This is a genomic window from Xanthobacter autotrophicus, from assembly GCF_005871085.1.
Lineage (GTDB): Bacteria > Pseudomonadota > Alphaproteobacteria > Rhizobiales > Xanthobacteraceae > Xanthobacter > Xanthobacter autotrophicus.
In genome coordinates, this window is sequence record NZ_VAUP01000038.1 from 57371 (window position 1) to 168301 (window position 110931).

The 110931-nt window shown below is 68.5% G+C and carries 108 protein-coding genes and 1 tRNA gene (2 of these 109 only partly in view); 53 read left to right on the top strand and 56 right to left on the bottom strand.

Features of this window, described 5'->3' with window-relative positions; all coding sequences use genetic code 11:
• The 5 genes from FBQ73_RS19500 to FBQ73_RS19520 form a co-directional block, all read right to left on the bottom strand.
• Positions 1-1268 carry the 5' portion of an ATP-binding protein gene (locus tag FBQ73_RS19500; RefSeq protein WP_138401161.1) on the bottom strand. The gene continues 1633 nt to the left of window position 1, outside the view, so only the first 1268 of its 2901 coding nucleotides appear in the window; the start codon lies at positions 1266-1268; the stop codon falls past the left edge of the window.
• On the bottom strand, positions 1265-1615 hold the full coding sequence (locus FBQ73_RS19505) for a hypothetical protein (protein ID WP_138401162.1): 351 nt from the start codon (positions 1613-1615) through the stop codon (positions 1265-1267). The genes FBQ73_RS19500 and FBQ73_RS19505 overlap by 4 nt, the downstream gene beginning before the upstream one ends.
• Complete coding sequence (locus FBQ73_RS19510; RefSeq protein WP_138401163.1) at positions 1612-3075, bottom strand: putative nucleotidyltransferase substrate binding domain-containing protein; 1464 nt, start codon at positions 3073-3075, stop codon at positions 1612-1614. Before FBQ73_RS19510 ends, FBQ73_RS19505 begins: the two co-directional genes overlap by 4 nt.
• Before the next feature lie 445 nt (positions 3076-3520).
• Complete coding sequence (locus FBQ73_RS19515) at positions 3521-5257, bottom strand: cation acetate symporter (protein ID WP_138401164.1); 1737 nt, start codon at positions 5255-5257, stop codon at positions 3521-3523.
• Positions 5257-5565 carry a DUF485 domain-containing protein gene (locus FBQ73_RS19520; RefSeq protein ID WP_138401165.1) on the bottom strand — a complete coding sequence of 103 codons (309 nt, stop codon included), beginning with the start codon at positions 5563-5565 and terminating at the stop codon, positions 5257-5259. The genes FBQ73_RS19515 and FBQ73_RS19520 overlap by 1 nt, the downstream gene beginning before the upstream one ends.
• Before the next feature lie 732 nt (positions 5566-6297).
• Here FBQ73_RS19520 and FBQ73_RS19525 point away from each other — a divergent pair.
• The gene (locus FBQ73_RS19525) at positions 6298-7233 is read left to right on the top strand and encodes a 2-hydroxyacid dehydrogenase (RefSeq protein WP_138401166.1); all 936 of its coding nucleotides are present in this window, start codon (positions 6298-6300) and stop codon (positions 7231-7233) included.
• A gap of 16 nt (positions 7234-7249) precedes the next feature.
• On the opposite strand, the gene FBQ73_RS19530 is transcribed toward FBQ73_RS19525, so the two are convergent.
• From FBQ73_RS19530 to FBQ73_RS19540, 3 genes are all read right to left on the bottom strand, one after another.
• Positions 7250-7957, bottom strand: a complete 708-nt coding sequence (locus FBQ73_RS19530) for a gamma-glutamylcyclotransferase (protein ID WP_246089792.1) — start codon at positions 7955-7957, stop codon at positions 7250-7252.
• Between the two features lie 181 nt (positions 7958-8138).
• Positions 8139-8825: a VIT1/CCC1 transporter family protein gene (locus FBQ73_RS19535; RefSeq protein ID WP_138401168.1), complete on the bottom strand. Its 687-nt coding sequence runs from the start codon at positions 8823-8825 to the stop codon at positions 8139-8141.
• 134 nt (positions 8826-8959) lie between these two features.
• A complete protein-coding gene (locus tag FBQ73_RS19540) occupies positions 8960-9745 on the bottom strand; it encodes an MBL fold metallo-hydrolase (protein WP_138401169.1) in 786 nt (261 codons plus the stop codon).
• 69 nt (positions 9746-9814) lie between these two features.
• Between FBQ73_RS19540 and FBQ73_RS19545 the strand changes: the two genes are divergently transcribed.
• Positions 9815-10711, top strand: coding sequence for a LysR family transcriptional regulator (locus FBQ73_RS19545; RefSeq protein WP_138401170.1), 897 nt, complete (start codon positions 9815-9817; stop codon positions 10709-10711).
• Positions 10712-10873: 162 nt separating this feature from the next.
• Positions 10874-11884, top strand: a complete 1011-nt coding sequence (locus FBQ73_RS19550; RefSeq protein ID WP_138401171.1) for an LLM class flavin-dependent oxidoreductase — start codon at positions 10874-10876, stop codon at positions 11882-11884.
• Positions 11885-11901: 17 nt separating this feature from the next.
• Here FBQ73_RS19550 and FBQ73_RS19555 read toward each other — a convergent pair whose 3' ends face one another.
• Entirely contained in the window at positions 11902-12333 is a 432-nt protein-coding gene (locus tag FBQ73_RS19555; protein ID WP_138401172.1) for an OsmC family protein, read from the bottom strand.
• Between the two features lie 461 nt (positions 12334-12794).
• Here FBQ73_RS19555 and FBQ73_RS19560 point away from each other — a divergent pair, with 461 nt between their 5' ends.
• From FBQ73_RS19560 to cydC, 5 genes are all read left to right on the top strand, one after another.
• Positions 12795-13523 carry an SGNH/GDSL hydrolase family protein gene (locus tag FBQ73_RS19560; RefSeq protein ID WP_170218982.1) on the top strand — a complete coding sequence of 243 codons (729 nt, stop codon included), beginning with the start codon at positions 12795-12797 and terminating at the stop codon, positions 13521-13523.
• A gap of 151 nt (positions 13524-13674) precedes the next feature.
• A complete protein-coding gene (locus FBQ73_RS19565; protein ID WP_138401174.1) occupies positions 13675-14460 on the top strand; it encodes a bestrophin-like domain in 786 nt (261 codons plus the stop codon).
• Positions 14461-14658: 198 nt separating this feature from the next.
• The gene (locus tag FBQ73_RS19570; protein WP_138401175.1) at positions 14659-15369 is read left to right on the top strand and encodes a thioesterase II family protein; all 711 of its coding nucleotides are present in this window, start codon (positions 14659-14661) and stop codon (positions 15367-15369) included.
• A gap of 144 nt (positions 15370-15513) precedes the next feature.
• Positions 15514-17460: an ABC transporter ATP-binding protein/permease gene (locus FBQ73_RS19575; protein WP_138401176.1), complete on the top strand. Its 1947-nt coding sequence runs from the start codon at positions 15514-15516 to the stop codon at positions 17458-17460.
• Positions 17457-19169, top strand: a complete 1713-nt coding sequence (gene cydC / locus FBQ73_RS19580; protein WP_138401177.1) for a thiol reductant ABC exporter subunit CydC — start codon at positions 17457-17459, stop codon at positions 19167-19169. Before FBQ73_RS19575 ends, cydC begins: the two co-directional genes overlap by 4 nt.
• Here the strand turns inward: cydC and clcA are convergent.
• From clcA to FBQ73_RS19595, 4 genes are all read right to left on the bottom strand, one after another.
• The gene (gene clcA / locus FBQ73_RS19585) at positions 19166-20545 is read right to left on the bottom strand and encodes a H(+)/Cl(-) exchange transporter ClcA (protein ID WP_138401178.1); all 1380 of its coding nucleotides are present in this window, start codon (positions 20543-20545) and stop codon (positions 19166-19168) included. The two genes, cydC and clcA, sit on opposite strands and share 4 nt — an antisense overlap.
• Positions 20546-20701: 156 nt before the next feature.
• Entirely contained in the window at positions 20702-22471 is a 1770-nt protein-coding gene (locus FBQ73_RS19590; RefSeq protein WP_246089793.1) for an ABC transporter ATP-binding protein/permease, read from the bottom strand.
• A 188-nt stretch (positions 22472-22659) separates the two neighbouring features.
• Positions 22660-22872, bottom strand: a complete 213-nt coding sequence (locus tag FBQ73_RS22950; RefSeq protein ID WP_012114481.1) for an alkylphosphonate utilization protein — start codon at positions 22870-22872, stop codon at positions 22660-22662.
• Positions 22873-24501, bottom strand: coding sequence for an acyl-CoA synthetase (locus FBQ73_RS19595; protein WP_210236837.1), 1629 nt, complete (start codon positions 24499-24501; stop codon positions 22873-22875). It lies immediately after the preceding gene.
• Between the two features lie 316 nt (positions 24502-24817).
• Here FBQ73_RS19595 and FBQ73_RS19600 point away from each other — a divergent pair, with 316 nt between their 5' ends.
• Positions 24818-26734: a propionyl-CoA synthetase gene (locus tag FBQ73_RS19600; RefSeq protein ID WP_138401180.1), complete on the top strand. Its 1917-nt coding sequence runs from the start codon at positions 24818-24820 to the stop codon at positions 26732-26734.
• A gap of 169 nt (positions 26735-26903) precedes the next feature.
• On the opposite strand, the gene FBQ73_RS19605 is transcribed toward FBQ73_RS19600, so the two are convergent.
• Together FBQ73_RS19605 and FBQ73_RS19610 are read right to left on the bottom strand one after the other, a co-directional pair.
• Entirely contained in the window at positions 26904-27239 is a 336-nt protein-coding gene (locus FBQ73_RS19605) for a hypothetical protein (RefSeq protein WP_138401181.1), read from the bottom strand.
• A gap of 161 nt (positions 27240-27400) precedes the next feature.
• Positions 27401-27715, bottom strand: a complete 315-nt coding sequence (locus tag FBQ73_RS19610; RefSeq protein WP_138401182.1) for a hypothetical protein — start codon at positions 27713-27715, stop codon at positions 27401-27403.
• Between the two features lie 321 nt (positions 27716-28036).
• Between FBQ73_RS19610 and FBQ73_RS19615 the strand changes: the two genes are divergently transcribed.
• The 4 genes from FBQ73_RS19615 to FBQ73_RS19630 all read left to right on the top strand — a co-directional run bounded on the left by FBQ73_RS19615 (position 28037) and on the right by FBQ73_RS19630 (position 31977).
• The gene (locus FBQ73_RS19615) at positions 28037-28810 is read left to right on the top strand and encodes an outer membrane protein (RefSeq protein ID WP_138401183.1); all 774 of its coding nucleotides are present in this window, start codon (positions 28037-28039) and stop codon (positions 28808-28810) included.
• A gap of 438 nt (positions 28811-29248) precedes the next feature.
• Positions 29249-29995, top strand: a complete 747-nt coding sequence (locus FBQ73_RS19620; RefSeq protein ID WP_138401184.1) for an outer membrane protein — start codon at positions 29249-29251, stop codon at positions 29993-29995.
• Positions 29996-30270: 275 nt separating this feature from the next.
• Positions 30271-31188, top strand: coding sequence for an MBL fold metallo-hydrolase (locus FBQ73_RS19625; protein WP_138401185.1), 918 nt, complete (start codon positions 30271-30273; stop codon positions 31186-31188).
• A gap of 27 nt (positions 31189-31215) precedes the next feature.
• Positions 31216-31977, top strand: coding sequence for an SOS response-associated peptidase (locus tag FBQ73_RS19630; protein WP_138401186.1), 762 nt, complete (start codon positions 31216-31218; stop codon positions 31975-31977).
• Positions 31978-31997: 20 nt separating this feature from the next.
• Here the strand turns inward: FBQ73_RS19630 and FBQ73_RS19635 are convergent, their stop codons facing one another.
• Both FBQ73_RS19635 and FBQ73_RS19640 read right to left on the bottom strand, forming a co-directional pair.
• Positions 31998-32777, bottom strand: a complete 780-nt coding sequence (locus FBQ73_RS19635; protein ID WP_138401187.1) for a DUF1499 domain-containing protein — start codon at positions 32775-32777, stop codon at positions 31998-32000.
• Positions 32778-32870: 93 nt separating this feature from the next.
• Complete coding sequence (locus FBQ73_RS19640; protein ID WP_246089794.1) at positions 32871-33605, bottom strand: HAD family hydrolase; 735 nt, start codon at positions 33603-33605, stop codon at positions 32871-32873.
• 520 nt (positions 33606-34125) lie between these two features.
• On the opposite strand from FBQ73_RS19640, the gene FBQ73_RS19645 reads away from it, so the two are divergent.
• Positions 34126-34989, top strand: a complete 864-nt coding sequence (locus tag FBQ73_RS19645; RefSeq protein ID WP_138401189.1) for an extensin-like domain-containing protein — start codon at positions 34126-34128, stop codon at positions 34987-34989.
• Positions 34990-35248: 259 nt separating this feature from the next.
• On the opposite strand, the gene FBQ73_RS19650 is transcribed toward FBQ73_RS19645, so the two are convergent.
• Positions 35249-35851: a L,D-transpeptidase gene (locus FBQ73_RS19650; protein WP_210236838.1), complete on the bottom strand. Its 603-nt coding sequence runs from the start codon at positions 35849-35851 to the stop codon at positions 35249-35251.
• Positions 35852-36167: 316 nt separating this feature from the next.
• Between FBQ73_RS19650 and FBQ73_RS19655 the strand changes: the two genes are divergently transcribed.
• On the top strand, positions 36168-36380 hold the full coding sequence (locus FBQ73_RS19655; RefSeq protein ID WP_138401190.1) for a hypothetical protein: 213 nt from the start codon (positions 36168-36170) through the stop codon (positions 36378-36380).
• A gap of 195 nt (positions 36381-36575) precedes the next feature.
• Positions 36576-37550, top strand: a complete 975-nt coding sequence (locus FBQ73_RS19660; RefSeq protein WP_138401191.1) for a magnesium transporter CorA family protein — start codon at positions 36576-36578, stop codon at positions 37548-37550.
• A gap of 53 nt (positions 37551-37603) precedes the next feature.
• Here the strand turns inward: FBQ73_RS19660 and FBQ73_RS19665 are convergent, their stop codons facing one another.
• Positions 37604-38353, bottom strand: coding sequence for an SDR family NAD(P)-dependent oxidoreductase (locus tag FBQ73_RS19665; RefSeq protein ID WP_138401192.1), 750 nt, complete (start codon positions 38351-38353; stop codon positions 37604-37606).
• Positions 38354-38453: 100 nt separating this feature from the next.
• On the bottom strand, positions 38454-39095 hold the full coding sequence (pdxH, locus tag FBQ73_RS19670; RefSeq protein ID WP_210236839.1) for a pyridoxamine 5'-phosphate oxidase: 642 nt from the start codon (positions 39093-39095) through the stop codon (positions 38454-38456).
• Positions 39096-39195: 100 nt separating this feature from the next.
• Here pdxH and FBQ73_RS19675 point away from each other — a divergent pair, with 100 nt between their 5' ends.
• The 5 genes from FBQ73_RS19675 (at position 39196) to pap (ending at position 44443) form a co-directional block, all read left to right on the top strand.
• A complete protein-coding gene (locus tag FBQ73_RS19675; RefSeq protein ID WP_170218983.1) occupies positions 39196-39606 on the top strand; it encodes an RT0821/Lpp0805 family surface protein in 411 nt (136 codons plus the stop codon).
• 122 nt (positions 39607-39728) lie between these two features.
• A complete protein-coding gene (locus FBQ73_RS19680) occupies positions 39729-40682 on the top strand; it encodes a DnaJ C-terminal domain-containing protein (protein WP_138401194.1) in 954 nt (317 codons plus the stop codon).
• Between the two features lie 159 nt (positions 40683-40841).
• Positions 40842-42335: a peptidoglycan-binding protein gene (locus tag FBQ73_RS19685; RefSeq protein ID WP_138401195.1), complete on the top strand. Its 1494-nt coding sequence runs from the start codon at positions 40842-40844 to the stop codon at positions 42333-42335.
• A gap of 125 nt (positions 42336-42460) precedes the next feature.
• Complete coding sequence (locus tag FBQ73_RS19690; RefSeq protein ID WP_138401196.1) at positions 42461-42913, top strand: MaoC family dehydratase; 453 nt, start codon at positions 42461-42463, stop codon at positions 42911-42913.
• Between the two features lie 42 nt (positions 42914-42955).
• Positions 42956-44443: a polyphosphate:AMP phosphotransferase gene (pap, locus tag FBQ73_RS19695; RefSeq protein ID WP_138401197.1), complete on the top strand. Its 1488-nt coding sequence runs from the start codon at positions 42956-42958 to the stop codon at positions 44441-44443.
• 15 nt (positions 44444-44458) lie between these two features.
• Here the strand turns inward: pap and FBQ73_RS19700 are convergent, their stop codons facing one another.
• Positions 44459-45451 carry an MBL fold metallo-hydrolase gene (locus tag FBQ73_RS19700; protein WP_138401198.1) on the bottom strand — a complete coding sequence of 331 codons (993 nt, stop codon included), beginning with the start codon at positions 45449-45451 and terminating at the stop codon, positions 44459-44461.
• Positions 45452-45566: 115 nt separating this feature from the next.
• Positions 45567-45641, bottom strand: a tRNA-Gln gene (locus FBQ73_RS19705).
• Positions 45642-45820: 179 nt separating this feature from the next.
• Here FBQ73_RS19705 and FBQ73_RS19710 point away from each other — a divergent pair.
• The gene (locus FBQ73_RS19710; protein ID WP_138401199.1) at positions 45821-46186 is read left to right on the top strand and encodes a hypothetical protein; all 366 of its coding nucleotides are present in this window, start codon (positions 45821-45823) and stop codon (positions 46184-46186) included.
• A gap of 51 nt (positions 46187-46237) precedes the next feature.
• On the opposite strand, the gene FBQ73_RS19715 is transcribed toward FBQ73_RS19710, so the two are convergent.
• The 3 genes from FBQ73_RS19715 to FBQ73_RS19725 form a co-directional block, all read right to left on the bottom strand.
• Complete coding sequence (locus FBQ73_RS19715) at positions 46238-47020, bottom strand: enoyl-CoA hydratase-related protein (protein ID WP_138401200.1); 783 nt, start codon at positions 47018-47020, stop codon at positions 46238-46240.
• Positions 47021-47527: 507 nt separating this feature from the next.
• Positions 47528-48298, bottom strand: a complete 771-nt coding sequence (locus FBQ73_RS19720) for a TIGR02186 family protein (RefSeq protein ID WP_138401201.1) — start codon at positions 48296-48298, stop codon at positions 47528-47530.
• The gene (locus FBQ73_RS19725; protein WP_138401202.1) at positions 48295-49218 is read right to left on the bottom strand and encodes a sulfite exporter TauE/SafE family protein; all 924 of its coding nucleotides are present in this window, start codon (positions 49216-49218) and stop codon (positions 48295-48297) included. The genes FBQ73_RS19720 and FBQ73_RS19725 overlap by 4 nt, the downstream gene beginning before the upstream one ends.
• 238 nt (positions 49219-49456) lie before the next feature.
• Between FBQ73_RS19725 and FBQ73_RS19730 the strand changes: the two genes are divergently transcribed.
• The gene (locus FBQ73_RS19730; RefSeq protein ID WP_138401203.1) at positions 49457-50746 is read left to right on the top strand and encodes a sensor domain-containing diguanylate cyclase; all 1290 of its coding nucleotides are present in this window, start codon (positions 49457-49459) and stop codon (positions 50744-50746) included.
• An 18-nt stretch (positions 50747-50764) separates the two neighbouring features.
• Here FBQ73_RS19730 and FBQ73_RS19735 read toward each other — a convergent pair whose 3' ends face one another.
• Both FBQ73_RS19735 and meaB read right to left on the bottom strand, forming a co-directional pair.
• A complete protein-coding gene (locus FBQ73_RS19735) occupies positions 50765-51451 on the bottom strand; it encodes a pyroglutamyl-peptidase I family protein (RefSeq protein WP_138401204.1) in 687 nt (228 codons plus the stop codon).
• A 9-nt stretch (positions 51452-51460) separates the two neighbouring features.
• Positions 51461-52447, bottom strand: a complete 987-nt coding sequence (gene meaB / locus FBQ73_RS19740) for a methylmalonyl Co-A mutase-associated GTPase MeaB (protein WP_138401205.1) — start codon at positions 52445-52447, stop codon at positions 51461-51463.
• 97 nt (positions 52448-52544) lie between these two features.
• Between meaB and FBQ73_RS19745 the strand changes: the two genes are divergently transcribed.
• Positions 52545-52751, top strand: a complete 207-nt coding sequence (locus FBQ73_RS19745; protein ID WP_012114510.1) for a CsbD family protein — start codon at positions 52545-52547, stop codon at positions 52749-52751.
• Between the two features lie 57 nt (positions 52752-52808).
• Here FBQ73_RS19745 and folK read toward each other — a convergent pair whose 3' ends face one another.
• The 4 genes from folK to FBQ73_RS19765 all read right to left on the bottom strand — a co-directional run bounded on the left by folK (position 52809) and on the right by FBQ73_RS19765 (position 55450).
• On the bottom strand, positions 52809-53297 hold the full coding sequence (gene folK, locus FBQ73_RS19750; protein WP_138401206.1) for a 2-amino-4-hydroxy-6-hydroxymethyldihydropteridine diphosphokinase: 489 nt from the start codon (positions 53295-53297) through the stop codon (positions 52809-52811).
• Positions 53294-54130, bottom strand: a complete 837-nt coding sequence (gene folP / locus FBQ73_RS19755; protein ID WP_392567245.1) for a dihydropteroate synthase — start codon at positions 54128-54130, stop codon at positions 53294-53296. The genes folK and folP overlap by 4 nt, the downstream gene beginning before the upstream one ends.
• Before the next feature lie 143 nt (positions 54131-54273).
• The gene (gene msrA, locus FBQ73_RS19760; RefSeq protein WP_138401207.1) at positions 54274-54930 is read right to left on the bottom strand and encodes a peptide-methionine (S)-S-oxide reductase MsrA; all 657 of its coding nucleotides are present in this window, start codon (positions 54928-54930) and stop codon (positions 54274-54276) included.
• 202 nt (positions 54931-55132) lie between these two features.
• Positions 55133-55450, bottom strand: a complete 318-nt coding sequence (locus FBQ73_RS19765) for a hypothetical protein (RefSeq protein ID WP_138401208.1) — start codon at positions 55448-55450, stop codon at positions 55133-55135.
• 322 nt (positions 55451-55772) lie between these two features.
• Here FBQ73_RS19765 and FBQ73_RS19770 point away from each other — a divergent pair, with 322 nt between their 5' ends.
• Positions 55773-56282 (top strand): GNAT family N-acetyltransferase, encoded by a 510-nt coding sequence (locus FBQ73_RS19770; RefSeq protein WP_138401209.1) that lies wholly within the window; start codon positions 55773-55775, stop codon positions 56280-56282.
• Positions 56283-56334: 52 nt separating this feature from the next.
• Entirely contained in the window at positions 56335-56877 is a 543-nt protein-coding gene (gene ppa / locus FBQ73_RS19775) for an inorganic diphosphatase (protein ID WP_138401210.1), read from the top strand.
• Positions 56878-56911: 34 nt separating this feature from the next.
• On the opposite strand, the gene FBQ73_RS19780 is transcribed toward ppa, so the two are convergent.
• The 10 genes from FBQ73_RS19780 to FBQ73_RS19825 all read right to left on the bottom strand — a co-directional run bounded on the left by FBQ73_RS19780 (position 56912) and on the right by FBQ73_RS19825 (position 70322).
• Positions 56912-59590 (bottom strand): nitrate reductase, encoded by a 2679-nt coding sequence (locus FBQ73_RS19780; RefSeq protein WP_138401211.1) that lies wholly within the window; start codon positions 59588-59590, stop codon positions 56912-56914.
• A gap of 32 nt (positions 59591-59622) precedes the next feature.
• Positions 59623-61257 (bottom strand): sulfite reductase subunit alpha, encoded by a 1635-nt coding sequence (locus tag FBQ73_RS19785; protein WP_138401212.1) that lies wholly within the window; start codon positions 61255-61257, stop codon positions 59623-59625.
• Positions 61258-61344: 87 nt separating this feature from the next.
• Positions 61345-63108, bottom strand: a complete 1764-nt coding sequence (locus FBQ73_RS19790; RefSeq protein WP_138401213.1) for a NirA family protein — start codon at positions 63106-63108, stop codon at positions 61345-61347.
• 11 nt (positions 63109-63119) lie between these two features.
• Positions 63120-64340 (bottom strand): NAD(P)/FAD-dependent oxidoreductase, encoded by a 1221-nt coding sequence (locus FBQ73_RS19795; protein ID WP_138401214.1) that lies wholly within the window; start codon positions 64338-64340, stop codon positions 63120-63122.
• 23 nt (positions 64341-64363) lie between these two features.
• On the bottom strand, positions 64364-64786 hold the full coding sequence (locus FBQ73_RS19800; protein WP_012114520.1) for a globin family protein: 423 nt from the start codon (positions 64784-64786) through the stop codon (positions 64364-64366).
• A 67-nt stretch (positions 64787-64853) separates the two neighbouring features.
• On the bottom strand, positions 64854-65648 hold the full coding sequence (locus FBQ73_RS19805) for an ABC transporter ATP-binding protein (protein ID WP_138401215.1): 795 nt from the start codon (positions 65646-65648) through the stop codon (positions 64854-64856).
• Positions 65649-65684: 36 nt separating this feature from the next.
• Entirely contained in the window at positions 65685-66581 is an 897-nt protein-coding gene (ntrB, locus tag FBQ73_RS19810) for a nitrate ABC transporter permease (protein ID WP_138401216.1), read from the bottom strand.
• A gap of 236 nt (positions 66582-66817) precedes the next feature.
• Positions 66818-68170, bottom strand: a complete 1353-nt coding sequence (locus tag FBQ73_RS19815; protein ID WP_210236840.1) for a CmpA/NrtA family ABC transporter substrate-binding protein — start codon at positions 68168-68170, stop codon at positions 66818-66820.
• 431 nt (positions 68171-68601) lie between these two features.
• Positions 68602-69735, bottom strand: a complete 1134-nt coding sequence (locus tag FBQ73_RS19820; protein ID WP_138401217.1) for a CmpA/NrtA family ABC transporter substrate-binding protein — start codon at positions 69733-69735, stop codon at positions 68602-68604.
• Entirely contained in the window at positions 69732-70322 is a 591-nt protein-coding gene (locus tag FBQ73_RS19825) for an ANTAR domain-containing response regulator (protein WP_138401218.1), read from the bottom strand. The genes FBQ73_RS19820 and FBQ73_RS19825 overlap by 4 nt, the downstream gene beginning before the upstream one ends.
• Before the next feature lie 182 nt (positions 70323-70504).
• Here FBQ73_RS19825 and FBQ73_RS19830 point away from each other — a divergent pair, with 182 nt between their 5' ends.
• From FBQ73_RS19830 to FBQ73_RS19840, 3 genes are read left to right on the top strand one after another with little or no spacing between them, the layout of a single operon-like run.
• Positions 70505-72100 carry a hypothetical protein gene (locus FBQ73_RS19830; RefSeq protein WP_138401219.1) on the top strand — a complete coding sequence of 532 codons (1596 nt, stop codon included), beginning with the start codon at positions 70505-70507 and terminating at the stop codon, positions 72098-72100.
• 8 nt (positions 72101-72108) lie between these two features.
• Positions 72109-73035: a hypothetical protein gene (locus FBQ73_RS19835; RefSeq protein WP_138401220.1), complete on the top strand. Its 927-nt coding sequence runs from the start codon at positions 72109-72111 to the stop codon at positions 73033-73035.
• A complete protein-coding gene (locus FBQ73_RS19840; protein WP_138401221.1) occupies positions 73032-73940 on the top strand; it encodes a hypothetical protein in 909 nt (302 codons plus the stop codon). Before FBQ73_RS19835 ends, FBQ73_RS19840 begins: the two co-directional genes overlap by 4 nt.
• Before the next feature lie 105 nt (positions 73941-74045).
• Here the strand turns inward: FBQ73_RS19840 and rplS are convergent, their stop codons facing one another.
• The 4 genes from rplS to FBQ73_RS19860 form a co-directional block, all read right to left on the bottom strand.
• Positions 74046-74468 carry a 50S ribosomal protein L19 gene (rplS, locus tag FBQ73_RS19845; RefSeq protein ID WP_138401222.1) on the bottom strand — a complete coding sequence of 141 codons (423 nt, stop codon included), beginning with the start codon at positions 74466-74468 and terminating at the stop codon, positions 74046-74048.
• A 105-nt stretch (positions 74469-74573) separates the two neighbouring features.
• Entirely contained in the window at positions 74574-75290 is a 717-nt protein-coding gene (gene trmD / locus FBQ73_RS19850; RefSeq protein ID WP_138401223.1) for a tRNA (guanosine(37)-N1)-methyltransferase TrmD, read from the bottom strand.
• Positions 75291-75534: 244 nt separating this feature from the next.
• Positions 75535-76089: a ribosome maturation factor RimM gene (rimM, locus tag FBQ73_RS19855; protein ID WP_138401224.1), complete on the bottom strand. Its 555-nt coding sequence runs from the start codon at positions 76087-76089 to the stop codon at positions 75535-75537.
• Positions 76090-76184: 95 nt separating this feature from the next.
• Positions 76185-77003 carry a GntR family transcriptional regulator gene (locus FBQ73_RS19860; RefSeq protein WP_138401225.1) on the bottom strand — a complete coding sequence of 273 codons (819 nt, stop codon included), beginning with the start codon at positions 77001-77003 and terminating at the stop codon, positions 76185-76187.
• A gap of 137 nt (positions 77004-77140) precedes the next feature.
• On the opposite strand from FBQ73_RS19860, the gene FBQ73_RS19865 reads away from it, so the two are divergent.
• The 5 genes from FBQ73_RS19865 to FBQ73_RS19885 all read left to right on the top strand — a co-directional run bounded on the left by FBQ73_RS19865 (position 77141) and on the right by FBQ73_RS19885 (position 82693).
• Complete coding sequence (locus FBQ73_RS19865) at positions 77141-77764, top strand: TRAP transporter small permease (RefSeq protein WP_138401226.1); 624 nt, start codon at positions 77141-77143, stop codon at positions 77762-77764.
• Complete coding sequence (locus FBQ73_RS19870) at positions 77764-79029, top strand: TRAP transporter large permease (RefSeq protein WP_138401227.1); 1266 nt, start codon at positions 77764-77766, stop codon at positions 79027-79029. Before FBQ73_RS19865 ends, FBQ73_RS19870 begins: the two co-directional genes overlap by 1 nt.
• A 39-nt stretch (positions 79030-79068) precedes the next feature.
• Positions 79069-80061 (top strand): TRAP transporter substrate-binding protein, encoded by a 993-nt coding sequence (locus FBQ73_RS19875; RefSeq protein ID WP_138401353.1) that lies wholly within the window; start codon positions 79069-79071, stop codon positions 80059-80061.
• Positions 80062-80132: 71 nt separating this feature from the next.
• Positions 80133-81062, top strand: coding sequence for a dihydrodipicolinate synthase family protein (locus tag FBQ73_RS19880; RefSeq protein ID WP_138401228.1), 930 nt, complete (start codon positions 80133-80135; stop codon positions 81060-81062).
• Positions 81063-81241: 179 nt separating this feature from the next.
• Positions 81242-82693, top strand: a complete 1452-nt coding sequence (locus FBQ73_RS19885; protein WP_138401229.1) for an FAD-binding oxidoreductase — start codon at positions 81242-81244, stop codon at positions 82691-82693.
• Between the two features lie 12 nt (positions 82694-82705).
• Here the strand turns inward: FBQ73_RS19885 and FBQ73_RS19890 are convergent, their stop codons facing one another.
• The 4 genes from FBQ73_RS19890 to FBQ73_RS19905 form a co-directional block, all read right to left on the bottom strand.
• Positions 82706-83917, bottom strand: a complete 1212-nt coding sequence (locus FBQ73_RS19890; protein ID WP_170218984.1) for an MFS transporter — start codon at positions 83915-83917, stop codon at positions 82706-82708.
• 244 nt (positions 83918-84161) lie between these two features.
• Positions 84162-86213 carry a PP2C family protein-serine/threonine phosphatase gene (locus tag FBQ73_RS19895; protein WP_138401231.1) on the bottom strand — a complete coding sequence of 684 codons (2052 nt, stop codon included), beginning with the start codon at positions 86211-86213 and terminating at the stop codon, positions 84162-84164.
• Positions 86213-87046, bottom strand: a complete 834-nt coding sequence (locus FBQ73_RS19900; protein ID WP_138401232.1) for a hypothetical protein — start codon at positions 87044-87046, stop codon at positions 86213-86215. Before FBQ73_RS19900 ends, FBQ73_RS19895 begins: the two co-directional genes overlap by 1 nt.
• Positions 87036-87782 (bottom strand): hypothetical protein, encoded by a 747-nt coding sequence (locus FBQ73_RS19905; RefSeq protein ID WP_138401233.1) that lies wholly within the window; start codon positions 87780-87782, stop codon positions 87036-87038. Before FBQ73_RS19905 ends, FBQ73_RS19900 begins: the two co-directional genes overlap by 11 nt.
• 225 nt (positions 87783-88007) lie before the next feature.
• On the opposite strand from FBQ73_RS19905, the gene FBQ73_RS19910 reads away from it, so the two are divergent.
• The 8 genes from FBQ73_RS19910 (at position 88008) to FBQ73_RS19945 (ending at position 95556) form a co-directional block, all read left to right on the top strand.
• A complete protein-coding gene (locus FBQ73_RS19910) occupies positions 88008-88712 on the top strand; it encodes a hypothetical protein (RefSeq protein WP_138401234.1) in 705 nt (234 codons plus the stop codon).
• Positions 88709-90694 carry an MFS transporter gene (locus tag FBQ73_RS19915; RefSeq protein WP_138401235.1) on the top strand — a complete coding sequence of 662 codons (1986 nt, stop codon included), beginning with the start codon at positions 88709-88711 and terminating at the stop codon, positions 90692-90694. Before FBQ73_RS19910 ends, FBQ73_RS19915 begins: the two co-directional genes overlap by 4 nt.
• Positions 90694-91752, top strand: coding sequence for an ABC transporter substrate-binding protein (locus tag FBQ73_RS19920; RefSeq protein ID WP_138401236.1), 1059 nt, complete (start codon positions 90694-90696; stop codon positions 91750-91752). Before FBQ73_RS19915 ends, FBQ73_RS19920 begins: the two co-directional genes overlap by 1 nt.
• Positions 91752-92438 (top strand): GNAT family N-acetyltransferase, encoded by a 687-nt coding sequence (locus tag FBQ73_RS19925; RefSeq protein ID WP_138401237.1) that lies wholly within the window; start codon positions 91752-91754, stop codon positions 92436-92438. The genes FBQ73_RS19920 and FBQ73_RS19925 overlap by 1 nt, the downstream gene beginning before the upstream one ends.
• A 138-nt stretch (positions 92439-92576) precedes the next feature.
• Complete coding sequence (locus tag FBQ73_RS19930; RefSeq protein ID WP_138401238.1) at positions 92577-92927, top strand: STAS domain-containing protein; 351 nt, start codon at positions 92577-92579, stop codon at positions 92925-92927.
• 10 nt (positions 92928-92937) lie between these two features.
• Positions 92938-93381 carry an ATP-binding protein gene (locus FBQ73_RS19935; RefSeq protein ID WP_170218985.1) on the top strand — a complete coding sequence of 148 codons (444 nt, stop codon included), beginning with the start codon at positions 92938-92940 and terminating at the stop codon, positions 93379-93381.
• Between the two features lie 239 nt (positions 93382-93620).
• A complete protein-coding gene (locus FBQ73_RS19940) occupies positions 93621-95270 on the top strand; it encodes a Na/Pi symporter (protein ID WP_138401240.1) in 1650 nt (549 codons plus the stop codon).
• Entirely contained in the window at positions 95254-95556 is a 303-nt protein-coding gene (locus FBQ73_RS19945; RefSeq protein ID WP_012114549.1) for an STAS domain-containing protein, read from the top strand. Before FBQ73_RS19940 ends, FBQ73_RS19945 begins: the two co-directional genes overlap by 17 nt.
• A gap of 102 nt (positions 95557-95658) precedes the next feature.
• Here the strand turns inward: FBQ73_RS19945 and epmA are convergent, their stop codons facing one another.
• The gene (gene epmA, locus FBQ73_RS19950; RefSeq protein WP_138401242.1) at positions 95659-96726 is read right to left on the bottom strand and encodes an EF-P lysine aminoacylase EpmA; all 1068 of its coding nucleotides are present in this window, start codon (positions 96724-96726) and stop codon (positions 95659-95661) included.
• A gap of 142 nt (positions 96727-96868) precedes the next feature.
• On the opposite strand from epmA, the gene efp reads away from it, so the two are divergent.
• A complete protein-coding gene (efp, locus tag FBQ73_RS19955) occupies positions 96869-97438 on the top strand; it encodes an elongation factor P (protein ID WP_138401243.1) in 570 nt (189 codons plus the stop codon).
• Between the two features lie 230 nt (positions 97439-97668).
• Entirely contained in the window at positions 97669-98055 is a 387-nt protein-coding gene (locus FBQ73_RS19960) for a response regulator (protein ID WP_210236841.1), read from the top strand.
• A gap of 238 nt (positions 98056-98293) precedes the next feature.
• Here FBQ73_RS19960 and grpE read toward each other — a convergent pair whose 3' ends face one another.
• Positions 98294-98950: a nucleotide exchange factor GrpE gene (gene grpE, locus FBQ73_RS19965; RefSeq protein WP_138401245.1), complete on the bottom strand. Its 657-nt coding sequence runs from the start codon at positions 98948-98950 to the stop codon at positions 98294-98296.
• Between the two features lie 149 nt (positions 98951-99099).
• A complete protein-coding gene (gene hrcA / locus FBQ73_RS19970; RefSeq protein WP_392567246.1) occupies positions 99100-100218 on the bottom strand; it encodes a heat-inducible transcriptional repressor HrcA in 1119 nt (372 codons plus the stop codon).
• Positions 100219-100457: 239 nt separating this feature from the next.
• On the opposite strand from hrcA, the gene rph reads away from it, so the two are divergent.
• The 6 genes from rph (at position 100458) to FBQ73_RS20000 (ending at position 105436) form a co-directional block, all read left to right on the top strand.
• The gene (rph, locus tag FBQ73_RS19975) at positions 100458-101171 is read left to right on the top strand and encodes a ribonuclease PH (protein ID WP_138401246.1); all 714 of its coding nucleotides are present in this window, start codon (positions 100458-100460) and stop codon (positions 101169-101171) included.
• Positions 101171-101806: an RdgB/HAM1 family non-canonical purine NTP pyrophosphatase gene (rdgB, locus tag FBQ73_RS19980; protein ID WP_138401247.1), complete on the top strand. Its 636-nt coding sequence runs from the start codon at positions 101171-101173 to the stop codon at positions 101804-101806. Before rph ends, rdgB begins: the two co-directional genes overlap by 1 nt.
• 83 nt (positions 101807-101889) lie before the next feature.
• Complete coding sequence (gene hemW, locus FBQ73_RS19985; RefSeq protein ID WP_138401248.1) at positions 101890-103089, top strand: radical SAM family heme chaperone HemW; 1200 nt, start codon at positions 101890-101892, stop codon at positions 103087-103089.
• A 217-nt stretch (positions 103090-103306) separates the two neighbouring features.
• Positions 103307-104143 (top strand): pyrroline-5-carboxylate reductase, encoded by an 837-nt coding sequence (gene proC, locus FBQ73_RS19990; RefSeq protein ID WP_138401249.1) that lies wholly within the window; start codon positions 103307-103309, stop codon positions 104141-104143.
• A 97-nt stretch (positions 104144-104240) separates the two neighbouring features.
• On the top strand, positions 104241-104924 hold the full coding sequence (locus FBQ73_RS19995; protein ID WP_138401250.1) for a TetR/AcrR family transcriptional regulator: 684 nt from the start codon (positions 104241-104243) through the stop codon (positions 104922-104924).
• A 17-nt stretch (positions 104925-104941) separates the two neighbouring features.
• Complete coding sequence (locus FBQ73_RS20000) at positions 104942-105436, top strand: YaiI/YqxD family protein (RefSeq protein WP_138401251.1); 495 nt, start codon at positions 104942-104944, stop codon at positions 105434-105436.
• 199 nt (positions 105437-105635) lie between these two features.
• Here the strand turns inward: FBQ73_RS20000 and cowN are convergent, their stop codons facing one another.
• A complete protein-coding gene (gene cowN, locus FBQ73_RS20005; protein ID WP_138401252.1) occupies positions 105636-105965 on the bottom strand; it encodes a N(2)-fixation sustaining protein CowN in 330 nt (109 codons plus the stop codon).
• Positions 105966-106117: 152 nt separating this feature from the next.
• Positions 106118-106927 carry a PAS domain-containing transcriptional regulator gene (locus FBQ73_RS20010; protein WP_138401253.1) on the bottom strand — a complete coding sequence of 270 codons (810 nt, stop codon included), beginning with the start codon at positions 106925-106927 and terminating at the stop codon, positions 106118-106120.
• Between the two features lie 337 nt (positions 106928-107264).
• Between FBQ73_RS20010 and FBQ73_RS20015 the strand changes: the two genes are divergently transcribed.
• The 3 genes from FBQ73_RS20015 to der are packed head-to-tail and all read left to right on the top strand — an operon-like array spanning position 107265 to position 109683.
• Entirely contained in the window at positions 107265-107978 is a 714-nt protein-coding gene (locus tag FBQ73_RS20015) for a tetratricopeptide repeat protein (protein ID WP_138401254.1), read from the top strand.
• Positions 107979-107988: 10 nt separating this feature from the next.
• On the top strand, positions 107989-108252 hold the full coding sequence (locus tag FBQ73_RS20020; RefSeq protein WP_138401255.1) for a hypothetical protein: 264 nt from the start codon (positions 107989-107991) through the stop codon (positions 108250-108252).
• 57 nt (positions 108253-108309) lie between these two features.
• On the top strand, positions 108310-109683 hold the full coding sequence (der, locus tag FBQ73_RS20025; protein ID WP_138401256.1) for a ribosome biogenesis GTPase Der: 1374 nt from the start codon (positions 108310-108312) through the stop codon (positions 109681-109683).
• Between the two features lie 143 nt (positions 109684-109826).
• Here the strand turns inward: der and FBQ73_RS20030 are convergent, their stop codons facing one another.
• Complete coding sequence (locus tag FBQ73_RS20030) at positions 109827-110327, bottom strand: type III secretion system chaperone family protein (protein ID WP_138401257.1); 501 nt, start codon at positions 110325-110327, stop codon at positions 109827-109829.
• A gap of 319 nt (positions 110328-110646) precedes the next feature.
• Positions 110647-110931, bottom strand: the 3' portion of a protein-coding gene (locus tag FBQ73_RS20035) for an accessory factor UbiK family protein (RefSeq protein WP_138401258.1). The gene runs 42 nt beyond the window's last position; only the last 285 of its 327 coding nucleotides appear in the window; its start codon lies off the right edge, out of view; it ends in the stop codon at positions 110647-110649.

Here is a 110931-nt window from a genome sequence, read left to right on the forward strand (position 1 = left end):
GCGAGGATGGCGGCGCGGCGGATGTTGAGGATGAGCGCCGTCAGGTCGCCGCCGGCCCGCGCATTGTCCTGTCGTGACGCGTTTTCTTCACGCGAACCGGTTTCCACTTCGCTTGAAAACGCTTTGCGACCCTGGCGCCGCAGCAGGGCAGGCATGACGAGATCGTTGCAGACCATGGTGGAGACGGCGATGGTCTCCACGATCAGCATGCCGGTGGCGGCCGAGAGCCCGCCCACATAGGCGAACAGCGCCAGCCCGGTGGCCCCGTTGGCCAGCGGCAGGGACAGCACGAAGGTCTCCGGGTCCGCGCCATTCGGGCCGAGCAACAGCAGGCCGCCCAGCGCCAGCGGCAGCACGAAGATGTTGATGACGAGGAGATAGGCCGGAAACACCCAGGCGGCGCGCTTCAGGTGCCGCTCGTTCACGCACTCCACCACCATCATCTGGAACTGGCGCGGCAACAGCAGCACCGACAGCATGGAGAGCAGCGTCAGCGTGAACCACTGGGCATAGCCGAAGGCGCCGGCCCCGCCCGTGCCGCCGAGGCGCAGCAGGGAGGCCATCTCCGGCACCGCCTTGGCCCGCGCCCAGATGTCGGCCATGCCGTCGAACAGGCCATAGGTGACGAACACGCCCACCGCGAGGAAAGCCACCAGCTTGACCAGGGATTCGAACGCCACCGCCGCCACCATGCCCTCGTGACGCTCGGCGCTGTCGAGGTGGCGGGCGCCGAACAGGATGGTGAACAGGGCAAGGGCCAGCGCCACCAGCAGAGTGCCGTCCTGCCACCAGGCCGGGCTCGGCCCGCCGCCGGCCGCCCCGGAAGCGGTGAGCAGCAGGTAGCCCGAGGACACGGCCTTCAGCTGGAGCGCGATGTAGGGCACGATGCCCACCACGGTGATGAGGGTGACCAGAGCCGCCACCAGCGGGCTCTTGCCGTAGCGGCTGGCGATGAAATCGGCGATGGAGGTGATGCGATAGGTGTGGGCGATGCGGATCATCTTGCGCACCACGATCCATGCCAGAAGCATAGCCAGCATGGGCCCGAGATAGATGGGCAGGAACCACACGCCGGTGGCGGCGGCGCGCCCGACGCTGCCGAAATAGGTCCAGGCGGTGCAGTAGACCGCCAGCGACAGGGCATAGATCCAGGCGTTGCCGATGATCGAGCGGCCTTCCCGCGCGCGCCGGTCGGCGAAGGCGGCGACGGCGAACAGGAGCGCGAGGTAGAAAACCGCCGCGCCCACCACCACGGGCGCGGAGATCATGGCGCCTCCGCTGGAGGCTGCTGCACGCCGTCTCGCGGCGGCAGGATCGGTGGCCAGATTTGAGGGGTGACCTTCGGCCGGCGCTCGCTGGCCACCGCGAGGGCGGCGATCAGCGCCGCCCAGATGGCGAACAGGGCCACCGGCAAGAGCGGCAGGCCGAACACGGTTGCCTCCGCGTCCCACACCATGAGCAGCGGGAAATTGAAGGCCAGCACGCCGGTGGCGAACAGGGCCAGCAGGATCTGCGGGCGCGGCCCACGCTCGGACGGGGCATGCGCCTGCGCCGCCGCCGGAACGGCGGGGCGGGGCGGGGCGGGATCCCCGCCGGTCTGGTCACCCGCGCTCATAGGGCGTCGAACCGGTAGTGCCGGGACAGCCATTGCTTGAAGCCCCGCACGATGGCGAGGGCCTCCTTCAGAGCCTGGCGTTCCAGGGTGCCGAGATCGGTGAGGCGGATGGCGTTGCCGGGGGCGCGGCCGGCTGCGATCTGGCGCAGATTATTGGCGAGCTTCAGCGAGATGAGGAAGCGCAGCGCGTCGGTGAGGTCGCGGGCGAAGCTTGCCTCCATATGGCCGGTGGCCACCAGCGCCTGGAGCCGGTCGGCGGTGCCGAGCGCGCCGACCCGGTGTTCCAGCGCCAGCGCCCGCACCCCATGCACCAGAGGGAAGATGCCGAGCTTCTTGATGTCGATTTCCGCCGCCGCCCGCCCGGTGAGGCCCGGCAGCCTCGTCCACCAGCCGCCACCCTCGCCGAAGCGCTCCACCGCCTGGGCGAAGCGGGCGAAATAGCCGGCGTCGTTCATCATCAGGAAGTCCACATGGTCCCGCGCCGCCTTCAACAGCGCGGCGTCCCCCGCCACCGGAGCGGCATCGAGGAAGATGGCGAGATTCATGGGCCCGTCCCGGTCGCCGCCGTGGATCCACTGCCGGAGCGTCTCCTTGAAGGCCGACACATTCTGGCACCACAGGGGCTGGCTCAGCATGATGCCGCCGGGGCAGGGCGGATAGCCGAAATCGATCAGCGCCGCGGTGAAGCGGGCGGTGATGTCGTCGAGGCCGTCGCAGGTGAAGCCGTCGGCCAGCAGCAGGGCATTGTCCTGGTCGGTCTTGATGATCTGCTCGCCGCGCCCCTCCGAGCCCATCACCACGAGGCAGGAGTTGGCGCGCAGGTCCTCCGGGGCCAGCATCTCCCACAGGCGGCGGAACACCTGCCGGTTCAGTTCGCCCACCAGCGCCGCGATGACTTCCACCCGCACCCCGTCCGCATCGAGCACGCCGACGAGGCTGTCGATCTGCCGCGCGGCGGCCTTCAGTTCTTCAAGGCTGGTGGCCTGCTCGGCCTCCAAAGCGATGAGGTGGGAGTGGTTGGCCACGAAGGCCATGAGATCGAGCTGGCCCAGCACGCCGACGATGCCGGCCTCGTCCGTGCCCTCGCGCACCACCACCCGGTGGATGCGGTGGCGCAGCATGAGGATGAGGGCCTCGAACAGCTCGGCGTCGGGGCGCACCGAACAGGGGTCGAAGGTCGCCACCGCCCGCACCGGCAGGCGGGCGGGGGGCGTCTCGCCCAGCAGGGCGTCGCGCAGGTCGGTGGTGGTGAAGATGCCGATGCGGCCGCCGTCGCGCACCAGGGCCTCGCTGAGCCCACGCTCGGACAGGGCACGGCACAGGCTGACGAGGTCCATGGACCCGTCCACGTAGAACGGCTTGCGCAGGAACACGTCGCGCACCCGCGAGGTCATCAGCGAGACGAACTCGCGGCGCTCGCGGCTGGTATTGACGAGAGGCGAGCCTGTTTCATCGGTCATGGATGAAAGCCCCCGCGGTGCCTGGCTAGAGCGCGATCCGAGCAGATGGAATGAATTTGTCCGGTGAATCGCGCACCAAATTCAAGGAACCAAATTCAAGGAAGAAGCATGTGCCGATCGGAGCGCGGCGCAATCTGGCCGGCGCATGCCCTGAAGCCGTCCCGGCGCCGTACGGCCGGGGCCGGCGGCGTCAATGCCGAAGCCCGCCCGGTGTCGGGCGGGTTGGGGGCGCAGGAGCGTCCCGGGAGAGCGGCAGGCCGCTCTCGTGGTTCTTGGGCGGGAAACGGACGCGCCGGTGCGGTCGGATGGCCCGACCGCCTCCAGCTGCCGGAGCGAGGACACCTTGTCCCCGGGCCGTGTCGGCCCGGGGGATTTTGATCCGGCTGTCCTCGTCTTTATGCCGGGCCGGAGGTGATCCGGCCACGGCATCAGGAGAGCCGTGAGGTCAGTGACCCGAGGCTTCCGAGGCTCCGATGCCGGTTTCGGAGCGCACCTGCTGCGCCGGGAAGCCGGCCCGGTCGATCTTCGCCCGCGGGCTGTTGTCGAGGATCGAGAACAGCCAGATGCCGACGAAGCCGAACGTCATGGAGAACAGCGCCGGCGAGGTGTAGGGGAACGGTGCCGAGCCAACCGGGTTGCCCAGGGTAGCTTCCCACACCGACGGCGACAGGATGGTGAGGATCACCGAGGAGGCGAGCCCGAGGAAGCCGCCGATCACCGCGCCGCGGGTGGTGCAATCCTTCCACAGCACCGACATGAACAGCACCGGGAAGTTGGCCGAGGCCGCCACCGCGAAGGCCAGGGACACCATGAAGGCGATGTTCTGCTTCTCGAAGGCGATGCCCAGCAGCACCGCCAGGATGCCGAGGCAGATGGTGGTGATGCGCGAGACCTTGAGTTCCGCCGCGCTGTCGGCCTTACCCTTCTTCAGCACCGTGGAATAGAGGTCGTGCGACACCGCCGAGGCGCCCGAGAGCGTCAGGCCCGCCACCACCGCGAGGATGGTCGCGAACGCCACCGCCGAGATGAAGCCGAGGAAGATGTTGCCGCCGACCGCCTGGGCCAGATGCACCGCCGCCATGTTGTTGCCGCCCACCAGAGCGCCCTTGGCGTCGAGGAAGCCGGGATTGGTGAGGACGAAGGTGATGGCGCCGAAGCCGATGATGAAGGTGAGCAGGTAGAAGTAGCCGATCCACCCGGTGGCCCACATCACCGACTTGCGCGCTTCCTTGGCGCTGGGCACGGTGAAGAAGCGCATCAGGATATGGGGCAGGCCGGCGGTGCCGAACATGAGCGCCATGCCGAAGGAGATGGCCGAGATCGGATCCTTGATGAAGGTGCCCGGCCCCATGATGGACTGGCCAGCCGCTTCAGCGGCCGCCGGGGCAGCGCCCTTGGCGGTGGCGATCTGCGTCTTCACGGCGACCGCCGCCGCGAACATGTTCTCCGGGCTGAAGCCGTAGCGCCACAGCACCATGAGCGCCATGAAGGTGGCGCCGCCGAGCAGCAGGCAGGCCTTGATGATCTGCACCCAGGTGGTGGCGGTCATGCCGCCGAACAGCACGTAGACCATCATCAGCGCGCCGACGATCACCACCGCGATCCAGTAGTCGAGGCCGAACAGCAGCTTGATCAGCTGGCCGGCACCCACCATCTGGGCGATGAGATAGAAGGCCACCACCACCAGCGTGCCGGAGGCCGCGAACACGCGCACCGGGGTCTGGGCGAAGCGGAAGGCGGCCACGTCGGCGAAGGTGAACTTGCCGAGGTTGCGCAGGCGTTCCGCCATCAGGAAGGTGAGGATGGGCCAACCCACCAGGAAGCCGATGGAGTAGATGAGGCCGTCGAAGCCGGAGATCATCACCGCCGCGGAGATGCCGAGGAACGAAGCCGCGGACATGTAGTCGCCGGCGATGGCGAGGCCGTTCTGGAAGCCGGTGATGCCGCCGCCGGCGGTGTAGAAGTCGGCCGCCGACTTGGTCTTCGCCGCCGCCCATTTGGTGATGAAAAGGGTGCCGACCACGAAGATCGCGAACATGGCGATCGCGGTCCAGTTGGTGGCCTGTTTTTCCGAGGCGCCGATGGCCTCGGCAGCGAAGGCCGCCGCGGGAGCCAGCGCCAGCGCGCAAAGGGTCAGGCCCGCAAGGCGCGCCGCCTTGCCGATGAAAGCATGCGTCGACATCACTTGAGCACCTGCTGCTTGATCTTCTCGGAAAGGTCGTCGAACTCGCTGTTCGCGCGGCGGACATAGATGGCGGTGATGAGGATCGTGAAGACGATCACGCCGAAGCCGATGGGAATACCCCATGTCATCACGCCGGAGCCGATACGCGCGGCAAGAACGGCCTTGTCGAAGGCAATAAGCAGGATGAAGCCGTAGTAAACGACCAGCATCGCGAAAGTGAGAATCCAGCCGAAGCGCGAGCGCGTCGCCTTCAACTTCTGATAATTGGGGTCGGCCGCAATGCGCGCGGCCAGAGATGCGTCCATCGGAGCCCCTCCCTTTGCGGTCCACGGCTGTTCCGCGGACCTGATTGTTATCGTGGGACGACGCAGGGCCGGAGCGGGCCACACGTCGCGCCTGCAATCTGGACCAGCCGCGCGGCGGACGCTAGTTGGGGAGATACCGTACTTTGGGCGATACTCCTGCGGCAGGCTCCCGCACCGCACACAGTGCTTTTGGGGCAAAGAATCGCTTCAGATCAGAAGTTTAGCGGTATTTTCGGTGTTTTGCAGTTGCGTTCGACCAGGTCCGGAGCGGCTTTTTCCAAAGCCGCCAGAATCTTATACTTTCGGGTGAAGCAACTCAACGCTCCGCCCTTCGTATTATGAGGATCAGCGCGATCTGTTCCGTGTGAGGTAGCGGGCGGAGGGGTGGCCGGCATTCCGGTGCTCCGGCAGGGGCGCTCTCGGCCCCAACGAATTCCATGTCCTGCCGGAGTCGCTCCGGTGGACACAGGCCGCGCGGGGCGCGCCATGGTGTGCGGTGCAGCACCGCCACCTTGCCGCCGCTCCCGGGGCTGCGGTGCTCTATTTCGGCATCCTCTGCCCCGTTCCCCCTCGACGTGGCGACGACACCCTTGCCCCCACCGTGCCCTCCGCCCGAAATTGGCAGGCGCCGAATCCGGCTACGGTGCGGCAGAGGGGCCGGGCGGGGCCCGGCCGCAGCATCAGAATTCCAGGCCCGGGCCGCGCCCCGCGCCGATCCATCGAGGACAGGTCATGAAGCCCGAGATCATCCAGTTTTGCCCGCAGCTGCCCGGCCTTGAGGCGGCGCTGGCCGAGCGCTTCACCGTGCATCGCTTCTTCGAGAGCAAGGACCCCGAGGGGTTCCTCGCCCGCCACGCCGGCGCCATCCGGGGCCTCGTCACGGGCGCCCACCTCGGCCTGCCGCCGGACCTCGGGGCGAGGCTGCCGGCGCTGGAGATCGTCGCCATCAACGGCGTGGGCTTCGACAAGGTGGATCTGGTGGAGGCCCGTCGCCGGGGTGTTCGCGTCACCAACACGCCGGATGTGCTCACCGAGGACGTGGCGGACTTCGCCATCGGCCTGTCCATCGCACTGCTGCGGCAGATCGTGAGGGGCGACGCCTTCGTGCGCGCCGGCCAGTGGCCGGGCGGGACTCTGCCGTTCGGCGTCAAGGTCTCGCGGCGGCGCTTCGGCATCTTCGGGCTGGGCCGCATCGGGCGGGCCATCGCGCGGCGGCTGGAGGGCTTCGACGCGCAGATCGCCTATTGTGGCCGGACCAGGCAGGACGTGCCCTATGATTTCAAGCCGACGCCGCTGGCGCTTGCGGCGCGTAGCGATGTGCTCGTGCTGGCGGCGTCGGCTTCGGCGGAAACGCGCAATGTCATCGACCGCCCCGTCATGGACGCCCTCGGGCCCAGCGGCGTCATCGTGAACGTGGCGCGCGGCGCGCTGGTGGATGAGCCGGCGCTGCTGGCGGCGCTGCAGGAGGGTCGCCTCGGGGGCGCCGCCCTTGACGTGTTCGCCGACGAGCCGCGGGTGCCGGACGGCTTTTTCGGCCTGTCCAACGTGGTGCTTGCGCCGCACATGGGGAGCGCCACCGGCGAGACTCGGCAGGCCATGGCGGATCTGGTGCTGGCCAATCTGGTGGCACACTTTTCTGGGGAAGCCCTGCCCACCGCCGTGGTGTGAGGCCGGGGCCATCGTGCTACGGGGTGCGGCCGCAGGCCTCCCGTATCATGGTCTCGTCGCGGGCGGCGGCCACCTCCACCGCCAGCGCCTCCAGCACCGGGTCGGGGATGCCGTGGGAGCGCAGCCCGGCGCAGGTCTGGAACAGATAGTCCGCCGCCGAGCCGATGGCGCCGGAGGCGTGGGCGAGCCGGCGGATGATTTCGGCGTGGGTGAGCCCGCCGGCATATTGGCAACTGCTGCGGTCGATGGTGAAGGAGATGGCGCTGCCGAAGCGCGCGCCATCTGCATCGAAAACGTCCAGCCAGCGTGGCACATAGGCGCCCGACAGCATCTCCCGTCGCCACAGGATGGACAGCTCGCGCTCCAGGATCGCCTCGTCGATGCGCAGGGCGATGCCGTGGCAGGCGCCGCCCTCGTCGAGGCCGAGGGTGAGGCCGGGATTGTCGGTGGTGCCGCGCCCGATCAGGGTGGTGAGGCAGAACGCCCGGTGCCAACCCTCGATGCGGGCGGTGCGGTGCTCCTTGGCATGCACCGTGGGATTCCAGATCAGCGATCCATAGGCGAACAGCCAGGCCTCCCCGTCGGGGCGGGCGTCCAGGGTGGCGCGCAGGGAGGCGGCGCGCTCTTCATCGCTGAGCACGCGCAGGGCCGGGGCGTCCCGCGCCGCGATGGCGTCGATGCCGCCGGATTCGATCAGTTCGCGGGTGAGCTCTTGGATCTTCATGGTGACGAAGGGATATAAGCAGGAAGTGCGCCAATGCCATGGCCGTCCGACGCGCGCCAGATGCACCGGCGCAAGCGGCGCTTGCACCATATCCCTGCGCCATTTGCGCCTGCGCGGATGCGTCTGGCCTCGCCGGATCCTTCCTCTCAGCCCGCGCGGCCCCTGATCGAGGTTTCCCCTCTCAGACCGCGTGGCCGATGACGGCGCCGATGGCGGCGGTGACGGCCATGGCGAAGGCGCCCCAGAAGGTGACGCGTACCGTGGGCTTCAGCAGCCCGGCGCCGCCGACGCGGGCGCCCACTGCGCCGAGCAATGCGAGGCAGACGAGGGACCCGCCCGCCACCACCAGCGGGATCGACCCCAAAGGCGCCACGGCGGTGAGCGCCAGCGGCAGGGCCGCTCCGGCGGCAAAGGTTCCGGCGGAGGTGAGCGCCGCCTGGATCGGCCGCGCCACCATGTGCTCGGAGAGGCCCAGCTCGTCGCGGGCGTGGGCGGCGAAGGCGTCCTTCTCCATCATCTGCTGGGCGACCTTCAGGGCGAGCGCCTTCTCGACGCCCCGTTCCACATAGATCTGCGCCAGCTCGGCGAGTTCCGCGCGGGGCTGCTCGGCCAGCTCCTTGCGCTCGCGGGCCATGTCCGCCGCCTCGGTATCGGCCTGGGAGCTGACGGAGACATATTCCCCCGCAGCCATGGACATGGCGCCCGCCACCAGCCCCGCGACGCCCGCCACCAAGGGCTCGTTGGCCGAGGCGGAGGCGGCGGCGACGCCGATCACCAAGCTCGCGGTGGAGATGATGCCGTCATTGGCGCCGAGCACCGCCGCCCGCAGCCAGCCGATGCGGGAGATGAGATGATTTTCCCGATGCATGGCACTTCTCCCTGAGCCTTCCCGTCGATACGCGGCGCGGCACGTCCCTCCATACCCCTTTCCCTGCAACAGGATATGACGCAAATCAGGTGCCTGAAGGAAAGCGTGCCGGGACGGTCTTTCGCGCCTTGGCCCTATGCCGGGAACACGGTCGGGCGGCCCGGCTCCAGCGTGACGAGGCGGTCGGCGATGCCGAGGGTGGCGAAGGCGGCGGCCAGCTCCGTGGCGCTCTCCTTGAAATGCACCCAGCCGTCGGTGTGGGCGGCGACCAGCGTGGCATTGGGAAAGGCGTTCGCGGTTTCCAGCGCGTCGTTGGCGTCCATGGTCATGTGGAAGCGGCCGCGGGGCTCCGCCGAGCCGGCGAAGACGATGACCACCCTGGGCGAAAACCGCCGCGCCACCTCGGCCACGCCCTCGTAGAATACCGTGTCGCCGGTGACATAGATAAGGTCCCCCGGCGCGTCGCGGCCGAGGAGGAAGCCCACCACGTCGCCGGAAATGGGCTCGATCCCCGGCGGCCCGTGGCGGGCGGGGGCGGCGGTGACGAACAGTCGGCCCTTGCCGGGCACATCGAGGGTAGTGGTCTCGAACGGGGCGAGGGCGCGGAGATTGTCGCCACCCAGCCGGGTGGCGCCGATCTGCGTGGTGAAGACGGTGCCCGCCTTGGGCAGCAATGCGCGGCCGGCGTGATCGAGATTGTCGAGGTGCTGGTCGTGGCTCAGCAGCACCGCGTCCAGCGGCAGCACCGCCTCGGCCTCGATGGCGGGGCCGACCGTCTTCTCGAAGTGCACCGGCGCGGTCTGGTAGAGCCGGGGCGGGTCGAAGGTGGGATCGGTGACGAGGCGCAGGCCGTCCGTCTCGATCAGCACGGTGGGGCCGCCGATCAGGGTGAGGGTGAGGTCGCCGGACGGGCTGGTCATGGGGAAGCTCCTGTTTCGCGGCGACAATGGCGCGCTTCAGACTCCGCGAAAATCCGCTATTGTCGCGCAATGGCTGATCGAAATCGCACAGGGCTCGACTGGGAGGACGCCCGCTTCTTCGCGGCGCTGGCACGCCACGGCAGCCTGTCGGCCACGGCGCGGGCGCTGGGCGTCAATCACGCCACCGTGGCCCGGCGCGTGGCCGCCATGGAACAGGCGCTGGGCGAAAAGCTGTTCGAGCGCCGGCCGGACGGCTATGCCTTGACGCCTGCCGGCACCCGCGCTCTGGAGGCGGCCGACGCCATGGAAAAGGCGGCCCGCCGCCTCCTGCGGGCGCAGGAGGAGCGGCCGCTGGGCGGCCTCGTGCGTATCGCCGCCACGCCGAGCCTTGCCGACCTCTATCTGGTGCCGCGCCTTGCCGCCCTCGCGCTGCGCCATCCCGCCATCGACGTGGAGATCGTCTCCGAGCGGCGGCTGGCGAGTCTCGCCCGTCGCGAGGCCGACATCGCCCTGCGCCTCGGCGCCCCCAAGGATGCGGAGGTGATCGCAAGGCGTCTCGCCACCCTGGCCTTCGGCTTTTACGGCACGGCGGACTGGCGCGGCCGGATCGCGGCCGGGGCGGCGCCGGTTTTCGTCGGCTTCGACGAGGCCAACGTCCATCTGCCGGAGGCGGCGTTCCTCGCCCGGCATTTCCCCCGGGCGCGGCTGGCGGTGCGGGCCAATACCCAGTCCACCCAGGCCATTGCCGCCCGCGCCGGCCATGGCATCGCGCTTCTGCCGCGTTTCATCGCGGCGGGGGAGGACGCTTTGGTGAGCGTGCCTCTGGCGCCCCTGCCGCCGACGCGTGACCTGTTCCTGCTCACCAATCGCCTGAGCGCGGACGACGGGGCGGTGCGCGCGGTGCGTGATTTCCTCGCCGAACTATTTCACGCAGATATCATGTTGTTTTCAGGTTTGGACGATTGAGGGGCAGCACGCCTTTTACCGCGCCGCCGGCGTTCCTATCTGAGGAGCGGGGCGATCCGCTGGAGCACGCGCCGGAACGCTTGCGGGGCGGGCCGGACAAGGCGTGCTCTTTCCTGAAGTCTGGCGCCGGATGCGGCGCCAGCGCGGTTGAGGCAGGGTCTCATGGTGCAGCTTTCCATTCTCGATCTGGTGCGGGTGCGGCAGGGGTCCGGTCCCCGCGATGCGCTCGACAATGCCCGCGATCTGGCCGCCCACGCGGAAGAGTGGGGCTATCGCCGTTTCTGGGTGGCCGAGCATCACAACATGCAGGGCATCGCCAGCGCCGCCACCTCGGTGGTCATCGCCCATGTGGCCGCCGGCTCCCGTCACATCAGGGTGGGGGCAGGGGGCATCATGCTGCCCAACCACGCGCCCATGATTATCGCCGAGCAGTTCGGCACCCTGGCCCAGTTGTTCCCCGGCCGCATCGACCTCGGCCTTGGCCGGGCGCCGGGCACCGACCAGAACACCATGCGGGCGCTGCGCCGCTCGCTGACCAATTCCGACCATTTCCCCAATGACGTGGTGGAGCTGCAGGCCTATCTGGGCGATGCGGAGCCGGGCCAGACCCTGTTCGCGGTGCCCGCCACCGGCACCAACGTGCCCCTGTGGATCCTCGGATCGAGCACGTATGGCGCGCAGCTCGCGGCGGCGCTGGGCCTGCCCTATGCGTTCGCCTCCCATTTCGCGCCGGCCGACCTGATCCCGGCGCTGGAGCTGTATCGCGCCCGCTTCCAGCCCTCGGCGCAGCTCGCCCGGCCCTATGCCATGGCCGGTATCAATGTGATCGCCGCCGAGACCGATGAGGAGGCCCGCCACCTCGCCACCACCCAGCAGATGTCGGTGGCGGACATTTTCCGCGGCGCCCGCGGCCTCAGCCAGCCGCCTATCGACGATATCGAGACCTATTGGTCGCCCATGGAGAAGGCGCAGGCCGCCCGCTTCCTGTCCCGCTCCGTGGTGGGCAGCCCGCAGACCGTGCGCGCCGGCATCGAGGCCTTCGTGGCCGAGACCTTGGTGGACGAGGTGATGATCGTGTCCGATGTGTTCGATCACCAGAAGCGCCTCGCCTCCTATCGCATGATCGCGGACTCGGTGCCCCACGCCGCCGACTGGGAGAAGTCGGCGGCGTGAGGCCGGGGGCCTGACCCTCAGCCCTTCAGCGACGCGTCGAGGCTGATGGCGGCGCGGATCACCTTCGAGAGGGGGCAGTTGGCCTTGGCCTTGCCGGCCAGCTCCGCGAACTGCTCCGGGGTGGCGCCGGGCACCGTACCCACCAGGGTGAGGTCCACGGCGGTGATCTCGTAGCCCGCCTCCTTCTTCTCCAGCGATACCTTTGCGGAGGTTTGGAGATCGGTGGCGGTGAGGCCCGCCTCGCCGAGGATCAGCGAGAGCGCCATGGTGAAGCAGGCGGCGTGGGCGGCGCCCAGCAGTTCCTCGGGGTTCGAGCCCTTCTGCCCCTCGAAGCGGCTGGCGAAGCCATAGGGATAGGCGGAAAGCGCGCCGCTCTCGGTGGAGATCGCGCCCTTGCCGTCCTTGATGCCGCCGCTCCACTGGGCCGAGCCGGTGCGGATGATCGCCATTTTGGTCTCCTTGGATCGGGGGCCATTCCCCGGGGTCGACGGCGCGCCTGCAGTCGCGTGCGCCGCCCCGACCTTGGCCTAAACCATCGCCACGGCATTTCGTTCACGCCCGCCGGCAGGTTTTCACAGTGCGATTGTCTGTGCCCGGTCGGCTCCCGCCGGAAACGTTCGGATACGGGCGGGCAAACAAACGATGCGTCCGGGTCCTATTGCTGTCACCTCGGCCGTGACACTGGCGGCATGACGTTAAAGCCGACGACTTGCCCCGCTCCCTCGATCCCTTCCGCCCTTCCGCCGTGTGCCGGGATGCCCCCGCATGCCGTCCATGAGGGTGTCGTCGAGACATGTTGCGGTGGCGCGGGTTCGGGCACCGGATTTCGGCCCGCGTGAGGACCTCGCGCGGCATCAAAAAGCATTGGGCGGCACAGCAGTTGCATAGTATTCACGAAAGGCGATCCGTCATGACCGAACCTTCGGCCCCTACCGTCGCCGCTCCCGCCGAGCCCACCACCACGCGCGGGGCGGACAAACGCGGGGCGGACAAGCGCAGGGTGGATCCGGCGCGGCTGCGCCGCCTCCTGATGTGGGCGCTGGCGATGGGGGGCATCATCGGCCTTGGCCTGATCCTGTGGCACCGGGTTCCCCTTCACACGCGCATGATCTGGCAGACCTACCGCACGACGCTGTTCTCGGGCGCGCCGGTGCTGGCCATCGGCGACAGCATCACCTTCCAGGCCGCGCCCTCCCACCTGTGCGGGGCCAAGGTGGTGAACGCCGGCATCCCCGGCGACCAGATCGACGATCTTTTGGCCCGCGCGCCCATGTTCAGCCGGCTGGCGACGCCCCGGCAAGTGGTGGTGGCCATCGGCGTCAACGATGCCCGCACCGGCCACATGGACATCGCGACCTGGACCGCCAAATATCGCACCCTGCTCGGCTATTTTCCCCAGAGCGGGCTGGTGCTGGTGGAGATCAATCCGGTGGACCTCAGCCATCCGGGCTACCTCCCGGTACATGACCGGGACTTCATCGCCAGCCAGAATGCCGCCATCCGCGCCCTGGCGCGGGAGACCGGCGCGCGCGTGGTGACGGCGCCCGCCATCTCCCCCACCATGGACGGGCTCCACCCCGACAAGACCGGCGTGGCGCTGTGGCAGGAACGGCTGGCGGGGGTTGCCTGCGCGGGGTGAGCGCTGCCCGCCCGGTCCGGTCGCCGTCCCATGGCGCGCCGGATCAAGTCTTCGGAGCGGATGGGGTTCCGCTTTCGCGCCTGAGGCTCCTATAAGGGCGGCCGCCCGCGCATGGGCCGGATGGCGCGTGAATGCAGGAAGCCGCACCCCAATGAGTTCCATTCTGGCGAGCCTCCTCGCCCTTTTCGCCATCTGCGGCAGCGCGGTGGCCGGCCTGTGGCTGGCGCCCAAGCTGCCGGAGCACCACCTGACCGGGGAGACCGGCACCGCCGTGTCCGTATCCATGGCGGTGGTGGGCACGCTGGCGGCGCTGGTGCTGGGGCTGATGGTCAACAGCGCCTCGTCCTCCTTCAGCGCCCGCACCACGGCCATCGAGGCGCTGGCCGCCGATATCATCAAGCTCAACCGCGTGCTGCTCGGCTACGGCAGCGAGACGGCGGGGATCCGCGACGCGCTCGCCATCTATGCCCGCGCCAAGGCGGACGAGATTTCGAGGCCCGCCTCGACCACCGACGAGGTCGGGGTCACCACCCTGCACGAGCTGGAAGCCCTCAATGACGAGGTGCTGCGGCTGGAGCCGAAGACCGACCGCGAGCGGCACATCCAGGCCCGCGCCATCAGCATCCTTGAAAACATGGTGGATGCGCGCTGGACGCTGGTGGAGAAGTCCAAGATGGTGATGCCCGCCCCGTTCTTCGTGATGCTGGTGGCGTGGCTGTCGCTGCTGTTCGCGAGCTTCGGCCTGTTCGCGCCCCGCAACGCCACGGTCATGGCCTTCCTGCTGCTGGGGGCCTCCGCCATCGCCGGCTGCGTGTTCATCATCCTGGAGCTGGGCGCGCCCTCGCAGGGGCTGATCCGGCCCTCGGCGGACCCGCTCTACCAGGTGGTAAAGGAACTCCAGATCACCACCGTGCGCCCCGTCCGCGCGCCGGCCTGAACCGCGCCCGGACGGCAGGGTGGCACCAAGGTAAGGCATACTGCCCTTGTCGTGCTGAAATCCTGCCGCAACGCAGCAAGAGCCCTTGAGCGGCCTGGCTTTTCACGCTTATCTCAGCGTGAGGGGCACGCCATGCAGATGATACGCCACGTCCGTTCCGTGATGCGCCGCAGCACCCGCGCCGGGAGGGCCTGAACCATGCGGCTCGTCTGCCTGCCCCATGCCGGCGCCTCGGCGGCGCTGTTTCGGCCCTGGAAGGTCACCCTCTCCGGCATCGCCACCGTGGACAGCCCGGAGCTGCCCGGGCGCGGCACCCGCTACGGCGCCCCCTTCGCCACCGACATCGCCGCGCTGGCCGATGATCTTGCCGACACGCTGGCGCAGCGCACCGTGCCGCTGGTGCTCTACGGCCATTCCATGGGCGCGCTGCTGGCCTTCGAAGTGGCGCGGTCGCTGGCCCGGCAGGGGGTGAGCGTGGCCGGGCTGGTATTGTCGGGTCGCGCCGCGCCGCACCTCGACGGCCCGCCCCGCGCCCGCCACACCATGACCGACGCCGAGCTGGTGGCCGAACTGAGCGCCATCGGCGGCACCTCCAAAGAGGTGCTGGCCCAGCCGGACCTTCTGGCCATGACCCTGCCCGCCGTGCGCGCCGACTTCCGCATGGTGGACACCTACGCCTTCAAGCCCGGCCCCGCGCTGGCGGTGCCGGCTGTCATCCTCGGCGGCTCCGAGGATGCCGCGACCCCGCCCGAGACCCTCCACGCCTGGAACGCGCTGATCTGTGGCCCGCTCACGGTGGAGCTGTGGCCCGGCGGCCATTTCTTCGTGCGCGATCAGGAAGCGCGGCTGCTCGCCCTGCTGGCCAAGGTCATCCCCGCCTGGCGGACCGCCCGCGCGCCTGTCGGCTGAGGGGTCGGCCGCGCGGCCCGGCCTCGGCCTAGCTCTCCCGCCGATCAAGCGGATGTGCCCGCGCCCGCCAACCTGTCGCGTTGGGGCCGCCCCGCCGCCGTGCTATGCGAGCCGACCGGAGCAGGGCGCGGGAGATCATCAGCGGTGAGCGACGCCAACGCGCGCGACGACAAGCGCCTGTCTGCCTTCCTCTCAGCGCTGCGGGCGCCGGCGCGGCGCGATCTGTCCCGCGCCTATGTCTTCGCTTTCGTCGGCGGCCTGTGCGTCATCGCCCAGGCGGCATTGGCGGCGCGGCTGGTGGATCAGGTCATCTTCGCCCATCGGCCGTTGACGCAGGCGGGCGCTGAAATCGCCGGCTTCCTTGCCGCCGTTGTCCTGCGGGCGCTGTGCGGCTGGGCGGCGGAGCGGGCCGGCTTTGCCGCCGCAGCGCGGGTGATGCGCACGCTGCGCGCCGACCTCCTGGACCACGTGGCGCGGCTCGGCCCCGCCGGCCTCTCCGCCCTGCGGACGGGTGAGACCGTGGCGGCGCTGTCTGCCGGCATCCGGGCGGTGGAGCCTTATTACACGCGCTACCTGCCCGCCTCCATGATGGCGGTGGTGCTGCCGGTCGCCATCCTGGTGGCGGTGTTTCCGCTCGATTGGGTGTCCGGCCTCATCTTCCTTGCCACCGCGCCGCTCATCCCGCTGTTCATGATCCTCATCGGCAAGGGGGCGGAGGCGCTGAACAAGCGCCAGTGGCGCGCGCTCGCCCGCATGTCCGGCCATCTGCTGGATGCGGTGCAGGGCCTTGCCACCCTGAAGGCGTTCAACGCCACGGCGCGCATGGCGCAGCGGGTGGGCGAGGTGGCCGACGCCTATCGCCGCGACACCATGGCGGTGTTGCGGGTGGCCTTCCTGTCGTCGCTGGTGCTGGAATTCTTCGCCACGGTCTCCATTGCGCTGGCCGCCATCTTCATCGGCTTCCGGCTGCTGTGGGGCGGCATGGATTTCTTCAACGGCCTGTTCATCCTGCTGCTGGCGCCGGAATTCTACCAGCCGCTCCGGGCCATGGGCACGGCTTACCACGCCAAGATGGAAGCCATCGGCGCCGCCGAGCGCATCGTCGCCCTGGCCGACGCGCCCGCCCTCGCCGAGCCGGGTGGGAGTGGGGTCGTGCCGGGGGGGATGGGCAGGGGCGTGCCCTTTTCCGCCGCCGCCGGTGTCGATGGCGCGCCCCTCCCTCTCCCCAACCCTCCCCCGCAAGCGGGAGAGGGGGCCGACCGCGCGGGGCTGGAGGGTGCTCTCGGGCTTTCTGGAATCCCGGCCGACACCAGTGACCAAAACGCCCTGGACCGCCCCCACCCCATCACCCTGCGCTTCGAGGATGTCACTCTCACCTTCGCAGGCGGGCGCCGCGCCCTCGATGGGATCACGCTGGAGGTGCCCGCTGGCGCGCGGGTGGCGCTGGTGGGCGCCTCGGGCGCCGGCAAGTCCTCCCTCATCCATCTGGCGCTGGGCTTCGTGCGGCCCACCTCCGGCCGGGTGCTGGTGAACGGCGTGCCCCTCGGCGACCTGAACATGGTCGACTGGCGCCGGCACATTGCCTATGTCGGCCAGCGCCCGCGCCTGTTCGCGGGGACGCTGGCCGACAATATCGCCCCGGGCGAGGCCGCCCCCGACCCGGCCCGCCTCACCGCCGCCCTTGAGGCCGCTGGCCTCGGCCCGGCGGTGGCGCGCCTGCCTGGTGGCCTTGCGGCGCGGGTGGGAGAGGGCGGCTCCGGCCTTTCGGGGGGCGAAGCCCACCGCCTCGCGCTGGCCCGCGCCTTCTATCGCGCCGCGCCCTTCATCGCGCTGGACGAGCCCACCGCCCATCTCGACCGCGCCACCGAGGCCGAGGTGAATGCCGCCCTCTCCCGCCTCATTGCGGGCCGCACCGCCTTGTTCGCGGTCCATCGCCTGGGCCAGGCGGCGGAGGCGGATCTGGTGGTGGTGCTGGACGCTGGCCGCATCATCGAGCGCGGCCCGCCCGCCGACCTTCTCGCCCAGGGCGGGGCCTATGCCCGCCTCGCCCGCACCGGACCGGATCTCGCCGAAATGGAGGCGCTGTCATGAGCACCTTCCTGCGGCTCCTCGCCCTCATGCGCCGGGAGGCTGGCTGGATGGCGCTCGCGGTGCTGCTGTCGGCGGCAGCGAGCCTGTCCCAGGTTGGGCTCTTGGCGGCTTCTGGCTGGTTCATCACCGCCATGGCCCTGGCCGGCGCGGCCGGGGCGGCCATGAACCCCTTCACCGCCTCCGCCGCCATTCGCGCCTTCGCCCTTACTCGCACCGGCGCGCGCTATGGTGAACGGCTGGTGGGCCACGACGCCACCCTGCGCTTCCTCGCCCGGCTGCGGCCATGGTTCTTCACCCGGCTGGTGCCGCTGGCCCCGGCGGCGCTGGAAGAAGAGCGTTCCGGCGATCTCCTCGCCCGCCTGCGCACCGATATCGACCGGCTGGAATTCGCCTTCCTGCGCATCCTCTCGCCGGTGCTGGCGGCCCTTGTGGTGGTGGTTGTGGCGGTGGCCTTCATGGCCGCATATGACGGCGCCATCGCGCTGCTGCTGCTTGGCTTGGCGCTGGTGGCCGGGGCCGGGGTTCCGGCTCTGGTGCACGCGCTGGGCTCCGGCGCCTCGCGGCGCCTCGCCGCCGGCACCGGGGCCTATGAGGCGGCGCTGGTGGATCATCTGGAAGGCGCGGCCGAGCTGGCCATCTATGATCCCGCAGGTCGCCACCGGCTGCTGATCGAGGCGCAGGGCGATGCCCTGCTCGCCGACGAGCAGCGCCTCGCCAGCCTGTCCGGCGCCGCCGGGTCCGGGGTGGGACTGGTGGCGCAAGTAGCTTTCCTGGGGGTGCTGCTTATGGGCGCCCCGGCGGTGCTCGGCGGCACGCTTGCAGCCTCCGACTGGGCCATGCTGGCGCTGGCCTGCCTCGCCGTGTTCGACGCCCTGGCCCCGCTGCCGCTGGCCATGCAGGCCCTGCCGACGACGCTGGCCAGCGCAAGGCGCATCTTCGCGTTGGTGGACCGGCCGGCCCCGGTGAACGAGGCCGGCGGGTCGGCCCCGGCCGAGGGGGCGCTGGTGTTCGCCGGCGTCGGCCTCACCTATCCCGGCGCTACGGGTCCAGCGCTGGTGGATATCGACCTTACGCTGGCGCCGGGCCGCCATGTGGCGGTGGTCGGCCCCAGCGGCTCCGGCAAGTCGAGCCTGATCGCCCTCGCTTTGCGCTTCCGCGCGCCGGACCAGGGGCGCATCACCTATGGCGGCGTCCCGGTGGAGACCATCGAGGCCGACGCCCTGCGCCGCCGCCTCGGGGTGCTCCGGCAGGACGACCACCTGTTCGCCGACACCCTCATGGACAATCTGCGGGTGGCGGACCCCGATGCCTCGCCCGCGCGGTGCGCCGCCGCCTGCGCCACGGCGGGCATCCTCGGCTTTGTCGAAGCGCAGCCGTTGAAGTTCGAGACCTTCGTGGGCGCCCACGGTGCCAGCCTGTCCGGCGGAGAGGCGCGGCGACTGGCTTTCGCGCGCACCCTGCTGAAGGACGCGCCGATATTGATGTGTGACGAACCTCTTGAAGGTCTGGATGCAAACACCGCCCGTGAGGTGATGACGGCGGTATTGGATGCCTCCCGCGGGCGGGCGCTGCTGCTGGTCACCCACAGCCGGGTCGGGCTCTCCCGCATGGACGAGATCGTGGTGCTGGAGGCCGGCCGCATCACCCGGCGCGGGTCGCCGGACGAGGTGCTGCCGTTTCTGGATAACCCTGATTTGGTAGAGGGTTAGTCCTTGGTGCGGCGCTCGCGCTCGTCCCATCCGCCCAGTTCCTCGCTGGCGGGCGGGGCCTCCTGGCGCGGGGTTCCGGCAAGGCGCAGGGTGCGGTCGAGCAGCACCTCATAGATGGGCTTGCCGCCCAGCGCCTCGGCCACCAGATTGGCGGTAACGCAGGTCAAAATCACTGGAACAAGAAGGCCATAGGAGCCGGTAAGTTCGGCCACCAGCACCATGCCCACCAGCGGCGCCCGCACCGTCGCCGAGAACAGCCCGCCCATGGCCGCGATCCCGAACGCCGCCACTGCATCCGGAGGCAGCGGTACCACCAGCGCCAGAAGGGTAGCGAACAGCACCCCCACAGCGGTCGCCAGCGCCAGGATCGGGGCAAAGATTCCGCCTGGAATTCCAGTGGAGTAGCTTGCCATGGTCATGGTGAAGCGGATCAGCACGATGCCCGCCAGCGTCAGCGCCGGCAGGCCGAGGCCGGGCAGCGAGACGGCCAGTTGCTCGCCGCCGAAGGTCGCCTCCGGCCGCAGCAGGATCAGCGGCCCCACAGCAGCCCCCACCAGCACCGGCAACAGATAGGGCGAGACCTTCAGCGCCAGCATCCGCGCCCCATCGAGCGATGCCACCAGCGCCCGGTTGAAGGCGACCCCCACCGCCCCCAGCACCGCCCCCAGGGCGAGGAAGGCGGGCAGCAGCAAGAGCGGCATGTCCGGCACGTCGAGCTTCATGTCGGGGGCGGTCCCACCGATGGCCTCGGCCATCACCGCGCTCGCCACCGAGCACAGGATGACGGCGCTATAGGTGCGCAGGCCATAAGGAAATTGGCGCCGCGTCTCCTCGATCACGAACAGGATGGCGGCCAGCGGGGCGTTGAATGCGGCGGCAAGACCGGCCGCCGCGCCGGCGGCCAGCAGGCCCCGGCTGTCCCGCGTGTCGAGCCTCACCGCGTCCGACAGGGCCTTGGCGATGGCGGCGCCCATGTGGATGGTCGGCCCCTCCCGCCCGGCCACAAGGCCCGAGCCCAGCGCCAGCATGCCACCCACGAACTTCACCGGCAGCACCCGCTGCCAGCGCACCGGCCGCAGGCCTTCCAGCGCTCCTTCGATCTCCTGCACCCCCGACCCCGCCGCCTCCGGCGCGAAGGCGCGCACCAGGGCGACCGCGAGCGCCACCATCACCGCCGCCATTGCGGACATGGCGAGGTAGAGCAACGGTCCATCAAGGTGGGAGCGGATGAGGTCCGGCCATTGGGAGAGCACGTCCACGGCCATGTGGAAATAGGCCCCGACGGCGCCCACCAGCAGCCCCGCGCCCACGGCGAGGACATAATAAAGCAGATCTCGCGGCGTTCGGCGGGCGGCGGCAGGCGCGTGTCGCGTCACGCAAGGACCTCGGTTGCAAGAGAGCAGACGCTTGGTGCGCCCCCCGAAGCCTTACCGGAGGCAGGCCCTGCGGGGCAAGCCGTCTGGCCGCAGAAGCGGGGCGCGCGCCGTCGCGGCCGGTCGCGCCGACGCACGTTCCCCTTGCTGACCCACGCTTTAAACAGGCACGACGCCGCCCTCTGGCGGGTGGAACATGGGCGTGGAGACCGGCCTCAGCGTGCGCGGCGCCTCATCGCCGTGAAGGTGCAGCACCCGGTCGTGGAGGTCGGCGAGGGTGGAGCGGTGGCCGATGGAAATGAAGGTGGCGTGCGGCAGCCGGTCCTGAAGCAGGGCATAGAGCGCCGCCTCGGACGGCTCGTCCAAGGCCGAGGTGGCCTCGTCCAGCAGCAGCACGTCGGGGGCGTCGAGCAGCGCGCGGGCGATGGCGAGGCGCTGCTGTTCGCCCAGGGACAGTTCGTGGGGCCACAGCGCCTCTTCCTCCAGCCGGTCGGCGAGGGCGGGCAGGCCTACGGCGGCGAGGATCTCGGTGAGGCGCTCCTTCGGCACCATATCCACCGGCCGCGGATAGGTGAGGGCGACGTCGAGGCGGCCCACCGGCACATAAGGCTTCTGGGGCAGGACCAGCAACCGCTGGTCCTCGTTCCGGTGCACCGTGCCCGAGCCGAACGGCCAGATGCCGGCGATGGCACGCAGAAGCGTGGTTTTGCCGGCGCCGGATGGGCCGGTAATCAGCACCCGCTCGCCTCGATCGATGGCGATCTCTCCGGTCTGGATGAGCGGGGCACCGCCAGGCAGCCGCACGTCGAGGTCGCGCAGGGTGAGGCCCTGGGAGCCGGCCTCGCGCGGCATGCCGAAGGCCGGCACATCCGCGCCCACGCGGGCCTTGGCGATGGCCGTCTCGAAGCCGGTGAGGCGGTGCACCACCGAGGCCCATTCGGCCAGCGTGACATAGCTGGAGATGAAGAAGGAGAAGGAGCCCTGCACCGAGCCGAAGGCGCTCGCAGTCTGCATCAACTGCCCGAGCTGGATCTGGCCGGCGAAGTAGGCGGGGGCCACCACGACGTAAGGGAAGATGGTGGAGATCTGGTTGTAGCCGGCGGTGAACCAGGTGAGGCGCTTCTGCGCCTTCATGAGATCCACGAAATTGCCGAAGATGCGCGAGAAGCGTCCGTCGAGCTTGCGATCCTCGGCCGGTGAGCCGTTGAGCAGGGCGATCTGCTCGCCGTTCTCGCGCACCCGCACGAGGTCCACGCGGAAGTCGGCTTCATAGCGCTGCTGGTCGAAGTTGAGCTTCACCAGCGGCCGGCCGATGAAATGGGCAATGACCGTGCCCGCCGCGGCATAGATCAGCGCCGCGAAGAACAGATAGCCGGGAATATTGATCTCGTGGCCGAACAGCTTCAGCCCCAGCGGGCCGGACAGATTCCACAAGATGACGCTGAAGGAAAACAGCGAGACGACGGTGCCGAGCAGCCCCACACCCACCGAGATGGTACGGTTGACGAAGATCTGCACGTCCTCGGCGATGCGCTGGTCCGGGTTGTCGGCGGCATCGCCCGACAGGCGCAGGCGGTAGTGCACGTCGTCGGAGAGCCAGGCGTCGAGATAGCGCTTGGTGAGCCAGCGCCGCCAGCGGATCTCCAGTCCCTGCTTCAGGTAGACTTGATAGACCGCCACCCCGATGGCACCGGCGGCGAGGCCGCAGAACACCAGGATCTGCTTCTGGAATGCCGGGAAGTCCTTGTCCTGGATGGCATTGTAGAAGGCGACGTTCCACTCGTTGAGCAGCACGGTGGCGAACACCCAGGCGAGTTCCAGGGCGATGACGGCGGCGAGCAGGCCGATGGCGGTCCACCGCTCCTCGCTCCTGAAGTAGGGCATGGCGAGGCGGCGGATGTCGCCGATGAGGGTGAAAAGCGCGCGCACGAAGGATCTCTCCCGATACCAAGGGCGCGCAGCTTTGCCGGCTGGCGCATGACCGCACCATGGCCGCCGCATGAACGATTGGAAAGGTGCCGAAGGGGAAGTGGGGCGTGGCGGAGGGCAGGTTACAGACAGGATTGATCACTCTGTCTGTAACGCTGCGCCAGAATCCATGAAGCGCGCGAACGCGCTCAGGCCTTCTTCACGAACTCCGTGCGCAGCACGAGGCCCTTGACCTTCTCGACCTTGCAGTCGATCTCCTCCGGGTCGTCGGTGAGGCGGATGCCCTTCACCAGCGTGCCCCGCTTCAGGGTGACGGACGTGCCCTTCACCTTGAGATCCTTGATGAGGGTCACGTTGTCGCCATCCTTCAGGATGGCGCCGTTCGCGTCCTTGACGTCCACTCAGACCTCCTTGGCCATCTCGCGCAGCCGGAACTTCTGGATCTTGCCGGTCGACGTCTTCGGGATCTCCTCGAAGACGATGTGGCGCGGGCACTTATAAGCCGCCAGATGGGTCCGGCAATGGGCGATCAGGTCGTCGGCCGTCGCGCTCGCGCCCTCGCGCAGCTCCACAAAGGCGACCGGCGTCTCGCCCCACTTCTCGTCGGGCTTGGCCACCACCGCCGCCGCGCTCACCGCCGGGTGCTTGTAGAGGGCGTCCTCCACCTCGATGGACGAGATGTTCTCGCCGCCCGAGATGATGATGTCCTTGGAGCGGTCCTTGAGCTGGATGTAGCCATCAGGGTGCTTCACCCCGAGGTCGCCGGAATGGAACCAGCCGCCGGCGAACGCGGCGTCGGTGGCGGTGGGATTCTTGAGGTAGCCCTTCATCACGACGTTGCCGCGGAACATCACCTCGCCCAGCGTCTCGCCGTCGGCGGGCACCGGAACCATGGTCTCGGGATCCAGCACGTCGAGGGCTTCCAGCGCGCCGTAGCGCACGCCCTGCCGCGCCTTCTTAATGGCGCGGTCCTGCGCGGGCAGGGCGTCCCATTCGGCATGCCACTCGTTGACCACGGAGGGGCCGTAGACCTCGGTGAGGCCGTAGACGTGCACCACGTTGAAGCCCGCCTCCTGCATGGCGGCAAGCACCGCCTCCGGCGGCGGGGCGGCGGCGGTGATGAACTCCACCTTGTGGGGCAGGGCCCGCTTGTCCGCCTCCGGCGTGTTGAGCAGCGTGGACATGACGATGGGGGCGCCGCACATGTGCGTCACCTTGTGGTCGGCGATGGCGTCGAAGATGGGCTTGGCGCGCACTTGCCGCAGGCACACATGGGTGCCGGCGGCGAGGGTGATGGACCAGGGGAAGCACCAGCCGTTGCAGTGGAACATGGGCAGCGTCCACAGATAGACCGGATGCTTGCCGAGGCTGCAGGTGACCACGTTGCCCACCGCCAGCAGGTGCGCGCCGCGATGGTGATAGACCACGCCCTTGGGGTCGCCGGTGGTGCCGGAGGTATAGTTGAGGGCGATGGCGTCCCACTCGTCGTCTGGCGTCTTCCAGGCGAAGTCGGCGTCGCCGGTGGCGAGGAAATCCTCGTATTCGATGGTGCCGATGCGGTCACCCTTGCCGGTGAATTCCGGGTCGTCATAGTCGATGACCACGGGCTTCCGCGTCGCCATGGCCAGGGCGGCCTTCATGACGGGGGAGAATTCCCGGTCGGTGATGAGCACCTTGGCCTCGCCATGGTCGAGGGTGAAGGCCAGGATGGCGGCGTCGAGGCGGGTGTTGAGGGAATTGAGGATCGCGCCCGTCATGGGCACGCCGTAGTGCGCCTCCAGCATGGCCGGCGCGTTGGGCAGCATCACCGCGACCGTGTCGCCCTTGCCCACGCCGAGCTTGGCGAGGGCCGAGGCGAGCCGCCGGCTACGAGCGTAGAAATCGCGATAATTGCGGCGCAGCGCGCCATGGATGATGGCGGTGTGGTCCGGGAACACCCCGGCGGCCCGCTCCAGGAAGCCGAGTGGCGTCAGCGGCTGGAAATTCGCGGGATTGCGGTCGAGATGCAGGTCATAGATGCCGCCGGCCATCGGTCCCCCCTTGGTGCAAGCTTTTGGGGCGCGGCCGTGTCGGCGCGCCGGAATTTGGGTCATATTCGGGCCGCGACCGTAGCCGAGGCGGGCGATCAGGCGCAATCTCGTCAAAGCGCGACGAAAGTCTCACCGGACATCGCCGGCCGGGCTCCTGGATCGCGAATCGTCGGTTCGGGTCAATTTATTGGACCAGATGATCTGGTTGGCTCAAGTTTTTTCCCGACCAAGGTCTTACGCATTTGTGCGAACTTGCGTCGTGGATAGGTGACCGGCAGTAACCATCCCCAACAAGAGGGTCGAATGGGAGGCGTCCATGTCCGAGGTCGGAACGAGCGGATACGCTGAAGCCTATGCCAGCTGGCGTGCGGATCCTTCCGCTTTCTGGGGCGCGGCGGCGCAATCCCTGGAGTGGTCCAAGGCGCCGGAGAAGGTGTTCGATCCCGAGGCCGGCGTCTATGGCCGCTGGTTCCCTGATGCCGTCGGCAACATCTGCCACAACGCCCTTGACCGCCATGTGGCAGCCGGCCTGGGCGACCAGGCGGCGCTGATCTACGACAGCCCGGTCACCGGCGCCAAGCGCACCCTCACTTATGCGCAGATGCTGAAAGAGGTGAGCACGCTTGCCGCGGTGCTCCAGGATCTCGGCGTCGGCAAGGGCGACCGGGTGCTGATCTACATGCCCATGGTGCCCGAGGCCATCGGCGCCATGCTCGCCTGCGCCCGCATCGGTGCCATCCATTCGGTGGTGTTCGGTGGGTTTGCGGCGAAGGAGCTGGCCACCCGCATCGAGGATGCCGAGCCGAAGGTGATCCTCGCCGCCTCCTGCGGCATCGAGCCCAACCGCGTGGTGGCCTACAAGCCGCTGCTCGACCTTGCCATTTCCATGTCGGCGGTGAAGCCCGAGCGCTGCCTCGTGCTCCAGCGCCCCGAGGGGCCGGGGTCGCTGACCGAGGGCCGTGACCTCGACTGGGCGGCGGCCTGCGCGGCGGCGGCCGATGCCGGCAAGAGCGCGCCCTGCGCCGACATGGCGGCCACCGATCCGCTCTATATCCTCTACACCTCCGGGACGACCGGTAAGCCGAAAGGCGTCGTGCGCGACATCGGCGGCTATATGGTGGCGCTCGACTGGAGCATGAAGAACCTCTACGGCATCGCGCCCGGCGAGGTGTTCTGGACCGCCTCCGACATCGGCTGGGTGGTGGGCCATTCCTACATCGTCTACGGCCCGTTGATCCATGGCGCGACCACTCTCGTCTACGAGGGCAAGCCGGTGGGCACGCCGGACCCCGGCGCCTTCTGGCGGGTGATCGAGGAGCACAAGGTGGTGGCGCTGTTCACCGCGCCCACCGCCCTGCGCGCCATCAAGAAGGAGGATCCGGACTGCGTGCTGAAGCAGGGCCGTGACCTCTCCCATTTCCGCACCCTGTTCCTCGCCGGCGAGCGCGCCGATCCCGATACGGTGATCTGGGCGCAGCAGCAGTTGCAGGTGCCGGTGGTGGACCACTGGTGGCAGACCGAGACCGGCTGGGCCATTGCCGCCAATCCCGTGGGCCTCGGCCTTCTGCCCACCAAGCTCGGCTCGCCCACGGTGCCCATGCCGGGCTATGACATTGCCATCGTGGACGAGGCTGCCAAGCCTGTGCCGGCGGGCACCATGGGCTCCATCGTCGTGAAGCTGCCGCTGCCGCCCGGCTGCCTGCCCACCCTGTGGCAGCAGGACGATCGCTTTGCCGAGGGTTACCTTGCCGACTATCCCGGCTACTACAAGACCTCCGACGCCGGCTTCCTCGACGCCGACGGTTATGTCTTCGTCATGGGCCGCACCGACGACATCATCAACGTCGCCGGCCATCGTCTGTCCACCGGCGGCATGGAGGAGGTTCTGGCCTCCCATCCGGATGTGGCCGAATGCGCGGTGATCGGCGTCAAGGACGAACTGAAGGGCGAAGTGCCCTGCGGCTTCGTGGTTCTGAAGGCCGGCGAGCGCCGCGCCCCCGACGTGATCGAGAAGGAGCTGGTGGGCCTCGTGCGTGACCGCATCGGTCCGGTGGCGGCCTTCAAGCTGGCGGTGACGGTGAACCGCCTGCCCAAGACCCGCTCGGGCAAGATCCTGCGCGGCACCATGAAGAAGATCGCCGATCACGATGAATGGTCGGTCCCCGCCACTATCGATGACGCGGGCGTGCTGGAGGAGATCGAAGGCGTGCTGAAGGCCCGAGGAATCGCCTGAGTTCGATCTGAGTCTGGACACCGTTCGGAGGCTGTAGCTTTTAGGCTTGTGTCCGGACTGAACCGCCGCTGAATGCCGGGGCCGGAGCCCCGGCGGAACCGTTCCCTTAAGTTCGAGGAAGGAGCGGCCGATCAGGCCGGTTCTTCGGGACCGAATCCGACGCGGTCCGTCATCGGCTATAGCTGCCGCCGCGGAACGGCTCGAAACAGCTATAGCCGATGAAACACTGGGGATTGTCCTTCGTAGGCACCCATTCCGGCTTCGTGTCCTGATCGTAGAGGCAAAAGCTCCGGTCACGCACATAGCGATCGTAGAGCGTGCGGGAGGTGGCGAGTACGGCCGACCCCCGCGTATTGATGAGCGCGGCCGCTTCGGCGCAGGTCATGGTGATGCTCGGCGTCGGGGTGACCATGCGATCGGTTCCGGCCAGCAGTGGGGCGCCAGCAAGAAGGCCGGAACCCGCCAGAAAGGCCAACGTGCCGAAGGCAAGGGGCAATCGTCTCATGTTCGACCTTTCCGTTCGGCAAGCCAGATCGATTCGCAGGCTAGACCGCTTCACAGCCCAAGTCGTTCGCAGACCAGCTTACCGAATCTGGGGCGGACGACCGCATCTCTCAAGGGCGCTATGACTTCCATGACTTCAAAGCCGCCTTTCTCGGGGCGCCCCTAGCGGCCCAGGCTGTTGTCGCGGCTCGGCACGTAGCAGGTGTAGCCGATGAAGCATTGTGGATTGTCCCGCGTCTTCACCCACTCCGCCTTGAGCTGCTCGGCGCCCGAGCAGTAGCGAATCTGGCTGACGTACCGATCGTAGATGTTGGGTCCCGTGCCGAGCACGATGGCTCCGTTCTTTGTCACCAGGGCGGCGGCCTCCTCGCAGCTCAGGGCCAGGGTGTCCGGTCGCGCCTGGGCCTGGATCGGGCTGGCGGCCAGCGCCGTGAGGAGGGACACGGCCGACAGCGTGGGTACTCGGATAAATTGCATGGAAAGAGTCCTCCTTGGGGATCACGCCACTCGATTCGCAGTCTTGTCCCAGTAAGGCAGCCGAGAGCGCTGTATTTACGATCCTTTTACCGTTTCACGATGGCGCCGGTCTTGGGTGCGTTGCAAGCGGTGCTATGGGAGCTAAATGGCGGTACCCCATTAGTTTTTTGCCATTAGGTTGTACTGATTTGGAGTGAGTGTGGCAGGAATGTAACGGCCTCCATAGGCAGCCTCTGCTAAATAGATCGCACTGGACGAAGTCACTCGTGTCCCACGTCTAAAACGACATTAATTCGCGTAACGCACTCAAGGGGGTTGGTCATGAAGCGGTTCCTTCTCGCCACTGTCGCGCTTGCGGCGCTCTCGGCTCCGGCCGCGGCTGCTGACCTGGCGACGAAGTACCCGGTCAAGGCGGTCGCCGTCGTGCCGGTGTTCTCTTGGACAGGGTTCTACATCGGCGGTAACTTTGGTTATGGCGGCGACAAGTTCACCCTGGATGAAGTGAATACCTACTACGGCGACTACTACAGCGCCGAGAGCCGTTCCGTGAATTCCTCCGGCTTCTTCGTCGGTGGTCAGATCGGCTACAACTACCAGTTCGCCAACAACGTGGTGCTCGGCCTCGAGACTGACCTGCAGTGGACGAACATCGAAGGTAAGTATTCCGAAAATTACGCCACCTATTACGGATACACTTCGACGTTCAACGCCGGCGCCTCCGTCGACTACTTCGGCACCATCCGCGCTCGCCTCGGCTACGCGTTCGACCGGTTCCTGCCCTACATCACCGGTGGTGCTGCGTATGGCAAGACCGCGCTGAACATCAACAGCTCCTACTATGGCGAGGGCTCTGATCTCTGGAGTGTGTCGGGCTCTTCGACCAAGTGGGGCTGGACCGTCGGTGCCGGCGTCGAATACGCCATCACCAACAACTGGACGTTCAAGACCGAGTATCTCTACGTCGATCTCGGCAGCACCGACTTTTCCTATTTTGGCACCTGCTGCGGCGGCAGTGTGAACTACAACGACATCTACAGCGGCTCTGTGGACACCAAGTTCCACACCCTCAAGGCCGGTGTGAACTACAAGTTCTGATCGAAGCATCCGCTTCCTGGGAAAAGCCCGCTGCTCCTGCAGCGGGCTTTTTTGTGCGAGTGGCCCTGAAAGTTGCCCTGCCCGACCGGCGTGCTTCTTCTGGCGCGCTGCAGGCGGTATCCTGGCCTGCAAATTTCGGTCCCGGCTTATCGCTGTGAGCGGCGGCCTCGTGTCCGGTAACGGGAAGGCCAGATGCTGTCCTGCCCCAGAGCCGTGGCTATCGCTGCCGTATCTGTCGATCACCGGCTCAAAATGGGTAATTTTGGTATTCCGTTAAGGGAGTTGGGTCTGCCGTTTCAGGTCGACTGTGGCGGGAATGTAACAGCATTCTGGTGGGGCCTCTGCTACATAAGCTCCTAGGACACGGCGGCTCCTGAAACGGGGTCGCGTCCAAAACGAATTCACCCAAATGGGTAATGCCCAAATAAGGGGTTGGTCATGAAGCGTTTCCTGCTCGCCACTGTCGCTCTCGCGGCGCTCTCTGCTCCGGCCATGGCTGCTGACCTGGCGACGAAGTACCCCGTCAAGGCGGTTGCCGTCGTCCCCGTGTTCTCTTGGACCGGCTTCTACATCGGCGGTAACTTTGGTTACGGCGGCGACAAGTTCACCTTCGACGAGGTGAACACCTACTACGGCGACTACTACAGCGCCGAGAGCCGTTCCGTGAACTCCTCCGGCTTCTTCGTCGGTGGTCAGATCGGCTACAACTACCAGTTCGCCAACAACGTGGTGATCGGTGTCGAGACCGACCTGCAGTGGTCGAACATCGAAGGCAACTACTCGGCCAACTACGCCACCTACTATGGCTACGCTGAGACCTTCAATGCCGGTGCGTCTGTCGATTACTTCGGCACCATCCGCGCCCGCCTTGGCTACGCCTTCGACCGGTTCCTGCCCTACATCACCGGTGGTGCTGCCTACGGCAAGACCAAGCTCGACCTGAACTCCACCGACAGCTACGGCAACTTCTACACCGCCTCCGGCTCGTCCACCAACTGGGGTTGGACTGTCGGTGCCGGCGTCGAGTACGCCATCACCAACAACTGGACGTTCAAGACCGAGTATCTGTACGTCGATCTCGGCAGCACCGACTACACCTACGCCTATGACGTGAACGACGTCGTCGCTGGCTCGGTGGACACCAAGTTCCACACCATCAAGGCCGGTGTGAACTACAAGTTCTGATCGAAGCACCGCTTCGTCGGGAAAGCCCGCTGCTTCGGCAGCGGGCTTTTTTATTGTGCCAACGATCCACCTGTGACGATCGGCTTGATTTCCGGCGCGCCCCACGCGCGATCCAAGCCCCGCTGCTGGGACATCCGCCGGTTTGCCTGGGTAAACGCCCCTTGAGTTTCCGCGCAGATTCCCCGATCAGCTTGGATCAGACCCGTTCGCACCCAGCTCCGACCGTCTGAGCCGCGAAATCGTGTCATGAGGCCCGGCGTCATGAGGCTTGCGTCATGAGTGAGGACATCGCCTTCAACCGCACCTTTGATGTGCCCCCGGGACGGGTGGATGAGGTGTCGCCCCTGGTGCGCCGCATCTTGGCGCCAAACCCCTCGCCCTTCACCTTCACCGGCACGTGCTCCTACATCATCGGCCGCGGGCAGGTGGCAATTCTCGATCCAGGCCCCGATGATCCGGCTCACGTAGCGGCATTGCTCGATGCTGTGCGCCATGAGACGGTGACGCATGTCTTCGTGACCCATACCCACCGCGACCATTCTCCGGCCGTGCGCGCGGTGGTGGCTGCGACCGGCGCAGTCACGTTGGGGGAGGGGCCCCATCGTGCTGCCCGCCCCCTGGCCATCGGTGAGGTCAACCCACTCGATGCCAGCGCCGACACCGACTTTTCTCCCGCCGTCAGCCTTGGCGATGGCGATACGATCGCGGGTGCCGGCTGGACCCTGACCGCCCTGACGACTCCCGGGCATTGCGCCAATCACCTTGCCTTCGCCCTTCGGGAAGACGATCTGCTGTTCTCGGGCGATCATGTGATGGCTTGGGCGACCTCCATCGTCGCGCCGCCGGATGGGTCCATGGGCGACTATATCCACTCCCTCGAAAAACTCGGTCGGCGGGAGGAGCGTACCTATCTCCCCGGCCATGGCGGGCCGGTGTCCGATGCGCCCAACTTCGTGCGGGCCTACCTGACCCACCGCATGGCCCGTGAAGCCGCCATCCTGCGCGCCCTCGACCGGGAGGTTGAGACCATCCCCGATCTGGTGCGCGGCATCTATATCGGCCTTGATCCGCGTCTGGTGGGGGCGGCGTCCCTCACGGTGCTGGCGCACCTGGAGCATCTGGTCTCGAGTGGCCGCGTGGTGACCGATGACTTGGCGCCAGCCATCACCGGGCGATTCCGGCGTGCCGCCTGAAGCCGGACCCACGGAGGCCCGCACCTGATGTGCGGCCGGTTCGTCCAGCAGATACCACCGGCCCGCGTCGGCGAGATGTTCGACGTGGACCCGGCGCTGGCGGCCTTGCCCAACGCGCCGCCGCGCTACAATGCTGCGCCGACGCAGGATCTTATGGTGGTCCGCCGCCATCCGGAGACCGGCGCGCGGCACCTCTCGCTGCTGAAGTGGGGCTTGGTACCGTCCTTCGCCAAGGATACGTCGGGCGGCGCGCGGCTCATCAATGCCCGAGCCGAGACCGCGCCGGAAAAGCTCTCCTTTCGCGCGGCTTGGCGGGCCCGGCGCCGCTGCATCGTGCCGGCGGACGGCTTCTATGAATGGGTGCGCGCGCCCGGCCACCGCCAGCCCTTTTTCATCAGCCGCTCCGACGGCCGACCCATGGCGCTGGCGGGATTGTGGGAGGGCTGGAAGGACCCGGCGACCGGCCAGTGGCTACGCACCTTTACCATTCTGACTACGACCGCCGATTCGAAGCTGCGCCCCCTCCATGAACGAATGCCGGTGATTCTCCCTGAATCGGACATTGCCGCTTTCCTGGAGGCCGAGGACCCGCGCGGGCTGATGCGGCCATTTCCGGGCGCTGGCCTCGACCTGTGGCCGGTCTCACCCCGGGTCAATGCGGTGCGCAACGACGATCCGACCCTGATGGAGGCTCTGTCGGCCGACGCCGCGACAGAAGCCATGGGACTGCTGGCCGCCCAGCCTGACGGGGCGGCCGGGGGCTCCGCTGGGGACTACGATGGCGGCTGAGGCCGTCCGGGCGCCCGCCCTCAGCGGTGGCGGCGTTCGGCCGCGAGGTCGGCCATCAGGGCTTCCACGCGCTCGGAATTGGTACCGAGATCGTGGGTGCCGTAGCGGGAGGCGGACCGCACGTCCACCCGCGCGCCCTTCGCTGTGGGACGGATGCGGATGGAGACGTTGGAGCGAAAGCCCATGATTGGCGACACTGCCACCGCCTCGATCTGCCCGTCGCGCCGCGTGCCGCGGGGTGGAACTGCGTCGAGGATGGTCCAGCGGCGCTTCTGCACCAGGGCCAGAACGGTGTTGAAAGCCTCTTCCGGCGTCGCGGTGAGATCCACGGGCTTGATACCGGGATAGGCCATGCGCTGCGCGGCGGCATTGTCGATGCCGCCGTAGACCAGCGTGTTGGCTTCGCGCGGAAAGGCGAGGGCAAGGGAGCGAAAGCGCGGCGGGTCGGCCGAGTCGGTGGAGATGTCGGTGAGGGGGGGCAGCATCATGCCCCGCGCCAGCACTGCGGCGGGGCCGGCAAGCACCAGCACCGCGATGCCCACCGCCGCCATGGCCCGGCCGATGCCGAGCCAGCCGGTTTCCCACGTGATGAAGAAGGCCACGGTGCCGAGAATGCCGGCGATGGCCGCTAGGCCAAGCCCGGTGGCGAGCGTGACCAGCGCCGGCTGGAAATCGAGGAAGCCGGTACGGTAGAGCAGCGCCGCGAGCGCCACCACCGGCAGCGAGAACAAGGCGAGCCGGAAGCTCCACCGCGCCAGCGGGGAGAAGCGCTCTTCCGTATAAAGCCTGCGTCTGATCATTCCATCCGTCCGCTCGCGGGCGATCGCTTGATTAGAGCATTTTTGAGCGAAGTGGACCCCGGTTCGCGCGAAGAAATGCGTCGGTTCTCGATTCTAGACCGCGTTTTCCCGCGCCTGGGAAGAGGGGCGCGTGGCCAGAATGAGGGGCAGGTCGTCGATGCTGTCCACCACCAGGTCGGCTTCCGGCAGCAGGTCATCGATGGGGGCGGGGCCGGAGCGCACGGCGATGAAACGGGCACCGGCACCGCGTGCGGCGGCCAGATCGTGGGCGCTGTCGCCGATCACGGCCATCGTGTGCGGAGCAAGCCCGAAGCGCGCGCCAAAGGCCGCAACCATGCCCGGGCCGGGCTTGGAGCCGAAGCCGGAATCATAGCCGTGCACCGCAGCCAGCAGCGGCAGGATGCCAAGGGCTTGCGCCTGCTTGCGAGCGCTGTCCTCGGCGTCGTTGGTGACAATACCGAGGGTGAAACCGGCGCTCTTGAGGCAGGCAAGGGTGTCTTGCGGCCGGCCGATGGGGGTGAGAGAGGCGAGGCCTTCGCGGGCGAACAGCTCGTCGATTTCAGCGAGAAACGCCGGGGTCGTCGCCCGGCCGAGCGCTTGCGCCCACATGGGGCCGTAGTGGGCCGATGACCCCGAGACCAGAGGCGAGGTGTGCAGGAAGCGTTCTTCCGCTGGTAGATAGTGGCTCACCTGCTGGAGGCGCGCCAGGGCGGCCAGATCGTCCCCCGCCAGGGCGCGCATGGCCGCCCCACAGGCGGGACCCCAGGTTCGGTCGAAATGGACGAGGGTGCCATCCTTGTCGAACAGCAGGGCGGAAATATCGCGCATGGGCAGGTCCGGACGAGGCGGCCGAAGGCGCGCCGGGAGGAAAATGGTACCGGTTCGGCCGTATCGACCGGGCGGCTCGCCTTCTCTACTATCACGCATCATGCATTCGCGACGATTTGCGCCGCCCGGCGTCCGCCTTCCCGCCCCGCCGGCCGCCGCCGCGTCGGATCCCGCCCGAACCGCATGGAGGCGGATCGTCGGCTCAAGAGCGCGAGCCGGGCAAAGAGGGGCCCTTAGCCTTGAGAATCGCCCGCGCGTTCCTGCAAGGAGCGCGCGTTGTCCCACCACCTGGCGGTTGAGGCTGATCGGTGCGTGCACTGGCGTGTCCTGCCTGGTGCTGGCCGCTGGCGGAGCCGCCCTTGGGGCAACGGCACCCTTGCCGCCGAAGAAGCCGCCGGGGTTGTCCGTGTCGGTTCCGGCGCCCTCCGCCGTGCGGCGTGCTCCCCTGCGCGGGATGCCGCTGCCGCCGCCGCGCCCAGCGGAACTGGATGCGGGGGAGGAAGCGCCGGAGCCGAAGGCTATGCCACGCCTGGCCGCCCGGACGGTCGGGCCACAGGAGGATGTGGAGGCCGGACAGGCGGGCCTGCCCGGCGCCGTTCCGTTGCCGCCGTCCCGTCCCGATGCGCAGGCCCCCGCTGGGGAGGAAGCGCCCGCTGCGGAGAGGCCGGCTTCTGGCATTGCCCCGGAGATGCCGGCGGCGTGCGCGGCCCTGATCGAGGAGGGAACCCTGGTCGCGACCCTGGGTGCGCCAATCGCGCCGAGGGGGGGATGTGGTCTTGAGCAGCCCGTGCGCCTGACCGGCGTGCGCCTGCAGGACGGCCGGCTCATCGCCCTCAAGCCGGCTTCCGTGACCCGATGCGAGGTGGCCGCCGCAATGGCCGGCTGGCTGCGCGAGGATCTGGCCCCGGCGGTTGCCGCACTGGGGTCGGAGGTTGTGGCGGTCACGGTGGCGGCCTCCTATGAGTGCCGCTCGCGCAATCGCGTTTCCGGCGCGCGCATGAGCGAGCACGGCGTTGGCAACGCACTGGACGTGGGCGGCTTTGAACTCGCCGATGCCCGCGTCCTCAAGGTGGAGAAAGGCGGTCTGCCGACGCGCTTGCGCGCCGCCATGAAGGAGAGCGCCTGTCGTCGCTTCACGACCGTGCTCGGTCCCGGATCGGATGGCTATCACGAGGACCATATCCACGTGGACCTGGCCCAGCGTCGGCTCGACTTCCGCCTTTGCCGCTGGAACCTCGACGCCGGCACAGTGGTAGCCCGGAAGGACAAGCCGAAGGCGAAGGGTGCTGTTCCGGCACCGGCCTCCTCCGGCAGCTCGGGAGAGGACGGCTCGGCGACCGAAGCCGAAACCGATGGCGACGCGGCGAAAGCGGACGGGAAATAGCGAGCGTTCCGGTGCCGACCCGGCAAGAGCAAACGCTGGCAAGAATAAGCACTGGTGAAGGGTGTTCGCCGGAAAACTGTGACGGCTCCAGCCAACGGCCTCCAGTCTTGGCGTGCGGCCGGGCGGGGTGGCCGCACGGCGCCACGCTCCCGCGTGACCCAAGAGCGGTGGGGAAGGACGGCAGATAAGAAAAAGGGCGCGGATGAACCGCGCCCTTTGATCAATCCGTCTCACGCGTTCGGATGGGAGGCCCGTGGGGTCAGAGCACCACCACTTCGGTACCAGTCGGCACGCGGTTGTAAAGGTCGATCACGTCCTCGTTCAGCATGCGGATGCAGCCGGAGGAAATGGCCTGCCCGATGTATTCTGGCTGGTTGGTGCCGTGGATGCGGAACAGCGTGTCCTGGTTGCCCTGGTACAGGTACAGCGCGCGCGCACCCATCGGGTTGTGCGGGCCGGGGGCGACATAGGACGGAAGCCCGGCGATGCGCTGGTGAATTTCGGGGGTCGGGGTCCAGCTCGGCCATTCGGCCTTGCGGCCCACCTTCGCCTGGCCGCGGAACGCGAGGCTTTCCTCGCCCACGGTGACGCCGTAACGGATCGCCTTGCCGGGGGCTTCCACGTAGTAAAGGAACTTGTTGGGCGTATCGATGACTATGGTGCCCGGCTTCTTGTTCGTCGGATACTCGACGATGTGCCGCGCGAATTCACCACTCGGCTTCACGTTGGGATACGGCTTGTTCGCGAGAAGCTGCTTGTCCCGCGCCGTCATCGCCGTTTCAGGCGCTGGCGCATAGGTCCCCGACATGCAGCCGCTGAGCATCAAGCCCGCCAGCACTGCCCCGACAGCCCGCCACATCATGTTCGCCTCGTTCTACTCGCCTTGCTGTGCAAGGAGGAATCGGTCCCGCTCCGATTGGATTAACCCAATGCTCGCCATGCTTGAAGGGTTCTGCGCTGCCCCTCGCCTGCTTATGCGAAAGCGTTGCAGAAATGCCGCACAGGCTGCCGTTTCGTCACCGCCCTTTGGAGTTTCTCAAGGAATTGGGCGCGTACTCCTCGGATGACCTCGGAGAAGTCGCATCGGTTGCACAGTTTTGACGCAGTCGAACGCCATTTCTGGAATGGTCACGCGAAGGTGCCGCAACGTCAAAAGTCGCACCGTACAGGAGTAGGATATGTCTACCGGACAGCCGTCGCAGGGGCTCAGCACCCGGGTGGAATCGGATCTGAAGCGCATGGCGCAGAATCAGCAGTGGCGCGAAATCGGGATTTCCGCCGTTGCCGCTGCCGCCCAGCAGGCGAGCGAGAAGCGCGTCGTCGAGGGCAAGGGCGGTGGTGAGCCGAACCGGGTGGTGACACTCAAGGACATCGACTTTCTCGCGGCCTGAGGCCACGTGACGCCGATGGGATCCGGCGCGGGGGCCGGCCCACGGAACTGACCAACGCCGGGAAAATCCCGGTGGGGGGTACGACAAGCCTAAGCCGCGAGCGAGCCGTCCGCCGGACCCGGTTCGGCACAAGAGTATATTTCCATCGGTGTCCTGCCGGCGCTACAAGAGCCGGAGAACCCGGGGATATGCCGCATGCTCGTTGCCTATGTGTTCAGCGATGGGGGCCTGAAGGGCAGTCCCGTCGCTGAAGGGCCGATACCGGCCGACGTGGTTTGGCTCGACCTCGTTTCGCCAACCGAAGCCGACGACACGCTGGCCGAAGCCTTCGCCGGCATTTCCGTGCCCACCCGCGAGGAGATGGGCGAAATCGAGCAATCGAGCCGCCTCTATATAGATGGCGAAGCGCGATATATGACGGCCTCGCTCCTGTGCGGGGCCGACACTCCGGCACCGGTCATGCTGGCAGTGACCTTCATCCTGAGCCGCGGCCGCCTGATCACGGTGCGATACGGTGATCCCCGCGCGTTCCCCTCGGTTTCTGGGCGGCTGGCCAAATCCTGTCCTGCGACCATTACCGGCGAAATCATCCTCATCGATCTGCTCGAGGCCATCGTGGATCGCGCCGCCGATGTGCTGGAGCAGATCGGCGCCGACGTGGAACGCATCTCCAAGCGGATCTTCGAGCGCGACCAGGGCAAAGAGAACGCCAACCAGCGCTATCGCGCCATTCTCTCCCATGTCGGTCGCAAGGAAGGCCTCGTCTCCTACGCCCGCGAGAGCCTCGCCTCGCTGCAGCGGCTGCTGTCTTTCCTGGGCACCGAGACCGAAGGGGCGGCCGTGAGCAAGGATTCCAAGGCCTCCGTCAAGTCCATGAGCCGGGATGTGTCTGGCCTGTCCGATTACGCGGCCTTCATGGGTGACAAGCTGCAATTTCTGCTCGATGCCACCATCGGCCTCGTCAGTCTCGAGCAGAACAATATCATCAAGATCTTCGCAGTGCTCTCGGTGGTGTTGATGCCGCCGACGCTGATCGCGTCCATCTACGGCATGAACTTCCACAATATGCCGGAGCTGGACTTTACCTATGGCTATCCGCTGGCGCTCTGCGCCATGGTGGTGTCGGGCATCCTGCCCTACGTCTTCTTCAAGTGGCGCCGCTGGCTCTGAACTCAAGCCCGCGCTGCGCCTGAGCGAAGGCGCCTCAAGATCCCGCGCCAGCGTCACACATGCTGGCCGCCGTTGATGTGGATCTCCGCCCCGTTGAGGTAAGACGAGGTATCCGTGCACAGCACGTAGATGATCTTCGCCACCTCGTCCGTCGTGCCGAGCCGCTGCATGGGGATCTGCTCGACGATCTTGTCGGTGCCCGGCGAGAGAATGGCGGTGTCGATCTCCCCCGGCGCGATGGAGTTGACGCGGATGCCGCGCCTACCGAAGTCAGACGCCATCTCCCGCGTCAGCGAGGCCAGCGCCGCCTTGGAGGTAGCATAGGCCGCTCCGGCGAAGGGATGCACCCGCGAGCCGGCGATGGAGGTGACGTTCACCACCGAGCCCTGTGCCTTCTCCAGCTCCGCCGAAAGTCCCCGCGCCAGCATGATGGGGGCGAAGAAATTCACCTGGAACACGTCCACCCACGTCTCAAGGTCGGTGTCCAGGGTGCCGAGCCGTGAGCCGCCCTCGCCCTTGGGGGAGATGGCAGCGTTGTTGACGAGGGCGTCGAGCCGGCCGTCCGGCAGGCGGCGCTTCACCTCGGCGATGGCATCCTTGGTGCTGGAGGGGCTGGAGAGGTCCACCTGGATATGGTCCTCCGGCCCGGCGCCCCACGGGCATTTGTCCGGAAACGCGTGGCGCGAGCAGGAGATGACGCGCCAGCCGGCGGCGGAGAAGCGCTTCACCGTGGCATGGCCGATGCCGCGCGAGGCCCCGGTGAGGAGCATGATGCGGGGCGGGGCTTCGGGTTCGACGGTCATGGAAGGGTTCCGGGCCGGCATTCAGGTGTGATGCGTGTGGACCCCGACAGGCCGCTCCCGCACGCTGGAAGGTCAAGAAATGGGGTGAGGGCAGGCGGCCTCACGGGAAGAGACGCGTCTTGGACCAGTCCACGCCTTCCTCCTCGCGGCGGAACACCACCCGATCGTGGAGCCGGAAGGGGCGGTCGTGCCAGAACTCGATGGCCACCGGCAGAACGCGGAAGCCAGTCCAATGGGGCGGGCGGGGCACTGTACCGAGGGCGTATTTCGCAGTCGCGGAGGCCACCGCCGCCTCCAGCGCGAACCGGCCCTCCAGCGGGCGCGACTGGCTGGAGGCCCAGGCGCCGATCTGCGACAGGCGGGGGCGGGTGGCGAAATAGGCGTCGGCCTCCTCCGCCGTCACCTGTTCCACCGGCCCGCGCACCCGCACCTGCCGGCGCAGCGATTTCCAGTGGAAAACCAGCGCCGCCTTGGGGGTCTGCGCCAGCTCGCGGCCCTTGGCGCTCTCCGTGTTGGTGAAGAAGACGAAGCCGCGGGCATCGAGTCCCTTCAGCAGCACCATGCGGGCGTCCGGCAGGCCGTCGGGATCGACGGTGGCGAGCGTCATGGCGTTGGGATCGTTCGGCTCGGTCTTCTCGGCCTCGGCGAGCCATTCGGCAAACAGCCGGAAGGGCTCGGAGACTTCCGTAAAATCACCGGATGTTAAGGGGTTGTGGGCTTCCATGCCTGAGCTTGAAGTCATGTGGGAGCCCCTCGTGCCTCGCCTCTCGCGCGCCGTCCCCATGGCCGGCTGCCATTCCTTATATAGAAGCGTGATCCGCTGGCGCGAAGCTCTCTGTCGCATGGCGGTCGCAGGGCTCGTCGTCGCGGGGCTCGGCGGCTGCTCGACTGTCAACGTGTCTTCGGATGATGCCATCGTCACCGGCTCGATCCGGGCGACGCCGGCCTCGCTTCCGGTGCCGGACGGCCACGCCCCCACCGGGGTTGCGGCCAGCGACTGGGTTCAAGCGAAGATCGCCCTCGACCAGGCGCTTGCCGCCCGTAACAAGGACGTTTCCATTCCCTGGGACAATCCGGAGACCGGCTCCCGCGGCACGGCGACGCCGGTCGGGCCGGCCCGCGCCGGCGGCTGTCAGGATTTCATGATCTCGCTGGTGGACGGCAAGACCGCCGACCGCTGGATCCAGGGCGAGGTCTGCAAGGCCCGCGGGGGCACCGTCCTGTCGCAGGTCCGGGTGCTCGGGCAGGCCTGAGGCAAGGCAAAGGTGCAAAAAAGGCGCCGGTCGCCAGCGCGGGCGTTGCATTTTCCGCGCCGCGAACCACATCCTGAGGTGCGGCTGGCCGCCTGAGTGCCGGCCGGCGAGGTGATTGACCCATGCGTGATCCTTACGACGTCCTCGGCGTCTCCAAGACCGCCGACGAGGCCGAGATCAAGCGCGCCTATCGCAAGCTTGCGAAGAAGCTGCATCCCGACGCCAATGCGTCGGACCCCAAGGCCCAGGACCGTTTTGCGGAACTGAATACCGCGCACGAAATCCTTGAGGACAAGGAGAAGCGCGCTCAGTACGACCGCGGCGAGATCGATGCCGAGGGCAAGCCGAAAGCCCCCGAATTCACCGGCTTTCGCGGCGGTGGCCCGCGGCGCGGCCCCGGCGGCTTCTCCGGCTACGACGGTGATACGATTTTCGAAAGCTTCTCCTTCGGTCCCGAGGGCGCGCGCCGTTCGTCCGGGCGCGGCGGCGGTGGCGGCTTCGAGGATATCGGCGACATTTTCGGCTTCGGCCGCCAGCGCCGCTCGGCCGGCGGCGGCTTTGCGCCCCAGCCCGGCGCGGACATGGAAATAACGCTCCCGGTCTCCTTCGAGGAGGCGGCCGAGGGGGCGTCCAAGCGCGTCGGCCTGCCCAACGGCAAACAGATCGACATCAAGATCGCCGCCGGCACCCGCGAGGGGCATCGCATGCGCCTGAAGGGGCAGGGCGAGCCGAGCGCCATGGGTGGCCCGCCGGGCGATGCCTATGTCACCATCTCCTACGCCCCCCATCCGATCTTCGAGCGGGACGGCGATGACCTGCGCCAGAACCTCGACGTCGCCCTTGCCGACGCGGTGCTGGGGGCCAAGGTTCGCGTGCCCACACTCAAGGGGGCGGTGGAGCTGGCTATTCCCGCCTGGACCTCCGGCGGGCGCACCTTCCGTCTGCGCGGCAAGGGCCTGCCCACCGCGACCGGCGGTCACGGTGATCTCCTGGTGCGCACCAATCTCGTCCTGCCCAAGGACAAGGACGAGGAGCTGGAAGCCATCATGAGGAAGCTGCGCGAGCAGGCGGACTGATTGCGGCGGCCGGATCATCGGCCGTCGAGCCCGCCTGCGCGGGGTCTGGGAGAGTGCTTGCGACCTTCATTCGTGGCCTACCGCGTTTAGGGGATGCCTGCCCGGGGCAGGCGGACGCATGATCCATGGGTTGCAACCTGGGTTCTCAGGAGGCGATCCATGGCAAAGCCGACCTTGGACGACCAGCTCGCCGCCGAATATGCCGGCCTGTTCGCGTCCCTCGTCATCCGGCCCGAGCGCCGCGACGAGGTCCAGCGTGTCGCCGACCGCGTCCTGCGCCCCGCCAACCGCAAGCAGTACGAGACAGTGGAGGCTGCGACCTCCGTGCCTTGGTTCGTGGTGGCGATCATCCACAATCTGGAGGCCGACATGGCCTTCTCGGCGCATCTGCACAATGGCGATCCGCTGACGGCCCGCACCGTCAACGTGCCCGCCGGCCGCCCGAAGAAGGCCCCCGCCGGCGGCGGAGTCTACAATTGGGTCGAGAGCGCCATCGACGCCCTGGCCTATGACGGGCTCGACACCTGGAGCACGTGGACCGTTCCTGGCATCGCCTACGCGCTGGAGCGCTACAACGGCTTCGGTTATCGCACTCGCTTTCCCTTCGTCAAAAGCCCCTACCTCTGGGGCTTCAGCAACGTCTACACGCGGGGCAAGTTCATCCGCGACGGTGTGTTTTCCCCGGACGCGGTGAGCCAGCAATGCGGCGGCATGACCCTTTTGTCCGCCCTCATGGACGAGGATGACATCGCCAAGCGCCTCCTCTTCCAGCCGCCGCCGGACAGCGACGACGTGGCCAAGCCCACGCCGTTCCTTCCCGCCGATGGCAGTGTGTTGGAGTTCCCCGACAATCCCCCCCGCTTTCCGGGCAAGTATCTGATGGAGAACACGGGCGACAAGGTCTCCGTCACGCGCCTGCAGAAGCGCCTTGCCGACATGGGCGCCTCGCCGGGAGCGCCCACTGGCACCTTCGACACCCCCACCAAATACGCGGTGCAGCTGTTTCAGGCGCGCTCCGTGGACCTCGACGGCGCGCCACTGGAGATCGACGGCATCGTCGGTCCCATGACCTGGGGCGCGCTGTTCGGCCCCTTGTCCATCGAGAGCGAGTGGGTGAAGCCGCGCGTCGCCATCAAGAAGGCGGAGCGCACCCTGGCCTCGGCGGTCCTCGACGTGGCGTCAGACCAGATCGGGGTGAGGGAGATCCCCCCGAACAGCAATTGCGGCCGCGAGGTGGAGGCCTTTCTCGGCAGCGTCGGACTTGGCCGGGGCAACCCGTGGTGCATGGCCTTCGTCTATTGGTGCTTCGCCCAGGCGGCGCAGGACCTCGGCGTCGCCAACCGGGTGCCGCGTAGCGGTCACGTGCGCACCGCCTGGAAGGAAACCTCCGCCCGCACCTCCGGCGTGCGGGTGGTGACCGGGCGCGAGGCGCGGGTCGATCCCTCGCTGGTGACGCCGGGCATGGTGTTCTTCCTCGGCCTGTCGGGCAGCACCGGCCATGCTGGAATCGTTGCCGACAATATCAACGGCAAGCTCGTGACCATCGAGGGCAACACAAACCAGGACGGCGTGCGCGACGGCGGCGGCGTGTTCCGCCGCGTCGGTCGCAAGGTGACGGACGGTACGATCCTCGGCTTCGCGGCCTTCGGTTGAGGGCGGGGCCCTGGCCTGATCGGCATCAAGGGACAGGGCGGGGCTACCTCACCTTTTGGCCGACTTTCCACGCGCTCCGGCGCCCTCTAAAGTCCGCGTCCGAAAAAGGACAAGGAAGCGCGCCCATGTTTCTCGAGCTGCAGAACCTCTATTTCGAAGACCTGACCCTGGGCCGCATCGAGCGCATGTCCAAGACCGTGTCGTCCTCGGATATCGTCGGTTTCGCCGAGCTGACAGGTGACCGCAACCCCATCCACCTCTCCCAGCATTTCGCCGCCAAGACCCCATTCGGCGGCCGCATCGCCCACGGTCTCTACACGGCGAGCCTGATTTCCGCCGTGCTCGGCACCCGCCTGCCCGGTCCTGGCGCCATCTACATCTCCCAGACCCTGAACTTCCGGGCCCCGGTGCGCATCGACGATACCGTGGACGTGGAAGTGAAGGTGGTGGAACTGATTCCCGAGCGGTTCCGTGCCCGGCTGTCGTGCGTTTGCAGTGTGAAGGGCGAGGTGGTGCTGGACGGAGAGGCGCTGGTGAAGGTGCCGTCCTCCGGCGTGCAGAAGGTTGCGTCGGCCTGAGGTGTCGGCCACGCTGCCCTTCTTGAGGACAAGGAGGGCGGCATGTTCGAATCGGCTACGTTTGAGCATCGGCTGGACAAGGCCGCCTTCAAGGCGCTGGAGCCCAGCCTGCGCGAAGACCTCCTCAATGCCCAGTTCGCCCTCATCGAGGCGAAGCGGCGCAGCCTGATCGTGCTGATCCACGGTCCTGACGGCGCCGGAAAGGGTGCAGTGCTCAACCGGCTCTACAGCTGGCTCGACGTGCGCAAGGTGCAGACGCTCACCTTCGAGATGCCCTGCGCCGAAGAAGACCGCCCGCCCATGTGGAAATACTGGCGCGAACTGCCGCCGTTCGGCCAGATCGGCGTCATGCTCGGCTCCTGGTACCACGCGCCTTTGTGCAAGCGGGCGCTGGGCACCATGGGGCGGGCCGATTTCATGGCCTCCCTCGACGAGATGGAGCGCTTCGAGAGCATGCTCCACGCCGAGGGCGTGAGCCTGCTGAAGATCTGGCTCTATCTGGACGGGGACGAGGCCCGGCGCCGGCTCAAGGCCCTGAGCAAGGGCGACTACCAGCGCCCCATCGTGCGCGAATGGGCCGAGATCGAGGGTGCCGCCGCCCGCAAGCGGCTGCATCTGGCGTCCGAGGAGGCCGCCCGCGCCACCTCCACGGAAATCGCCCCCTGGCATGTGGTGCCGGCCGCCGACACCGAATATTGCGACGCCATGGTGGGCAGCCTGCTGCTGGAGAAGCTGCGCGCCATGGCGGCGGAGCCGGAGCCCGCGCCGCTGCCCCTGCCGCCCAATCCCACCCACGTGCCGAGCCTGCTGCCCCCCTTCTCCATCCTCTCCACCCTCGACATGTCGCGCAGCCTGCCGGAGGCGGAATACGACCGCGAGTTGGCCCATGCGCAGAGCCGCATCACCCGCCTCACCAACGCGCCGGCCTTCGCCGGCTCCGGGCTGGTGATCGCGTTCGAGGGCTCGGACGCGGCGGGCAAGAGTTCCACCATCATGCGCCTGCGCCGGGCGCTGGACCCGCGTCGGTTCCGCGTCCATCCCATCGCCGCGCCCACCGACGAGGAGCAGGCGCGGCCCTATCTGTGGCGGTTCTGGCGGCACATTCCCACCCACGGGCGCACGGCCATCTTCGACCGCTCCTGGTACGGCCGGGTGCTGGTGGAACGCGTCGAGGGCCTTTGCGGCCCGGACGACTGGGGCCGGGCCTATGGCGAGATCAACGACTTCGAGGCCCAGCTCACCCGCGCCGGCTATGTGGTGGTGAAGTTCTGGCTGGCCATCAGCCAGGACGAGCAGGCCCGCCGCTTCGAGGAGCGCGAAAAGATCGCCTACAAGCGCTTCAAGCTGACCCCCGAAGACTGGCGCAACCGCGAGAAATGGCCGCTCTACGAGGCGGCGGTGACGGAGATGGTGGACCGCACTTCCACCCGCGAGGCGCCGTGGACGCTGGTGGAGGCGGAGGACAAGCACTTCGCCCGGGTGAAGGTGCTGAAAACCATCGCCGACCGGCTGGAGGCGGCGCTGGCCTGAAGCGCCGGCCGCGCTTCAGCTGGGTGTCCGCCACACCTCGCCGGGATGAAGTGCCAGGAAGCGCTCTTGAGCAATGCCGGCGCCATGCAGCGCCTCGGAGAGCGCGTGCTTCGGCGCGTCCTGCGCCTCGTCGGTGAGGCGGAAGGTGCCCCAGTGGATGCCGAGGCCCTGCTCCGCCCCGGTATCCTCCAGGATGCGGACGGCCTCGTCCGGATTGGTGTGCTGGGGCGCCATGAACCAGCGCGGCTCGTAGGCGCCGATGGGGATGAAGGCGAGGCGCGGCGGCCCGAAGGCGCGGCGCACCGCGCGGAAGATCTCGCCGGTGCCATAGCCCGTATCGCCGGCGAAATAGATCACGCCCTCCGGCGTTTCCAGCACGAACCCGCCCCACAGGGCGAAACGGCGATCCTTCAGGCTGCGCGCCGACCAGTGGTTGGCGGGGTGGATGATCGCGTCCACACCCGCGCTCAACGCGAAGCGATCCCCCCAGTCACCGGTGGCCATGGCCAGGTCCGGCAGCTTGCGGCGGATGGTGGCGTCGTTGCCAAGGGGGGCGATGAGCCGTGGGCGATGCGCCCGCGCCAGCCGGCCGAGGGTCGGCAGGTCGAGATGGTCATAATGGTTGTGGCTGAGCAGGACCGCATGGATCTGCGGCAGTGCCTCGAACGGAATCCCCGGCGGATTGAACCGCTTCGGCCCGACGAAGGGCAGCGGGCTCGCGCGCTCGGACCAGACCGGATCGGTGAGGATGTTGAGCCCCGCCACCTGGATCAGCACGCTCGCATGCCCGACCATGCTCACCCGGATGCCGGACGTGACCTCGTCCGGGGGCGTGTCGGTGCCCGTAGGCAGGGCCGGCACGGCCGGCCAGGCACCGCGTTCCGTGCGCCGTTTGCGCCAGCGCATCAGGTCGCGCGCGGACTTGTCGGTGGAGGGGTGATCCGGGTTGAAGAAGCGCGTGCCGTCGAAATGGTCCGAGGGCGCGCCACGATGGTAGGGGCGGGGCATCGGCTGTTTATATCAGCGTGCGCCGGCAAGGTCCTGTGCCGCCCGTCGCGGAGTGCACCGTCCTGGGCCTGGAACGGCGCCGCTAAACCTGCCGCCGCATCTACGGTTCCGCGGATGGCTGGGGCGCCTGGATTCGAACCAGGGAATGGGGGAATCAAAATCCCCTGCCTTACCACTTGGCTACGCCCCAACACGGCGGCGGACCATATAGCCGCGTGATGGGCTTCTGTCCAACGCTGCTCCGCTGGTCTTGCCCCAATGTCGCTATGCCGAAGTGTGCGGCGTGCTACATCTTCATGGTGAGGTCGATTCCGGCTTCACGTCGCAAAGGCCTGCGCGTCCCGGCGCAGCATTTCTGGAGGCCGCGCAATGTCGTTGCGCATCGCGTTCTTCTGCGTTGCCCTGGCCGCAACGCTTCCGGCATCCGCCGCCCTCGCCCAGGCCACCGCAACGCCACCGACCCAGACCGCCCCTGCGGCCAACGCTCCGGCGCCCAAGCCGGGGACGGTCGCGCCGGCAACCACCACTGCCGCGCCCACCCCTTCGGCGCCCTCGGCCACGAAGCCGGCTGCCCCCAAGGCGACCACTCCTGCCCAGACCGCCGCGCACCAGCGACAGACGACCTGCGGGGCGGAGTGGCGTGCCGCCAAGGCGGCCGGGAAGCTACCCGCCGGCCAGAAGTGGCCTCAGTTCTGGAGCGCTTGCAACAAGCGCCTCAAGGCCCAGGGCAAATAGCGGAAGGCACGCGGCCAATTCAGGCAAGGCGCCCGCTTCCGGGCGCCGCCCTCAGCTTCCGGAGAAGCGCGGCGCGCGCTTCTCGGCGAAGGCCAGTCGGCCTTCGCGATAATCGGCGCTGGCATTGGCTGCGGCCGTGGCACGGCGGGCCTCGCCCAGCAGCGCCTGCGCCCCCGTCTCGGCGGCGCGGATGGCGAGCTTGGCGGCTTTCAGGGTCAGCGGCGCGTTCTCCGCAATGCGATGGAGTGTGCGTTCGGCCGTGGCTTCCGCCTCGGCGGCGGGAATGAGCACGTCCACCGCGCCGATGGCATGCGCGCGCGCCGCGGTCAGCCGTTCTGCAGTGAAGAACAGGTGGCGTGCGCCCTGGCTGCCAAACACCCTAAGGGCCCGCGCCATGCCGCGCGGATCGTATCCAAGGCCCAGGCGGGCAGCCGGAATGGCGAAGAAGGCGTCATCGGCGGCGATCCGCATGTCGCAACTCGCCGCCAGCGCCGCGCCGGCCCCCACGCAGGCCCCCTTCACCAGGGCGATGGTGGGACAGGCCAGTCCCTCGATGGCCGAGCAGGCCAACTCCACCAGGTCGTCATAGCTCTGCGCGCCGGAGGCGTCGGAGCGGGCGGTGTCGAAGTCCGATATGTCGGCGCCACCGGAAAAGGCGAGGTCACCCTCGCCGCGCAGCACCGCAACCCGGATGTCGCTGCGATGGGCGGCCTCCTGCGCGAAGGCGATCAGGGCCCGCCACATGGTGCTGGAAATGGCGTTGCGCCGCTCCGGATTGGTCAGCACAAGGCGGGCGATGCCGCCCTCGACGGAAATGGCGATGCTGCCAGCCACGCGTCCCTCCCCCAGGCTCTCTCCGAGCCATGGTGCTCGAAGTCGTCTTGCTCGCAGCGACCTTGCCCTGCCCTGTCGTGTCTATGCGGAACGGCAGGAAGAGGGAAGTTGCCACATGCAGGGTTCCGCCGGCATCGGGGCTAACTTTCGGCGCAGAAGGCCGCAGAAGGCCGAGGAACGCGCGCGGCGCCTTTCGATCAGGATCGAGGCGCGGGGTTCCGGGGCGGCGCATGAAGCGCCACCCCGTCCCCTACGGGCGCCGGTCAGGGCTTGGCACCCGAAGCTTGATGCTCTGAAGCCACATTGAATCGGTCCGATCCGGCCAATCGGGCTGGAGGTAGCTTATTCGTGATGTGACACTTGCTCTTGTGTGACCTTGGAAAAAAGCAGTTTCAAGAAAAAAATGAGACGGCGGCCGACAAAGCCCGTTATCGGTAACCGCGTCCGCGCATATTGCTAAATGAATGGTTGTAGCGCGGGTTGCGCTCCCGCACTCCCGAGCGGTCTTCAGTCGCGACGGAACAACAGGTTGCCGACAAAGCCCACCACGAGACTACCCAATGCAACCGCGAGACCGTACAACCAACCATCGCTCTGGGAGAATTCTGCGATTTTTTGCTCGAAACCGGTTTTGTTCACATCGAAACTGGAAAGTTCCGTAGCGGAAACAGTCCCGTTTTGGAAGACCTTGACCGCGACCGTGTAGCGCCCCAGCGGTGCCGTCCCCGGAATGCCCACTTCCGCGCGAAAAACGCGCGGCGCGAGGAAGGCGACGCCCTGAGGGTCTTCGCGATAGACGCCTTGGGCGGTCTGGATCCGCAGGAAGGCGGTGCGGAAGGGGTCGCTTGGCACCACATCCGCAAAGTCCGGTCCCACGCGCTGGACCAGGATGTTGTAGTTGAGGCCGATCTGCTCGACCCGCAGCGTTTCCGGGCTGGCGATCTGGGTGGTGGGTCGGCTGGAGAGCACGGCGAGGAATGCCGGGGCCTCCACGAAGGTGCGGCTGTCCGAATTGACCCACAGGCCGAGCACCCGCGACTTGCGCCAGGTGGTGAAGCTCTCACCCGGCCCGCGCACGGTCACCACCACATCGATGGCGCCATCATCGCCATTCCGGGCCTCGGCCACGCCGAAAACCACCAGCTCCGCGCCGGTGAAGCTCGACGTGATCCGCACCTGGGGCTGCGAGACCGACACCACCAGCCGGTCGGCCCGCGCCGGCATCACGGCAAACGCGCTCAGCAGGACGAGAAGCGCCGCGCCGCTCCATGTCTTCACGGCTGCGCCTCCTGAGTGATGGCGAAGGTGTCCGCCGGCCGGCTGACGAGATCGACGGCGACGCGCACCGCCACCGAAAGGACCAGGATGCCGAGAAGGAAGCGCAGGTGTTCCGCCTTCAGGGTCTGGCCGGTCCGCGCGCCGAACTGGGCGCCCATGGTTCCGCCCACCATCAGCACGAAGGCCAGCACCGCATCCACGGTGCCGTTGGCCTCGGCATGGAGCACGGTCGCCGCTGCCATGGTCACGAGGGTCAACACCAGCGATGTGCCCACCGAGGTCTGGGTCGGCACCCGCAGCAAATAGATGAGGGCGGGAACCAGGATGAAGCCGCCGCCCACGCCGAGGACCGCCCCGAGCAGGCCGATGATGAAGCCGATGCCGATCACCGGCAGCGCCGACACATAGATGCGTGAGCGGCGGAACCGCATCTTCAGCGGCAGCCGCATGAACCAGGCCCGGGTACCGGGGCGCCGCACCGTGGGCGGCAGGCCCTGCCGCATCCGCACCATCGCCTTCAGGCTCTCCACCAGCATGAGCGAGCCGATGGCGCCAAGCAGCAGCGTGTAGGAAATGCGGATGGCAAGGTCCACCTGGCCGATCATCCGCAGCCACAGGAACAGGAGCACGCCGGCCAGGGTTCCGGCCAGGCCCCCGGTCAGCAGCACGCCGGCGAGGGGCAGGTCCATCATGCCCTTGCGCCAGTAGGAAAGGGCGCCGGAAAACGATGAGGCGGCCATGTAGGGCGACACGCTCGCCACCGCCACCGCTGGCGGCACGCCGGTGAAGATGAGGAGTGGCGTCATCAGGAAGCCGCCGCCGACGCCGAACATGCCCGAGATGAAGCCCACCGCCAGCCCCATTGCGAAGACGGTGAAGATGGCGATCGGAAGCTCGGCGATGGGCAGGTAGATGGTCACGGGGGAACTTTCGCTGGCGCGCGGCGTCCCTGCCTATACGGCTGGAGTTTGACGGATGAAAGCTGATGCGGGCCCATCGGGCAAATGGATGCGTCTGCGCTCGGCAAGTTGCGTGCGCAGATCACCATAGTACCTTGACACGAACACCTTGACCGTACGTTCGGTTTGGGTGGCCCTAAGGGATGTGACCTTCGGACCATATGTCCCGGGATAGAAGGCGGCGAACAGGACGGGTCGGGTGCCAAATCTAAAGACGTACGGTTTCATCGGCGGTTTGCTCGATTCCATCGACATCGCGATATGCCTGTTTGACGCGGACGATCGCACGCTGGTGTGGAACGACTGCTTCCTGCGTTTCTTTCCCGAGCATGCAGGCCATGTTCATTGCGGCGAGCCCTACCGGGAAAATCTTCGCCGCTTCTACGACAGCCGGCTTGAAGGCGACGAGCGTCGTCACATGGATCGCTATGTGGAGGAGGGCATCGCCCGCCACAGGGCGCAGTCGCGGCCGTTCGTCTTCACCCACCTCGGCCGACGGCTGCGCGTCGCCTCGCTGCCGACGCCGGAGGGACTGCGCCTGCGCGTCTGGCAGCACCTGCACGAGGAGCCGCAGCATATGCGTCCCGGCAGCTGGGACAGTTTTCCCATCGACCTGCTTGACCATATCGCCGACGGAGCCATGGTGCTTGATCAGAATGACCGCATCATCGCCACCAATGACGAGTTCCGCATTCTTTATGATGTTCCGGAAGGCCATTCGGTCATCGGGGCCACGCTCCAGGACGTGGTGCGTGACGCCTGGGCCAAGGTCAACCAGCCGGAACGCTGGTCCGACGGCTTCGTGCAGGACAGCCTGCATTTCGTCGGCGCGCCGTTCGAGGTGGAACTGCCCGGGGGCCGCTGGCGCCGCGTCATCGCCCGGCGCACGGCCTCCGGCATCGGTTACTTCACCCACTCCGACATCACCGAGCTGAAGCGCCAGCAGGCTGCGCTGGAACGCGCCCTGGCGGAGCTGTCCGCCATCGCCGCCACAGACGTGCTTACCGGCCTTGCCAACCGGCGCGGGTTCGAAAAGGCCATCGCCGGGGCCTGGCAGGCGTGCGGCGAGACGGGCACGCCCCTGGCGGTGGTCATCATCGATCTCGACCACTTCAAGGCGGTCAACGACCGGTTCGGGCACGCCGCCGGCGACGAGTGCCTGCGGCGCATCGCTGCGGCCGTGCGCAGCGCCGTGACCCGGGCCGACGACCTTGCCGCCCGCCACGGCGGTGAGGAATTCGCCATTCTCCTGCCCAACGCCACCGCCGAGGAGGCGCTGGCGATCGGCCAGGGCATCCGCCGCTCGGTGCGCATGGAGCCGTGGGCCCAGGTGCATCCCGATCTCAGCCGGCTCACGGTGAGCATGGGCATCTGCGCGGTGAAGACGGCGAGCGACGTGGATATCGCCTCGGCCATGCGGCAAGCCGACGAGGCCCTTTACCGGGCCAAGAAGCGCGGCCGCGACCGGATCGAGATTCAGCGCGCCTGAACAGCCTGTCGGTCGCGGTCAGGCGGGGCTTGCGCCGGACCCTCCGTGTTCCGGTCGCAGCCGGCGGTCGATGGCATTGCGGCGCCGCGCTTCCGCGACCAGCGCGACGAGCAGGCCGCAAAGCGCCCGCGCGAGGCCGGAGCGGGAGGCGCTGCGCGGAACCCCGGAACGTCCGGGCAGGTGAATGAAGAGAACCGGCGCCACGGCGCCGTTTCCCCGCAATTGCCCATGCGTGGCCGCGAGCGCGTGGAAATAGGCGGCGTTGCAAAGATAGCGGCCGGCGTCGAGGGACGCCGAGGCGGCGATGCCCGCGCGCCGCAGGGCCGCCACCCACGCCAGCGCCGGGGCCGTGGAGGCGAGGACATCCGCCTGCTGGGTCATAAGGCGCCGCTCCGGGGGATGCCGGCCGGCCGCATCCGGGAAGTCGCGGGCCGCATTCACCGCACGGGTTTCAAGGCAAACCCGCCGGCGCCGGCTGGCGACGCCCAGCAGCAGCACGGCGTCGAACGCCCGCTCCCGCAGCAGCGCGTCCAGGCGTGGCAGCTCATCCCAGCGCGTGGGCAGGATACTGAGTGTGATCTCCACGCCGGAGAGCGCCGGGCGCTTCAGCCGCAGCAGGTCCATGGCGGCGCGCTGCGAGGGGTTCACCGGCACGCCCGCAAACGGCCCGAACGCCGTCACCAGAATGCGGAGCGGGCGCGCCACGGCGGGCCCTCACAACCCGATGAGGCCGGCGATCTCCGCCGCCGCCAGCGCCGGGGCGAGGGTTCCGGCGGCCACCTCCTGCTCCAGCGCGGGCAGGCGGGCCTTCACTGCCGGGTCGTGGGTGACCCTTTCGGCGAGGCGCTCATTGAGCAGGGTCCACATCCAGCGCACCTGCTGGGCCCGGCGGGTGGCGGCGAAGGTGCCCGCCGCCTCGCACTTGGTCCGATGCAGCCGCACCTGTTCCCACACCTCGGGAATGCCGGCCCCGGTGAGCGCCGAATAGGTCAGCACCGGCGGCGACCAATGGGGCAGGCGGGCGCCCAGCAGGTGCAGGGCGGTGCGATATTCGCCGGCGGCGGCGCGGGCGCGGGTGATGTTGTCGCCGTCCGCCTTGTTCACGGCCACGATGTCGGCCAGCTCCAGCACGCCCTTCTTGATGCCCTGCAATTCGTCGCCGGCTCCCGGCAGCATCAGCACCAGGAAGGTGTCGGTGAGATCGGCCACCGCGGTCTCGGACTGGCCGACGCCCACGGTTTCCACCAGCACCACGTCGAAGCCGGCGGCCTCGCACAGCAGCATGGTTTCACGCGTCTTGGCCGCGATGCCACCGAGCGTGCCACTGGAGGGCGAGGGACGGATGAAGGCGTTGGGGTCCACCGCAAGGCGGGACATGCGGGTCTTGTCGCCCAGGATGGAACCGCCGGTGCGAGTGGAGGAGGGGTCCACCGCCAGCACCGCCACCTTGTGGCCCTGCTGGGTCAGATAGGTTCCAAGCGCGTCGATGGTGGTGGACTTGCCCACCCCCGGCACCCCGGTGATGCCGACCCGGAAGGCGCCGCCGGTGCGCGGCAGCAGGGATTGCAGCAGCACCTGCGCCCGCCGGCGGTGATCGGTGCGGCGCGATTCGACGAGGGTGATGGCCCGCGCCAGCGCCGCCCGCTCACCTTTGGCGACACCCTGCGCAAGCTTCTCGTCGTCCTCGTGCCGTGCCGTCATGTTTGGTTCCCCCGTTCCGCAAAAGTTTTAATCCGGAACCTGTGCGTCAGCGTGAACGTTCTTCCAGCATCATTCCACTCCTATGGAGGACGAACGCATGAACTGGGATCGCATTGAAGGCAACTGGAAGCAGATGACCGGCAATCTCAAGGCGCAGTGGGGCAAGCTCACCGACGATGACATGACCGAAATCAACGGCAACCGCGAGATCCTCGAAGGCAAGCTGCAGGAGCGCTACGGCTATGCCAAGGATGAGGTGAAGCGCCAGGTGGATACCTGGTCCACCAACATCCGCACCATGTGATTGCGGACCTTTCGGAACCGCCCCGCGCCACCCGGCGCGGGGCTTTTTCATGCGTTTTCAAGCGTCTACCTTCTCGATGCCGCTGCGATCCAGCGGCGCCAGCGCATCGGCCGCGCGCACGCCGCCGACCACGATATCTGGCGCGATCTCGGTCAGGGGTACCAGAGCAAAGGCGCGCTCCAGCAGCCGGGGATGCGGGATCTCCAGGTCCGGCTCGGCGATATTTTCGTTGGCGAACAACAGGATGTCGATGTCGATGCGGCGCGGCCCGAAGCGCACCTCGTGGGGCCGGTCGCGCCCCAGCATCCGCTCCACCGAAAGGGCCAGGAACAGCAGGCTGCGGGGCGGGACGGGGCTTTGGATTTCAACCACCTGGTTGAGGTACGGCCCCTGCGGGATCGGCCCCCAGGGCGGCGTCTCGTAGAGCGAGGAGCGGGCGCCGATGGTCAGCCCGGCGCGGGCCAGCACACCCAGCGCCAGCCCCATGGTGGCGGCCCGGTCGCCCACGTTGGAGCCCAGGCACAGGTAGGCGGTGCGGCTGGTCACGAGGCGTCCCGGATGGCCTCGGCGACGCGCGCCGCCTGCACATGGGCGGCCACGTCATGCACACGGATGATCTCCACCCCGGCCATGATGGCGATGACGTTGGAGGCGATGGTCCCCGGCAGGCGTTCCGCCGGAATGGTCTCGATCACCTTTCCGATCAATGACTTGCGCGAGGCGCCGAGCAGGATCGGCAGGCCCAGCACGCGCAGCTCTTCAAGCCTGCGGATGGCGGACAGGTTCTGCGGGAAGCTCTTGCCGAAGCCGATGCCGGGGTCGAGCACCAGGCGCTCGCGCTTCACGCCGGCCTTGTCGGCCGTATCGAGAGCTTTCTCGAAGAAGTCCAGCATATCGGCGACGATATCGAGGGTTTCATCGACTTCGGTTCGGTTGTGCATGATGACGGCTGCGGCGTCGTACTCCGCCACCACTTTCGCCATGTCGGGATCGCGGGAAAATCCCCACACGTCGTTGACGATCACCGCCCCCGCCTCCAGCGCCCGCCGCGCGACAGACGCCTTGTAGGTGTCCACGGAAATGGGCACTCCGGTCTCGGCGGCCAGCGGCGCGATCACCGGGGCGATGCGCGCCCATTCGTCCTCCGCCTCCACCGGGGTGTGGCCCGGCCGCGTCGATTCGCCGCCCACGTCCAGCAGGTCCGCGCCCTCGGTCACCAGCCGCCGGGCGTTGGCGAGGGCGCTGTCCGGCGCGGCGCTGGCGCCGCCGTCGGAGAAGGAATCGGGCGTCACGTTCAGGATGCCCATGACAAGGGTGCGCGGGCCGAGCGCGAGGGCGCGGCCACGGGCGAGAAGGGTGCGGGAGGGAGCAGCGGGCAAGGAGGGGCGAACCTGGGCACGATCAAGGGGAGGGCCAATGAACCGCGCGGCGCCCGCCTTTGCAACAGGGGGCTGAAACGAAGCAGGGCACGGCCTGCGCCGTGCCCTGTGTGAACAGCTGTGCTGCTGCCGTGCCTGAGAAACTACTGCGCCGCCACCCCGGTGCCGATGGGGCAGGAGACGCCGGTGCCGCCGAGGCCGCAATAACCGGCCGGGTTCTTGGCCAGATACTGCTGATGGTAGCCTTCCGCGAAATAGAACGGTCCGAGGTCCACGATCTCGGTGGTGATCGGGCCGAAGCCCTTGGCCTTCAGCGCCGGCTCGTAGGCGGCCTTGGCCGCTTCCGCCGCCACCCGCTGGGTGGCGTCGGTCACATAGATGCCGGAACGGTACTGCGTGCCCACATCATTGCCCTGGCGCATGCCCTGGGTGGGATCGTGGGATTCGAAGAACAGCCGCACCAGCTCGTCATAGCTCACGGCCTTGGGATCATAGACCACCAGCACCGCCTCGGTGTGTCCGGTGCGGCCGGAGCACACTTCCTCGTAGGTGGGGTTCTCGGTGATGCCGGCCACATAGCCGACCGCGGTCGCCCACACGCCGGGGGTCTGCCAGAACTTGCGCTCGGCGCCCCAGAAGCAGCCGAGGGCGAACACGGCGGTCTCGAACCCTGCGGGGTAGGGGCCCTTGAGGGCGTGGCCGTTGACGGAATGGGCCTCGGCGGTGGGCACCGGCGTGCTGCGGCCGGGCAGGGCATTGGCCTTGGTGGGCAGGTCGAGGGATTTCTTCAGCCAGAACATGGCGGGGCTCCTCGCGGGGGCGCCGCGCCGGGCATCGGACCCGTCGCGCGCGAATGGGGCTTGAAGGAAAGCGCCGGCGGCAAGCCGGGCCGGATCCCCAATATGGGATGTGCCCGCCGTTTCCGCGAGGGGGCTCCTCTCGTTCTACCGCGGTGACGCGCTTTCTTCACGCGAACCGGTGTCCACTTCGCTCGAAAACGCTTTAGCGTGAAACTTCAAAGCGCGAGCGCTCGCGCACCCGGCCGAGGGCGAGCAGGATGAGCCCCACCACCACAAGCAGCAGGAAGGCTGGCAGGGACAGAAGCGGTAGGATGGCGCTGTTCCAGATGAGCGGCAGGCCGGTGCGACCGGATCGTTCCGCCTGCTCCAGCGTGCCGGGCGACAGCGCGAACCAGGCATCGCCGGTGGAGGTGAACACCAGTGCGGAGGCCGCGATGGAGCGTGTGCCATCCACAATGAGGGCGACGAAGCCCCCGGCCACAAGCCAGAATCCGATGAAGCGGAACAGGAAGCGGATCATGGGTGGGCGCTCGGCTCCCTTGCGTCTGCGGGCTGCGCGCCCGGCCAATCCCATTTAGGCGGGATCGCACAAGATTGCACGCCCCTCGGTGCGGGGGTGTGTCGGATGGGAGCGCTGGGGTGAGGCCCGCTTTCCGATTGAGTACCGCCGCAGCTCCCTCTGCCGCTTGCGGGGGAGGGAGCTGCGGCGGTTTGGGCAGGTAGGTGTGGCTCGCCAATCAGGCCCGCCCCCACCCCCGCCGTCCCCAGCCGGCCGGGTGGTACCGTGGCCCTGCGCGCCATTGCCCCTTGAAGCCGGGCGCGGGGAATGCTTCCATCACGTCATGAGCACGGGCCTCATCGAAATCCGCAGGGCCAAGCCGGCCGACGCCAAGGCGATCGCGGCGGTTCACGACGCGGCTTGGCGCACGGCCTACCGTGGCCTCATCCCCGGCGTCGAGCTTGAGCGCATGGTGGAGCGGCGCGGGCCGCGTTGGTGGGATGCCGCGATCCGGCGCGGTAGCCGGCTCTCCGTGCTGCTGGTGGGCGATGATCTCGCCGGCTATGTGAATTACGGTGGCAACCGCGCCAAGAGCCTGCCCTATGGCGGCGAGATCTATGAAATCTACCTACAACCTTTGTATCAGGGCCTCGGTTTTGGCCAGCGGCTGTTTTCGGCGGCCCGCCGGGACCTAAGTCTTGCAAGGCTCGATGGTTTGGTGGTCTGGGCGCTCGCCGAAAACGAGAATGCGGTGGGCTTCTATCGGGCCTTGGGGGGGCAACCGGTCGCATCCTCCACGGAGCAGTTCGGATCGAAAACGCTGGACAAGATCGCGTTCGCTTGGCAGCGGTAGCGTCCGCGTGGGCAACCGCCTGCGCGGACCGTAGCCTTCCAGCGAGTGTCATATGCGCATCGATGCGATCCCGATCGGCAAGAATCCGCCCCACGATGTGAACGTCGTGATCGAGGTGCCCATCGGCGGCGAGCCCATTAAATACGAAATGGACAAGGCTGCCGGCACGCTCTTCGTCGATCGTTTCCTTTATACCGCCATGCGGTACCCGGGGAACTACGGTTTCATTCCGCACACCTTGTCGGGTGACGGTGATCCCTGCGACGTTCTGGTGGCCAATACGCGCGCCATCGTGCCCGGCGCCGTGATCAGCGCGCGCCCCGTAGGCGTCCTGCTGATGGAGGACGAAGGCGGTCTCGACGAGAAGATCATCGCCGTGCCCTCGTCCAAGCTCACCAAGCGCTACGACAAGGTCAGCAATTATTCCGACCTGCCGGACATCACGCTCCAGCAGATCGAGCACTTCTTCGAGCATTACAAGGATCTGGAACCCAACAAGTGGGTCAAGATCGTGCGCTGGGGCGATGCCGCCGAAGCCCACAAAATGATCCTCGAAGGCATCGAGCGCGCCAAGGCCGAAGGCAAGGAAGGCTGAGGCTTTCCTTCCCGGGGGCGGGGAAGACCTGCCCTCAGGCCGGTACCGTCGTCTCCGCGAGGAGGCGGCGGATCTCGGGCAGGCACGAGCCGCAGTTCGTGCCGGCCTTGAGCTTTTCCCCCACCATGGCCGCATCGTGCGCGCCGGCGCGGATGGCGCCTGTGATGGCGTCGCGTGGCACGCTGAAGCAGGCGCACACCAGCGGCCCGCACGCGGCCGCAGCCCCCGCCCGCCGGCCCGCCAGCAGGGTGCGCCGGTCAGCGGCGGAGACGGTGTCTTCCGCAAGCAGGCCCTTCAGCGCATCCCACGCCACGCGCCGGCCCGCCGTGCCCACGAACACCGCGAAATCCAGCCGCCCGTCCCCATCGAAGGCGGCAGCCCGGTAGAGGCCGGACGGTGCGTCCACCAGCTCCGCCACGTCGGCAGGACCTTCCGCCTTCACCCACTGCGCCCAGTCGTCCGGCCCGAGGCTGCCGGCCATGCGCCAGCCAAAACCGCCCTCCAGCGCCGCACGCGCCCACCACAGGCCTTGCGGCATCTGAAGCGGACGCCGCGACAGCACGAAGCCCTCGAACGGCGCGGCATAAGGCGCGAGGGTGGCCGGGGTCGCCTTGGAATCGGGCTGGCCGGAGAGGGGATCGGTCACCGCATGCACCAGCGGGCCGACCCGCCCGTGGGACGAGGTGGCGGAGCTCCAGTGGATGGGCGCGAACAGGGTGCCGCGCTTTTGCCCGGCATCGATCCTCACCTCCAGCACCGCCGCGCCATGGGCGCTCGCCACCCGCGCCAACGCGCCGTCCGCAAGGCTGAGGGGCGCCGCATCGTCCGGATGCACGGCCACGAACGGCGCCAGGATGTGCGAGCCCAACCGGGGGGAGAGGCCGGTGCGGGTCATGGTGTGCCACTGGTCGCGGATGCGGCCGGTGTTGAGCAGGAAGGGGAAGGCGTCGCTCCCCCGCGCCGCTTCCACTGGGGCAGGCGCCATGAAGCGGGCGCGCCGGTCGGCGGTGAAATAGCAGCCGTCCGCGAACAGCCGCTGGGTGCCTTCGGGCCGTCCGTGCGGGGCCGGCCACTGTACCGGGTTGAAATCCTGATAGGCCGCATCCGACAGGTCGGCGAAGGCGGAGATGTCGAAATCGCGGGTGCCGGCATTCTCGAAGCCGGAGAGCGCCGCGTGCTCGCGGAAGATGTCCGCCGGCCCGCGCCAGGCGAAGGCCGGGCCGAAGCCGAGGCGCGCCGCCACCTGCGCCAGCGCCCACCAATTGGGCTTCACCGCGCCGGGCGGGGCGAGGAAGGGCCGCTGGCGGGAAATGCGCCGCTCGGAATTGGTGACGGTGCCGTCCTTCTCGCCCCAGGCGGCGGCGGGGAGCATCACGTGGGGGGCGCATTGGGCGGTGTCGTTGACGGCCACGTTCTCCGACAGCACGAACAGGTCGAGGCCCTTCAATGCCGCGCGCACGCCGTCCGCCTCGGGCAGGCTGACGGCCGGGTTGGTGCCCATGATCCACAGCGCCTTGATCTCGCCCCGGCCGATGGCGGCGAACAGGTCCACCGCCTTGTGGCCCTCGCGGGTGGCCATATGGGGCGCATCCCAGAAGCGGCGCACACGGTCCACCTCCTCCGGCGAAAAGCCCATGTGGGCCGCCAGCTGGTTGGCGAGCCCGCCCACCTCGCGCCCGCCCATGGCATTGGGCTGGCCGGTCAGCGAGAACGGCCCCATGCCCTCGCGGCCCATGCGGCCGGTGGCGAAATGGCAGTTGAGGATGGCATTGACCTTGTCGGTCCCCGCCATCGACTGGTTCACCCCCTGCGAATAGCAGGTCACGGTGCGCGCGGTGTCCGCGAACAGGGCAAAGAAGCGCGCTACGTCTTCCACGTCGAGGCCACAGGCGCGGGCGGTGGCCTCGGCGTCGGGGGTCACGGCGCGGGCGTGGGCGAGCGCGGTGTCGAAGCCGGTGGTGTGGTCGCGCACATAGGTCGCGTCGAAGGCCGGGCTTTGCGCCAGATGGGCGAGCAGCCCGGAAAACAGCAGGGCGTCGGTGCCGTGGGCGAGGGGCAAATGCAGGTCGGCTTCCGCCGCCGTCTCGGTGCGGCGGGGATCGATGACGATGAATTTCGTGCCCCGCGCCTTGCGTGCCGCCTCCATGCGGCGGAACAGCACCGGATGGCACCAGGCGGTGTTGGAGCCCACCAGCACGATGAGGTCCGCCGCCTCCAGGTCCTCATAGGACCCCGGCACCGTGTCCGAGCCGAAGCCGCGCTTGTGCCCGGCCACGGAGGACGACATGCACAGGCGCGAATTGGTATCCACGTGGGCGGTGCCGAGGAAGCCCTTGGCCAGCTTGTTGGCGGCGTAATAATCCTCGGTCAGCAACTGGCCGGAGAGATAGAAGGCGATGGCCCCCGGACCGTGGGCGTCGCGCACGCTCTTCAGCCCGTCGGCGATGCGGTCGAGGGCGGTGTCCCACGTCGCGCCGGTGAGCGCTCCGTCTGCCCCGCGCACCAGGGGATGGAGCAGGCGGGTGTCGAGCCCCACCGTCTCCCCCAGCGCCGCGCCCTTGGAGCACAGCCGGCCGAGATTGGCGGGGTGGGCGGCATCGCCCTCCACCAGGGCGCCGCCGAGGCCGTCCGGCGTCGCCTTCACCCCGCAGCCGACGCCGCAATAGGGGCAGGTGGTCTTCACCGAGGGGGGCGAGGCGAGAGGCGCGTTCATGGGGGGCCGATCCTGCCTGAGGCTGTCCGGGGTCAGTATACGTCGGCCTGGTAGCGGCCGGCGGTCTTCAGGTCCGCCACGAAGCGGGCCGCCGCCTCCGCCGAGAGGCCGCCATGCTCCGCCGCGACGGCGACCATGGCGGCTTCCACGTCCTTGGCCATGCGCTTGGCATCGCCGCAGATGTAGAAGTGCGCGCCGGCCGCAAGCCACGCCCACAATTCGGGCCCTGCCGCGCGGATCTTGTCCTGCACATAGACCTTGCCGGCGCCGTCCCGGGACCATGCGGTGTCGAGCCGGGTGAGGGTGCCGCAGGCCTGAAGGCCGCTCAGCTCGTCCTCGTAGAAAAAGTCCGTGTCGCGCTTCTGGTGGCCGAAGAACAGCCAGTTGCGTCCCGGCGCCTTGGTGGCGAGCCGCTCATGCAGGAACGAGCGGAACGGGGCGATGCCGGTGCCCGGCCCCACCATGATCACATCCTTGGAGAGGTCGGCCGGCAAGGCGAAGCCGTGGGCCTTCTGGATATAGGCCTTCATGCGCGTGCCCGCCGCGATGCGGCCGCCGAGGAAGGTGGAGGCAACGCCGAGCCGGGTGCGCCCGGTCTGCTCGTAGCGCACCGCGTCCACCGTCAGGGTGAGCTTGCCGGGGGTCGCCGTGGGGCTGGAGGAGATGGAATAAAGCCGGGGCTGAAGCGGCTCCAGGCACTCCACCAGAGCCTCCGGATCGGGACGGATGCCGGGGAATTTCTCCAGCGCCGCCAGCACGTCGAGGGTGGCCGCATCGCCGTCCGGGTCCTCGCCGGAGGCCAGCGCGCGGGCCTTGGCCTTGCGCTCGCCGCCGGTGATGTAGGAGATGAGGGTGAACAGCGCGTCGGGGGCCGATTTCAGGCACACCTCGCGCGAGAGCACCTCGCCGAGCGTCTTGTCGGCGATGGGGAAATCCGGGGGGGCGTGGAGCGCTGAGAGCACCGCCGCCACCAGGTCCGGATCATTCACCGGGAACACGCCGAAGCTGTCGCCCGCCACATAGTCGATGCCCGAGCCGGCAAGGTCGAACTCAATGTGCCAGGTCTCCTTCTCGGAGCCGTCCTTGTTGAGGCGGGTGCGGCCGAGGAAGGTCACCTCGCCGGGATTTTCGCGGGTGCCGAGGGCCGCCGGGGCGTGGGGCTCGTGGGCGTAGGAGACGGCGGCGGAGGGCGCGGGGGCGGCGGCCGGCTTGGCGGCCGGGGTGGTGGTTTCCTCCGCCAGTTGCTTCAGCATGCGCAGGGTCTCCTTGCCGCCGGGGGCGCAGAGGTTGAGCTTGCTTTCGGCGCCATCGGCCAGCGCCTTGGCGTAGGTCTCGCAGACATAGCCGCACTGGCCGCAATCCTGCTGGGCCATGGCCGCCATCATGCGCCGGGGCAGGGCCTTGCCTTCCGCCAGCGCCATGCGCTCGGCCAGCGGCATGGCGGGGTCGTGCCAGGGTGCGCCGTCATCTTCTGCTTCCGCAGCCGGGGCGGGCATGTCGGGCATCAGCGCCGCCGCGTCGCCCGCCGAGAGGGCGGTGGGAGCGCTGACCTGATCGGCGGAGAGGATGGCGGCGAAGAAGCCGTTCAGCCACGCCCGCTGCTCGCCGGTGAAGGGCGCGCTGTCGGGCAGGACGGGCACAACGGGAATGCGGGTCTGGAGGCTCATGGCTGTGGTCTCGGTGTCGGATGGCGCGCCTGCGGCGCGAAGTCTTGCGTCAGGCCGCCGAGCGGCCGCTCGGATCAACAAGCGCCCTCATGCCGTCGCCTCCGCCAGCGCCTTCAGCGCGTCGGGGTCCATGCGGCGGGTGAAGGGGGCGAAGGCTTCGCCCTCCTCGCGGTGGGCGAGCCAGCTCTTCAGCAGGCGCTCCACCACCACGGGGGCGTCTTCGGCCTTCACGTCGCGATAGAGTTCGCGGGCGATGGCGGCGTCCGCGCCGAAGCCGCCGCCGACGAACAGGTGATAGCCGTCCACCGTGTCGCCATCGTCATTGATGGCCACCCGCGCGCCGATGAGGCCGATATCGCCGATATAATGCTGGGCGCAGCTGTTGTGGCAGCCGGTGACATGGATGTTCACTGGCCCGTCGAGGTCGAGGCGTTCCTCGCAATGGGCGAGGATGGCGCGGGCCGTGCCCTTGGTGTCGGCGGCGGCGAAGCGGCAGCCCTTCGACCCCGTGCAGGCCACAAGCCCGGCCTGCAGCGGCGTCGCCTGGGTGGACAGCCCCAGCGCGGCGATGGCGGTGCACGCCTGCGCCACGTCCGCGTCGGCAACGCCCGAGATCAGCAAATTCTGCCAGACGGTGAGGCGGATGTCGCCGTCGCCCAGGCGGGCGGCGATGTCGGCGAGGCCGTGCATCTGCTCCACGCTCATGCGGCCCACCGGCAGGCCGACGCCGATATAGTTCAGCCCCGGCTGCTTCTGGGGATGGACGCCGAGATGGGCGAGGCGGTCGGCCTCGGCGCGGGGCGCTATCGCCTCGCCCGGCAGGCGGGTGAAGGGGCGGCCGAGCTTCTTTTCCACCAGCGCGAGGAAGCCGTCGAAGCCCATGGCGTCGAGCACGTATTTCAGCCGCGCCTTCTTGCGGTCGGTGCGGTCGCCGGTGTCGATGAAGGCGCGCACGATGGCGGCGGCCACTTCGCTCGCCTCCAGCGGCCGCACCACGATGCCGGTGTCGCGGGCAAAATCCTTGTGGCCGGTGATGCCGCCCAGCGCGAGCCGCAGCCATATGCCCGGCGCGACGCCGAACCCGTCCTTCACCTCCACCGCCTGGAAGCCGATGTCGTTGGTGTCCTCCAGCGCGCCGATGGTGCCGGCGCCGTCAAAGGCCACGTTGAACTTGCGCGGCAGGCCGTACATGTCGCGATTATTCAGGATGTAGTGGTGCCACTCCTTCGCCAGCGGGCGGGTGTCGATGAGTTCCTGCGTGTCGATGCCGGCGGTGGGGGTGCCGGTTACGTTGCGGATATTGTCCGCCCCCGCGCCCTTGGCGGTGAGGCCGAGATCCACCAGCTTTTCCAGCACGGCGATGCCGTCGGTGGCCGGGATCTCGCGGATCTGCAAATTCGCCCGGGTGGTCACGTCGCTGTAGTTGCCGCCGTGGGCGGCCGCGATGTCGGCCACGCCGCGAAACTGCCAGTGGGTGAGGATGCCGTTGGGAATCCGCATGCGGCACATGAAGCTGTCCTGCGCCGGTGCCACATGAAACAGGCCGTGGAACTTCCAGCGGAACACGTCCGGCCCCTTGGGGAACACGCCGTCCTGCGCGGCCGCCTTCATGCGGGGGTAAGAATCAAGGCCGAATTCCTCGCGCTTGCCCTTCTCCTCCGGCGAGAGCTTCTTGCCCTGTGCCTCGAAGCGGGCCATGGCCTTGAGCCCCGCCGCATCCGGGCCGGTGGGCTCAGCGGCAACCGCCGGGGCACCCGCAGGCGCGGCGCCGCGGGTGATCTGCACGGCCTTGGCGCCGGAGACGAAGCCTTCCAGATAGCGCTTCTGGTCGATGGAAAAATCGCCGCCCATGGTGTCTCTCCTCAGGCCGCTGCGGCGATGGCGTCCCGCCCGAAGGCGAGATCGGCGCGCATGGCGGTGATGGGGGTGCGTTGGGTGATGAGGTCGAGATAGAACAGGCCGTCCGCCGTATCGCCGAACAGCACGGCGCCGACGAGGAGCCCGTCCTTCACGATGAGCCGGCGATAAACGCCAAGCCCCCGGTCGGTGAGCACGATGTCTTCCGTGCCCTCGCCGCCGGTGACGTCTCCCGCCGAGAAGACGGGGACGCCCGAAACCTTCAGATTGGTGGCCACCACCGAGCCGTCGTAGCGCGCCTCTTCCCCCGCCAGCCGGCGGGCGAGCACGCGGGCCTGCTCATAGGCCGGTGCCACGAGGCCATAGGCGATGCCGCGATGCTCGGCGCATTCGCCGAGGGCGCAAATGGCGGGATCGGAGGTGGCAAGGGTATCGTCCACCACGATGCCGCGCTTCACCTCCAGCCCCGCCGCGCGGGCAAGGTCCGCATTGGGGATAACGCCGCAGGCCACCACCACCAGGTCGGCCTCCACCACCCGCCCGTCCTTGAGCCTCAGGCCGGTGACGCGGCCGTGCGCGTCCCCCTCGATGGCGTCGCTGGCGGCCTGAAGCAGCACCTCGACGCCCTTGGCTTCCACCGCCCGCCTGAGGAATCCGGCGGCGGCGGGATCGAGCTGGCGCTCCATCAGCCGGTCCATGAGATGGACGAGGGAAGTCTTCACCCCCGCACCGGCAAGGCCCACGGCGGCTTCCAGGCCCAAGAGCCCGCCGCCGATCACCACCGCCCGCGTGCCGGGCACGGCGGCGGCGGCAAGCAGCGCCTCCACATCCTTCAGGTCGCGGAAGGTGTGCACGCCATCGAGGTCCATCCCCGGCAACGGCAGGCGGATGGGATGCGAGCCGGTGGCGAGCACGAGGCGCGCATAGGGCAGGCGCCGCCCGTCCGCCAGCACCACTTCGCGCTGGGCGCGGTCGATGGCGGCGGCGGGGGTGCCGTATTGCAGGGTCACGCCGCGATCGCGCCACCAGGAGGCGGGCTTCATCTGCGCGTCAGCGGCGGTCATGTGGCCGGCGAGCACCTCGGAGAGCAACACCCGGTTATAGGCGAGGTGCGGCTCCGCCCCGATCACCGCGACCGCATGGCGGCCGAGCGCCCGCTGGCTCAGCTCCTCGCAGAGCTTTGCCGCCGCCATGCCGTTGCCGATGATGAGGAGGGGCTCGCTCATGTGCGTGTCCTTTGGCTTTGTCCTCAGGCCACCGGCTCGGGGGCTTCGGCGGCGGCGATCATGACGGAGGAGAGGAGGCCGTAGGCGTCCGCCCATGCCGCCTTCACCTCGGGGGTGAAATCGGCGCCGAGGCCCTGTTCCAGCGTCCACAGCAGGGCGGCGCCCACGGGGGCGTAATGCTCGGTCTTGACGCCGTAGCCCACATGCTTGCGGGCGAGGTTCTGCGCGGCGGGCACGATGCGCGGCAGGTCCTTCAGGCCGGCCACCACCACGCCGAGGGTGGCCATCAGCTTCTGGCCCTGGGTGGTCATGTCGCCCTTGAACAGGGGCTTCACCTCGGGCGCGATCTCGAACAGGCGGCCGTAGAACAGACCCGCCGCCGTATCGGCGATGGGCGCCACCTTGGCGAAACTGGCCTGGACCAGATCAATCTGGGTCGGTGTCATGGCAATCTCCGTGGCTTTGAAAAAGGGCGAGGGGAGCGGGCGCACCGGCCCGCTCTGAAAAGAGGCCTCAGGCCGCTTCCACGTAGCGGTGGCGCTCGTGGAGGAATTTCAGCACCGCCTCGCGGGCCTTCAGGTAGGTGGCGTTGGTGACCAGCTCCAGCCGCTTGCGCGGACGCGGCAGGTTCACTTCCAGCACCTCGCCGATGCGGGCGGAGGGGCCGTTGGTCATCATCACGATGCGGTCGGAGAGCAGCACCGCCTCGTCCACGTCGTGGGTGATCATGAGGATGGTGTTGCCGAGGCTCGCGTGGATCTGCATGACGCTGTCCTGCAGATGGGCGCGGGTGAGGGCATCCAGCGCGCCGAACGGCTCGTCCAGCAGCAGCACCTTGGGCTCCATGGCCAGCGCCCGGGCGATGCCCACGCGCTGCTTCATGCCGCCGGAGACTTCCGAGGGGCGCTTGTCCCTGGCATGGCCCATCTGCACCAGATCGAGGTTGTGGATGGTCCAGTCGTGCCGCTCGGCGCGGGAGCGGGTGCCGGAGAACACCTTGTCCACCGCGAGGCGCACATTGTCGTAGACGGTGAGCCAGGGCAGCAGGGAATGGTTCTGGAACACCACCGCGCGGTCGGGGCCGGGAGCGTTCACTTCCTTGCCGTCGAGGATGACACCGCCGGTGGTCACCGGGGTGAGGCCGGCGACGATGTTGAGCAAGGTGGACTTGCCGCAGCCGGAATGGCCGATGATGGAGATGTATTCGCCCTTGGCGATGTCGAGGGAAACGTCGCGCAGCACTTCCGTGGTGGCGGCGCCGCGGGAAAAGCTCTTTCCGATCTGGCTCAGCTCGAGATAGGCGGGCATGGGATGCTCCTCGAAAGTGCGGTCAGGACGCAGGGCTCAGGACGCCTGGGTGCCACGGGTGACGAAGGAGCCGACGCCGGCCACGAGGCGGTCGAGCACGAAGCCGACCACGCCGATGTAGACGAGGGCCACGATGATGTCGGGCAGGCGGGAGGAGTTCCACGCATCCCAGATGAAGAAGCCGATGCCGACGCCGCCGGTGAGCATCTCAGCAGCAACGATGGCGAGCCACGACAGGCCGATGCCGATGCGCAGGCCGGTGAAGATGTAGGGCGCCGCCGAGGGCAGCATGATCTTCCAGAAGAATTCGATGGGGTTCAGCCGCAGCACCAGCGCCACGTTGCGGTAATCCTGCGGGATATTTCGGATGCCCACCGCCGTATTGATGATCACCGGCCAGATGGCGGTGATGAAGATCACGAAGATGGCGGAGGGGTTCGAGTCGCGGAACGCGGCCAGCGCGATGGGCAGCCAGGCCAGCGGCGGCACCGTGCGCAGCACCTGGAAGATAGGGTCGAGGCCGCGCATGGCCCATACCGACTGGCCGATCACCGCGCCGACCAGGATGCCCACCACCGCCGCCAGGCCGAAGCCCACCGCCACCCGCTGGAGCGAGACCAAAACGCGCCAGCCGAGGCCGATATCCTGCGGGCCGGCGACGAAGAAGGGATCGAGGATCAGATCCTTGGAGTCAGCCCAGATGCGGCTCGGTGGCGGCAGGGTGGCGCCGGGGCCGGAGCACAAAAGCTCCCACAGCAGGCCCAGAAGCAGCACCATCACCAGCGGCGGGAGGACGCTGACGGCGACGCTTTTGGCATAGCCCGGCCAGCGCGAGGGGCGCGCCGGGGTGGTGGGGGCGGCAAGGCGGACCACGGCGGCGCTCCCGGAGCGCCGGGCCTCTTTGGGCGGCTCTTTCAATGCGGTGACGGACATGGGGCAGGGCTCCGGTTCGGGGCGTGTCATATGTTCGGGGCGGACACCCTCTCCCGCTTGCGGGGGAGGGCAGGGAGGGGGCTGCGGCGCATCCGCCCTCACCGGTGCTTGGGGATGAAGAGGGCCTGCCCCCTCCCCAACCCTCTCCCGCACGAAGCCGGATGTTTCCGGCTTCGGCCTTTCGGTGCCGAACTCGGCAACAGCCGAGTTCGGGCGGGAGAGGGGGCGCGCCGTGCTCAGGCCTCGACGCGCTTGATGCCGAGGCTTTTCAGGTAGGCCTGCGGATCGGCGGGATCGAAGACCTTGCCGTCGAAGAAGGTTTCCTTGCCGCGCGAGGTGCCGGCGGGAATATCCGCGGCGGCGACGCCGAGTTCCTTGGCGGCCTCGCGCCAGATGTCCTCGCGGTTCACCTTGTTGACGAGGGCGTTGATGTCGGTGGAGGGCTCGAACTTGCCCCAGCGGATGTCCTCGGTGATGAACCAGGCGTCGTGGCTCTTGAAGGGATAGGACGCATGGTCCTTCCAGAACTTCATGTACTGGTCGGTGCCCTTCTCAACCCGGCCGTTGCCGTAATTGATGTCGCCCTTCAGGCGGCCGATGATGTCGGCGACGGGCACATTGAACCATTGGCGCTTGCCGACGATCTCGGCCAGCTCCTGCTTGTTTTCCATCTTGTCGCACCACTGCTGGGCTTCCATCACCGCCTTGAGGATGGCCCGCGTGGTGTTGGGGTTCTTCTCCACGAAGTCGGCGCGCATGCCGAGCGCCTTCTCGGGGTGGTTCTTCCAGATCTCGCCGGTGGTGCAGGCGGTGAAGCCGATGCCCTGGTTCACCAGCTGCTCGTTCCACGGCTCGCCCACGCAGAAGGCATCCATGGTGCCCACCTTCATGTTGGCCACCATCTGCGGCGGCGGCACCACGATGGTGGAGACGTCCTTGTCCGGATCGATGCCGGCGCTGGCCAGCCAGTAGCGGATCCACAGATCGTGGGTGCCACCGGGGAAGGTCATGGCGACTTTGACTTCCTTGCCGTCGGCCCTCTTCTTGGCGAAGGCGGCCTTCAGCGCGCTGGCGTCGGTGGTGACCTTGAGGTCCTTGTATTCGTTGGAAACCGAGACGGCCTGGGCGTCGAGGTTGAGGCGCGCCAGGATGACCATGGGGGTGGGCACGTTGTTCTGTGTCACCTTGCCGGCGGAGATCAGGTAGGGCATGGGCGAAAGGATGTGCGCGCCGTCGATGCCGTTTTTCTCGCCGCCGAGCACGAGGTTGTCGCGGGTGGCGCCCCAGGAGGCCTGCTTGTTGACTTCCACGTCCGGCACGCCGTGCTTGGCGAAGAAGCCCTTCTCCTTGGCGATGACCAGCGGCGAGGCGTCGATGAGGGCGATATAGCCCAGGATCGCTTTGGTGGTTTCCGGCGCGGCTGCATAGGCGGACGGCACGCCGCCGGGGAAGGCCATGCGCACGGCGTCGAACAGCGCGGCGGTGCCCAGCGTGGCCGCCGTGCCCTTCAGCAGCGAGCGGCGGGACATGCCTTCGGCGGCGGGAGACTGGGTCGTCGCAGCAGACTTGGTCTTCGAAGCGTCGCTCATCTTGGTTCCTCTGGATCGGCGGACGGCGCAGAGGGGACCCGAAACAAAAAAAGCCGCAGGACATCACGACCGGCCCAGAGGCCATCGGTGTCAGCGGCTTTGCTGCGGGTCCCGTCATTGGGACGATTTTATGGGGGGCGCGATCCTCGTTGACCGCGCTTGGGGATTACCAATGCAAACGGCGGGCCAAGAGGCGGGGAGGGGTTATGTGTTTGAAATTACACTATTTATGACATGGTGAAAATTCAGGCATCAGCAATTCCTGCCCTGTGACTGCGCAGCGGTGCGATGCACTTGCATTCAAATTGTGCGCTGCGGTGGGTGCGAAGCGGGCAGCGTCGAAACGGTTTGTAGCGGTCTTTAAGTGTTCCAGGACCGTCATGGCCGGGCCTGACGGCGGAGTGACACGGCCAAAGGTCCTGCCTGTGCGGCTAGCTCCCGCCCCCAAGGAACGCCCGCGCATCGAACACGGCGCCGAACTGGGTGGCGACGCAATCGGGCTCCGGATGCTTCACCGGCACCGGGCCCACAGCCGCATCGAAGATGTCCGGCCGGTACACGCCCATGGCTTCGCGCGCCGCGTCGGCGGCGAACTCGCCCTGTCCGGCGGCGACGATCTGGGCATACATCCACAGGGCATGGTCGCGCTCGGGCCGGTTGGCGCCGTCGCGGTTGAGCACCAGATAGTCCGGATGGGCGCGCAGCCGGCCGCCGGGCGCCGAATGCAGACGGCCGTCCAGGGTGCGTTTCAGCACGTCGGCGGGCAGGTTGAGGTGGCGCGGCTCGCCGAGCAGCCGGGCGAGGTCGTCGTGGTTGGCCGGGTCCTCGCACCAGCGGGCGGCGGCGTAAAGCGCGCGCACCAGGCGGTGCAGCAGCTCGGGCTCGGCATTGGCGAAGCGGGCATGCACCCCCAGCACCTTTTCCGGCACCCAGCCGAAGATCTCCGCGCCCAAGACCGCGATGCGCCCCACGTCCGCCTCCACCGCCACCGAATTCCAGGGCGAGCCCACGGAAAAGCCGTGGATGAGCCCGCCGCGCAGGCTCTCGGCCATGAACGGCGGCGGCACCACCACGAAGCGCACGTCGCGGTCCGGATCGATGCCGCCGCCGGTCAGGAAGTGGCGCAGCAGATAGGTGTGGGTGGAGAAGGCATAGACCGAGGCGAAGGTGAGCGGGTCACGCCCCTCGGCCTTGCGCTGGCGCACTACCTTGCCCAGCGCCTGCGCCGCGCCGGGGGCGGTTGAGAGGTCTTCCCCCACCTCGGCCATGGCAGCGTAGACGTGCTTGTCGATGGTGACGGCGCTGCCGTTGAGATTGAGCGCGAACGGCACCACCAGCGGCACCCGCACATGGCCGAGGCCGAGCGAGGAAGCGATGGCCAGCGGGCCCAGCATGTGGGCGCCGTCGAGCAGGCCCACATTCACCTTGTCGCGGATGTTGGCCCAGGACACCTCCTTGTGCAGCTCGATCTCGATGCCCTCCGCCATGGCGAAGCCGCGCTCGGCGGCGGCGATCAGCACCGCCGCGTCGGTGAGGGGGATGAACCCCATGGCGAGCCGTCTCATCGCAGGAGCTCCGCGGCGGTGATGATGGACTGGGCGATGTCGGCGATGCGCTTCTTCTCGTTCATGGCGGTGCGGCGCAAAAGGCCGTAGGCGGTTTCCTCGTCGATGCCCTTCATCTTCATGAGGATCATCTTGGCGCGGTCCACCACCTTGCGCTCTTCCAGCTGGCTTTTCGCCTCCTCCAGCTCCGCCTTGAGCCGGGCAAAGGCGCGGAAGCGGGAGATGGTGGTCTCCAGGATCGGCTTCACCCGGTCCTTGCGCAGGCCGTCCACCACATAGGAGGCGACGCCGGCCTCGATGGCATCCTCGATGGTCTTCGAGTCGGTCTGGTCCACGAACATGGCGATGGGGCGCTTCACTTCGCGGCTCACCTGGAACATCTGCTCGATGGTGTCGCGGGAAGGGTCCTCGAGGTCGATGAGGATCACGTCCGGGTCGATGGCGTAGATGCGCTCGAGCAGGTTGGTGCGCCCGGTGATGCGCAGCACGTTCTGGAAGCCGGCCTCCTTCAGGCCTTCCTCCAGAATGGCGGCGCGGACGGGGCTTTCGTCCACGATCACGATCCGCAGCGAGAGATCATTCGCCATGAGGGTCCGGAGCATTGGCAGGTGCGGCGGGACGGAGCCGCGCACCTCACCTCACCCGCCGGGACCGGCAAGGTCAAGCCTTCCGGACACCGCCGGCGTGGACCTTGACGCAATCGCGCTCTAGAACGCGGGCGAATGCGGCGTCGCGCCGCGCGTCGGGTGCATGGGCCGAGGTTCCTGGGATGATGGTGAGCGTGGAGGCGGGCGAGCGGCGAAGGAGCACCGTGGCGCTGCGATGCCTCATCTTCCTCATCGTGGTGCTGCTCGCCACCGCCGTCATGGTTGCCCAGCAGCTGGGGGCCGGCGCCTATGTGGCGGAGCTTGGCAGCACCGATCCCGACGAGGCGCGCCATTTCGTCACCGCCCTCATGGTGGCGGACCATGCCGCCGCCGGCTTTCCCGCACCAAGCGCCTTCGCGGCGGACTATGCCCTCAACGCCCCGCAGGCGCTGCCGCTCGCCCGGCTGACCCTGTTCCATGGACTGGCGGGCGGTTGGCTGGCGCTGTTGACGCCCACCACGCCGGCCGCCCTGCTGCTGCCGGCGGTGCTGGCCGCGCTGCTCGTGGTGAGCGCGGGCTGGGCCACGGCGCGGGCGGCGGGGGTGCTGCCGGCGGTGGCGGTGGGCTTCGTGCTCGCAGCTTTGCCGCTGCTGCGGGAGGCGAGCTTCGTGCTGGGCCTCGATCTGCCGCTGGCCCTGGTCACGCTGTTGTCCGCCTTGGCCTTCGGCCGCCACATGCGGCTGGGCACCAGGGCCTCCGCCGCTGTGTTCGCCGCCACCGGGGCGGTGAGCGTGCTCATGGCACCAGCCGGAGCGGTGGTGGTGCTGCTGCCGCCGCTAGCGGCGCTGATGGCCGGGCGGCTCGATGTGATGCGGCGGGCGCGTGTGCTCGTGCCGCTCGCGGGCCTCGCCCTGCTGGCGCTGGCGGTGGCCCTCGCCGCCGGCCGGCTGCCGCCGGTGGTGACGGCCGAGGGGCCGGCGCAGGTCTGGCAGACGTTGCGCGCCGTCTTCGGCACCCTGCCGCTGGCCTGCGCGGCGGCCGGCTTCGTCTTCACCGTCTTCGACGGCTGGCGGCGGGATGAGGATGCGGTGGACCCGGCCGCGCTGGCGCCGGTGGCGGCGCTGGTGCCGGCTTTCGCCCTTGCCTTCGGGCTGGGCGCCGGCCGGGGCGTGGCGCTGGATGCCGTCGTGTTGCTGGCGCCGGTGGCCATGCTGGCGGCGTTCGGTGCCATGCGGCTCATCGGCCTTGTGGTGTCGGGCTGGGGAACCATCCGGGAACTGGCGGTGGCGCTCATGCTGCTGCTCGCCGCCATGCCGGGCCTGCTCCAGCAGGTGCGCAAGGGCGCCATCGGCATGGATGCGGCGGCGGAAGCCTTCCTCGCCCGCGATGCGGTGCCCCCGGTGATCGTCGTCGCCGGCGATGCGCGGGGCGAGGCGGCGCTGGGCGCCGCCATCGCCCAGCGCGACCGCGCCCGCCGCAGCTTCGTATTGGACGCGAGCCGTCTTTCCGCCCCCACCCCTGAAGAGCTTCTCGCCGCCTTTGATGCCATGGGCGCTGCCGCCCTCGCGGTGGAGACGCGGGAGACCGGGGCAGTGCCCGCCAGCCGGGTGGCGCAGGCGACGGTCGCCGCCTTTCCGGACCGGTTCAGGGTCATCGGCACCTTCCCGCGGGCGGACGGGCGGGGCGAGGTGGTGCTTTACGCCTTCTCCCGCGCCGCGCCCGCGCCTTCGGACCCTGCCCCTGTTCTGCGCCGCCTCTCGGCGCCGGCCCAGCCCTGAGCTGTCCCATGCGCGATCTCGCCGATTATTCGCTCAAGGACTGGCTGGCAGGCGCCCCGTTGGCCCATCGCCTGCGGCGCGCCCGCAACCGGGTCGTGGACCTTGTCTATGCGCGTCGGCAGGCGGACGGGCAGGCGGCGCTGGTGGCGAGGCTGAAGGCCGAGCGCGCCCCCGCCATGGCCTTCACCGTGGCCTTCAACATGCCCGAGGCCATCGACTTGCTCGCGCAGGCCATGGCCCGCTTCCTGCCCGGAACGCCGCTGGTGGTGTGCGACAATTCCACTGATCCCGCCGCCCGCGCCGCCATTGCGGCCTTGTGCGCGGAGCGGGACATCGCCTATTGCCCGCTGCCGCCCTCGCCCTATCGCGGCGGGCGCAACGGCTCGCGCTCCCATGCGGTGGCGCTGAACTGGATCTGGGCCAACCTCGTGCGCCCGGCGGCGCCGCCGGTGGTGGCCTTGCTCGACCACGATCTCCTCCCGCTTCAGGCCGACGACCTGACGGCCCGCGTCGCCGCCCAGCCCTGCTACGGCATGGCGCGCCATGGCGAGGGCAATGGGGCCTGGTATCTTTGGCCGGGGTTCAGCGTGTTCAATTACAAGGCGGTGCAGGCCCTGCCGCTGGACTTCGGCACCGACACCCCGCTCACCCTTGACACCGGTGGGCAGAACTGGAACGTCCTCTACCGCCGTCTCGACCGGGACGCTTTGGCGTTTGCCGAAACCCGCACCGTGTTCGTCGCCGATCCCGGCACGGGGACGGGGGAGGACCACCTGCTGGTGGACGGATGGCTGCATGCCGGCGGCGCCGGCCATGGCACGCGCGGACGGGCCTTCGACACGGTGGCGCGCGCCTTCGCGGCGGACCCGGACGGTCTTCTCGCCCGGCTGCGCGCGGGCGCGGACGCCACCACCGCATCGGGAGCAGCCACATGAGCGGGTCTGAAGGGCACAAGCGGGCCGGCCTGTCCGGCATGGTCGCCGCGCTGCCGGGCCTGCATTGGCTCAACCACGCGCGCTACGCGCTGATGGACCGCCTCTATCGTGGGCGCCCGGCCGAAGGGCAGGCCGAGGTGGTGGAGGCGCTGAGCCGCCGCCGCGACGGCGCATTGGCCCTGACCATTGCCTACAATGTGCCGGAGGCGGTGGCGCTGCTGGCCGATTCCATGGCGCGCTTCGCCCCCGGCACGCCGCTGCTGGTCTGCGACAATTCCACCGAGCCGGAGGCGCGGCGGGCGCTTGCCGCCATCGCGGCTGACAAGGGGCTCTATTACCTCGCCTTGCCGCCGGCGCCCTTCGTGCGGGTGCGCACCGCGCGCTCCCACGCCGCCGCCGCCAACTGGGTGTTCCACAACGTGCTGCGCAAGGTGAAGCCGCGCGTGTTCGCCATGCTCGACCATGATTTGGTGCTGCTGAAGCCCACCGACCTTGCCGCTCTGGTGGCGCGTCAACCGGTCTATGGCCTCCAGCGTTGGAGCAGCCGGGTGAAGGCCTGGTACCTGTGGCCGGGCTTTTCCATCTACGACGGCAGCCTTGTGGCGAAGCCGCTGGATTTCGGCCCCGACCGGCTGTTGGGCACCGACACCGGCGGGCGCAACTGGCATGTGCTGTTCCGCAAGCTGGACGTGAAGGGCTTCGCGTGGCCGCACGCGCGTTCGGTGCGGGTGCCCTCGCCCGAGGGGCGCTGGAGCGAGCCGAAGATGCTGCTGGATGCCTGGCTGCATGTGGGCGGCGCCAGCTATCGCGGCGGCGAGACCGCGCTGGCCGAGATCCGCCGCGCCTTCGATGCCGATCCGGACGGCCTGTTCGCGCGCCTGCGGGACGACGCACCGGCGCAGTGACACCAGGCGCCGCGCGGGCCCGAAACGAAAAAACGCCCCCGGGCGGTCCCGGAGGCGTTGAATACGTGACGCTTCAGGCGGCGGATGCCGGCCTTGAGGCTCTGCTCACTCGGCGGCGGTGGGAGCGGGGGCCGACTTGCCACCCTTCTTGATCTTGCCGTCGGCGGTGCGGTCCTGACGCTCGGCGATACGAGCCGACTTGCCACGGCGATCGCGCAGGTAATAGAGCTTGGCGCGGCGCACCTTGCCGCGGCGGACCACCTTGATGGAATCGATCAGCGGCGCATAGACCGGGAACACGCGCTCCACGCCCTCGCCGTAGGAAATCTTGCGGACCGTGAAGCTCTCGTTGATGCCGCCGCCGGACCGCGCGATGCACACGCCTTCATAGGCCTGCACGCGCGAGCGCTCGCCTTCCACGACCTTCACGTTCACGATAATGGTATCGCCGGGCTGGAAGTCCGGGATGGCACGCTTTTCGGCGAGTTTCGCCGCCTGCTCGGCTTCGAGCGTCTGGATGATGTTCATGTCGCCAACCTTTTTGCAGCCACCGGTTCGGCAAAACGCCCCGGTGCCACGTTGTGTCGTTTTAAGTTAAGGGACGCGGCTCCATAGCCGAGAAATAGGGCCGTGTCATTCCCTTTCCTTCATGGTCCCGTCATGCGGGAGAAGATCCGGCCGCCGCGCGCGGGTGACGGCGAGGGATTGGGCATGGCGCCAGCGGGCGACGCGGGCGTGATCGCCTGAGGTCAGCACGTCCGGGATGGGTTCGCCCTCGAACAACTGCGGGCGGGTGTATTGCGGATATTCCAGCAGGCCGGCGGAAAAGCTCTCCTCGGTGCCGCTTTCCGCCTTGCCCATGACGCCGGGAATGAGCCGCACGCAGGCATCGAGCAGAAGCAGCGCCGCTGCCTCGCCGCCGGACAGCACGACGTCGCCGACGCAGATTTCCTCAAGGTTGCGGGCTGAGACGATGCGCTCGTCCACCCCCTCGAAGCGCCCGCACAGGATCACCGCGCCGGGGCCTTCCGACAAAGCGCGCACCCGTGCCTGGGTGAGGGGCGCGCCGCGCGGGGTCATGAGCAGGCGGGGCCGGGGATCATGAGGCGGGGAGACCGCATCGATGGCGCGGGCCAGCACATCGGCGCGCATGACCATGCCCGGGCCGCCGCCGGCGGGGGTGTCGTCCACCGAGCGGTGCTTGTCGAGGGCATGGTCGCGGATCTGCACCGCCTCCAGCGCCCACAGCCCCTTCTCCAGCGCCCGGCCGGCCAGGGCATGGCCGAGGGGGCCGGGAAACATCTCCGGATAAAGGGTGAGGATGCTGGCGCGGAAGGTCGGGGACGTCATGGCGCCGTGATGGGGGAGGGGGGCGCCTGAGTCAAACGGGGGGCCGTAACAATGCTGCTGCTCCGACTGGGCGCGGTGGAAACCCTCTCCCGCTTGCGGGGGAGGGTAGGGTGGGGGCAACAGTGGTCGCATTTCGAGCATGATGCCGGTGGAGAGGGATGCCCCCTCCCCAACCCTCCCCCGCAGGCGGGAGAGGGGGCTTCACGGCGCCCGGCCGCTCAAACGCGCTACCCTCACTCCGTCCCTAATCGCTGGTATCCTCACCCTCTTCCGGCTCTGCCGGGCGGCGTTCCACGAAGGCTTCGGCGATGACCACGCGCCGGCCGGGCAGGTCCACCACCGGCACCGCATCGTTCGAGAAGGGCACCATCAGCGTCTTGGCCTTGGTGGCGGGCATGGTCGGGGCATATTCCAGAATGTCGCCGGCGCCGAAATCCTGCAGCGCCACCACCTTGCCGATCACCGCGCCGGCCTCGTCCTGGACGTCGAGGCCGATGAGGTCGGCGTGGTAGAAGGTGTCCTCGTCGTCCGGCGGCGGCAGGGCATCGCGGGGGACGAAGAGGTCCACGTTGGTCAGCGCCTCGGCGGCGGTGCGGTCGGCGATGCCCTCGATGCGGGCGACGAAATGGTCCTTGGCCGCGCGCAACGTGGCGATGCGGAAGCGCTTCTTGCCGGTAGCGTCGGTGAGCGGATCGTAGTCCAGCACGGCGCCGGGATCTTCGGTGAAGACGAAGAGGCGCACCTCGCCCCTCACGCCATGGGGGGCGCCGATGCGGGCGACGAGGATGCGGTCGGCCATGAAGTCTCCGGAACGGACGGGTCTCGGCGCTCAGTATCGGACAAGAGCACGCGTTCTGCGATCAGCTTGGCAAGGCAGGCTGACCGGCGCGTGCTCTAGCGCAGGTCCTCGCCCTTTGCCAAGGACTTGGACCGTGTCCTGCGGCGGCCGTCCGCGCTGGCCTCCGCCGTCGTCGTCTCGCTCGTGTCCTTGCTTGTGTCTTGCCGGGTGCCATCTGCCGCCCTGGCGCGTGCCGTCCGCTGCTCGATCACCCGCAGCAGATCGGCGTGCACCTTGCCGATATGGCCGTCGAGAAAAGAGGTGGCCTCCGTCACCGCGCCCGCCCGGCAGAGCGCGATGAGCTGGGCGTGCTCGCTCTTGGCCCGGTCCATGGCTTCTGTGGTGGAGAGCTGGAGCCGCGTGTAGCGGTCCGAGGTCTGGAGCAAAGCAGCGACGATCTGGCGGGTGCGGGGCAGGGCCGCGCGATCATAAAGCGCCATGTGGAAATCGGCGTTGAGAATGCCCCACTGGCTCACGTCATGGGCCTTGGTGGCGGCGGTGAAGCGGGCGTGGATGGCGTCGAGCCTGGTGAAATCCGCGTCGGTGAACAGCGGGATGGCGCGCTCCAGCAGGCGCGGCTCCATGATCCGCCGCAGCTCGAACACGTCGTTGATCTCCTCCACCGACAGGTCGGAGACGATGGCGCCCTTCTGCGGCACCATGCGCACCAGCCCCTCGGCCTCCAGCTGGAACAGCGCCTCACGCACCGGAATGCGGCTGACGCCATAGGCGTCCGCCAGCGCATCCTGCCGCAGCTGGGTGCCGGCGGGATGGGTGCCGTCGAGGATCGACTGGCGCAACTGGTCAAGGATCGCCGCCGAGAGCGTGCGGTGCTTGAGGCCCTTCTGGGCGGCGGTCGGACTGCCGGAATTCATGTCGCCGGAATTCATGGGATCTGAGCTACAGCAAAAAGCGTTGGCGGGGTATTGACGCGTCGATTGTATAAAATCTACATTCTGATTGAAAGCACCAAATCGAGACCCATAAGGGTCCGCCTTCCAGAGCGATGAACATGACCAATGCGACCAAGACAGGCGCCGCGAAAGCGGGGCCGTGCGGGCTCGTGCTTGCCCTTTCGACGGGGCTTCTGGCCTTCGAGCGGGTGGCGGTGATCGGCCTGATGGGGCTTGTCGGCGTCCTCATCCTGCTGAACGTGGTGACCCGCTATACCGGCACGCCCATCTACTGGATCGATGAATCGGCCATCTACGCGGTGGTCTGGCTGAGCTTCATCGGCGCCTCGGCCATGACGCGCCTGCGCCTCGACTTCTCGGTGGGCATGCTCACCGAGCGCCTGCCGCCCGCCGGGGTGAAGGCGGCGCGGGCCATCGCCACGTGCTTCACCGTGCTGTTCGGCCTCAGCCTCTCCTACATGTGCTGGCTCTGGATGGATCCGGTCGGCATCGCGGCGGCCGGGTTCGATGCCAAGACCTTCGCCGGGGAAAGCTTCAACTTCCTCTATACCGAGCGCACCCAGACGCTGAACTGGCCCACCTGGGCGGTCAGCCTGGTCATCCCGCTGTTTGCCGTGTCCCTCACCATCCACGGCCTCGCCAATCTGGTGGAAGACCTCGAATTCGTGCCGCGCCGCGTCTATCGCGGCTTCCCCATGGCCAATGTCGAGGCGGCAAGCTGATGCTCACCACCGCCGCATTCCTCATCACCATGCTGGTGGGCCTGCCCATCAGCCTGTGCCTGGCCCTGTCCGGTGTGGCGTTCATCCTCGCCACCGGCAACCCGCTGCTGCTCCAGACCTTTCCCACCCAGCTGTTCGGCGGCGTGGACAGCTACGGCCTCATCGCCATCCCGCTGTTCGTGCTGATCGGCGAGATCATGAACGGCGGCGGCATCACCCGCCGGCTCATCGACATGGCGATGGCGGTGGTGGGGCGTATGCGGGGCGGGCTCGCCTATGTGAACCTCATCGCCAACATGCTGGTGTCGTCCATCCTCGGCTCGGCCACGGCGCAGGTGGCCATCATGGCGCAGATCCTGGTGCCGGAGATGGTGAAGAAGGGCTACGACAAGACCTTCGCCGCCGGCCTCACCGCCTATGCGGGCATGCTGGGGCCCATCATCCCGCCGTCCATCATGTTCGTGGTGTATTCGGTGCTGGCGCAGGTCTCGGTGAGCGACATGCTCATCGCCGGCATCGTGCCCGGCGTTCTTTTGACCGTGCTGTTCTGCGTCTGCGTCTACATCATGGGCTTCTTCTACGATTATCCCTGCGGCGAAAGCATGACCTGGCGCCAGCGGGTGGACATCGTGCTGAATGCCATCCCCACCCTGCTCATCCCCATCGTCATTGTCGGCTCCATCCTCACCGGCCTTGCCAATGCGACGGAATCGGCGGCGGTGGGCGCGCTCGCGGCCCTGCTCATCGGCCGCTACTGGACCAAGGAATTGTCCTTCGCCCAGCTGCCGCAGATGCTGCTGAAGGCCGGGCTCTATTCCTCTGTCATCCTGTTTCTTGTTGCGGTGGCGGCGGTGTTCTCCTGGGTGCTGGTCTACGGCAAGATCCCGCAGGCTGTGGCGGCCTGGGTGCAGACCGTGGCCCATGATCCCATCACCTTCATGCTGCTGGTCAACGTGATCCTGCTGGTCATCGGCACGGTGATCGACGGCGCGCCCGGCCTCATCATGACGGTGCCGATCCTTCTGCCCATCGCCGTGGAGGTCTACCACATCGATCCCGTGCATTTCGGCGTGGTGGTGGTGATCAATCTGGTCCTCGGCTTCCTCTCCCCACCGGTCGGCCTGTGTTTCTTCGTCGCCTCGGCAGTTACCGGGGCGAAGGTGGGGCGGATGTTCTACGTCACCCTGCCGTTCTTCTTCGCCGCCTGCGCGCTTCTGGTGCTGCTGTCGCTGGTGCCGTGGCTGTCGACCGTTCTCGTCAAATAAAACCAACCTTCCAGGAGCCCTGCCATGTCTCGCCCTGTCATGACTTTGTCCCGTCGCCATTTCCTTATGAGCGCTGCCGCCGGCGCCGCCCTTCCGCTTGCCATGCCCAGCGTGGTGCGGGCTCAGGAGGCGCGGGAATTCCGGCTCGGCATCATCACCCCGGTGGGCCATCCCTGGAACGTGGCCGCCGACAAGGTGGGCGCCATGCTGAAGGAGGAGACCAAGGGTCGCCTCTCCATCACCGTCTTCCCCTCGGGCCAGCTCGGCAACGAGGCGGCCATGCTGCAGCAGATGCAGACCGGCGCCCTCGACATGGGCTGGATCATGACCGCGGAACTGGGCTCGCGGGTGCCGGCCATCGCCGCCATCAATGCCCCGTGGGTGGTGGATTCCACCGCCAAGGCCGGCAAGCTGGTGCGCACTCCCGTGGCCATGAGCCTGCTCGACGTGCTGCCCAAGGAGACCGGGACGGTGGGCCTCGCCTGGGGCATCACCACCATGCGCGTCGTGTTCTCCGCGAAGCCCATCACGGGCATCAAGGACCTGAACGGCATGAAGCTGCGCATCAACACCACGCCGGCCTATCGCGACTTCTACCAGCTGCTCGGCGCCGCCCCGACCCCGATCCCCACCCCGGCGGTGTTCGACGCCATGTCCAACGGCCAGGTGGATGGCCTTGAGGCCGACCTCGACTTCTCCTGGAACCAGCGCTTCGACAAGGTGTCGAAGACCATGCTGAAGATGGACGCCATCTTCATGCCGGTCATCGCGCTGGTCTCCGGCCGGGTGTGGCAGACCCTGTCGCCCGCCGACAAGGCGCTCATCACCAAGCTCACCAAGAGCGCCCTCGACGCCCAGGTGGACGAGACCGTGGTGAACGAGCCGGTGCTGCTGGAGAAGTTCAAGGCGGTGATCCCGATCAAGGTGGCGGAAGTGGCCGACCGCGAGAAGATCATCGCCGAATACGACAAGATCTGGCTGCCCAAGGCCCCGATCCTCGCCGAGCTGCGCAAGGCCGGCGCCGCCCTCTGATCCCTGAAACCCGCACGCGGGCGGGGCAGGGCCCTGTCCGCACCCCCTTATCGACACAAGGATGACATGAGATGAAGCCGGCAATCAGCTGGGAAGGCGTCTTCCCGGCCGTGACCACCCAGTTCCGCGAGGACTATTCGCTCGATATCGATGCCACCGCCAAGGTGATGGAAGGCCTGATCCGCGACGGCGTGTCCGGCATGATCGTGTGCGGCACCGTGGGCGAGAACTGCTCGCTCACCACCGCCGAGAAGATCCAGGTGATGGAGGCCGGCAAGGCGGTGGCCGCCGGCCGGGTGCCGGTGATCTGCGGCATCGCCGAATTCACCAGCGAATTCGCCATCGCCACCGCGAAGGAAGCGGCCAAGGTGGGCGTGGACGGCATCATGCTCATGCCGGCGCTGGTGTATTCCTCCAAGCCCCATGAGACGGCGGCCCATTTCCGCACCGTCTCCAAGGCCACCGACCTGCCGGTGATGATCTACAACAACCCGCCGGTCTACAAGAACGACGTGACCCCGGACGTGGTTGCTTCCCTGGTGGATTGCGAGACCATCGTCTGCTTCAAGGAAAGCTCGGGCGACACGCGCCGCTTCATCGATCTGCGCAACAAGGTGGGCGATCGCTTCATCATGTTCGCCGGCCTTGATGACGTGGTGGTGGAGAGCATCGCCATGGGCGCGCAGGGCTGGGTGTCGGGCATGTCCAACGCCTTCCCGCGCGAGGGCGAGACCCTGTTCCGCCTGGCCCGTGCCGGCCGCTATGCGGAGGCCATGAAGCTCTATGAGTGGTTCATGCCGCTGCTGCATCTTGATGCGCGCCCCGACCTCGTCCAGTGCATCAAGCTGTGCGAGCACATCATGGGCCGCGGCACCTTCCTCACCCGCCCGCCGCGCCTCGCGCTGCTGGACCACGAGCGGGCCGAGGTGGAAGCGCTGATGGCGGCCGCCCTCAAGACCCGTCCGGAACTTCCCGACGTGGGCCTGAAAGCCGCCGCCTGAGGACTTTTCTGGCCTGGCCTTGCTCCCTCTCCCGCTTGCGGGGGAGGGATGGGGAGGCGGCCTGTGTACGGTCCTGGCGCGACATGGGGTGTGAAGCGCACCTGAGTGTGCCGCCCCCTGCCGCCCCACAGCCAACCCCACCCTTGCGGAGCCGGGAGCCGTGCGGCACCCTCCCGGCCATGTCGAGCCACGCCCCGCACCCCGTCCTTCTCGATGCCGCCCGCCTCAAGGGGCTGCTGGAGCGCATCGCCGCGCGCATCGGTCCCGCCCGCGTGGTCACCGATGCGGCGGAGCTGGCCCCCTGGCTGGTGGAAGGCCGCGGCCTGTTCCAGGGTGCCACCCCGGCCATGGTGGAGCCGGCGACCACGGAAGACGTGTCCTTCATCGTCGCCGCCTGCGCCGAGGCGGGGGTTCCCGTGGTGCCGCAAGGCGGCAATACCGGCCTCGTGGGCGGGCAGGTGCCGTTCGGCGGCCTGCTCCTCTCGCTCCGGCGCATGAGCCGCATCCGCGATCTGGATCCCATCGACCTCACCGTGGTGGCCGAGGCCGGCTGTACGCTGCATCAGGTGCAGCAGGCGGCGGCGGAGGCGGGCTGCCTGTTTCCGCTTTCCATCGCGTCGGAGGGCAGCTGCCGTATTGGCGGCAACCTCTCCACCAATGCCGGCGGCACCGCCGTGCTGCGCTACGGCAACATGCGGGAACTGACCTTCGGGCTGGAGGTGGTGCTGCCGGACGGGCGGATCTGGAATGGCCTCAGCCGCCTGCGCAAGGACAATACCGGCTATGCGCTGAAAGACCTGTTCATCGGCTCGGAAGGCACGCTCGGCATCATCACCGCCGCCGTGCTGCGGCTTTATCCGGCGCCGCGCGCCCGCGCCACTACGCTCACCGGTCTCTCAAGCCCCGATGCCGCCCTCAAGCTGTTCCAGCGGCTGCGGAACGTGGCGGGGGATGCACTCACCGGCTTCGAGATCCTGCCGCGCTTCGGCATGGAGACGGTGCTGAAGCATATCCCCGGCACCACCCGCGCGCTCGCCGGCGACCACGGCTGGTATGCGCTCGCCGAACTCACCTCCACCCGTCGCGACGACGACCTCTCCGCGCTGGCGCTGGAGGTGTTCGGCGCGGCGTTCGAGGCGGGGGAGATCGAGGATGCGGTGATCGCCGCCAGCGAGGCCCAGGCCGAGGCCCTGTGGAAGCTGCGCGAGGCGCTGTCCGACGCCCAGAAATTCGAGGGCGGTTCCATCAAGCACGACGTGTCGGTGCCGGTGTCGCGGGTGCCGGGTTTCATCGCCGAGGCGTCCCGCGCCTGCGAGGCCCACATGCCGGGGCTGCGGGTGTGCGCCTTCGGCCACATGGGCGACGGCAACATCCACTTCAACCTGAGCCAGCCGCCGGGCATGGACAAGGCGGCCTATCTGGCCGGCTGGGAAGGCTTCAACCGCATCGTCCACGACATCGTGGCGGGGCTTGGCGGCTCCATCTCGGCGGAGCACGGCATCGGCCTGCTCAAGCGCGAGGAACTGTCGCTCTACAAGGACCCCGTGGCGCTGGAGCTGATGGCGGCCATCAAGTCCGCCATCGATCCCAAGGGCCTCGCCAATCCCGGCAAGGTGCTGCTGGGAGGGTAAGACCCGTTTCCTTCACTGCGGCCGGCGGCGCACCGCGAAGGCGGTCAGCACCGCGAGGCCGAGGGGGATGGCCGCGCCCACGAACACCAGGCGCGGCAGGTGGTGGTCGAGCATGAGGCCGAACATCAGCGGGCCCAGCAGCGCGCCGATGTCGTAGCCCGAATACACCACCCCGAACACCTTGCCGGTCGCCCCCGCCGGCGCGGCACCGCGCACCAGCACGTCGCGGGACGGCGTGGTCATGCCCATGGCGAAGCCCACCAGCGCCACCAGGCCCACAGTCACCTCGGGCGGTACCACCAGCAGGGCCGCGAGCAGCGCCAGCGCGCAGGCGCAGGCGAGCCCGCCCATGGCGATGAGGTGATGGCTGGCGGTGCGGTCCGCCACCGCCCCGCCCAAAGCGACGCCCGCCGCATTGCCGCATTGGTAGAGCGCGACCGCCAGCGTCGCCAGCGCCACCGTGGCGCCGAAGCCCTCCTTCAGGGCGACGATGGAGAAGCTCTGGATGCCGGTGAGCGAGATAGAGGTGAGCACGAAATACAGGAAGGCCGTGAGCACCACCGGCATGGCCAGCACCTGGAGGAAGGTGGGGGCGGGTCCGTGCGCGGCCTTGGCGCCGTGCGCGCCGGCATGGTCCGGATCAACCCTCAAAGCCTTGCGGCAGACGAGGAGAACGAGGCCGAGCACCACCACGCCCGCCCCCATGGCGCCGAGCGCCACCCGCCAGCCATAAGCCGAGCTGATGGCGGCGGAAACGAGGGGCGACAGCGCAAAGCCGATGCTGCCAGCGATCACATGGGCGGCGAAGGCGCGCCCGAGCCGGGCTGGCGCCACCTTGTGGCTGAGGATGGAAAGATCGGCCGGGTGGTAGACCGCATTGCCGAGGCCGGCGAGGGCGGCGAGGGGCAGGAGGACCAGATAATGGGGCGCAAGGCCCATGGCGGCCGTGGCCGTACCTTGCAGCAGCAGGCCGCCCAGCAGCAGGCGATGGGCGCCGAAGCGGTCCACGAGGATGCCGGCGGTCACCTGGCCCAGGCCGGAGCATAGGTAGAAGACCGAGAGCACCACGCCCAAGGCGAAGAAGGAGACGCCAAGATCGGCGCGCATCATCAGGAACAGGGGGGCGAGGGCGAGCTGGAGCAGGTGGCTGCAGAAATGGGCGACGCCCACCGCGCCGATGGTGGAGATTTCCCCGGCCGGCCATTCGGCCGTTCGCGCATTCATGGTCACGGTCGACACCCCTCTCCGGGCCGGCATGATGCCGTCCCTCCCGGCGCTGGCCGCCGGTTGTTGCGCCTCCCCTCGTCTGGTCTGTGGCGGGGTTGGTCCCTCGCCCTTATGCTCTCGTGTCCGCTCGCGCGGGCAGGGTGTCTTACCCTGTTGCCGCCGTCGCCGTCACCCTCGAAGCGGAGCGCGGGCCTTCACGTTTGCGCACGGTCCGTGTCGGCAGGGGGCGCTTATCTGGCGCTCACCTGGTGCGGCGGGGGCCGTGGCCGCCGAAATAGCGCAGCGTCAGGCAGGTGATGTCGTCGGCCTGCGGCGCGCCGCGCTCGAACACATGGACCGAGGCGAGCACGCGCTCCGACAGTTCGGGTACCGACCAGTCCGCCGCGCCGCTCTTGAGCAGGTCTTCCAGCCGCTCCTCGCCATAGGGCCGCTCGTCCACGTCGAAGGCCTCGGTGACGCCATCGGTATAGAAGAAGAGCGTGTCGCCAGGCTGGAGATGGAGTTCGTGCTCCACATAGACGAAGCCCTCCAGCACTGCCACCGCCATGCCGCCGGTGGAGGGCATGGTGGAGACCTCGCCCGCGCGGGTGATGCGATAGGGCAGGTTGTGGCCGGCATTCACATAGGTGACGCGCCCGGAGGACAGGTCGATCACGCCATAGAGCACGGTGACGAACAGCATCTGCTCGTTCTCCACCGCCAAAAGGTCGTTCAGGCGGCGGATGGAGCTGGCCGGCGAGCGCTCGAACAGCGCGGTGGAGCGCAGCAGCGTGCGGGCGATCGCCATGAACAGCGCCGCCGGCACGCCCTTGCCGGAGACATCCGCCACCACGAAGCCGAGCGTGGTGTCGTCGATCATGAAGTAATCGTAGAAGTCGCCGCCCACCTCGCGGGCCGGCGTCATCTGGCCATGGATGGCGACGCGGGCGTCGGGCGGGAATTCCTTGGGCAGGATGGCGAGCTGCACCTGCCGGGCGATCTCCAGTTCCTGCTGCAGGCCGGCGAGCTTGGTTTTGGTGATGAGGGCTTCGCGCAGTTCCACCACCATGGAGGACAGCCGGGTGTGCTGCTCCACGATGCGCCGCGACAGATCGTGCAGCACGCGGGCGACACGCCGCAGTTCGTCGTCCTGCTCGCCCTCGGAGCCGCGGGCGAGCAGCGCGAGCACTTCCTCGCGGTCGGTGGGATCGATAGCGTCGGCCAGTGCCTGGAGCTCGGCGGAGATGACCGCCTCCTGCCGGCGGCGCACGCGCTCGCGCTGGCGCCGGGTCTCGGCGAGGGCCTGCACATTGCCGCGCAGGGCGAGCACGGCGGAGGCGATGCGGCCGATCTCGTCATTGCCCACATGCCCGACGGTGACGGAAGTGTCGCCCCGCGCCAGGGCCTGGAGCACGTCGATGGCCGATTCCAGCGGACGGAAGCTGTACCAGAGGAAGACGTTGAGCCCGATGACGCCGATCAGCACCAGGCCGATGGCACCGGCCACCGCCGACTGGCGGATGAAGGCGGTGGCCTGCACCGTCTCCGTGGTGTCCTCGAAGCTCACCAGCGCGCCCACGGTACTGGCGCTGATGTCGGAAACGGGAATGCTCGTCACGTTGTAGTTGCGCCCGTCCAGCACCATCCGTTCAGAGGTGGGCCGGCGGGGCGTGATGGCGAGCTTGGCCCGTTCCCACAGGCGGAAATCGGTGCTGGCCACCACCCGGCCCCGCAGGGTGACGAGGGTGGTGACGGCGCTGAGCCCGCGGGCGAAGCGCTCCATGCCAAGGGCAGCGTCGCGCCCGAGCACGAGGACTACCGTGCCCTTGCCCGGCAATTCCACGGTGCGGGTGGTGAGCACGATGACCTGGTTGGCGCTCACCTGCCGAAGGCCGGACAGGACCTCGCCCTTGAGCGCCCGATCGAGGCTGCCGGCGTCGAGGATGTAGCGGTTGGTGGAGCCGCCGTCGCTGAACATCACCTCGCGGTCGGCGCTCACCACCTCGAAATAGGTGGCATCGTCGGAGATGTTGACGCCCAGTTCCTGGAGCGCGGCGGAGACGCCTGGCCGGTCCGAGAAGCCGAGGGCGATGCGGAAGGCGGGGGAGCCGTCCACGCGCTCGATGATGCGGGCGAGGTTGGCCGTCTGGAAGGCGACGATCTCGCGCCACAGCACGGTCTGGCCCTCGATGGCCAGCTCCGCCTCCTGGGCCTCGGCCACGCGGTCGCGCAGCAGGGTGGCGCCCCAGATGCCGAGCATGAGGACGGCGAAGCCGGTGGCGACGATAAGCGTGATGCGGGTGCGCAGCAGCATCAGACGCCCCGTTCCTTCTCGGCCGCGCCGGGTGCGGCCAGCACCTCACGCCGCACCCGCTCCACGTCCGGCCGCAATCCTCCGTCGAAATCCACGGCCAGCAATTCCTCCGCATAGGCCTCGAACACGGCGCGGCGATCGGCGACCCGCCGGTTGCCGCGCTCCAGCGCCCGGAGCGCGCGGCCCACCGCGCCGTGGGGGCCGGACCGGCGGTTGTAGCGCTGGGGGTCGTCGGAGGTGCCGTATTCGCCCTCCACCGCCCCGATGAGGCCCTCGGTGAGTCGGGTGCGGCTGCGCTCCAGGGCGCCGCCCACCAGCAGGCCGGCGGCAAGGGCCGCGAGGGCGGCGCACACCGCCACCACCACCGCCGCCTTGACGCCGATGTCGGCGAACGAGGTGGCGAGGGCTGCCGGATTGGTGGTCACCTCCACCGACGCCACCGTGTTGCCGTCCACCATCACCGGCGCGGAGACCGAATCGGTGCCCGGATGCTCGCCGATGGCGCTGCGGATCTCGCGCCCGTCGGCACCGCGCAGCACGATCTGGGTCAGGCCGGGCGTGCGCGTAAGGGTTTCGGAAAGGTGTATCTCAACCCCCGGCAGCAGCTTCAAGGGGATGCCGAAGCGCGCGGCCTTCTCGAATTGCTGCGCCAGCGTGCGCGCCACCGACGTGCCGATGACGAGAGCGTCGCGCCGGGCGCTCTCCTCCACCCGCGTGCGGTAGCCGTTGATGAGCAGCGCCGCGGCGGCGGAGCCCAGGAGAAAGGTGACGAGGAGGGCAAACAGGCCGGTCAACAGGCGGGCGCGTCCCCCCTCCGCAAACTCATGCCGCATCGTCGAGCGCTCCCAGCTGGCCGAGGCCGCGGTCGACCCGGGCCTCGGCATCGCGCCAGCTTTTCAACGTGTCATCGGCGAGCTGGGTAAGGGCGCCGTCGTCGTTCGATGTCACACCCTCCCCGCTGAGGATGCGGGCGGCCCGGTCGAACGGCCGGGTCATGACGTAGGCGAAGGCCACGGCGGCCAGGGTGGCGGCCAGGGCGGCGGCCAGGATCAGGATCGCCGTGCGGGAGATGAGGTCGAGGCCGAGGCGGTCGGCGCGGGAGCTGCGCGCCTCGTCCGAGACGGTCACGGAAATGCCGCCGGCGACCCCGAGGTCGTTCTCGAATCGGGTGCCGAACACAGTGTCGCCGCGCTCCGCCGCGGTCCACACCTCGTCGGTGGATAGGCGGCGCACCCAGTCCGGGGCGACCTCCTCGCCGATGACGCTGCGGTCGGTGGAATAGATGGCGCGGCCGGCGCCATTGAAAATGTCGATGGCGAGGATGGAGGGGTCGCTCGCCTTCTCGCGCTCGATGCGCGGTTGCAGCAGCGAGATCTGGTCGAGCAGCAGGCCGATGGAGAGGTTGGCCTCGGTGGAGGCGCGCAGGGTGCCCAGCAGGTTGGCGACGCGGGCGCGCTCGATCTCCTCGCCGACCTTGTCGCTCGCCGTGAAGGCGATGGCCGCCACCGCGATCACCGCAGCGCTCACGGAAAGGACAGCGACCAGGATGAGCCGGCTTACGAAAGTCATGCAATGAGCTTCGGTGGAAGGGTGGGCGGACGTTAACCGCCAGCTTCAAGCCAAACCAGACAAAAACTCATCTGTGACCAAAAAAACCTTCAAACTCAGATCCCTTTTCGTGGCATGTAAGGGCCTGCGGGCAAGGGTACAAGATTGCCTTTGCTGCAAGTTGCGGTCCGTCGGTACTACCACCCGGATCGCAGGACGCGGACCAGGGACACGCGGATCCAACCCATGGCGCGGACCACTCTCGGGCTGATCGCTGTGTTCGCACTGATCGCGGCGGCATGCGTCGCGTTCGGCGCCTACTTCTCCTATGTCACTTTGCTCAATGCCCATCGCTCGGTCATCGAGGCGCGATTCGGCATCGCCGCCGAGCGGGTCGCCGACGTGGCCGAGCAGGCCGCCTCGCTGGGCATCGCCCTGCCGGCGCAGAGCACCCTGACCAGCCTGCTGGACCGGGAATCGCGGGTGGAACCAGCCATCCGCTCCATGGATCTGGCCGACGAGCGCGGCATCGTGCTGTTCTCGAGCGATCCGCAGCGCGTCGGCATCGCCGAGGCGCAGGACGGCGGGCGCGGTCTCACTCGGCCGGTCCGCAACGATCTCAACGAGGTCATCGGCCGTGTCGTGGTGCGGTATGATCCGCAGATCCTCGCGGCGGGCGCGGCGGCCCTCGGCGACGACCTGAAGGTGATCGCCCTGCCGGCACTGATTGGCGCGGGCGTCGCCACCATCGTCATCGGACTGCTGCTGGCCGCCCTGCTGCGCCGGGCGGTGCGGCGCGCCGCCGATCCGCAGGCGTGGCCCCCGGCGGCCCGGGCCGCCCTCGCCGCCGCGGAGAGCGTGCACAACGAGGCGGCGGGCGCATCCACAAAAGGCTGCGCCCCGTCCGGCCCATCCAAGCCGGGGCCTTCACGATCGGGGAGGCGGGCATGATCGGGCTGCGCGGCGGCATCACCGTCGCCATCGTGCTGATTCTGTGCTCGGCCCTCGCCTTCATCGGCTGGGGCGCCGAGCGTGCGGCGCAGCGCACCATCGCCCCCGAGATCCTGGCCAAGGCCAACACGGTGGCGCGGTCCGCCGCCGACCTCCTGGGTCGCGCCGAAACGGTCGGGGTCCCATTCGACCGGCTGGTGGGGGTGAGCGCATATTTCGAGAGCCTGCGCGCCGCCAATCCGGAATTCGCGCAGATCAGCCTCGTCTCGGCGGCGGGCACGGAGCTGGCCAGTGCGGGCGACGCCGCCGACTTCGAGGGCGCGCCGCAGGCCCGCGTTCCAGTGGCCGTGCCGTCCGGGAAAAGACTCGGCGACGTGGTGATCGTGGTGGACCCCACGGCGGTCACCGCCCAGGTCGGCGCGGTGCTGGTGGACGTGGCCTTCATCGGTATCGTCTCCCTGCTGGTGGCGCTGGAGCTGGTGGCGCTGGTGGTCGGCTCGCGCGGCATCGGCGCGCTCATGGCGGTGGAACGGCGCCTGAAGGCGCTGGGGCGGGGCGTGCTGGCGCGGCACGAAGGCAATCCCGGGGCCGCCGGCAATCTCGTCGAGCCCATCGATCGCCAGGTGGATGCCCTGGCCGAGCGCCACGCGGCGATCAGGGCTGCGGCGCAGGCCCGGGGCGACGCCACGGCGCTCTCCCGGCTCGCGGACCTTGAAACCCGGACCGGCCTCGGCCAGGTCCAGGCGGCGGAGAGCGAGGCCGCCATCGCGGTGCGTCCCGCCCTGTTCCTGTTCATGCTGGCGGAGGAACTGACGCGGCCGTTCCTGCCGCGGTTCGCCCAGTCCATCGCCGGCAGCGGCGCGTTCTCGCCGGATTTCGCGGCCAGCCTTCCCATCGTCGCCTTCATGGCCGTGGTGGCCCTGTGCCAGGTGCCGTTCGCCGGCATCTCCGAACGGCTCGGCCGGCGGCCGGGATTCGTCATCGGCGCCCTGCTGGCGGCCACCGGCTATGCGCTTTCAGCGGTCAGCCCCACCTATGGCCTGTTCGTGGGCGCCCGCATCGCCACGGCGGTGGGCTACGCCCTCGTCTTCGTCTCCTCCCAGGGCCATGTGGTGGACTTTTCCGCCGGGGCGGCGCGCAGCGCGGCGCTCGCCGTGTTCGTGCGGGCCATTATGGTGGCGAGCCTCTGCGGGCCGCCCATCGGCGGCGTCATCGCCGACCGGCTGGGGGCGCCCAGCGCCTTCATGGCCTCCGCCGGCCTTGCCCTCGTGGCCCTCGTGGTGGCGCTCCTGACCCTGCCGAAGACGGTCCGGCGCGCGGGCGCTGCGGCAGGCATCGGCCTTTCCGATCTCAAGGACGCGGCGCGGGCGCCGGGCCTCATGGCGCTGCTGTTCGGCTGCGCCTTCCCCGCCAAGTTCCTGTTCGCCGCCCTGTGCTTCCTCCTGGTGCCGCTGGAATTGCAGCGCCTCGGCTACAGCTCCGCCGCCATCGGCCGCTTCCAGATGATTTATCCCATCATCATGGTGCTGGCGGTGCCGTTCTTCGCCGCCATGGCCGACCGGTTCGACGCCCGCGGCGGCTTCGTGGTGGCCGGGGCGCTGGTGTCGGGACTCGGCGCCATGGCCATGGTGCTCCATCCGTCGATCGCCTTCATCGTGGTGGCGCTGGTGACGCTGGGCTACGGGCAGGCCATGTCCATCGCCTCCCAGTCGGCGCTGGTGGCGGACACAGCCTCGGCCCTCGGCGGCGGCCGGGCAGCCGGTGTTCTCGGCCTGTTCCGGCTGGTGGAACGCAGCGGCAATGCCGCCGGCCCCGCCAGCGCCGGTTTTCTCATGGCGACCATCGGATTTGCCCCGGCGACGGCGCTTATCGGCATGGTGGTAGTAGCCGGAGCGGCCCTGTTTGCGCTATCGGGGCTTAGAACCGCGCATCACCCCCGCCGCGCCTCGTCCGCGGCCGCATCGGAAGGAAGCTCCGCCTGATGGACCGCCGCTCCCTCCTCGCCCTGGGCCTCGGCGCCGGCGCCGCGGGGCTCGCCGGCCGGCTGCCCGGCGCCCATGCCCAGCCGTCCGCCAATGGGCAGGCCGGCCCCGGAGCGGCCGCCGCGCCGCGGTCCGAGCCGTTCCGCGTCCTGATGCTCACCTTCCGGGGCGATACCGACGTGGAGCGGGGCTTCCGCGACTATTTCGCCGCCAATGAGATCAAGGTGGAGTTTCTCACCCGCGACGTGGAGCGCGACGCCAGCCGGGTAAAGCCGATCCTGGCGGAGGTGCTGCCCACCTTCAAGCCGGATCTCATCTATACCTACGGCACCCCCAACACCCTTGCCGTCGCCGGCCCCTACGACGCTCCGCCGGATTCGCCCTACGTGCACGACATCCCGGTGGTATTCGCGCTGGTGGCGGCGCCGGTGCAGGTGAAGATCGCGCCCTCTCTCGCGTCCTCCGGGCGCAACGTCACCGGCGCGGTGCATGTGGTGCCCACCGACGTGCAGATGCGCGCCATGCAGAGCTACAAGGCGTTCCGCAAGGTGGGTGTCATCTACTCGCCGAACGAGCGCAACTCGGTGGCCATCATCGAGGAGATGCAGGCCTTCTGCGCCGGCATCAACGCCAGCGTCATCGCCCAGCCCCTCACCATGGTGGGCAGCCGGCCCACCGGAGACGGGGTGGAAGACTTCGTCCGCAACCTGAAGGCGCAGGGCGCCGACTGGCTTTATCTGCCGGCCGATACCTTCCTTGCCACCATCTTCGACCGGGTGGGGCCGGCGGCGCTGGCCGCGGGACTGCCCACCTTCGGCGCCACCGAATTCTTTCTGCGGGAGGGGCTCGGCCTCGTGGGACTGGTGAGCCGGTATTATTCGGTTGGCCAGCTGGCCGCCTCGAAGGCGGTGGAAGTGCTGGTGCAGCGGGTGCCCCCTCGGGATATTCCCATAGAGACGCTGCGTCGCTTCGCGCTCATCATTAATATGAACATCGCCAAGCAGCTCGGGGTGTATCCGCCCATCGCCATGCTCAACTATGCGGAAGTGATCACCTGATGAACGCCCTGCGCGAGTTCGCACAGACCGAACCGCTCACCTCCCGCGCGCTCGGCCCGGACGACCTCGATGCGGTCGACGCGCTGCACCACCTCGCCATCGGCCCGCTGGTGCGGCCGGAGGTGGTGAAGCCTGAGAACCGCTCGTATTTCGAGGGGATCCTCGGCGGTCGTGGCTGGACGGTCGGGCTCTACGATGGCGCTTTGCTGGTGGCCTACGGGATTCTTCAGCACGACCACACCCCCAAGGACGGGCCGCACCGTCTGCTCGGCCTGCGGCCGGAGACCAAGGTGGGCCGGCTCGCCGGGGCGTCCGTGCATCCGGCCTATCGCGGGCGGGGGCTCCAGCGGGTATTGATCGCGGCGCGGGTCAAGGCCGCGCCCGCCGACATGGTGCTGTTCTCCACCGCCGCGCCGGTGAACACGCCCAGCTGGTCGAGCCTGCTCGCCGAAGGCTTCCCCATCCACGACATCCAGCTCTTCTTCGGCGGCTATGCCCGCTATGTGCTGGTGCGCGACGGCAGCACCTATGATCCGGCGGAAGCGGTGCTGGTCGATCCGCTCGACACCGAGCGGCAGAAGGCGCTGTTCGCCCAAGGCTCCCATGGCTACGAGCGCAGCCGGCTGGAATGCGGCGCTGCGGGCGTCCTGTTCGCGCCGCCCCGAAAGGGAACGGCGGAGGCCTGAGGACAAAAACTCTGAGGGCGAAGGCTCCGGCGTGGTTCGCCGGTGTTTCCGCGTCCGGCGGTTTTCACTAAGCTGTCGCGGCCGGCGGGCCACCTTGTGGCCGGTTCGGCCCGCTTTGATGGTGAGAGACACGCGCGCATGAAGATCGAGAGTCAGCCGCTCGGACCCGGCCTCGTCCTCGTCAGCCTCGACGGGCGTCTCGACATTTCCGGCGCTGCCCTGGTGGAGACGCAGTTCAAGGCCACCTGCGACGCGGCGAACGTGGTGCTGGTGGACCTCTCCCACACGCCGTTCATGGCCTCCATCGGAATCCGGCTGCTGCTGACGGGCGCCAAGGGGCTGCGACGCAAGGGCGGCAGCATGCACCTGTGTGCCTGCGACCCGCAGGTGGAGAAGGTTCTGATTGCAACCGGCGTGCACCAGCTGGTGGCAATCCACGCCACGCGGGATGAGGCGCTCGCCGCGGCGGGCTCCTCCAGCGGCACGTGACGGCACGCCCATGTCCGCGCTGCTCGCCGAAAGCCTGATCTCCTCCCTCAATGTGGATGCACGCATCGACGACATCACCAAGGCAACCGGCTGGCTCGGCGCCCTGGCCGAAGACGAGGGCTGGTCTCAGGCCACCCGATTCGCCCTGGAGCTGTCGCTGGAAGAGGCGCTGACCAATGTGGTGTCCTATGGCTTCCAGGACAGCACCGCCGTCCCGCGCATCCGCATCGAGTGCTATCGCCTGCCGGAAGGGCGGGTGGCGGTGCGGCTGATCGACAACGGCATGGCGTTCGATCCCACCACCATCTCCGAACCGGTGGTGCCGGCTTCCATCGAGGATGCCAAGATCGGCGGTCATGGCGTGCAGCTCATGCGCAACTTCCTGGAAACCCTCGCCTATGCCCGGGAAGGTGACGAAAATCACCTGACCCTGATTGCCGGCAAGCCGGACTGAGGCCGGTTCGGGAGCGGGGCAGGGCAAGTCGGTGAGCGCGAGAAAGGCGAGGGGCCGGCGGCGGGCGGCCGCGCGCGCTCCCCCATGGTGCTCTCCCATAGCGCTCCTGCATGACGCTCCCCCCGCCCGCGGCACCGTGGCACCGGACGGGATCGCTCCGCTGTCGTCATAATGATACAGACCCGCCGTAAGCTCGCCGGTCATCCCACTATGCCGAAAGAGGACGCTGCGGAGCAGCCATGGCGATCATTGCGCAAATTCTCGCCGGGCTGGGCCTGCTCTTCGTCGGACTGAAGATCATGTCGACGCACCTGCAACAGGCCACGGGCCGGCGGGTGCGCAATCTGCTGCGAACGGCCACCCGCTCGCCGTTCGCGGGGCTGCTGTGCGGCACGCTGGCCGGTGCGGCGACCCAGTCCTCCAATGCGGTGGCGGTCATCAGCGGCAATCTGGTGCGCGGCGGGGTGCTCACCACCCGCGATGCCATCCCCATCGTGGCCGGCGGCAATGTGGGCACCGCCGCGCTGGTGTTCGTGGCCGCCATCGATTTCCGCCTGCTGGTGCTCTATCTGGTGGCGATGGTGGGCTTCGGCTTCCAGTTCAAGCTGGACCGCCGCCCGGCCTTCAAGGAATGGATGGGCGTCGCTCTCGGCCTCGCCCTGGTGCTGTTGGGGCTCGACTACATCAAGCAGGGGCCGCGCGCCCTCGACGTGAGCGCGCTGGCCGCCGTCCTCGACCATGGCATCTCGCCTTGGGTGGGCTTCCTGCTGGGGCTCATCGCCGCCGCTGTCAGCCAGTCCTCTTCCACGCCTACCATCCTGGTGGTGGCGCTGATGCAGTCACAGGTGCTCGGCCTCGACGATTCCATCATTATCGTCATGGGCGCCAATCTCGGCTCCGGCATCTCCGCCGTGCTCACCGCCGGCGAGCTGGAGGGCACCGGGCGGCAGCTATGCTATGTTCACGTGCTGGTGAAGGCAGTGGGCTGCCTCCTCGTCGGCGCTGTGTTGCTCGCTGCCGGATGGCTGGGGGCGGAGCCGGTGGCCCTGCTGTCGCAGATGGGGGGCGGCAAGGCGTCGGCCTCCCTGTCCCTGCTGTTCCTGGCCTTGCAGGTCGCCGGGGCGGTGCCGGTCTCCCTCGCCCGAGGGGTGACCGAGGCCATCGCCGCGCGGCTGAGCCCGCCCACCATGGAGGATAGCGCCTCCAAGCCGCGCTTCATCCACGAGCGGGCGCTGGGCGACTTCGCCACCGCGCTGGATCTCGCCGAACAGGAGATCATGCGGCTGGTCAAGCTGCTGCCCACCCTGCTGCCGGACCTCGACCAGCAGGACCAGAGCGGGCCGGCGGAGCGGCTCGCTTTGTGGCGGGGGGCCAACGCCATCGGCGTCGCCATCGACCAGTTCCTGTCCGATCTCATCGCCCGCGGCGTGCCGAGGGGCAGCCTCCAGACCGCCCTGCACCTGCAGGCGCTGGTGGAGACCGTGCGCACCTTGCAAGACACGCTGCACGCCTTCACCGAGGTGGTGGAGGGCTTTGCCGACCTGCCGCCCCTCGGCTTCAACCTGTCCGAATCCCTGCGCACCATCATCCTGTCCCTGGCCGACGCCACCGACGGGGATGCGGAGGACCTCGACCTCATCATCACGCTGGCCGGGGATCGCAGCGACCTGCTGAGCCGCATCCGCCGCCAGCTCGCGGCATCGGCGCTGGGCACGGGGGAGGACGCGCGCCAGCTCCTGCTCGCCACCAGCCTGTTCGAGCGCGGGGTCTGGCTGGTGCGGCGCAGCGCAGTGGCGTTGCGTGCTCCGGCGAATGAGGCTAATCCCGTGGTCAACGCGGCCTCCGGCGAGGCGCGCAAGCGAGAAGAGGCCGATGCACATCGAACGTGAGCAGCTCGGGTCCGAGGTGGTGCTGAAGGTGGCGGGACGGCTGGATACGCCCAACGCCAAGCCGTTCGAGGCGAGCCTCATGGAAGTGGTGACCACCACCGATGGCGGGCTCCTCGTGAACCTCGCTGGCGTGGACTATGTCTCCTCTTCGGGCCTGCGGGCCCTGCTGGTGGCCGGCAAGGCCATGCGCACCGCCAAGCGCAAGCTCACCTTGTCGTCCCTGCAGCCGCAGATCCGGGAAGTGTTCGACATTTCCGGCTTCTCGACCCTTTTCGAAATCACCTGAGCCCGCGCGGCGCCTGAGCGTGGCCGGAGTCTAGCCCGCGCGGCGCCTGAGCGTGGCCTGAGTCTAGCCCGCGCGGCGCCTGAGCGTGGGTCCGGCTCCCGCTCAGCCGACCGGCGCCCACAGCACGTCCTCGATGCGGCGGGCGCCGCTGGCCAGCACCGCGAGGCGGTCGAAGCCGAGCGCGCAGCCGCTCGCGGGTGGCATCACCGCCAAAGCGGCCAGGAAATCGGCATCGATGGGATAGCGCTCGCCATAGAGCCGCTCTTTCTCGTCCATCTCCTCCTCGAAGCGCCGGCGCTGCTCGTCGGCGTCGGTCAGCTCGCCGAAGGCGTTGGCCAGCTCAAGCCCGCAGGCATAAAGCTCGAAGCGCTCGGCGAAGCGCGCATCTTCCGGCTTGGGTCGGGCCAGCGCCGCCTCGCTCACCGGATAGTCGCAGAGCACCGTGGGCCGGCCCATGCCGAGCCGGGGCTCGATCTTTTCCACCAGCACCCGCGAGAAGATGTCCGCCCAGGTGTCGTCCGGGGCGGTGCGGATGCCGTGCCCCGCCGCCATCTCGGCAAACGGCCTCGGGTCCGGCCGCTCGCCGGGGGCCGGCAGCACCGTGGCCAGCGCCATGCCGGCGTGGCGCGCGAACGCCTCTTCCAGCGTCAGCCGCTCCGGCGCGGCGAACGGGTCGCACGTGTGCCCCCGCCAGGCGAAGCTCGACACCCCGCCAGCCTCGGCGGCGCAGGCGAGCAGGCCGGCGCAATCCTCCATGAGCCGGGTATAGGGCGCGCCGGCGCGGTACCATTCCAGCAGGGTGAACTCGGGATGGTGGGCCATGCTCCGCTCCCGGTTGCGGAACACGCGGGCGAATTCGAAGATCTTCTCTTCCCCCGCCGCCAGCAGCTTCTTGGCGGCGAATTCCGGCGACGTGCGCAGGTAGAGCGTGCGCCGGGCGCCGTCCGGGCCGATGAGGTCAGTGGCGAAGGCGTGCAGGTGCGCCTCGTTGCCGGGGGAGATCTGGAGTGCCGGCGTCTCCACCTCGATGAAGCCTTCGGCGGCAAGGCGGGCGCGGATCGCCGCCATCATGCGCCCGCGGGCCAGCAGGAATGGGCGCCGGTCGGCGTGGACGGACGGGCTCCACCATGGACTGGGATCGGGGCTTGTGCCGGGCGTCGATACCGCCATGGGGCGCGAAATCCTTGTTGCGGCAGGGTGCCGAAGGCAGAAAGGCGGGCACGAGACTGGTTTTGTTCGCCAAGATCGCTATGTTGCGCGCCGATAGATCAGGAGCGGCACGCCGCCGCACAAAGTTCAAGGAAGACGCGACGTGGTCAAGGTCATCGCCAGCTCTCTGCGCAAAGGCAATGTGGTCGATATCGACGACAAGCTCTATGTGGTGCTCACCGCTGAAAATATTCATCCCGGCAAGGGCACGCCGGTCACCCAGCTCGACATGCGCCGCATCTCCGACGGGGTGAAGATCTCCGAGCGCTACCGCACCACCGAGCAGGTGGAGCGCGCCTTCGTGGAAGACCGCCCCCATACCTTCCTCTATGAGGATTCGGACGGCTACACCTTCATGAACCCTGAGAATTTCGATCAGGTGATCGTGACCAAGGACGTCATGGGCGACTCGGCGGTGTATCTTCAGGAAGGCATGGAATGCATGCTTTCCACCCATAACGGCGTTCCCATCGCCATCGAGCTGCCGGCGCGCGTGACGCTGGAGATCGTGGACACCGAGCCCACCGTGAAGGGCCAGACCGCCTCGTCCTCCTACAAGCCGGCGAAGCTCTCCAACGGCGTGCGCACCATGGTGCCGCCGCACGTTTCGGCCGGCACCCGCGTGGTCATCATGACCGCCGATAACTCCTATGTGGAGCGCGCCAAGGACTGAGCGCCGCAGCGCGGGACGGACCAGATCCGTCCCGCCGCGCCCTGCCTCGCTGTCCGGTCCGGCCGTCTCGTGCCGCCGCCCTTGAATTCCCTTGCCCTTGCCTCGTCATTTCGCGGCCGCAGCATCCTGCGGAAGCAATGGAACTTTTTCGCAAGTCCGTCCGTTGTGGGGGAAACGACTGGTAGTCAGGGCGTATCGCGATGATCTTTACGGGAAAGCGGGTTCTCGTCGTGGAAGACGAGTTCCTTGTAGCCTTAGGGCTGGAAGACAATCTGAGGTCGCTGGGCTGCACCGTGGTTGGACCGATCGCGAGCCTGTCGGCTGCCATGGCAGCCGCCGCTCATGAAAAGGTCGATGCAGCGATCCTCGACGTCAATCTCGTTGGAGAGGCGGTCTATCCCGCCGCATCGATCCTCGCGGACCGGGGCATCCCCTTCATCTTCTGCTCGGGCTACACCGGCAGCGTCCGCATGCCGGCGGAATTCGCCGACGCACCGCGCGTGGCCAAGCCCTATACCAGCCGGGTCATCGCCGAAGCCTTGTCGGACCTGCTGTCCGGGGGGGCGGCCGGGGAAGCCGTCCTGCGCGGTCCGGCCAACGCCACCAACGGTATGTGACGGTCTTTGCTGGGACAGGACTTGGTGCGGCGGTCTTGCAAGACCGCCGGCCTGCAGCTTGGACGAAGCCTTTTCCTGTAGGACCCTTGCCATCCCGGCCTTCGCGCCGGGCTTGACCAAGGGCCGTACCAAGGGCCGTCGAGCGTAGCGCTCCAGCCCGGTCGCTTCGGCCCCAGTCAGTCAGTTTCCCCGGAAAAGCTCTGGTTCGATAACGCCTTGCAGATTGAAGGCCGGGGGGTCAGGCCGCCCCGGCTTCTTTGTCCTTGCCGGACGCTGACGCCTCGGCCTTCGGTCCGCCGCGGGCGACGCCCACCATGGCCGGACGCAGCACCCGCTCGCCGATGACGTAGCCGGACTGCACCACCTGCACCACCGTGCCCGACGGCACGCTCGGGTCGGGCACCTCGAACATGGCCTGGTGCAGGTTGGGATCGAACTTCTGGCCCTTCGGCTCGATCTTGCGGATGCCGTGCTTTTCCAGCGCCTTGACGAGGCCGCGCTCGGTCAGTTCCAGGCCTTCCAGAAGGCCCTTCACGGCGCCGTCGGCGGTGGCCTTGGCCTCCTCATCCACCGTGCCGAGGGCGCGGGCGAGGTCGTCGGCCACGTTCAGCACGTCGCGGGCGAAGGAGGCGATGCCGTAGGTCTTGGCGTCCACGACTTCCTTCTCGGCGCGGCGGCGGATGTTCTCCGCCTCAGCGAAGGCGCGCAGAAACTTGTCCTTCAGGCTCGCAATCTCGGCTTCCAGGCGCTGCTTTTCCGCGGCGAAGTCGCCGGCGATCTCCTGGTCGGCGGTCGCGAGGGCTTCCGCCTCGGCGGTTGCTTCGTTGACGCCCGCGTTCACACCGTTTTCGCTTGCGTCGCCGCCGGTCTCGGGCGCGCGCTTCTGCTCGCTCATCCGGTTATCCCCTGCCATGAATGTCGCCCCGTGAGGGGCAAAGACCAAATGTCAACGCGGATATCGGGGCCACGGCGCCAAAAATCAAGACTGCGCGAGACCCGGCGCGGCTCTGCCCCCGAAAGTTTCGCCCACCGGACCCAATCGGCTCAGGCGGCGTCCACCCCCGGCGCGCCGAGCACGCGGCTCACCAGCCGGGCGGTGAAATCCACCATGGGCACGATGCGCCCGTAATTGAGCCGGGTCGGGCCGATGACCCCGAGCACCCCCACCACCCGGCCCTGACCGTCGCGATAGGGCGCCACGATGGTGGAGGAGCCGGACAGCGAGAACAGCCGGTTCTCCGAGCCGATGAAGATGCGCAGCGCTTGCGCCTCCTCGGCCCGGCCCAGCAGGTCCACCACCTCGCGCTTGGTCTCCAGGTCGTCGAACAGGAGGCGGATGCGTTCCAGATCCTCCAGCGCGCGCAGGTCCTCCAGAAGCTTGGCCTGCCCTCGCACGATGAGCTTGCGGTCGCCCGGCTCTTCGCCGGACCAGGAGGCAAGACCATCCTCCACCACCCGCGCGGTGAGGGCGTCGAGGTCGAGCCGCAGCTCGGCGAGCAGGTTTTCCATCTCGGCCCGCGCGTCGCCGAGGGTGCGGCCACGGATGCGGGCGTTGAGGAAATTGGTGGCCTCGGTCAGCGCCGAGGTGGGCAGGCCCGGCGGCAAAGGCAGCACGCGGTTTTCCACCTGCCCGTCCTCGGAGACGAGGATGACCAGGGCGCGGCCCGGCTCCAGCGGCACGAATTCCACATGCTTGAGGCGCGGATCAGTCTTGGTGGCGGTCACCACCCCGGCGCCCCGGGCGAGGCCCGAGAGCATGGCGGAGGCTTCCTGCAGCACGCCTTCCACAGTGGTGGTCTTGGCGGCGGCCATCACCTGGGTCTCGATATTGGTACGGTCGCGCTCGTTCACGTCGCCGATTTCCATCAGCGCGTCCACGAAGAAGCGCAGGCCGCGCTCGGTGGGCAGGCGGCCGGCGCTGGTGTGGGGGGCGTAGATGAGGCCCGCCGTCTCCAGATCCGCCATCACGTTGCGCACCGAGGCGGGCGACAGGGTCATGGGGATGAGGCGCGAGAGATTGCGCGAGCCCACCGGCTCGCCGGTGGCGAGATAGCTCTCCACGATCTGGCGGAAGATCTCCCGCGCGCGCTGGTCGATCTGCGCGAGGCCGCCGGTCGACAGGGGCTGGAACGGATCGAGCGCCACTGGGTCACCGCTTTCCACTGAACCGGGACTGCCCCGGGACCCGTATTATGTGTCCATGAACAGGCTCGCGCACAAGCGCCGTCGCGCATCGGGAGCGGCTTTGCTTCCCTCGCGCCGCCACCCGCAAAAACGGCCCCCGTTCACGGGAGCCGTTCTCTCTTTGGCGTCCGCCGCATTTCCTTCACGCGAACCGGTCTCCACTTCGCTCGAAAATGCTCTAAAAGGGGCGCCCGATGACCAGACAAGAGGTAAGTCCCATGCGCCCCAGCAAGCGCGCCGCCGACGAAATGCGCGCGGTCTCCTTTGAACGGGGCGTGATGCGCCACGCGGAAGGCTCCTGCCTCGTGAAGTTCGGCGAGACCCATGTGCTCGTGTCCGCCACGCTGGAAGAGCGCCTGCCGCCGTGGCTCAAGGGCCAGGGCCGCGGTTGGGTGACGGCGGAATATTCCATGCTGCCCCGCGCCACCCATGATCGCACCCGGCGCGAATCCACCACCGGCAAGCAGTCCGGCCGCACCCAGGAAATCCAGCGCCTCATCGGCCGCTCGCTGCGCTCGGTCACCGATCTCGTGGCCCTGGGCGAGAAGCAGATCACCCTCGACTGCGACGTGCTGCAGGCCGACGGCGGCACCCGCACCGCCGCCATCACCGGCGCCTGGATCGCGCTCTATGACTGCCTGAGCTGGATGCGCCAGCGCTCCATGGTCAAGGAGATCCCGCTCAAGGACCACGTGGCGGCGGTGTCCTGCGGCATCTACAACGGCACGCCCGTCCTCGACCTCGACTATGCCGAGGATTCGGTGGCCGAGACTGATGCCAATTTCGTCATGACCGGGACCGGCGGCATCGTCGAGATCCAGGGCACCGCGGAAAAGACCCCGTTCTCGCAGGACGAGTTGCTCGGCCTGCTCTCGCTCGCCCGCTCCGGCGTGGAGAAGCTGGTGGGGCTGCAGAAGCTGGCGGTGGGCTGATGGACCATCGGATCCTCAAGGGCCGGCTCGTGGTGGCCACCCACAATCCCGGCAAGCTCATCGAGATGCGCATGCTGCTCGCCCCTCATGGAGTGGAGGCGGTCTCGGCCGGGGAGCTGGGCCTCACCGAGCCGGAGGAGACCGAACAGACCTTCTCCGGCAATGCCCGGCTGAAGGCGCAGGCGGCGGCGCAGGCGGCCCAGCTGCCGGCCTTCGCCGACGATTCGGGGCTGGTTATCGATGCGCTGGGCGGCGCGCCGGGCATCCACACCGCCCGCTGGGCGGGGCCGGACCGCGACTTCGAGATGGCCATGGAGAAAGTGCAGGCCGAGCTGGAGAAGGTGGGCGCCATCGCCCCCGAGCAGCGCCGCGCCCGCTTTGTTTCCGCCTTGTGCCTGGCGTGGCCGGACGGGCACGTGGAGGAATTCGAGGGGGTGGTGGAAGGCACCTTGGTCTGGCCGCCGCGCGGGGCCAAGGGCTTCGGCTACGATCCCATGTTCGTCCCCGAGGACTATCCCAAGACCTTCGCGGAGATGACGGCGGACGAGAAGCATTCCATGCCGCCCAAGGGCTTCGGCCTCTCCCACCGGGCGCGGGCCTTCCTGAAGCTGTCGCAGGCCTGTTTGGAGGGGTGAGCGGAGAATTGGATCAGGCTTCGTCCCATAGGACCAACGCGAACCCTCCCCCAGCTGAGGCCGGATGTTTGCGGCCTCAGCTCGTGGAAACTGAGCTCGGCAACAGCCGAGTTCAGGCGGGAGAGGGAGCCTCGCCTGTACCCGACCCCGCCGGCTTCGGCGTCTATGTCCATTGGCCGTTCTGCAAGGCCAAGTGCCCCTATTGCGACTTCAACAGCCACGTCCGCCACGCCCCGCCGGACGAGGCGCGCTTCATCGCCGCCTTCCGCCGGGAGATCGCGCACATGCGCGCCTTGTCCGGCCCGAAGCAGGCGCAGACGGTGTTCTTCGGCGGCGGCACGCCCTCCCTCATGGCGCCGGCCACGGTGGGCGCCATCCTGGAGGCCATCGACGCCGCATGGCCACTGACGGCCGATGCCGAGGTGACGCTGGAGGCCAACCCCACCTCGGTGGAGGCGGAGCGTTTTGCCGGCTATGGCGCGGCGGGGGTCAACCGGGTGTCGCTGGGGGTGCAGGCGCTGGACGATGCCGATTTGCAGGGCCTCGGCCGCATGCATTCGGTGGCCGAGGCGCTGGCGGCGGTGGCCATCGCCCGCCGGGCATTCGGGCGCGTCTCCTTCGACCTCATCTATGCCCGCCCGCGCCAGACCCCCGAACAGTGGGCGGCGGAGCTGAAGCGCGCCTTGGCGGAGGGCTGCGAGCATCTGTCCCTCTACCAGCTCACGATCGAGCCCGGCACGCCGTTCGAGCGGCTGTATGGCGCCGGCAAGCTGATCCTGCCCGACGACGACATCTCCCGCGCCCTGTGGGACGTGACGCAGGAGGTGACGGCGCAGGCCGGCCTGCCCGCCTATGAGGTCTCCAACCACGCTCGTCCCGGCGCCGAGGCGCGGCACAACCAGATCTATTGGAGGTATGGCACCTATGCCGGCATCGGCGCCGGCGCCCATGGCCGGCTGGTGGTGGATGGCACCCGGCGCGCCCTCTTCACCGAGCGCGCGCCGGAAGATTGGCTGGCGCGGGTGGAGGCGCACGGGCACGGCATCGTTTCCGACGAGGCCCTGTCGGCGGCGGAGCAGGCGGACGAAATGCTGCTCATGGGCCTGCGCCTGAAGGAGGGCGTGGACCTTGCCCGCCACGCCCGCCTCGGCGGACGGGTGGATGAGGCGCGCATCGCCGCGTTGGCGGCGGCGGGGTTCGTGACCCGCACCGGCGACCGGCTGGCGGTGACGCCGGCCGGCTTCCCGGTGCTGAATGCAGTGATCGCGCAGCTGGCGCAGTGAGGCCGGCGCGGTTCACGCCTGCGGCGTTATGAGACCATCGGCCTCGGTCTTCGACCGATGCCATGTGGATCCTAGAGCCGGTTCCGGCAATAGCCGGAGCCGGGCGCCGCGAGGGCTTGGCCAGAGGCCCATGACGCAAGCTCATGAGCCTCTGGTATAAGGCTGGCACGTATAAAGGCGCGTGCGCCATGCGGCGCGCCGGTCCAACGAGGCGGAAATGAGCGAGAGCGTGCTGAAATCCCTGTCCGGTCCCGTGGTGCTGCTGGGCGCCGGCAAGATGGGCGGGGCCATGCTGGAAGGCTGGCTGAAGCTGGGCCTGCCCGCCGACAAGGCCGTGGTGCTCGATCCGAACCTGCCGGCGGATGCCGCCGCCGCCCTGGCCGCGCGGGGCGTCGCCGTCAATCCTGCTCTCGCGGACATTCCGACACCCTCGGTGCTGCTGCTGGCGGTGAAGCCGCAGGTGGCGCCCGATGCGCTGCCGCCATTGGCGCCGCTGGTGGGGGCGGGGACGCTGGTGGTCTCCATCATGGCCGGGCGCACCCTCGCCTTCATGTCCGCCATCTTCGGCGCGGGGACGGCCATCGTCCGCTCCATTCCCAACACCCCGGCCGCCATCGGGCGAGGGGTGAGCGTCTGCGTGCCCGGGCCGAACGTGTCCGCCGCCCAGCGTGATCTCACCACTGCCCTGCTCGGCGCCATCGGCATCGTGGAATGGATCGACGACGAGGCGCTCATGGATGCAGCCACGGCCGTCTCCGGCTCCGGCCCCGCCTACGCCTTCCTGCTGGCGGAAGTGATGGCCCAGGCGGGCGCCGCCGCCGGCCTGCCGCCGGAGCTTGCCGCCCGCATCGCCCGCGCCACCGTCTCTGGAGCCGGCGCGCTCATGGACCAGTCGGAGCTTCCCGCCGCCACGCTGCGCCAGAACGTCACCTCGCCGGGCGGCACCACCGCGGCGGCCCTTGGGGTTCTGATGAACGACACCGCCGGTTTCGGCCCGCTGATGGTGGAAGCGGTTGCCGCCGCCACCCGAAGGGGCAAAGAATTGGCGGGCTAGGGCACGCGCCGCTCAGATTGCGGAGCAATCCGAGTGGATGACGCGTTCTCTTTTTTAAGATCCAAGGCGCGCCGTTCCGATCGCCCGAGGAAAAGACATGACCTCCGAGACCACTCGCGACGCCTGCCTGCGCAGCTTCCTTGCCCTTCTGGCCGAGCGGCCGTTCACGCGCATCGCCCTCGGCGACGTGGCGGAGCGCTGCGGCGTGTCGCTTGCCGAGATGCGGGCGTCCTACGCCTCGTCCCAGGATCTCCTCGCCGCCTTCTTCCGTTCGACCGACCGGCACGTGCTGTCGGAAGGCGGCCCGGATGCGGAGGATTTCGCCGGTGAGGGGCCCAAGGAGCGCCTGTTCGAGGTGCTGATGCGCCGGCTCGACGCACTGGAGCCGCACAGGGAGGCGGTGCGCTCGCTGCGCCGCTCCGCCCGGCGCGATCCGCTGCTGGCGCTCCACCTGCTGCGCCTGTCGGAAACATCCCAGCGCTGGATGGTGGCGTCGGCGGGCCTCGATTGCACCGGCCTTGCCGGCAGCATTCGGGCCAAGGGCCTCGCCGTGCTGTTCGCCCGCGTGCTGGATGTGTGGCTGGAGGACGAGGATCCCGGCCTCGCCCGCACCATGGCGACCCTCGACCAGGAGCTGGAACGCGGGGCCAAGCTGCTCGGCATGCTGGACGACGTGGCCTATCTCGCCATCCCGTGGCGCAAGCGACGCGCCTCGGCCGCAACGGGGCAGGACAGGCCGGCCGGCGAGGCCGCGCCCGCCGCAGGCGAGCCGGCGGCCTGACATGAGCCAGGCCGCCCATGCGTGACGCCCCCATCGCCCTTTACATCGACGCCGACGCCTGCCCGGTGAAGGAGGAGGCCTACAAGGTCGCCTTCCGCCATAGCCTCAAGGTCTTCGTGGTGGCCAACACCCCCATCGCGGTGCCGCGCCATCCTTTGGTGGAGCGGGTGACCGTGCCGGCGGGGCCGGACGCGGCCGACGACTTCATTGCCGGCCGCGCCGTCCGGGGCGACGTGGTGGTGACCACTGACGTGCCGTTGGCTGCCCGCTGCGTCGCCGCCGGGGCGGACGTGATCGCCCCCAACGGACGGCCGTTCACCCGCGATTCCATCGGCATGGCGCTGGCCACCCGCAACCTGATGGAGGATTTGCGCTCGGCCGGCGCGGTCACCAGCGGGCCGAAGCCCTTCGGCCCGCGCGACCGCTCGGCCTTCCTCTCGGCCCTCGACCTGGCCATCGTGCGCCTGAAGCGGGCGGGCTTTGCCACCGGAACGCCGGGGCAGGACGGCTGAGCGCCTGTTTGGAAACTCAAAAGAGTATAATCGCGATCACCCCGTCATGCCCGGGCTTGACCCGGGCATCCACGCCGAACCGCTTGAGACAGCGTTGGAAAGCCGTTCGCAGCCTGTCCGCGTGGATGGCCGGGACAAGCCCGGCCATGACAGTGGGAGAGCGGCTGCATGGGCTGCAAGCGCCCATCTGGGCCGAGGCTCAGAAACACTCCTCCTCCAGCCGCTTGAGGTCGGCGAGAGCGATCTCGTCCTCCTGCTCCTCGAACAGGTCGACCATGTAATAGACATGGGAGTGGAGCAGCAGCAGCTTGTCGCAGATCGTTGCCGCGCCTGCCTCCGCCGCCTCGAGACGCGCCTTGAAGCGGTCCCAGAAGGCGTTGCCGTGGGCCGGATCGTCGATATAGCGATAAAGGTGCGCCAGCACGCGGCGCATGTTGCCTTCGAAATCGATGCCCTGGAAGGTCAGGTAGCGGTCGGGCTGCTCAAGCTCGAAATGCAAGGCCGGGAAGCCGGCGGTGGGCTGGTCCATCTGTGTCCCCATGTTCAGCGCCGGACGGCGTCTTGAGGGGACGGTGCGCGGCGCAGGGGCGCCCTTCAATCGACAAGGCGCGACCCACGGGGGTCCTGCACCAACGGCATCCCGGCTGCACGAACGGCATTGGCTGTCTCGCACAGGCCGCGTCAAACCGCCAGAAGCCGGCGGATCGCCTCCACCTTGCCGCGGCTTACCGGCACGCGGGTCCGGGCGGTGTCGGCCATCACCAGATGCCAGGCGCCGTCCTCGCGGGTGGCGGCGCGCACATGGCGGATATTGACCAGGTAGCGCCGGTGGACGCGCACGAACAGCGCCGGATCCAGCCGCCGCTCCAGATCCGCCAGCGGGCGCGGGCAGAAGGCGGAGAAGTGGAGGGTGCGCGCCTCCGCATAATGGCCCTGGGCCACCAGGCACACCACCTCGTTGACGTCGATGAGGCTGATGAGGTCGCCCTTGCCCTGCACCAGCGGCAGCTTCATGAGCGGGCACAGGGCCTTCATGGCCGCTTCCCCGGCCACGGCGAGGCCCTCCACCGCCAGCGCGTCGGCATCGTCCGCCCGGGTCCGGCCCATCACCGGGGCTTCCGCCAAAGCGTGGATCATCATGCAGAAGCCCTCCACCGGCCCGTCCGGGCTCTCCTCCAGCCGGCTGATCTTGGCGATGAGGCTGCCCATGGCGGTGGTGACCACCAGCGATGAGGTGCCATCCGCCGAGGTTCGCGCCCGCTCGATGAGGAAGGCGACCTTCTCCCGCGCCTCATCGGGGTGGAGGGAGAGGATATCCACGCCCGCCAGCTTTTGCCCCGGCGGGGCCAGCAGGCGCATGGCCACCGGGTTCACCGAGCGGATGGTGAGGTCGGCATTCAGCAGCACCACGCCCACGGGCGTGCGCTGCAGGCGATATTCGAAAGATTGGGCGGCCGGCGACGAAGGGCGTGCGGCTTGTGTCTCGGCCATGGTCCGCGATCTTGCTCCCGATCCCTGCCCGCATCGGGGCACCGCCACCTTATAGAGCTTTGCGCCGGACTTCTTCCGGCAGAAAGCCGGTTTGCATGCGGGAGGCGCGGCGCGGGAGCTGCGGCGTCGGCCTGCCGGCCACCCTGATCTTCGGCCCGTGCCGGGACGGTTTCACTCGATCGCCGCGCGGCCCCTGCTATTGTGCAGCCTCACGCGCCCCCAAGCGCATCGATTGGCGCGAAGGCCCTTGAATCGCCGCGTTTGCCACGATGAAGCCGCATGGGTACTTTACGCGCCCTTTTGCCGGCACGCCGGCTCATCGCAAGTCGCGGACCCCATGACCGATATTTTTCACGAGATCGAGGAAGACCTCCGGCGCGAGCGCCTGCGCAAGCTGTGGGACCGCTTTGGCGGGCTCATCATTGCCGCCATCGTGCTGGTGGTCGTGGGCGCGGGCGGCTGGAGCGGATACAAATACTGGCGGCACCAGCAGGCGGTGGCGGCGAGCACCGCCTTCCAGTCCGCCGTGAGCCTGTTTGACGAAGGCAAGATGCAGGAGGCGGAGACCGCCTTCGGTGCCCTCGCCAAGGACGGTCCGGCCGGCTACCGCACTCTGGCCCTGTTCCGGGGCGCGGCAGCAGCGGCCGCGCGGGACAAGGCCGCCGGCGTCGCCGCCTTCGACGCCATCGCCGCTGACGCAAGCCTGCCCGCGCTGGTGCGCGAGCTGGCCCAGCTGCGCGCCGCGCTGATTCTCGTGGATACGTCCAGCCTCGCCGACGTGAAGCAGCGGGTGGCCGCCATCGCCGCCGGCACCGGGCCGCTGCGCAATTCCGCCCGCGAGGCGCTGGCGCTGGCGGAACTGAAGGCCGGCGATGCCGCCGCCGCCAACAAGACCGCCACCGACATCACCTCCGACAGCGAGACCCCGCCGGGCGTGCGCTCCCGCGCGGAACTGATCCGCCGCCTCACTGCCGGCACCGGATCCGAGCCAGCCGCGCCCGAATCGGCAGCGCCCACCCCCGCCGCCCCCGGCGGCGCGGCCACCCAATGAGGACCCGCCGATGACGAATGACAGTCGCGTTTTCAGGTCGGTCAAGCTGGCACTGGGCCTCGGTCTGGCGCTCGCCGCCACCGGCTGCGAGGCCCTCGACAAGTTCAACCCGTTCGACCAGCCCAAGAAGCCGCTGTCGGGCACCCGTCAGCCGGTGTTCCCCACCGGCGTGCCCGGCGTGGACTATGGCACGCCCCTCGGCCAGCCGAGCAACGCCAACGTCTCCGTCGACCAGCTTCCGCCGCCGCCCCAGGGCGGCCAGCAGCAACGCTGACCCCTTTCTCGACCTGACCGGCCGGACGTTCGCAAGCTCGGCCAAAGAGCCCATTTCATGACCTTTTCCCTGGCCATCGTCGGGCGTCCGAACGTCGGCAAGTCCACCCTCTTCAACCGCCTCGTGGGCAAGAAGCTCGCGCTGGTGGACGATCGTCCCGGCGTCACCCGCGACCGGCGGGAAGGGGATGCGCGCCTCGGCGACCTCTCCTTCCGCATCGTCGATACCGCCGGCCTCGAGGAGGCGGACGCCGCGAGCCTTGAAGGCCGCATGCGCGCCCAGACCGAGGCCGCGATCGGCCATGCCGACGCCATCCTGTTCATGATCGACGCCCGCATCGGCCTCACCCCCACCGACCGGGCCTTCGCCGACCTCGTGCGCAAGTGCGGCAAGCCGGTGATCCTGCTCGCCAACAAGAGCGAGGGGCGCGGCGGCGAGGCGGGGACCCTTGAGGCATTCGCCCTCGGCCTCGGCACGCCGCTGCCGTTCTCCGCCGAGCACGGCGAGGGCCTGTCCGACCTCTACGACGCCATCTGCGACGCCCTGCCGGAACAGACCCAGCCCGAGCCGGAGGAAGACGAGGACGCCGACGCCGAGCTTGAGGAGGATGCGGACGACAAGCCGCGCCGTCCCATCAAGGTGACGGTGCTGGGCCGGCCCAACGCCGGCAAATCCACCCTCATCAACCGCCTTCTGGGCGAGGACCGGCTGCTCACCGGCCCGGAGGCCGGCATCACCCGCGATTCCATCTCGGTGGAAGTGACCTATGCCGGCACCAAGCTGGAGGTGTTCGACACTGCCGGCCTGCGCAAACGCGCGCGCATCGAGGACAAGCTGGAGAAGCTCTCCGCCGCCGATGCCCTGCGCGCCATGAAGTTCGCGGAGGTGGTGGTGCTGCTGGTGGATGCCACCCATCCCTTCGAGGAACAGGACCTGCGCATCGCCGACCTGGTGGCGCGGGAGGGGCGGGCCCTTGTCATCGGCTACAACAAGTCGGACCTCGTCGCCCGCGGCGGCCTCATCACCCGCCTGCGCGAGGATGTGGACCGGCTGCTGCCGCAGGTGAAGGGCGTGCCCATCGTGCCGGTGTCGGGGCTCATGGGCCATGGGCTGGACAAGCTGGTGGCCGCCATCTCCTCCGCCCACAAGGTGTGGAACAAGCGCGTCGCCACCAATCCGCTGAACCGCTTCCTGCAGCAGGTCACCGACAATCATCCGCCGCCGGCGGTGTCGGGCCGGCGCATCAAGCTGCGCTACATGACCCAGCCCAAGGCGCGGCCGCCGTCCTTCGTGCTGTTCTGTTCGCGCACCGATGCGGTGCCGGAGAGCTATATCCGCTATCTGGTCAATGGCCTGCGCGAGACCTTCGACCTGCCGGGCGTGCCGATCCGCCTGACGCTGCGGGAGAAGGGCAATCCCTACGCGGATTGACCCGACGCAAGGCGTGATCCCACGCAGAAACCCCCGTCGCGGATTGCGCGCGGGGCGGGATGCGCCGGAGCTGAGCGGCTTTGTTATTCCGTAACGTAAGGATCAGGCAGCGGCCGGCGGGTGATCCGCGCCGGCCGTCTTGATCAGGCCTCGCCTACCGTGTCGAACAGGGCGGTTTCCATGGCTTCCTTGGCCGTCTTGCCGGCCCAGACCACGAACTGGAACGCGGGATAATAGCGCTCCACCGCGTCGAGGGCGCCATCCAGGATGGCCGCGCACTGCCGGTCGGAGGCGGTGGCACCGCCCGCCAGCACCAGCGCGTAGCGGAACATGATCACGTTTTCCTGCGACCAGATGTCGAAATGGCCAAGCCACATCTGCTCGTTGACGAGGCCGAGGAGCTTGAGCACCTCGGCGCGGCGCCCATCGGGCACCTTGAAGTCAAAGGCACAGGCGAGATGCAGGGATTCCAGCTCGTCCATCCACTGGAACGAGACGTGGCAGTCCGTCCAGCGGCTGGTGAGCGAGAGGGTGATCTCGTCCTCGTCGGAGCGTTCGAACGACCAGTCATTGAGGGCAGCGAGCTGCTCCACAAGATCTACGGGGTTCGCCGGCGCTTCGGCTTCGATGTCGATGAGAGACATGGCCTCGACCTCGCGGTGTGAGGAACGCGGAGAGGGTCGAACGCGGCACCTGCGCGTATCAGGCCATTTGGCGAACGAGGCCACGTGGCATGCGCGTCGCGGCGTGCCGGGCGGAGGCCCATCGCAGGTCATAACCCAAGATGGACTTCCTGGCGAGGCTGCGCCCCGTCGTACGCCAGATACGACGAACCGGCTCCGAATCGCCACGAAAATCAGTATATCGCGGGTCAAGATTGTCCCGCTACGACAGATTGTATCTTGTCTGGCCTGACACCACGGCTTTTTTGCGGTGCGGTAGGCCGAGACGATTTGTCGCTTGTCAGGCCGGGTTTCCCGTTACCGTGGAGTCGGCCGGGGCGGCGGGGCCGCTGTGGCCTGCGGGCGTGGGATGGGTGTGGGCCAGAAGGGCGGCCTCCAGCCGCAGCACGCGGGCGGCGAGGGCTTCGCTCTCGGCGCGGGCGGCGGCGGCGAGGTCCTTCACGGCGTCGAACTCCTCGCGTTTCACGAGGTCCATGTCGCGCAGGAAGCGCTCCATCTGGGCCTTCATGGCGGTCTCGGCCTCGCGGCGCACGCCCTGGGCGACCCCTGCGGCGTCGTTCACGAG

Coding starts and splice junctions, on each gene's coding strand:
- FBQ73_RS19505 (WP_138401162.1), bottom strand. CDS start 1,615: ATGAGCGCGGGTGACCAGACCGGCGGGGATCCCGCCCCGCCCCGCCCC.
- FBQ73_RS19510 (WP_138401163.1), bottom strand. CDS start 3,075: ATGACCGATGAAACAGGCTCGCCTCTCGTCAATACCAGCCGCGAGCGC.
- FBQ73_RS19515 (WP_138401164.1), bottom strand. CDS start 5,257: ATGTCGACGCATGCTTTCATCGGCAAGGCGGCGCGCCTTGCGGGCCTG.
- FBQ73_RS19520 (WP_138401165.1), bottom strand. CDS start 5,565: ATGGACGCATCTCTGGCCGCGCGCATTGCGGCCGACCCCAATTATCAG.
- FBQ73_RS19525 (WP_138401166.1), top strand. CDS start 6,298: ATGAAGCCCGAGATCATCCAGTTTTGCCCGCAGCTGCCCGGCCTTGAG.
- FBQ73_RS19530 (WP_246089792.1), bottom strand. CDS start 7,957: ATGAAGATCCAAGAGCTCACCCGCGAACTGATCGAATCCGGCGGCATC.
- FBQ73_RS19535 (WP_138401168.1), bottom strand. CDS start 8,825: ATGCATCGGGAAAATCATCTCATCTCCCGCATCGGCTGGCTGCGGGCG.
- FBQ73_RS19540 (WP_138401169.1), bottom strand. CDS start 9,745: ATGACCAGCCCGTCCGGCGACCTCACCCTCACCCTGATCGGCGGCCCC.
- FBQ73_RS19545 (WP_138401170.1), top strand. CDS start 9,815: ATGGCTGATCGAAATCGCACAGGGCTCGACTGGGAGGACGCCCGCTTC.
- FBQ73_RS19550 (WP_138401171.1), top strand. CDS start 10,874: ATGGTGCAGCTTTCCATTCTCGATCTGGTGCGGGTGCGGCAGGGGTCC.
- FBQ73_RS19555 (WP_138401172.1), bottom strand. CDS start 12,333: ATGGCGATCATCCGCACCGGCTCGGCCCAGTGGAGCGGCGGCATCAAG.
- FBQ73_RS19560 (WP_170218982.1), top strand. CDS start 12,795: ATGACCGAACCTTCGGCCCCTACCGTCGCCGCTCCCGCCGAGCCCACC.
- FBQ73_RS19565 (WP_138401174.1), top strand. CDS start 13,675: ATGAGTTCCATTCTGGCGAGCCTCCTCGCCCTTTTCGCCATCTGCGGC.
- FBQ73_RS19570 (WP_138401175.1), top strand. CDS start 14,659: ATGCGGCTCGTCTGCCTGCCCCATGCCGGCGCCTCGGCGGCGCTGTTT.
- cydC (WP_138401177.1), top strand. CDS start 17,457: ATGAGCACCTTCCTGCGGCTCCTCGCCCTCATGCGCCGGGAGGCTGGC.
- FBQ73_RS19595 (WP_210236837.1), bottom strand. CDS start 24,501: ATGGCCGGCGGCATCTATGACCTGCATCTCGACCGCAATCCCGCGAAT.
- FBQ73_RS19600 (WP_138401180.1), top strand. CDS start 24,818: ATGTCCGAGGTCGGAACGAGCGGATACGCTGAAGCCTATGCCAGCTGG.
- FBQ73_RS19605 (WP_138401181.1), bottom strand. CDS start 27,239: ATGAGACGATTGCCCCTTGCCTTCGGCACGTTGGCCTTTCTGGCGGGT.
- FBQ73_RS19610 (WP_138401182.1), bottom strand. CDS start 27,715: ATGCAATTTATCCGAGTACCCACGCTGTCGGCCGTGTCCCTCCTCACG.
- FBQ73_RS19615 (WP_138401183.1), top strand. CDS start 28,037: ATGAAGCGGTTCCTTCTCGCCACTGTCGCGCTTGCGGCGCTCTCGGCT.
- FBQ73_RS19620 (WP_138401184.1), top strand. CDS start 29,249: ATGAAGCGTTTCCTGCTCGCCACTGTCGCTCTCGCGGCGCTCTCTGCT.
- FBQ73_RS19625 (WP_138401185.1), top strand. CDS start 30,271: ATGAGTGAGGACATCGCCTTCAACCGCACCTTTGATGTGCCCCCGGGA.
- FBQ73_RS19630 (WP_138401186.1), top strand. CDS start 31,216: ATGTGCGGCCGGTTCGTCCAGCAGATACCACCGGCCCGCGTCGGCGAG.
- FBQ73_RS19635 (WP_138401187.1), bottom strand. CDS start 32,777: ATGATCAGACGCAGGCTTTATACGGAAGAGCGCTTCTCCCCGCTGGCG.
- FBQ73_RS19640 (WP_246089794.1), bottom strand. CDS start 33,605: ATGCGCGATATTTCCGCCCTGCTGTTCGACAAGGATGGCACCCTCGTC.
- FBQ73_RS19645 (WP_138401189.1), top strand. CDS start 34,126: ATGCCACGCCTGGCCGCCCGGACGGTCGGGCCACAGGAGGATGTGGAG.
- FBQ73_RS19650 (WP_210236838.1), bottom strand. CDS start 35,851: ATGATGTGGCGGGCTGTCGGGGCAGTGCTGGCGGGCTTGATGCTCAGC.
- FBQ73_RS19655 (WP_138401190.1), top strand. CDS start 36,168: ATGTCTACCGGACAGCCGTCGCAGGGGCTCAGCACCCGGGTGGAATCG.
- FBQ73_RS19660 (WP_138401191.1), top strand. CDS start 36,576: ATGCTCGTTGCCTATGTGTTCAGCGATGGGGGCCTGAAGGGCAGTCCC.
- FBQ73_RS19665 (WP_138401192.1), bottom strand. CDS start 38,353: ATGACCGTCGAACCCGAAGCCCCGCCCCGCATCATGCTCCTCACCGGG.
- pdxH (WP_210236839.1), bottom strand. CDS start 39,095: ATGACTTCAAGCTCAGGCATGGAAGCCCACAACCCCTTAACATCCGGT.
- FBQ73_RS19675 (WP_170218983.1), top strand. CDS start 39,196: ATGGCGGTCGCAGGGCTCGTCGTCGCGGGGCTCGGCGGCTGCTCGACT.
- FBQ73_RS19680 (WP_138401194.1), top strand. CDS start 39,729: ATGCGTGATCCTTACGACGTCCTCGGCGTCTCCAAGACCGCCGACGAG.
- FBQ73_RS19685 (WP_138401195.1), top strand. CDS start 40,842: ATGGCAAAGCCGACCTTGGACGACCAGCTCGCCGCCGAATATGCCGGC.
- FBQ73_RS19690 (WP_138401196.1), top strand. CDS start 42,461: ATGTTTCTCGAGCTGCAGAACCTCTATTTCGAAGACCTGACCCTGGGC.
- pap (WP_138401197.1), top strand. CDS start 42,956: ATGTTCGAATCGGCTACGTTTGAGCATCGGCTGGACAAGGCCGCCTTC.
- FBQ73_RS19700 (WP_138401198.1), bottom strand. CDS start 45,451: ATGCCCCGCCCCTACCATCGTGGCGCGCCCTCGGACCATTTCGACGGC.
- FBQ73_RS19710 (WP_138401199.1), top strand. CDS start 45,821: ATGTCGTTGCGCATCGCGTTCTTCTGCGTTGCCCTGGCCGCAACGCTT.
- meaB (WP_138401205.1), bottom strand. CDS start 52,447: ATGACGGCACGGCACGAGGACGACGAGAAGCTTGCGCAGGGTGTCGCC.
- FBQ73_RS19745 (WP_012114510.1), top strand. CDS start 52,545: ATGAACTGGGATCGCATTGAAGGCAACTGGAAGCAGATGACCGGCAAT.
- msrA (WP_138401207.1), bottom strand. CDS start 54,930: ATGTTCTGGCTGAAGAAATCCCTCGACCTGCCCACCAAGGCCAATGCC.
- FBQ73_RS19765 (WP_138401208.1), bottom strand. CDS start 55,450: ATGATCCGCTTCCTGTTCCGCTTCATCGGATTCTGGCTTGTGGCCGGG.
- FBQ73_RS19770 (WP_138401209.1), top strand. CDS start 55,773: ATGAGCACGGGCCTCATCGAAATCCGCAGGGCCAAGCCGGCCGACGCC.
- ppa (WP_138401210.1), top strand. CDS start 56,335: ATGCGCATCGATGCGATCCCGATCGGCAAGAATCCGCCCCACGATGTG.
- FBQ73_RS19780 (WP_138401211.1), bottom strand. CDS start 59,590: ATGAACGCGCCTCTCGCCTCGCCCCCCTCGGTGAAGACCACCTGCCCC.
- FBQ73_RS19785 (WP_138401212.1), bottom strand. CDS start 61,257: ATGAGCCTCCAGACCCGCATTCCCGTTGTGCCCGTCCTGCCCGACAGC.
- FBQ73_RS19790 (WP_138401213.1), bottom strand. CDS start 63,108: ATGGGCGGCGATTTTTCCATCGACCAGAAGCGCTATCTGGAAGGCTTC.
- FBQ73_RS19795 (WP_138401214.1), bottom strand. CDS start 64,340: ATGAGCGAGCCCCTCCTCATCATCGGCAACGGCATGGCGGCGGCAAAG.
- FBQ73_RS19800 (WP_012114520.1), bottom strand. CDS start 64,786: ATGACACCGACCCAGATTGATCTGGTCCAGGCCAGTTTCGCCAAGGTG.
- FBQ73_RS19805 (WP_138401215.1), bottom strand. CDS start 65,648: ATGCCCGCCTATCTCGAGCTGAGCCAGATCGGAAAGAGCTTTTCCCGC.
- ntrB (WP_138401216.1), bottom strand. CDS start 66,581: ATGTCCGTCACCGCATTGAAAGAGCCGCCCAAAGAGGCCCGGCGCTCC.
- FBQ73_RS19815 (WP_210236840.1), bottom strand. CDS start 68,170: ATGAGCGACGCTTCGAAGACCAAGTCTGCTGCGACGACCCAGTCTCCC.
- FBQ73_RS19820 (WP_138401217.1), bottom strand. CDS start 69,735: ATGAGACGGCTCGCCATGGGGTTCATCCCCCTCACCGACGCGGCGGTG.
- FBQ73_RS19825 (WP_138401218.1), bottom strand. CDS start 70,322: ATGGCGAATGATCTCTCGCTGCGGATCGTGATCGTGGACGAAAGCCCC.
- FBQ73_RS19830 (WP_138401219.1), top strand. CDS start 70,505: ATGATGGTGAGCGTGGAGGCGGGCGAGCGGCGAAGGAGCACCGTGGCG.
- FBQ73_RS19835 (WP_138401220.1), top strand. CDS start 72,109: ATGCGCGATCTCGCCGATTATTCGCTCAAGGACTGGCTGGCAGGCGCC.
- FBQ73_RS19840 (WP_138401221.1), top strand. CDS start 73,032: ATGAGCGGGTCTGAAGGGCACAAGCGGGCCGGCCTGTCCGGCATGGTC.
- rplS (WP_138401222.1), bottom strand. CDS start 74,468: ATGAACATCATCCAGACGCTCGAAGCCGAGCAGGCGGCGAAACTCGCC.
- trmD (WP_138401223.1), bottom strand. CDS start 75,290: ATGACGTCCCCGACCTTCCGCGCCAGCATCCTCACCCTTTATCCGGAG.
- rimM (WP_138401224.1), bottom strand. CDS start 76,089: ATGGCCGACCGCATCCTCGTCGCCCGCATCGGCGCCCCCCATGGCGTG.
- FBQ73_RS19860 (WP_138401225.1), bottom strand. CDS start 77,003: ATGAATTCCGGCAGTCCGACCGCCGCCCAGAAGGGCCTCAAGCACCGC.
- FBQ73_RS19865 (WP_138401226.1), top strand. CDS start 77,141: ATGACCAATGCGACCAAGACAGGCGCCGCGAAAGCGGGGCCGTGCGGG.
- FBQ73_RS19870 (WP_138401227.1), top strand. CDS start 77,764: ATGCTCACCACCGCCGCATTCCTCATCACCATGCTGGTGGGCCTGCCC.
- FBQ73_RS19875 (WP_138401353.1), top strand. CDS start 79,069: ATGACTTTGTCCCGTCGCCATTTCCTTATGAGCGCTGCCGCCGGCGCC.
- FBQ73_RS19880 (WP_138401228.1), top strand. CDS start 80,133: ATGAAGCCGGCAATCAGCTGGGAAGGCGTCTTCCCGGCCGTGACCACC.
- FBQ73_RS19885 (WP_138401229.1), top strand. CDS start 81,242: ATGTCGAGCCACGCCCCGCACCCCGTCCTTCTCGATGCCGCCCGCCTC.
- FBQ73_RS19890 (WP_170218984.1), bottom strand. CDS start 83,917: ATGAATGCGCGAACGGCCGAATGGCCGGCCGGGGAAATCTCCACCATC.
- FBQ73_RS19895 (WP_138401231.1), bottom strand. CDS start 86,213: ATGCTGCTGCGCACCCGCATCACGCTTATCGTCGCCACCGGCTTCGCC.
- FBQ73_RS19900 (WP_138401232.1), bottom strand. CDS start 87,046: ATGCGGCATGAGTTTGCGGAGGGGGGACGCGCCCGCCTGTTGACCGGC.
- FBQ73_RS19905 (WP_138401233.1), bottom strand. CDS start 87,782: ATGACTTTCGTAAGCCGGCTCATCCTGGTCGCTGTCCTTTCCGTGAGC.
- FBQ73_RS19910 (WP_138401234.1), top strand. CDS start 88,008: ATGGCGCGGACCACTCTCGGGCTGATCGCTGTGTTCGCACTGATCGCG.
- FBQ73_RS19915 (WP_138401235.1), top strand. CDS start 88,709: ATGATCGGGCTGCGCGGCGGCATCACCGTCGCCATCGTGCTGATTCTG.
- FBQ73_RS19920 (WP_138401236.1), top strand. CDS start 90,694: ATGGACCGCCGCTCCCTCCTCGCCCTGGGCCTCGGCGCCGGCGCCGCG.
- FBQ73_RS19925 (WP_138401237.1), top strand. CDS start 91,752: ATGAACGCCCTGCGCGAGTTCGCACAGACCGAACCGCTCACCTCCCGC.
- FBQ73_RS19930 (WP_138401238.1), top strand. CDS start 92,577: ATGAAGATCGAGAGTCAGCCGCTCGGACCCGGCCTCGTCCTCGTCAGC.
- FBQ73_RS19935 (WP_170218985.1), top strand. CDS start 92,938: ATGTCCGCGCTGCTCGCCGAAAGCCTGATCTCCTCCCTCAATGTGGAT.
- FBQ73_RS19940 (WP_138401240.1), top strand. CDS start 93,621: ATGGCGATCATTGCGCAAATTCTCGCCGGGCTGGGCCTGCTCTTCGTC.
- FBQ73_RS19945 (WP_012114549.1), top strand. CDS start 95,254: ATGCACATCGAACGTGAGCAGCTCGGGTCCGAGGTGGTGCTGAAGGTG.
- epmA (WP_138401242.1), bottom strand. CDS start 96,726: ATGGCGGTATCGACGCCCGGCACAAGCCCCGATCCCAGTCCATGGTGG.
- grpE (WP_138401245.1), bottom strand. CDS start 98,950: ATGAGCGAGCAGAAGCGCGCGCCCGAGACCGGCGGCGACGCAAGCGAA.
- rph (WP_138401246.1), top strand. CDS start 100,458: ATGCGCCCCAGCAAGCGCGCCGCCGACGAAATGCGCGCGGTCTCCTTT.
- rdgB (WP_138401247.1), top strand. CDS start 101,171: ATGGACCATCGGATCCTCAAGGGCCGGCTCGTGGTGGCCACCCACAAT.
- proC (WP_138401249.1), top strand. CDS start 103,307: ATGAGCGAGAGCGTGCTGAAATCCCTGTCCGGTCCCGTGGTGCTGCTG.
- FBQ73_RS19995 (WP_138401250.1), top strand. CDS start 104,241: ATGACCTCCGAGACCACTCGCGACGCCTGCCTGCGCAGCTTCCTTGCC.
- FBQ73_RS20000 (WP_138401251.1), top strand. CDS start 104,942: ATGCGTGACGCCCCCATCGCCCTTTACATCGACGCCGACGCCTGCCCG.
- cowN (WP_138401252.1), bottom strand. CDS start 105,965: ATGGACCAGCCCACCGCCGGCTTCCCGGCCTTGCATTTCGAGCTTGAG.
- FBQ73_RS20010 (WP_138401253.1), bottom strand. CDS start 106,927: ATGGCCGAGACACAAGCCGCACGCCCTTCGTCGCCGGCCGCCCAATCT.
- FBQ73_RS20015 (WP_138401254.1), top strand. CDS start 107,265: ATGACCGATATTTTTCACGAGATCGAGGAAGACCTCCGGCGCGAGCGC.
- FBQ73_RS20020 (WP_138401255.1), top strand. CDS start 107,989: ATGACGAATGACAGTCGCGTTTTCAGGTCGGTCAAGCTGGCACTGGGC.
- der (WP_138401256.1), top strand. CDS start 108,310: ATGACCTTTTCCCTGGCCATCGTCGGGCGTCCGAACGTCGGCAAGTCC.
- FBQ73_RS20030 (WP_138401257.1), bottom strand. CDS start 110,327: ATGTCTCTCATCGACATCGAAGCCGAAGCGCCGGCGAACCCCGTAGAT.